Annotated in this window: 75 protein-coding genes (1 of these 75 running past the window's edge); 30 read left to right on the top strand and 45 right to left on the bottom strand. The window is 71.1% G+C overall.

Annotation, left to right across the window (positions count from 1 at the left end; all coding sequences use genetic code 11):
• A protein-coding gene (locus tag AB0D74_RS19390) for a helix-turn-helix domain-containing protein (RefSeq protein WP_362587863.1) crosses the window boundary here: on the bottom strand, positions 1–466 show its 5' portion. Its footprint begins 137 nt before the window's first position; the window shows 466 of its 603 coding nt (coding positions 1–466); it begins with the start codon at positions 464–466; its stop codon lies off the left edge, out of view.
• Positions 467–677: 211 nt separating this feature from the next.
• On the opposite strand from AB0D74_RS19390, the gene AB0D74_RS19385 reads away from it, so the two are divergent.
• Positions 678–2819, top strand: coding sequence for an ATP-binding SpoIIE family protein phosphatase (locus tag AB0D74_RS19385; protein ID WP_362587860.1), 2142 nt, complete (start codon positions 678–680; stop codon positions 2817–2819).
• A gap of 43 nt (positions 2820–2862) precedes the next feature.
• On the opposite strand, the gene AB0D74_RS19380 is transcribed toward AB0D74_RS19385, so the two are convergent.
• Positions 2863–4047 (bottom strand): type III polyketide synthase, encoded by a 1185-nt coding sequence (locus AB0D74_RS19380; protein WP_362587857.1) that lies wholly within the window; start codon positions 4045–4047, stop codon positions 2863–2865.
• Between the two features lie 672 nt (positions 4048–4719).
• Between AB0D74_RS19380 and AB0D74_RS19375 the strand changes: the two genes are divergently transcribed.
• Both AB0D74_RS19375 and AB0D74_RS19370 read left to right on the top strand, forming a co-directional pair.
• Positions 4720–5163, top strand: coding sequence for a DUF485 domain-containing protein (locus AB0D74_RS19375; protein WP_362587854.1), 444 nt, complete (start codon positions 4720–4722; stop codon positions 5161–5163).
• Positions 5160–6776, top strand: coding sequence for a cation acetate symporter (locus AB0D74_RS19370; protein ID WP_362587851.1), 1617 nt, complete (start codon positions 5160–5162; stop codon positions 6774–6776). The genes AB0D74_RS19375 and AB0D74_RS19370 overlap by 4 nt, the downstream gene beginning before the upstream one ends.
• 151 nt (positions 6777–6927) lie before the next feature.
• Here the strand turns inward: AB0D74_RS19370 and AB0D74_RS19365 are convergent, their stop codons facing one another.
• Positions 6928–7134: a hypothetical protein gene (locus AB0D74_RS19365; protein WP_362587848.1), complete on the bottom strand. Its 207-nt coding sequence runs from the start codon at positions 7132–7134 to the stop codon at positions 6928–6930.
• Positions 7135–7571: 437 nt separating this feature from the next.
• Between AB0D74_RS19365 and AB0D74_RS19360 the strand changes: the two genes are divergently transcribed.
• Positions 7572–9029: a catalase gene (locus AB0D74_RS19360; protein ID WP_362587845.1), complete on the top strand. Its 1458-nt coding sequence runs from the start codon at positions 7572–7574 to the stop codon at positions 9027–9029.
• A 211-nt stretch (positions 9030–9240) separates the two neighbouring features.
• Entirely contained in the window at positions 9241–10920 is a 1680-nt protein-coding gene (locus tag AB0D74_RS19355) for a serine/threonine-protein kinase (protein WP_362587842.1), read from the top strand.
• Positions 10921–10938: 18 nt separating this feature from the next.
• Here AB0D74_RS19355 and AB0D74_RS19350 read toward each other — a convergent pair whose 3' ends face one another.
• Positions 10939–11637 carry a hypothetical protein gene (locus tag AB0D74_RS19350; RefSeq protein WP_362587839.1) on the bottom strand — a complete coding sequence of 233 codons (699 nt, stop codon included), beginning with the start codon at positions 11635–11637 and terminating at the stop codon, positions 10939–10941.
• Between the two features lie 97 nt (positions 11638–11734).
• Here AB0D74_RS19350 and AB0D74_RS19345 point away from each other — a divergent pair, with 97 nt between their 5' ends.
• Positions 11735–12184, top strand: coding sequence for an Lrp/AsnC family transcriptional regulator (locus tag AB0D74_RS19345; protein ID WP_362587836.1), 450 nt, complete (start codon positions 11735–11737; stop codon positions 12182–12184).
• A gap of 244 nt (positions 12185–12428) precedes the next feature.
• Positions 12429–14261, top strand: coding sequence for an arabinofuranosidase catalytic domain-containing protein (locus AB0D74_RS19340; RefSeq protein WP_362587833.1), 1833 nt, complete (start codon positions 12429–12431; stop codon positions 14259–14261).
• Between the two features lie 17 nt (positions 14262–14278).
• Here AB0D74_RS19340 and AB0D74_RS19335 read toward each other — a convergent pair whose 3' ends face one another.
• Positions 14279–16324 (bottom strand): regulator, encoded by a 2046-nt coding sequence (locus AB0D74_RS19335; RefSeq protein WP_362587830.1) that lies wholly within the window; start codon positions 16322–16324, stop codon positions 14279–14281.
• 159 nt (positions 16325–16483) lie between these two features.
• Entirely contained in the window at positions 16484–17008 is a 525-nt protein-coding gene (locus AB0D74_RS19330) for a MarR family transcriptional regulator (RefSeq protein ID WP_362587827.1), read from the bottom strand.
• A gap of 39 nt (positions 17009–17047) precedes the next feature.
• Between AB0D74_RS19330 and AB0D74_RS19325 the strand changes: the two genes are divergently transcribed.
• The gene (locus tag AB0D74_RS19325; RefSeq protein WP_362587824.1) at positions 17048–17980 is read left to right on the top strand and encodes an EamA family transporter; all 933 of its coding nucleotides are present in this window, start codon (positions 17048–17050) and stop codon (positions 17978–17980) included.
• Here the strand turns inward: AB0D74_RS19325 and AB0D74_RS19320 are convergent.
• Positions 17951–18892: a L,D-transpeptidase gene (locus AB0D74_RS19320; protein ID WP_362588375.1), complete on the bottom strand. Its 942-nt coding sequence runs from the start codon at positions 18890–18892 to the stop codon at positions 17951–17953. The two genes, AB0D74_RS19325 and AB0D74_RS19320, sit on opposite strands and share 30 nt — an antisense overlap.
• Positions 18893–19444: 552 nt before the next feature.
• Here AB0D74_RS19320 and AB0D74_RS19315 point away from each other — a divergent pair.
• Positions 19445–20872 (top strand): alkaline phosphatase family protein, encoded by a 1428-nt coding sequence (locus AB0D74_RS19315; protein ID WP_362587821.1) that lies wholly within the window; start codon positions 19445–19447, stop codon positions 20870–20872.
• Positions 20873–20951: 79 nt separating this feature from the next.
• Here the strand turns inward: AB0D74_RS19315 and AB0D74_RS19310 are convergent, their stop codons facing one another.
• Both AB0D74_RS19310 and AB0D74_RS19305 read right to left on the bottom strand, forming a co-directional pair.
• On the bottom strand, positions 20952–22859 hold the full coding sequence (locus AB0D74_RS19310; RefSeq protein ID WP_362587818.1) for an FHA domain-containing protein: 1908 nt from the start codon (positions 22857–22859) through the stop codon (positions 20952–20954).
• A gap of 341 nt (positions 22860–23200) precedes the next feature.
• Positions 23201–24814, bottom strand: coding sequence for a metallophosphoesterase family protein (locus tag AB0D74_RS19305; RefSeq protein ID WP_362587815.1), 1614 nt, complete (start codon positions 24812–24814; stop codon positions 23201–23203).
• 254 nt (positions 24815–25068) lie between these two features.
• Between AB0D74_RS19305 and AB0D74_RS19300 the strand changes: the two genes are divergently transcribed.
• Complete coding sequence (locus AB0D74_RS19300; protein WP_362587812.1) at positions 25069–25965, top strand: RNA polymerase sigma-70 factor; 897 nt, start codon at positions 25069–25071, stop codon at positions 25963–25965.
• Between the two features lie 102 nt (positions 25966–26067).
• The gene (locus tag AB0D74_RS19295) at positions 26068–26814 is read left to right on the top strand and encodes an SDR family oxidoreductase (protein ID WP_362587809.1); all 747 of its coding nucleotides are present in this window, start codon (positions 26068–26070) and stop codon (positions 26812–26814) included.
• A gap of 69 nt (positions 26815–26883) precedes the next feature.
• Here AB0D74_RS19295 and AB0D74_RS19290 read toward each other — a convergent pair whose 3' ends face one another.
• The gene (locus tag AB0D74_RS19290; RefSeq protein ID WP_362587806.1) at positions 26884–27225 is read right to left on the bottom strand and encodes a hypothetical protein; all 342 of its coding nucleotides are present in this window, start codon (positions 27223–27225) and stop codon (positions 26884–26886) included.
• A gap of 521 nt (positions 27226–27746) precedes the next feature.
• Here AB0D74_RS19290 and AB0D74_RS19285 point away from each other — a divergent pair.
• Positions 27747–29261: an FAD-dependent monooxygenase gene (locus AB0D74_RS19285; protein ID WP_362587803.1), complete on the top strand. Its 1515-nt coding sequence runs from the start codon at positions 27747–27749 to the stop codon at positions 29259–29261.
• Between the two features lie 50 nt (positions 29262–29311).
• On the opposite strand, the gene AB0D74_RS19280 is transcribed toward AB0D74_RS19285, so the two are convergent.
• Entirely contained in the window at positions 29312–30481 is a 1170-nt protein-coding gene (locus tag AB0D74_RS19280; protein ID WP_362587800.1) for a serine hydrolase domain-containing protein, read from the bottom strand.
• Between the two features lie 379 nt (positions 30482–30860).
• Between AB0D74_RS19280 and AB0D74_RS19275 the strand changes: the two genes are divergently transcribed.
• Positions 30861–31505, top strand: coding sequence for an FMN-binding negative transcriptional regulator (locus tag AB0D74_RS19275; protein ID WP_362587797.1), 645 nt, complete (start codon positions 30861–30863; stop codon positions 31503–31505).
• Between the two features lie 123 nt (positions 31506–31628).
• Here AB0D74_RS19275 and AB0D74_RS19270 read toward each other — a convergent pair whose 3' ends face one another.
• Positions 31629–32195 carry an LmbU family transcriptional regulator gene (locus tag AB0D74_RS19270; RefSeq protein WP_362587794.1) on the bottom strand — a complete coding sequence of 189 codons (567 nt, stop codon included), beginning with the start codon at positions 32193–32195 and terminating at the stop codon, positions 31629–31631.
• An 813-nt stretch (positions 32196–33008) separates the two neighbouring features.
• Between AB0D74_RS19270 and AB0D74_RS19265 the strand changes: the two genes are divergently transcribed.
• Positions 33009–34130, top strand: a complete 1122-nt coding sequence (locus AB0D74_RS19265) for a transposase (RefSeq protein ID WP_362587791.1) — start codon at positions 33009–33011, stop codon at positions 34128–34130.
• 13 nt (positions 34131–34143) lie between these two features.
• On the opposite strand, the gene AB0D74_RS19260 is transcribed toward AB0D74_RS19265, so the two are convergent.
• From AB0D74_RS19260 to AB0D74_RS19190, 15 genes are all read right to left on the bottom strand, one after another.
• Positions 34144–34536: a hypothetical protein gene (locus tag AB0D74_RS19260; RefSeq protein WP_362587787.1), complete on the bottom strand. Its 393-nt coding sequence runs from the start codon at positions 34534–34536 to the stop codon at positions 34144–34146.
• Between the two features lie 171 nt (positions 34537–34707).
• Positions 34708–35982 carry a valine--pyruvate transaminase gene (locus tag AB0D74_RS19255; protein WP_362587784.1) on the bottom strand — a complete coding sequence of 425 codons (1275 nt, stop codon included), beginning with the start codon at positions 35980–35982 and terminating at the stop codon, positions 34708–34710.
• Between the two features lie 33 nt (positions 35983–36015).
• Positions 36016–38001: a radical SAM protein gene (locus AB0D74_RS19250; RefSeq protein ID WP_362587781.1), complete on the bottom strand. Its 1986-nt coding sequence runs from the start codon at positions 37999–38001 to the stop codon at positions 36016–36018.
• Between the two features lie 75 nt (positions 38002–38076).
• A complete protein-coding gene (locus tag AB0D74_RS19245) occupies positions 38077–38343 on the bottom strand; it encodes a phosphopantetheine-binding protein (protein ID WP_362587778.1) in 267 nt (88 codons plus the stop codon).
• A 160-nt stretch (positions 38344–38503) separates the two neighbouring features.
• The gene (locus tag AB0D74_RS19240) at positions 38504–40123 is read right to left on the bottom strand and encodes an AMP-binding protein (RefSeq protein WP_362587775.1); all 1620 of its coding nucleotides are present in this window, start codon (positions 40121–40123) and stop codon (positions 38504–38506) included.
• Positions 40124–40315: 192 nt separating this feature from the next.
• Complete coding sequence (locus tag AB0D74_RS19235) at positions 40316–41083, bottom strand: alpha/beta fold hydrolase (RefSeq protein ID WP_362587772.1); 768 nt, start codon at positions 41081–41083, stop codon at positions 40316–40318.
• A 26-nt stretch (positions 41084–41109) separates the two neighbouring features.
• Positions 41110–42405 carry a SidA/IucD/PvdA family monooxygenase gene (locus AB0D74_RS19230; protein ID WP_362587769.1) on the bottom strand — a complete coding sequence of 432 codons (1296 nt, stop codon included), beginning with the start codon at positions 42403–42405 and terminating at the stop codon, positions 41110–41112.
• 181 nt (positions 42406–42586) lie between these two features.
• Positions 42587–45832, bottom strand: a complete 3246-nt coding sequence (locus AB0D74_RS19225) for an AMP-binding protein (protein ID WP_362587766.1) — start codon at positions 45830–45832, stop codon at positions 42587–42589.
• Between the two features lie 180 nt (positions 45833–46012).
• On the bottom strand, positions 46013–49135 hold the full coding sequence (locus AB0D74_RS19220; protein WP_362587763.1) for a type I polyketide synthase: 3123 nt from the start codon (positions 49133–49135) through the stop codon (positions 46013–46015).
• A 1-nt stretch (position 49136) separates the two neighbouring features.
• A complete protein-coding gene (locus AB0D74_RS19215; protein WP_362587760.1) occupies positions 49137–55691 on the bottom strand; it encodes a type I polyketide synthase in 6555 nt (2184 codons plus the stop codon).
• A gap of 10 nt (positions 55692–55701) precedes the next feature.
• Entirely contained in the window at positions 55702–61341 is a 5640-nt protein-coding gene (locus AB0D74_RS19210) for a type I polyketide synthase (RefSeq protein ID WP_362587757.1), read from the bottom strand.
• Positions 61342–61382: 41 nt separating this feature from the next.
• Positions 61383–64454: a type I polyketide synthase gene (locus AB0D74_RS19205; RefSeq protein ID WP_362587754.1), complete on the bottom strand. Its 3072-nt coding sequence runs from the start codon at positions 64452–64454 to the stop codon at positions 61383–61385.
• A 52-nt stretch (positions 64455–64506) separates the two neighbouring features.
• Positions 64507–65244: a thioesterase domain-containing protein gene (locus tag AB0D74_RS19200; protein WP_362587751.1), complete on the bottom strand. Its 738-nt coding sequence runs from the start codon at positions 65242–65244 to the stop codon at positions 64507–64509.
• On the bottom strand, positions 65241–66491 hold the full coding sequence (locus AB0D74_RS19195; protein ID WP_362587748.1) for a cytochrome P450: 1251 nt from the start codon (positions 66489–66491) through the stop codon (positions 65241–65243). Before AB0D74_RS19195 ends, AB0D74_RS19200 begins: the two co-directional genes overlap by 4 nt.
• Positions 66488–66772: a phosphopantetheine-binding protein gene (locus AB0D74_RS19190; RefSeq protein ID WP_362587745.1), complete on the bottom strand. Its 285-nt coding sequence runs from the start codon at positions 66770–66772 to the stop codon at positions 66488–66490. Before AB0D74_RS19190 ends, AB0D74_RS19195 begins: the two co-directional genes overlap by 4 nt.
• 370 nt (positions 66773–67142) lie before the next feature.
• On the opposite strand from AB0D74_RS19190, the gene AB0D74_RS19185 reads away from it, so the two are divergent.
• The 6 genes from AB0D74_RS19185 to AB0D74_RS19160 all read left to right on the top strand — a co-directional run bounded on the left by AB0D74_RS19185 (position 67143) and on the right by AB0D74_RS19160 (position 72498).
• Positions 67143–68048, top strand: coding sequence for a putative nonproteinogenic amino acid hydroxylase (locus AB0D74_RS19185; RefSeq protein ID WP_362587742.1), 906 nt, complete (start codon positions 67143–67145; stop codon positions 68046–68048).
• A gap of 82 nt (positions 68049–68130) precedes the next feature.
• On the top strand, positions 68131–68868 hold the full coding sequence (locus AB0D74_RS19180) for a class I SAM-dependent methyltransferase (protein WP_362587739.1): 738 nt from the start codon (positions 68131–68133) through the stop codon (positions 68866–68868).
• A 292-nt stretch (positions 68869–69160) separates the two neighbouring features.
• The gene (locus AB0D74_RS19175) at positions 69161–69676 is read left to right on the top strand and encodes a hypothetical protein (protein WP_362587736.1); all 516 of its coding nucleotides are present in this window, start codon (positions 69161–69163) and stop codon (positions 69674–69676) included.
• A gap of 90 nt (positions 69677–69766) precedes the next feature.
• Positions 69767–70609, top strand: a complete 843-nt coding sequence (locus AB0D74_RS19170; protein WP_362587732.1) for a DUF4097 family beta strand repeat-containing protein — start codon at positions 69767–69769, stop codon at positions 70607–70609.
• 75 nt (positions 70610–70684) lie between these two features.
• Positions 70685–71686, top strand: a complete 1002-nt coding sequence (locus tag AB0D74_RS19165; protein ID WP_362587729.1) for an ATP-binding cassette domain-containing protein — start codon at positions 70685–70687, stop codon at positions 71684–71686.
• The gene (locus tag AB0D74_RS19160; protein ID WP_362587726.1) at positions 71683–72498 is read left to right on the top strand and encodes an ABC transporter permease; all 816 of its coding nucleotides are present in this window, start codon (positions 71683–71685) and stop codon (positions 72496–72498) included. The genes AB0D74_RS19165 and AB0D74_RS19160 overlap by 4 nt, the downstream gene beginning before the upstream one ends.
• 96 nt (positions 72499–72594) lie before the next feature.
• Here AB0D74_RS19160 and ddaH read toward each other — a convergent pair whose 3' ends face one another.
• Complete coding sequence (gene ddaH / locus AB0D74_RS19155) at positions 72595–73398, bottom strand: dimethylargininase (RefSeq protein WP_362587723.1); 804 nt, start codon at positions 73396–73398, stop codon at positions 72595–72597.
• Positions 73399–73998: 600 nt separating this feature from the next.
• Between ddaH and AB0D74_RS19150 the strand changes: the two genes are divergently transcribed.
• A complete protein-coding gene (locus AB0D74_RS19150; protein WP_362587720.1) occupies positions 73999–74925 on the top strand; it encodes a phytanoyl-CoA dioxygenase family protein in 927 nt (308 codons plus the stop codon).
• 91 nt (positions 74926–75016) lie between these two features.
• Here the strand turns inward: AB0D74_RS19150 and AB0D74_RS19145 are convergent, their stop codons facing one another.
• From AB0D74_RS19145 to AB0D74_RS19100, 10 genes are all read right to left on the bottom strand, one after another.
• Positions 75017–76249, bottom strand: a complete 1233-nt coding sequence (locus AB0D74_RS19145) for a cytochrome P450 (RefSeq protein WP_362587717.1) — start codon at positions 76247–76249, stop codon at positions 75017–75019.
• A 66-nt stretch (positions 76250–76315) separates the two neighbouring features.
• Positions 76316–77050, bottom strand: coding sequence for an alpha/beta fold hydrolase (locus AB0D74_RS19140; RefSeq protein WP_362587714.1), 735 nt, complete (start codon positions 77048–77050; stop codon positions 76316–76318).
• Positions 77051–77065: 15 nt separating this feature from the next.
• Positions 77066–82045, bottom strand: a complete 4980-nt coding sequence (locus AB0D74_RS19135) for an amino acid adenylation domain-containing protein (protein ID WP_362587711.1) — start codon at positions 82043–82045, stop codon at positions 77066–77068.
• A 5-nt stretch (positions 82046–82050) separates the two neighbouring features.
• The gene (locus tag AB0D74_RS19130) at positions 82051–89886 is read right to left on the bottom strand and encodes an amino acid adenylation domain-containing protein (RefSeq protein WP_362587708.1); all 7836 of its coding nucleotides are present in this window, start codon (positions 89884–89886) and stop codon (positions 82051–82053) included.
• Positions 89883–97664, bottom strand: coding sequence for an amino acid adenylation domain-containing protein (locus AB0D74_RS19125; protein WP_362587705.1), 7782 nt, complete (start codon positions 97662–97664; stop codon positions 89883–89885). Before AB0D74_RS19125 ends, AB0D74_RS19130 begins: the two co-directional genes overlap by 4 nt.
• Positions 97665–97706: 42 nt before the next feature.
• The gene (locus tag AB0D74_RS19120; RefSeq protein ID WP_362587702.1) at positions 97707–98894 is read right to left on the bottom strand and encodes an NAD(P)/FAD-dependent oxidoreductase; all 1188 of its coding nucleotides are present in this window, start codon (positions 98892–98894) and stop codon (positions 97707–97709) included.
• A gap of 9 nt (positions 98895–98903) precedes the next feature.
• On the bottom strand, positions 98904–99137 hold the full coding sequence (locus tag AB0D74_RS19115; RefSeq protein WP_362587699.1) for an acyl carrier protein: 234 nt from the start codon (positions 99135–99137) through the stop codon (positions 98904–98906).
• A gap of 34 nt (positions 99138–99171) precedes the next feature.
• On the bottom strand, positions 99172–100761 hold the full coding sequence (locus AB0D74_RS19110; protein WP_362587697.1) for an amino acid adenylation domain-containing protein: 1590 nt from the start codon (positions 100759–100761) through the stop codon (positions 99172–99174).
• Between the two features lie 82 nt (positions 100762–100843).
• On the bottom strand, positions 100844–101437 hold the full coding sequence (locus AB0D74_RS19105) for an LmbU family transcriptional regulator (RefSeq protein WP_362587694.1): 594 nt from the start codon (positions 101435–101437) through the stop codon (positions 100844–100846).
• 95 nt (positions 101438–101532) lie between these two features.
• On the bottom strand, positions 101533–101748 hold the full coding sequence (locus AB0D74_RS19100) for an MbtH family protein (protein WP_362587691.1): 216 nt from the start codon (positions 101746–101748) through the stop codon (positions 101533–101535).
• Between the two features lie 421 nt (positions 101749–102169).
• On the opposite strand from AB0D74_RS19100, the gene AB0D74_RS19095 reads away from it, so the two are divergent.
• The 7 genes from AB0D74_RS19095 to AB0D74_RS19065 all read left to right on the top strand — a co-directional run bounded on the left by AB0D74_RS19095 (position 102170) and on the right by AB0D74_RS19065 (position 107720).
• On the top strand, positions 102170–103084 hold the full coding sequence (locus AB0D74_RS19095) for a thiamine pyrophosphate-dependent enzyme (RefSeq protein WP_362587688.1): 915 nt from the start codon (positions 102170–102172) through the stop codon (positions 103082–103084).
• On the top strand, positions 103078–104061 hold the full coding sequence (locus AB0D74_RS19090; RefSeq protein ID WP_362587686.1) for a transketolase C-terminal domain-containing protein: 984 nt from the start codon (positions 103078–103080) through the stop codon (positions 104059–104061). The genes AB0D74_RS19095 and AB0D74_RS19090 overlap by 7 nt, the downstream gene beginning before the upstream one ends.
• Positions 104058–104363 (top strand): lipoyl domain-containing protein, encoded by a 306-nt coding sequence (locus AB0D74_RS19085; RefSeq protein ID WP_362587683.1) that lies wholly within the window; start codon positions 104058–104060, stop codon positions 104361–104363. The genes AB0D74_RS19090 and AB0D74_RS19085 overlap by 4 nt, the downstream gene beginning before the upstream one ends.
• The gene (locus tag AB0D74_RS19080; RefSeq protein ID WP_362587680.1) at positions 104360–104608 is read left to right on the top strand and encodes an acyl carrier protein; all 249 of its coding nucleotides are present in this window, start codon (positions 104360–104362) and stop codon (positions 104606–104608) included. Before AB0D74_RS19085 ends, AB0D74_RS19080 begins: the two co-directional genes overlap by 4 nt.
• Complete coding sequence (locus AB0D74_RS19075; protein WP_362587677.1) at positions 104605–105543, top strand: ketoacyl-ACP synthase III; 939 nt, start codon at positions 104605–104607, stop codon at positions 105541–105543. Before AB0D74_RS19080 ends, AB0D74_RS19075 begins: the two co-directional genes overlap by 4 nt.
• Before the next feature lie 111 nt (positions 105544–105654).
• Positions 105655–106752, top strand: a complete 1098-nt coding sequence (locus tag AB0D74_RS19070) for a zinc-binding alcohol dehydrogenase family protein (protein ID WP_362587674.1) — start codon at positions 105655–105657, stop codon at positions 106750–106752.
• 143 nt (positions 106753–106895) lie between these two features.
• Positions 106896–107720: a DUF1684 domain-containing protein gene (locus tag AB0D74_RS19065; RefSeq protein ID WP_362587671.1), complete on the top strand. Its 825-nt coding sequence runs from the start codon at positions 106896–106898 to the stop codon at positions 107718–107720.
• Positions 107721–107819: 99 nt separating this feature from the next.
• On the opposite strand, the gene AB0D74_RS19060 is transcribed toward AB0D74_RS19065, so the two are convergent.
• From AB0D74_RS19060 to AB0D74_RS19030, 7 genes are all read right to left on the bottom strand, one after another.
• A complete protein-coding gene (locus AB0D74_RS19060) occupies positions 107820–108518 on the bottom strand; it encodes a DinB family protein (protein WP_362587668.1) in 699 nt (232 codons plus the stop codon).
• A gap of 110 nt (positions 108519–108628) precedes the next feature.
• Entirely contained in the window at positions 108629–109741 is a 1113-nt protein-coding gene (gene paaE, locus AB0D74_RS19055; protein ID WP_362587665.1) for a 1,2-phenylacetyl-CoA epoxidase subunit PaaE, read from the bottom strand.
• The gene (gene paaD / locus AB0D74_RS19050) at positions 109741–110256 is read right to left on the bottom strand and encodes a 1,2-phenylacetyl-CoA epoxidase subunit PaaD (protein ID WP_362587662.1); all 516 of its coding nucleotides are present in this window, start codon (positions 110254–110256) and stop codon (positions 109741–109743) included. Before paaD ends, paaE begins: the two co-directional genes overlap by 1 nt.
• Entirely contained in the window at positions 110250–111080 is an 831-nt protein-coding gene (gene paaC / locus AB0D74_RS19045; protein WP_362587659.1) for a 1,2-phenylacetyl-CoA epoxidase subunit PaaC, read from the bottom strand. The genes paaD and paaC overlap by 7 nt, the downstream gene beginning before the upstream one ends.
• A 9-nt stretch (positions 111081–111089) precedes the next feature.
• Positions 111090–111380, bottom strand: a complete 291-nt coding sequence (paaB, locus tag AB0D74_RS19040) for a 1,2-phenylacetyl-CoA epoxidase subunit PaaB (RefSeq protein ID WP_362587656.1) — start codon at positions 111378–111380, stop codon at positions 111090–111092.
• Positions 111377–112348 (bottom strand): 1,2-phenylacetyl-CoA epoxidase subunit PaaA, encoded by a 972-nt coding sequence (paaA, locus tag AB0D74_RS19035; RefSeq protein WP_362587653.1) that lies wholly within the window; start codon positions 112346–112348, stop codon positions 111377–111379. The genes paaB and paaA overlap by 4 nt, the downstream gene beginning before the upstream one ends.
• A 215-nt stretch (positions 112349–112563) precedes the next feature.
• Complete coding sequence (locus AB0D74_RS19030) at positions 112564–113784, bottom strand: acetyl-CoA C-acyltransferase (protein ID WP_362587650.1); 1221 nt, start codon at positions 113782–113784, stop codon at positions 112564–112566.
• Between the two features lie 203 nt (positions 113785–113987).
• Here AB0D74_RS19030 and paaI point away from each other — a divergent pair, with 203 nt between their 5' ends.
• Entirely contained in the window at positions 113988–114419 is a 432-nt protein-coding gene (paaI, locus tag AB0D74_RS19025; protein ID WP_217555826.1) for a hydroxyphenylacetyl-CoA thioesterase PaaI, read from the top strand.
• Positions 114416–115343 (top strand): AMP-binding protein (locus AB0D74_RS19020; protein WP_362587646.1); only part of this gene is annotated, 928 nt, incomplete at its 3' end. The genes paaI and AB0D74_RS19020, both read left to right, overlap by 4 nt.

Genomic DNA, 115343 nt, shown 5'->3' with positions numbered 1-115343 from the left:
GGAGCAGCTCCCACACCTTCTCGTCGAGTTCCTTGAGCTCGGCGGCGGTGACGAAGATCGTGGCGTCCCCCAGCGGCGCCGCCTCCTGCCAGTCGGCGGGCTCGGTGTGCCGGTTCTCCAGCCAGCGGCTCGCCTCCGTGAAGTACCGCTCGACGACCGCGAGGCTGAGTGCGGTGGCGGCCTCCCGCACCTCGGGGTCCGCCGTGTAGCCGGGCCAGGAGGTGAACGACGCCGTCGCCCGCCAGGGTTTCTCCCGGCCCCGTCCGTCGCCGGTCTGCTCGGCGAGCCCGTACTTGGCCAGCATCCGCAGGTGGTACGAGCAGCCGGCCACCGACTCCCCCGTCAGCTCGGCCGCCCGGGTCGCGGTCATCGCGCCTTCCCTGCGCAGCAGCCCGATGAGCGTCAGGCGGAACGGATGGGCGTACGCGCGGAGCGCACGCGGGTCGGTGAGCTGTCTCCGGTCCATGATGTAAAGATATCTTTCTAAAGAAACCTTTACAAGCGCTCGGCCCTGGCGTTACTCGCAGTTCGTGTTGTTTTGATCACTTTTATCCCTTCGGTGAGCAGGGTATTTGTGTTACTCATGAGATGTGCGGGAGAGGGTTCTGCGGACCCGACCGCATGGACTCGGGAAGATCTGCCGGTACGCGCCGGAGTCAGCGAGCTGTGTGAGCTGCATGGACCCCACACCCTCCTCTGCTTCGCCGTTCGACACGGTCAGCGGCGCCCTGGGGGACTACATCCCGAAGGGCGGAGCGACGGTGGTGGGCAGGCAGCACTCCTCGGGGGCCGACGGCGAGGCCGAGGACGGGGAGCAGATCCTCGGGGTGGTCGGTCTCCGCCCGGATCTGCGGGTCAGCGGCTCCAATCTGGACGCCTCCCCGTTCGCGGGGGTGAGCGCCCCGCCGGGGAGCGCCTTCGCCGATCTGCTGCCGCCCGGGGACGTACCGACGGTCACGCAACGGCTGCGGCGGGTCCTGAAGACGCGGGAGGCGCATGTCGCCCGGGTCCAGCGGCTGCGGCGGGACGACGGGACGGAGCTGGTGGTCTCGATGAGCATCCTGCCGGCCGCGCCGCCGGAGGAGGGCCTGACGGTCTCGCTGATCGCCATGGCCAAGCGGCTGCACCTGTACGCCTCGGCCACCGCGATCGGCACGTCCCTGGACATCGGGGAGACCGCCCAGTCACTGGCCCAGTCCCTGCTGGCCTGGGGGGACGTGGCCGCCGTCAACCTCGACTACGCCGTATGGACCGGCGAGGCCGTCACCGAGCAGGCGCAGGACCGGATCCGGCTGCGGCGCGCGGCCCTGGTGCCGGACCGGGCCTGGCCGGAGGGGTATCTGACGCCCGGGGACAACCTCCCCCGTGAGGCGAGCCGCCTGCTGGCCGGCGCGGTCATGCGCGACGACGTTCCCCACGCGGTCGTCTTCCCCGACCGTGCGGCGATCGAACGGGCGCTGGACGATCCCCGTCTGGTGCGCGCCCTGGTGCCCGGCAACCGGCCGGTGAGCGTCGCCTGCATACCGCTGGTCGTGGAGGGACCGGAGGGCGCGCCAAGACCCATCGTGCTGGGCGTGACGGAGGTCTGGCGGCGCCCGGAGTGCCTCTTCGGCGACGCCGAACTGCTCGACCTCCAGGAACTCGTGGCCAAGACCGCCCGGCACGTGGACCTGGCCCGCCAGCACCAGCGTGAGCACGCCCAGGTCCTGGCGTTGCAGCGGCGGCTGCTGCCGCGGACCGGCAGCGACACCATCGAGGTCGCCAGTGTGTACGAGCCCACCACCCCGGACAGCGCGGGCGTCGGCGGTGACTGGGTGAACAGCTTTCCGCTGCCGGGGGACCGTACCGCGCTGGTGGTCGGTGACGTCGTCGGGCACGGCCTGGGGGCCGCGGCGGCCATGGGCCAGCTGAGCATGGAGGCGCGGGCCCTGCTGTCGGCGGGGCTGGGACCCGGGGAGGTGCTGGAGCGGCTGGACGAGACCGTCACCCTGCTGGACGACACGGACGCGGGCCTCGCCGCCGGGTACAGCGCGCTGGGCTCGACGTGCTGCATCGCGGTCTACGATCCGGTCGACCACCGGGTGCTGATCTCCAACGCCGGCCACCTGCCCCCGGTCCTGGTGCATCCCGACGGTTTCGCGGAGACGGTCGCGGCGCAGCCGCACCCGGCCCTCGGGGCGGAGTTCGTCGTACGGGAGCCGTTCGAGGTGCACGAGTTCGCCGCGCCGCCCGGTTCGCTCCTCGTCCTCTACACCGACGGCCTGGTGGAGGATCCGGCGGTCTCGATCGACGACGGCATCGGGCGGCTGACGGACGTGGTGCGCGACGTGCATCCCTGGGACGATCTGCAGCAGGCCGCGCGTCGCGTGGTCGCCCGGCTGGGTCCCCAGGAGCCGCTGCGCGACGACGTCACCCTGCTGCTGGCCCGGATGGCCGGGCGGCGCGGCCGGGACACCGCCACCTATCGGCTGCCCGCCCGTGACGACACCTCCGCCCGGGCCCGTGCCCTGGCCTCGCCCCTCCTGCGCCGTTGGCACATGGGCGCACAGGCCCGGGACAGCGCGCTGCTGGTGATCAGCGAACTGGTCACCAACGCCGTCCGGTTCGGCACCGGGCCGGTGACGGTGCGGCTGGTGCACGCCGGGAACCGGCTGACCTGCGAGGTCGGCGACACCGGCAACGGCCGGCCTCGGCTGCGCCGCGGTGACCCGCTCGACGACGGCGGGCGGGGCCTGCACGTCGTCCACAAGCTGACCACGCGCTGGGGGGTGCGGTGGACCGACACCGGCAAGGCCGTCTGGGCGGAACTGGAGGGATAGCGCCGGTGCCGCGCCGGAACCGGCACCGGCGGCCCGCAGCCGCCTACAGCCACTCCCCTTCGAGGGCCGTGGCCGTCAGTCCGGGCGCGGCGGCGTACAGCACCGTCCGGCTGCCGGACTTCTGTCCCGCGTCGTGCGCGCGGCGCAGGATGTCGAGTACGGCGGCACCGCCGCGGTTGCCGGTGGTGTAGCTGTCGCGGCTGTAGGCCAGCAGCCCCTCCGGCCACGTGTCGGGCATCGTCTGCTCCATGTACTCGAGGACCCGCGTGCCGCCGGGATGCGCGAGCAGCAGATCGGGATGCCAGGGCTCCCCGTCGTCCCGGTGCCGCGCGCCCAGCCACTGCCACATCGCGGCCACCGTCTCCTGTACGGCGCGCGGTCCCCGGCGGTCCATCACGAAGTGCGTGCCGTCCTCCCGGGTCTCCAGCCGGTGCAGGTCGGTGGTGCCGGGCAGGGTGTGGTGCCAGGCCGCGTCCAGGCGCAGCACCGACTCCGGCCGGGGGCGGCCGGTGACCGCCACGGCGACCGCGGTGTCCGCGAAGAGCAGCCGCACGATCAGTGACTCCAGCGTGTCGTCGGCAGGCTGGTAGGTGGTGCTCAGCGCCTCCGATATCACGACCAGCACCACCCGGTCGGGGTCCGCGGCGACGAGGTCGGCCGCCAGTGCCAGGGACCGGGTGCCGGCGATGCAGGCCCACTGGGTGGCCGGCAGCAGCAGGACGTCGTTGCGCAGCCCGAGTCGGTTGAGGAGGGAGAGGTCGAGACCCGGCAGGGCCGGGGTGGTGGAGTGACTGGTGATCAGGCAGTCGACGTCGGTGGTGTCGAGTCCGCCGGCCCGGAGGGCGTCACGCGCCGCGCGTTCCCCGTACGACTGCACGGCCGCCCAGGCCGGCGCGGTGCGCTCCTGGACGGTCTGCGGCGCGGGTATCGCCTCCAGCGCGGCGATCGCGCGGTTCACCTCCTGCTCGGTGAACCCCTGGTGGGCCAGTGCCGCACGGGCCGGGCCGGCGCCCGGAGTTCGCAGGCCCGTACCGCCGCCGGGCCCGGTGGCCGTCTCCAGCGGCAGCATCCAGCCGCGGGTGTCGATCCCCGTGCTCCCGGCGATGCCGTCGATCCGGGAGAGCCACGGCGCCTGCGGGTGCCGTCCCCGCACCTCGGCGAGGATCTCGCCGGTCTGCACGGCATGTTCGCCTTGTACGACGGCTGGAGGAGTCAGATAGGCGCCCATAGCACGCATCTTTCACAGAAAGCCGGTAAATGAGTTAAGTGTCCGAAATAGGCCCGATTGACCAGACCTGGGGTCAAGACACCGTCATTGCAATGTACTTCGCATTCGACAACCTCGGGGTTTCCCCATGTACCCGGAAAGCGACGACAGTTCCTTCCGGCACTTGCGTGACAGGAGTACACAACCACCCGGTATAGATCGTTGCTGCGCAAACTCCTTATGCCTCAGGGAAGTTGAGCGCCGTACGAATCGAGCGGCAGCCCGAGACCTACGCCACCCATGAGGTGCGTCACAGTCGCGCCGGGCGCGGGTGGGTCAACCGGCGGGCGGCCTGGGGCTCATGGGGTGTGCGACGGCGCACTTTTCGAACGAATCGCGCCACCCCGCGCTCCGCACATGCTTCATCACCTCCGCCGGAGATCCCGACGTCAGCCCCGCGCACCGCGGACCGCCCGCACCGAGTCCGGCCGCACCCCTGGCGGACAACGCCCACGTCGGAGACCATGGCGCCCTGCCCACCCGGCCGCTCCCCCAGGAGACGGCACCCCGGACGACCGGCGCATACGGCTTCCCCCGAGCTCCCGGCCGCACACCGTGCGACCGTTCGAACCGCTCTCCCCGCTCGCGACCCGTCACGGCCGGGTCCGCGGTCCCCATCGAGGAGTTGCCGAAATGTCCTACGATGCCCCTGATTTACCCTCGGACTGGTTTCCCGATCCGGCCCCGGACCGGATTCCCCACGAGCGTCCGGCCCCGACCTGGTCGACCGGCGAACAGCCGTACGACGCCTCTTCGGCGGGCCCTCGGTCCGGTGCCCACCGCACCCTGCGCCTGCTGCGGCGGGCACACCGCTGGCACCGGCGGGTGGCGACCGTCACCGCGCTCGGCTACTTCGCCGCCTTCCTGACGCTCACCGTCAAGGCACCGTCGCTGATGGCCCGCCCCGGCCCCGGCGGGCTGCCCACCGGACTGGTCCTCGCCCTCGTCCAGATCCCCGTGACCTGGCTGGCGGTCCTCCTGCACGAAGCCGCCGCGCACCGCTTCGTGGATCCCCTGGCGCGGCGCGCCCGCCGTCAGACGGGCGCGGCCGGCGCGGACCGGGAGCAGGCGCCGTGACCGGGTTGGGCGGCTCCGCCCAGTCCTGGTCCCTCGTCGCGTTCTGCTCGGTCGTCGCCCTCACCCTGCTGCTGTGCGTGCTCACCGGCCCGGAGGCGGACGACCTCGCGGAGTTCTACACCGGCTACCGGTCCCTGTCGCCGTTGCGCAACGGGCTGGCCATCGCCGGCGACTACATCTCCGCCGCCACCGTCCTCACCATCGGGGGGATCATCGCCCTGTGCGGCTACGACGGCATCGTCCTCGCCCTCAGTGCTCTGCTGTCCCTGCTGTTGCTGATGTTCCTGCTGGCCGAACCCCTCCACAACACCGGCCGCTACACCATGGGCGACGCGCTGGCCCGCCGCCACCCGGCCCGGTCGGTCCGCGTCACGGCCTGCCTGGTCACCCTCGCCGCACTCGTCCCGATGATGGTCGTCCAGCTCGCCGGTGTCGGTGAACTCCTGGCGTACGTCCTCGGGTTCTCCGACACGGGCATGCAGGACGGGTGCGTGGCAGGCGCCGGTGTCCTCATGATCAGTTATGCGGCGCTCGGCGGGATGCCCGGCACCGCGCTGGTCCAGATCTTCAAGACCGTGGCGCTGCTCGGCTCGGGGCTGGTGGTGAGCGTGCTGATCCTGCGTACGTTCGACTGGCAGCCCCAGGCGCTGTTCCATGCGGCGGCCGGGCGGAGCGGGGCCGGTGACGCCTATCTGACCTGGGGGCTGCAGTACTCCAGCAGCCCCCATCCGGCCCTGGACATGGCCAGTACCCAGTGCGCCATCGTGCTGGGCGGCGCCTGCCTGCCGCACGTCACCATGCGGATGTACACGGCGGGCACCCCGCGCCAGGTCCGCCGGGCGATGTCCTGGGCGGTCTCGTCGGTGACCCTCTTCATCCTCCTGCTCACGCTGATCTGCACCGGCGCGACCGCGCTGGTCGGTCACGACCGCATCGCCGCGGCCGACGCGCACGGCACGACCGCCTACCTGCTGGGCGCCCGTGCCGCGTTCGGAGCGGAGCTGTCCCGGCCGGAGAGTCTGCTCTTCGCCACCGTCACCACCGCCGTCTTCCTCACGCTGCTCGCCTCCGTCGCGAGCATGACGCTGGCCTGCGCCAACACCCTCGCCCACGACCTGACGGCGTCCCGCGCCACTCCCCCGGCACCGGCCCGGGAGCTCACCCTCGCCCGGTGCAGCGCCCTCGCCGTGGGCATCCCGACCATCCTGCTGGCCGTCCTCGCCCAGCACCGCAGCCTCCAGCCCCTGGCGACGGTCTCCTTCACCCTGGGCGCCTCCGCCATCGCCCCGGCGCTCATCTACACCCTCTTCTGGCGCCGCTTCACGCGCACGGCGCTGGTGGCCACCCTCGTGGTGGGCTCGCTGACGGTGCTCGCCCTGGCCCCCGGCACCACCCTGGTCTCCGGGACACCGCTGTCCGCCTTCCCCGACGCGGACTTCGCCTGGTTCCCCTACAACACGCCCGCGCTGGTCTCCGTGCCCGCGGGCTTCCTCGCCGGCTGGCTCACCACCGTCCTGGCCGGCAGGCGGTCCGCCGACCGCGAACGCAGCCGGTACGCGTCCCACGAGCGCCACCTGCTCACCGGTCCGCCGCCACGCCGCTCGCCCCGGTAGGGGCCGGAGGGCGGCGCACCGCGGGTGCGGCCGGGCGGGGTCGTCCCCCGACCCGGGCCGCGGGGCGGGAACCGGGTCGGGGCCGGGCGGATCTTTCGGCCTGTCCGACGGACGGACCTGTTCGGCGTACGAACCTGTTCGGTGGTCCGGTCTACTTGGCCGGGGCCCGGTCCTGGAGGCCGGTGGTCATGGACGTGGCGGCTGCGTTGAGCCCCGCGACCGCGGCCTTGGGCAGCGCCCCGGCGACCTTGGTGGCGAGGTCGCGGGAGGGGCCGGGGCCGGTTCCGTCCGCGTGGGCAGGGGCGGCGAGAGCCACGCCCGTCAGAGCGAGCGCGGCGGCAGTGATGATCCTCTTCATGCCCTGAGGAACGACCGTCCCCGGCCGGGGACACGACCGGCGGCGGCCGACCTCGGAAAACGCCGCCGGCCCCCGAGTGGCGGCTCCGGCCCGGTGGGACCACGCTGGATGCCGGAGAGCCGGGCCGGGCCCGCCGTCGGCACGCGGCTCGGGAACCGGGCACCGGGCCGCCGGACGTCCGGTGTTTGCCCCGCGCACACCGGGTCACCCGATCCGGCGGAGCCGCAGGGCCCCGGACAACACGAAGGACGCGAGAACGCGAGCACACCGGTACGGCGCCGTCCCGGGGCGTGCGGTCGCGTGCGCGCCGACCCCCATTGACTACACCGTGCCGACCCCCATTGACGACACCGTGAGGACTCCGTGAGGGCTCCGTCAGGACCCCGGGTCCCCGCGCGGACCGCCGCCCACTGCCCCGTGCTGAGAAAGGCAGAGTCATGACGCAGAAGCCACCCCTCACCACGACCGACTCCGGTGCCCCCGTCGAGAGCGACGAGCACTCGCTGACCGTGGGGCCCGGGGGGCCGATCCTGCTCCAGGACGCCTATCTGATCGAGCAGATGGCACAGTTCAACCGGGAGCGCATCCCCGAGCGCCAGCCGCACGCGAAAGGGAGCGGCGCGTTCGGCCGCTTCGAGGTGACCGAGGACGTCAGCGCCTACACCATGGCGGGGCTCTTCCAGCCCGGCGCCCGTACCGACCTGGTCATCCGCTTCTCGACGGTCGCCGGTGAGCGCGGCAGCCCCGACACCTGGCGCGACCCCCGCGGCTTCGCGGTGAAGTTCTACACCGGCCAGGGCAACTACGACATGGTCGGCAACAACACGCCGGTGTTCTTCGTGAAGGACCCGATGAAGTTCCAGCACTTCATCCGGTCCCAGAAGCGCCGTGCGGACAGCAACCTGCGCGACCACGACATGCAGTGGGACTTCTGGACGCTCTCCCCGGAGTCCGCGCACCAGGTGACCTGGCTGATGGGCGACCGGGGCATCCCCCGGACCTGGCGCCACATGAACGGCTACACCTCGCACACGTACATGTGGATCAACGCCAAGGGCGAGCGGTTCTGGGTGAAGTACCACTTCAAGACAGATCAGGGGATCGAGTTCTTCACCCAGCACGAGGCGGACCAGACGGCCGCCGTCGACACGGACTTCCACGTGCGCGACCTGTTCGAGCACATCCGTGACGGCCAGTACCCCAGCTGGACCCTGTACGTGCAGCTCATGCCGTACGCGGACGCCGCGGGGTACCGCTTCAACCCGTTCGACCTCACCAAGGTGTGGCCGCACGGCGACTACCCGCTCGTCCCGGTCGGGCGGATGACCCTGGACCGCAATCCGACCGACAACCACGCCGAGATCGAACAGGCGGCGTTCCAGCCGAACAACTTCGTGCCCGGGATCGGGCCGAGCCCGGACCGCATGCTGCTGGCCCGGCTGTTCTCCTACGCGGACGCCCACCGGCACCGGATCGGCGCCAACTACCAGCAGCTCCCGGTGAACGCCCCCGTCGTCGACGTCCGCACGTACTCCAAGGACGGGGCGATGGCGTACCGCAAGACGTCCGACCCGGTGTACGCCCCGAACTCCAAGGGCGGCCCCGCCGCCGACCCGGCCGCCTTCGGCCCGCCGCCGACCTGGGAGGCGGACGGCGAGCTCGTCCGTGCCGCGTACGTCTCCCACCCCGAGGACGACGACTGGGGGCAGCCCGGCACGCTGGTGCGGGAGGTGCTGGACGACGCCGCCCGCGACCGGCTGGTCGACAACGTCGTGGGGCACCTCCTCGACGGCGTCAGCGACCCGGTCCTCCAGCGGGCGTTCACGTACTGGACGAACATCGACGAGACGATCGGCAAGCGCATCGCCGACGGCGTACGCGAGAAGGGCGCCTAGCGGAACATCACGGCCACCCGACAGTGAAGGTGCCGTGCGGGCCCCCGGGCTCGCACGGCACCTTCACGAGCTCGGTGCCGTTCGTGGCACGCATCGCACCAACTGATATGAATACCTCACCGCAGGCCATGTCCACGCGGATGCCAAGGGGGGCTTCGCTCGCAGGTGGTGGGCCGCCCGGCCGCGCCGCGCTCACCGCCCGGAGACGTTCATGAGAAGTCTCGATCCCACGGATCCGCCCGCCGTCGGCGGCTACCCGCTGCTGGCGCGGCTCGGGGAGGGAGGGATGGGGCAGGTCTTCCTCTCCCGCACGTCCTCCGGCCGGCCGCTGGCGCTGAAGACCGTGCGGAGCGAACTCGCGCTGGATCCGGGGTTCGAGGAACGGTTCGCGCGTGAGATCGCCAGCAGCGACCAGGTCCGTTCGCCGTGGACGGTCGCGGTCGTCGACTACAGCGCGCCGGGGCAGCGACCGCAGTGGCTGGCCACGGAGTACGTCGCGGCGCCGGCCCTCGCCGACCGGGTGCACCGGCACGGTCCGCTGCCCGAGGCCGCGGTCCGTGCTCTCGGAGCGGAACTCGCCGAGGGGCTGCGGGCCGTGCACCGGACGGGGCTCGCGCACCGGGACGTGAAACCGTCCAACGTGCTGCTGGGCCGGCGCCATCCGCTGCTCATCGACTTCGGTATCGCCCGTGCCGCCGACGACACCCGGCACACCCGCACGGGCGGTGTCATCGGCTCTCCCGGCTACATGGCTCCCGAGCAGATCACGGGCGGCGCCGCGGCGGAACCCGGTGACGTGTTCTCGCTCGCGGCGGTCCTGGTGTATGCGGCCACCGGTGAAGGGCCCTTCCTGCGCCGCGGCGAGGAGCCCTCGGCGGCGCAGCTGCTCTACCGGATCGTGCACGAGGAACCCCGGCTCGACGGCGTACCGGAGTCCCTGCTGCCGGTGTTGACGGCGTGTCTGCACAAGGCGCCGCAATCCCGGCCCGGCGCGGTCGAGTTGCTGGAACGCCTCGGCCCCGGCTGCCCGGAGTGGGCCGCCGTCCTGCCGCCGGGTCTGGCCGAGGATCTCGCCGCGCGGGAGGCCGAACTGCGGGCCGTGCTGGAGGCGTCGAACGCCGTGCCGCCGCCGCGCACCGCGCCCGCGCCACCGGCCGCGCCCGCGCCACCGGCCGCGCCCTCGGCGCCGGTCACGCCCACGCCCTCGGTACCGGTCGCGCCCGCGCCCGCCGTGCCGGGGTTCGGTCCGCCGCCGGCGTACGGTCCTGCGGCCGGGACCGCCGCGGTTCCCGCGGCCACCGGGAACGGATCGGCCCGGACCCGGACCGCTCTCGTGGCCGTCGGGCTGCCCGTCCTGGCCGCGGCCGTCGCCGCCGCGGTCTGGTGGGGCGGAGCCGGCAACGGGGGCGGGGACGGTCAGCACACGGACGGCACGTCTCCGCCGGTGACCTCCTCCTCCGCCGCGTCCTCGTCCGGCCAGGCCGCGGCGAACGCGCTGCCCGCGGCCTGGGTGGGGACCTGGACGGGCACCGGCCCCGGCACCACCGCGGGCGACGGCGTGTTCACCGCCCGTACGACCAAGGTGTCCGTGACCCTCACCCTGCACGCCGCCGAGCGGGGCGAGCTCGTGGGCCGGCAGGTCAGCGAGGTGACCGAGGCGGGCAGCGGCGACGACATCGGCTGCACCGAGACCCTGCGGCTGCAGGAGACGCACCCGACGTCGATGGTGTTCCAGGCGGTCACCAGCACCCCCACGGATCCTTCGCTGGGTGTGGTGTGCAGACCCGGGAACCTCTACACCCTGTCGAAGCACGGGGCCGACACCCTGGCGCTCGGCGCCGAAGGCAGTCAGACGGGGGGCTCACCGACCCGCCTCCGGCGCGTCACCTGACCGGCCGCCACGGGGCGTTCACAGGGCGACGGAGAGCAGCAGCAGGAAGGCGAGGGTGCCGGGTACGACGGTCAGCGCGGCGCGCATCATCACGGCGACGGCCTGCGGACCGGTCGCGCGGTGGGTGGCCGGGGCCATCACGGCCAGCAGGACCGGGAACGCGGCAAGGACGCCCGCGGCGAAGGGGCCCAGGGCGCGGGCGGCGGTCATCGCCAGCGGGATCGTGACGGCCGACAGCGCCATCCGCGTCCCGACCTCCCGGCCGGGGCTCACCCTGCGGGTGACGGGGCGTCCGGCGGGCGGCAGGGGCGGCCAGGTCGCGAGCCCCGCGCAGGTCACGGCGAGGGCGCCGACGGCGGTCAGCCAGACGTTCGGGCACGTGGCCGCCGCCGCGGCGGCCACGGCGGTGGAGGTCAGGGCGACGGCGAGTGCGCGGGCCGGCCGCAGGGCGGGGGCGAGGCGTCCGTAGGCGAGACAGAAGCAGGCGACGGCGAGTTGGGCCGCGGCGAGGCCGCGCGCGGCCCGGGCGGCGGCGCCGCTCCCGGCGTCCAGCCACACGAGCATGGCGAACGGCACCGAGGTCATCGGCACGCCGAGCAGCAGCCCGCCCAGGCGTGGGCCGGAACGGCGTGCGACGGCGGAAACCAGCAGGACGAGGCAGGGGGCGAGGGCGGTCCGCAGCAGGATCTCCATGCCCTGGAGCCTGGCACCGATCACGCCGACTTTGGCTCGGACTTCTCGGCCCTCGGTGCCCTTGGTCTGTGGAAAGATCGGTGGCACCGACAACTTGCCGAGTTTTCCTGGGGGCGGGCTCGTGGACCGTATCGACCGGCAGATCCTGGCCATCCTGCTCACGGACGGCCGGGCGACCTATCAGGACCTGGGCCGCCGGGTGCGGCTGTCGGCCAACACGGTCGCCGATCGCGTGCGCCGGCTGCGGACGGACGGCATCGTCCGCGGCTACCGGGCCGAGGTGGACCTCGCGGCCCTGGGGCGCGGCATGGAACTGCTCAGTGACATCCGTCTGCGGGAGGGCGTGGACCGCACGGCCTTCGAGGCCCGGCTGAACGACGTCCCGCAGGTCGTGGCCGCGATGCGGCTGACCGGGGACTACGACTACCAGCTGCGGGTCGCCTGCGCGGACGCCCGCGAGTTCGAGACCGTCGTCGACCGTCTCAAGGCCGACCTCGGGGTACGGGAGGCGCGCAGCCGTCTGCTGCTGCACGAGGTCCCGCTCGGCCCGGACCGTCTCCTGAGCCCCTGACGGTGCACCGGCCCGGCCGAATCCCACACGCTCCGACACGTGTTCACTCTCCAGGCCTGGTCTGAACCAAAAAAGGCAACAAACATTGACGCGGTCGAACAGCGTGCGTAGGTTCCGGGCGAGCCGATCGAAGTGCTGTGCCGCCGCGCCCTCGGTGCGGCCCGCCCCCACCCCAGCTTCGAAGGGACGCGCCATGCGGGGTTCCCCGTCCGTCTGGAATGTCATGAACTCGCCAAGACATTGGATGCGAAGGTCGCCGCTGGTGGCCGTGCTGGCCTCCCTCGGACTCGCTCTCGGGCTGCTGCTCGGGTTCCCGGCGGCCTCGCAGGCGGCCGGCTCGTTGCCGTGCGACATCTACGCCGCGGCGGGTACCCCCTGCGTGGCCGCGCACAGCGTCACCCGCGCGCTGCTCTCCGCCTACGACGGCCCGCTCTACCAGGTGACCCGTGTCTCGGACGGGGCCACCGCCGACATCGGGCCGCTGACGCAGGGCGGGTACGCCGACGCGGCGGCCCAGGACGCCTTCTGCGCCACGGACGGCGGCTGCCGGGTCACGAAGATCTACGACCAGAGCGGCCGGCACAACGACCTCACGCCGGGGCCCGCCGGCACTTCCGGCATGGGGGCCGACCGGGGTGCCGACGCGTCCGAGATCGCCGTCACCGCGGGCGGGCACAAGGTGTACGGGCTGTGGATCTCGCCCGGCGTGGGCTACCGCTACACCGGCGTCGCCTCCGGTGTCGCCGTCGGCGGACAGCCCGAGGGCGCCTACATGGTGGCCAGCGGCACCCATGTCGGATCCGCCTGCTGCTTCGACTACGGCAACGCCGAGCGCACCCCCGCCGACACCGGCAACGGGCACATGGACGCCGTGTCCATCGCCACCACCTGCTATTTCGCGCCGTGCACCGGGAACGGCCCATGGGTGGAGGCCGACCTGGAGAACGGCATGTTCCAGGGCGACAACGGCTCCAACACCGCGAACCAGGGCAACGGTTCCGCCTTCGTCACCGCCGTCCTGAAGAACAACGGGCAGACCCGGTACGCGCTCAAGGGCGGTGACTCCCGGTCCGGCGCGCTGTCCACCTGGTGGGACGGGGCGCTCCCGACCCGGGGCGGCTATCAGCCCATGCAGCAGGAGGGCGGCATCATCCTCGGCATCGGCGGCGACAACAGCAACTGGAACCGCGGCACCTTCTTCGAGGGCGTCATGGTCGCCGGCTATCCCACCGACGCCGCCGAGAACGCCGTGCAGGCGAACATCGTCTCCGTCGGCTACAGCGGCGAGACGGACGTGCCGAACGGCCCGCAGGGAACGATCACGGGCCCGGGCGGCACGTGCGTGGACGTCGCGGCCGACGACACCGGCACCGACGGCGCCGCCGTACAGCTGTGGGACTGCCAGACGTACGCCGAGGACCAGCACTGGACGCACAACCCCGACGGCTCGCTGTCGACCCTCGGCCGCTGCCTCGACATCGAGGGCAACGGCACGGCGGCCGGGGCGAAGCTGGAGCTGTGGGACTGCAACGGGGTCGGCGGACAGAAATGGGTCCAACAATCCGACGGCTCCCTCCTCAACCCCCAGTCCGGACGCTGCCTCGACTCCCCCAGCGGCGCCACCGCCAACGGAACCCGCCTGCAGATCTGGGACTGCAACGGCTCCGGCGCACAGAAGTTCTCGGTGAACGGCGGCGGGCCGGTCAAGGGTCCGGGCGGCACGTGCGTGGACGTGGCCGCCGACGACACCGGCGGCGACGGCGCCGCCGTACAGCTGTGGAGCTGCCAGTCGTACGCGGTCGACCAGCACTGGTACCACGGTTCGGACAATTCCCTGTCCACGTTGGGGCGTTGCCTGGACATCGTGGGCAACGGCACGGCGGCCGGCACCAAGGTCGAGTTGTGGGACTGCAACGGGGTCGGCGGACAGAAATGGGTCCAACAATCCGACGGCTCCCTCCTCAACCCCCAGTCCGGACGCTGCCTCGACTCCCCCAGCGGCACCACCGCCAACGGAACCCGCCTGCAGATCTGGGACTGCAACGGCTCCGGCGCGCAGAAGTTCGCGCTGGGTTGAACGCCGGCGGCCCGGTGTCACTCCTCGGGCACCGGGCCGCCGGACGCTCCCCAGGTCACGAGTGAGCGTGCGTCGCTCAGGACCGCGCGGCGGAAGGTCCGGCCGTAGTGCTGCAGGCCCATGCGGCGTACGAGCCGGTCCTCGCACTCGCCGCGCAGCGCCGCCATCTCCGGTGTGCCGCGCTGCGGGTGTCCGACCGTCTCCCAGAAGCGCGCCGCCCCGCCGAAGGCGTACGCGGCGGCGGGCTCCTCCCCCGCATCGGCCAGGGCGATGGCGAGGAGGTCCATGACCATGGCGATCCCGAAGGCGTCGCCGATGTGCCGCTTGGCGTCGAGGGCGGCCCGCGCGTGGCGTACGGAGTCGTGCGGTTGCCCGCTGAGGTAGGCGATGAGGGCCAGCTGGTGCTCCGCGTAGGAACGGGTCCAGTGCTCGTCCAGCCCCGCGCAGAGGTCGCGGAGTTCGAGGGCCTCCTGCCGGGCCTGGTCCAGCCGGCCGGAGCCGGTGAGCCCGAAGACGTGCACCAGGCGGCACAGGACCGCCGGTGCGGTCAGCTGTCCCCGGCGGGTCGCGGTGGCGCCGGGCGTCGTCGTCTCGACGCCGTTCACCGCGGCGAGGGGGCGCCCTTCGAGCAGGTGCAGCAGGCCCTCCAGGTAGGCGGCCCGCCCCAGCCCCTCGGCGTCGAGGACCTCCGTGGCGGCGCGCCGGCAGGCGGCGGCCGTCTCGTGCGCCGCGGCCTGCTCACCCTGCAGGGTCAGGGTCAGCCCCAGGCTCCACAGTCCCTGCACCCACGTCTCGTCCCGGTCCCGGGCGGCCGGCACGGTCGCCGTCTCCAGATACCGGCGGGCCTCGTACAGGTAGCCGGAACAGACCCAGAAGAAAGTGACGTTGCCGATCATCTCCAGTGCCGCGGCCGGGTCGGTCGCCAGGAGGTGGTCGGCCGCCAGCCGGATGTCGTCGTGCAGGAACCCGATCCGCCGGTACCAGCCCCCCTGCGCCGGGCCGAACCACTCATGGTGGGCCCGCCGGGTCAGGGCCAGCAGATACCGGGCGTGCCGGTCGGCGAGTTCCCGCTCGCCGCCGAGCTCGGCCAGCCACATCCGGCCGTACTCGCGCACGGCGTCCAGCATCCGGTACGCCCCGTCCTTCCGGACGACGACGGACTTGTCGCAGAGCGAGACGAGCGTCCACCCGACGCTGCCCGGCGAGAACGGGGCGCCACCGGCCAGCTGTCCCGCGAGCTCGTCGTCGAAGTGGGCGGGCAGGTAGGAGAGCCGCGCCCACAGCAGCCGTTCCTGCGGGGTGCACAGCTCGTGGCTCCAGCCGATGGTGGTGCGCAGCGCCGCATGCCGGGGCGGCCACCTCCGTGTCGGCGCCCGGGGCAGGTCGACGGCCCGGTAGGGGCCCGCGCAGAGGTCGGGCAGCGACATGCTGCGTAACTGACCGGCCGCGAGCTCCAGCGCCAGCGGGAGCCGTTCCAGCTGTTCGCACAGGCTCACGGCCAGTTGCCGGTCGCTGTCGTCGACGAGCGGGCTGCCCGCCGCCGCGGCCCGGTCGGCGAACAGGGCGACCGCTTCCTCGACGGAGGCGAACGGCTCGATCTCGACCACCGCCTCGCCCCGCACCCGCACCGGCTCCCGGCTGGTGGCCAGGATGCGCAGGTTCGGGCAGGTCGTCAGGAGATCGCCGGCCAGGTCGCGGCACTCGGCCGGCAGATGCTCGCAGGAGTCGAGCACCAGGAGCATCCCGCGGTCGCCGATCCACGCGCAGACGGCGTCCGCCGGCAGCCGCGCGGTGTGGTCGGAGAGGCCCAGCGCGTCCGCGACGGTGGCCGCCAGCAGCTGTCCGTTGCGCAGCGGGGACAGGTCCGCCCAGGCGACCTCCGGGCTTCCCCCGCCCGCCGCCGCGGCCAGGGCCACGGCCCGCCGGGCGAGCCGGGTCTTGCCGACCCCGCCCGGGCCGCTGAGGGTGACCAGTCTGCTCCCGGCCATCACCGTGGCGATCCGGTCCAGTTCCGCCGCCCGGCCGACGAAGGAGGTTTCCGCGTCCCACATCATCCACACCATGCGCACATCCTCGTGGCGGCCCGGTGCGCGGTGAGCCGATCACGGCATTGCCGCGTCCCCCGCTCCCCCGGCCTCTACTCTGGAACGAGGCCTGCCGTGAGCGCGTGAGGATCACCCGCCCGGGTGAACCGCTGATCGTGTAGGCATACCGGGGGCCGGTCAGTCGCCGCCGGGCCGATGCGGATCCTCCAGTCGGGCGAGCCAGGTGGTGAGCAGCGCTTCGAGCGACTCGGCCTCGGCGGGGGTCAGCAGGTCCACCAGGCGGCGTTCGTTGCGCATGTGGTCGGTGAAGGCCCGGTCGACGAGTTCGCGTCCCGGGGTGGTGAGGGCGACGATGCGACCGCGCTGGTCATCGTCGGAGCGGCGGCGGGTGACGAGTCCGGCCCGTTCGAGGCGGTCGATCCGCTTCGTCATCGCGCCGGTGGTGACCATGGTGTGCGCGGCGAGCTCGCCCGGCGCCCGCTCGTAGGGCTCCCCGGCGCGGCGCAGGGCGCACAGGACGTCGAACTCCCCCTCGCCGAGGCCGTACCGGCCATAGACGAGGCAGAGCTCCTCGGTGAGCCGGCCGGCCAGGCGGTGCAGCCTGCCGATCACTCCCTGCGGGGCGATGTCGACGTCGGGCCGCTCGCGTCGCCAGTCGGCCTGGATGCGGGCCACGCGGTCGACGGGTTCACCGTGGTTCATGCTTCCACCATACCTTCCCGGGAAGCTATATTGGCTTCCATGGAAGCTAATTCGCGCTGGGTGGCGGTCACCGCGGTGGCGCCGGTGGCCTGGGGTGCCAACTACTACGTGACCCACGCGTTCCTGCCGGCCGACGGTCCGCTCTACGGGGCCGCCCTGCGGGCGCTGCCCGCGGGGCTCGTCCTGCTGGCCCTGCGCAGGCGACGGCCGCACGGCGCGTGGTGGTGGCGGTCCGCGGTACTGGGGCTGCTCAACATGAGCGTGTTCTTCGTCCTCGTCTACGCGGCCTCGCAGCTGCTTCCGACGAGCGTCGCCTCCACCGTCATGGCGGTCTCGCCCCTGACGATGATGCTCGTCGCCTGGCCCCTGGTGTCCGAGCGGCCCCGGCCCGCCCAACTCGCCTGCGCGGCGCTCGGACTCGGCGGGGTCTGCCTCATGCTGCTCACGGGGGTGCGGGGCGCGAGCGTCCCGGGCGTCCTGGCGTCGGCCGCCGCCATGCTGGTGTCGGCGTTCGGGCACGTCCTGACCAAACGGTGGAGCGCCGGTACCGACGTACTCGCCTCGACCGCCTGGCAGCTCACCGCCGGCGGCCTCTTCCTGCTCCCGGTCGCCGCCGTGGTCGAGGGTCCGCCACCGGCGCTCTCCGTACCGGCGCTCCTCGCGTTCGGCTACGTCTCCCTGGTCGCCACCGCGCTCGCCTTCGTCGCGTGGTTCACCGGGCTGCGGCACCTGTCCGCCGGAACGGTGGGGCTGATAGGGCTGCTCAACCCCGTCACGGGCGTCCTGCTCGGCACCGTGGTCGCCGGGGAGGTGCTGACCGGCCGGCAGATATGCGGACTCGTCCTGGTCCTGGCCGGAGTCGTCCTGGGCAGGACCGGGCGGAAGGGCCCGCCGCCTCTCCCCCAGGAGAGCCGGCCGTCCTTCCGCCGCGGGCGCCGCGGGTCAGAGCGCCGTGGACGTCTCCTCTCCTGACGCGCTGCCCGTGAGCCACTGGTCCCAGCCGAGGTTGAAGTCGGCGTAGCCGTTGTCGGCCGGGGCCTTGCCGCGGGGCGAGCCGGTGATGGTGACGGGGTCGCCCTGCTTGACCTGGCCGTAGAACCACTTCGCGTCCGACAGGGACAGGTGGACGCAGCCGTGCGAACCGCGGGCGCTGCCGCTGCCCGGGTTGGGGTCGCCGGTCGAGTAGTGCACGTAGGTGCCCGACTGGGTGAGGTGGACGTCCCAGGGCAGCGTCAGGTCGTAGAAGTTGGCGCTGCCCTTGTCACAGCTGATGCCGACGCTGCAGGAGGTCATGTGGACCTTCTCCTGCTTGTCGATGACGGCCATCGTGCCGTCCCATGTCGGGTACTGGGCGCTGCCCGCGTTGATCGACAGGGTGCGCACGGCCTGGCCGTTGCGGGTCACCTTCATGGTGTGGCCGGTCACCGAGACGTCCGCCCGTACGTCGTCGCCGATCGTGAAGGTGTGCGTGTAGCCGTGCACGCCGTAGCGTCCGTTGCCGTTGCTGACGCCCGTCATGTCGGCGTCGATCCGCACCTTCGTGCCGGAGGGCCAGTAGGTCTTCGGCCGCCAGTCGGCGCGCCGGTCGCCCATCCAGTGCCAGGCGCCGACCACCGGCTGCGAGGTGCTGACCTTCATGTGCTTCTCGACCGTGGCCTTCGCCTTCGCCGCCACCGGGTTCGTGAAGATCACCGAGATCGGCATGGCCACGCCGACCGTGGTGCCCGTCTGCGGGGTGATCGTGTCCAGCAGCATCGGCGGGCCCGCGGGCTTGGTGGGACTGGGCGAGGCGCTCGCGCTCGGCTTCCCGGACGCCTTCGCGTCGTCCCCGCTCGCCTTGTCGCTGCCGCCCCCGCCGCCGCAGGCGGTCACGCCCACCAGCATTGCGACCGTACCGACTGCGATGCCTATGCCGCCCTTGCGCCGTCCCACGCCCTGCCCCACTCACTCGTCTCGCTCCGCGGCCTCGACAGGCCCCACTGTCCGTGAGACTGCCGAAGCACGGGTTCCAGTTCCCCGGGGCACGTAAAGCATGGATCAAGAATCGGTGCGCGGCGGGCCGTGGGGCCGTCGGACGCCGGGCGCAGGGCAGGGCCGGCGGGGTGGATACGCGGCAGCGAACGAGGAGGGCTGAGTGCCCGTCACGGGGTCCGTCGTCACCGGCCGTGCCCGCAGCGCGATGCAGGCCCGCCCGGACGGGTGAGGTCCATGTAGTCGCCATCGTTCTGGAACGCTCGGCAACACCCGTGCGTCCGGACGGGGTTGGACGCAACGGCTCGGTAAATTCCTTCCGTGCGTTGGTCCGGAGTTCACCGGCCGCACCTGACGCACCGCACCGCCCGGGGCCCACAGTGAACGACGGCCCGACCTCGTGGCTGGGCCTGCCGTCACTCCCGCAAAGGCCTTCCTGCCGGAGGGCCCGCGAAAGGAGCAGCCATGGCTGAACTGACCCGTCGCAGACTCCTGGGCTCCGCCGCCGGCGCGCTCGGCGGCGCCGCGGCCCTCTCCCTCCTGCCGCCCAGCGTCCAGAAGGCCGTCGCCGCCGGAGCGCCGAGGAACGGCTCCCTGCACGACATCGAGCACGTCGTCATGCTGATGCAGGAGAACCGGTCCTTCGACCACTACTTCGGCACCCTCTCCGGCGTCCGCGGCTTCGCCGACCCGCACGCGCTGAAGCTGGACGACGGGCGGTCCGTCTTCTACCAGCCCGACGCCGTCAACCCGAAGGGCTACCTGCTGCCCTTCCACCTCGACACCCACAAGTCGAGCGCCCAGGCCATCCCCTCCACCAGCCACGCCTGGGCCGTGCAGCACCAGGCCTGGAACAACGGCAAGATGGACCAGTGGCTGCCCGCCCACCGCAAGGCCGACGGCGTCAACGGCCCGTACGTGATGGGCTACTACACCCGCAAGGACATCCCCTTCCAGTTCGCCCTCGCGGAGACGTTCACCATCTGCGACAACTACTTCTGCTCGGTGTTCGGCCCGACCTGGCCCAACCGGCTGATGTGGATGACCGGTTCGATCGACCCGGGCGGCACCCTGGGCGGCCCGGTGATCAGCAACGCGGCGCCCACGCCGTACCGCTGGACGACGTACGCCGAGCGTCTGCAGGCCGCCGGGATCTCCTGGAAGGTGTACCAGGAGGAGGACGACTACGGCACCAACATGCTGGAGCAGTTCGCGTCGTTCAAGAACGCGCAGCCCGGCTCCGACCTGTACGAGCGGGGGGTACGGCCGCAGGCGCACGGCACCTTCGAGGACGACGCCCGCAACGACCGGCTGCCGACCGTGTCGTGGATCTGCCCGACGAGCTACCAGTCGGAGCACCCGGACTACCTGCCGGCCGCGGGGGCCGACTACGTGGCGTCCAAGATCGAGGCCATCGCGTCGAACCCGAAGGTGTGGCGGAAGACCGCCTTCATCCTCAACTACGACGAGAACGACGGCCTGTTCGACCATGTGGCACCGCCGACCCCGCCGGCCGGCACGAAGGACGAGTTCGTCAAGGGCCTGCCCATCGGCGGTGGCTTCCGGGTCCCCGCGATCATCGTCTCCCCGTGGACCGTCGGCGGCTGGGTCGCCTCCGAGGCCTTCGACCACACCTCCGCCCTGCAGTTCCTGGAACGCTTCACCGGCGTCGCGGAACCCAACGTGACCGACTGGCGCCGGCGGACCTTCGGCGACCTCACCACCGCCTTCCGCTTCCGCGATGCCCGGCCACGCCCGCCGCGGCTCCCCCACGACACCGCCCAGCAGCTGGCGAAGGCGAAGGAGGAGGTCGCCACCCTCCCCAAGCCCACGCTCCCGCAGAACGACCAGACCTACCCCCGCCAGGAGAAGGGCCACCGCCCGCACACCTGACCCCCTGGGCAGAAGGACACGGCCGAAGCGGCCCCGCCCGCCGGAACGCGCGGTCCGGCGGGCGGGGTGGAGCGACGTACTAGGCCTGGGCGGCCGGTTCCAGTGCCTCCACGGCTGCCGCGGCAGCGGACGAGTCCTGGCCGTAGAAGATGTCGATGTCGACCTCTTCGCCGCCCATGGTCAGCGTGTCCCAGGCGCCGCTGAGGACGAGCATGCGCAAGGTGGCCGGCTGGAGGGTGCGCAGGCGTTCCAGGATCGCCTCGTCGTCCGGCATGCCCGACAGACGGGTGGCCAGGCGGTCGCGGATGGCCTGCATGCGCTCAAGGAGCGTCTTGGTGTCGGCCTCGCGGTCCGGGTCCTCGGGGATCCCGTCGATGCCGTGGCCGATGATGTCCTTGATCGCCCAGGTGACGCCCCGGTCGTCGGTGGTGACCATCGCCTTCCAGGCCCGGCTCTTGTGCCGGTACTGCAGCATCGACATCGCCGCCTCGTGGCGCAGGAAGTCCGCGTCCCGGAACGACCTGCCGTTCCACGCCCCGTTGAGGGAACGGGCCAGCGAGATGGCGGAGGCGAGGCCGCTGTTGAGGCCGCGGCCCGGCCAGAAGTGGATCGCGTTGGCGGCGTCGCCCAGCAGGAAGCCGTACGTGCCCGGCGAGGTGGTGGTGGGAGGCAGCAGCTCGGCGGAGAACCGGGGGCGTTGCACCATGTCCAGGCGGAAGCTGGTGACCGCCGACAGGTCGTCGGCCTCGACGCCGAACAGCAGCAGCCCCTCCTGCACCCGCCGCCACAGGGCCGAGCCCTTGACCAGGGCGGGCAGGAACAGCGTGCCGTGCGTCGAGCACTGGAAGTCGCCGTACTCGTCGCGGTCCATCAGGCACGGCCGGGAGGCGATGCACTCCTCGAAGACGCGCCGGACCGGGTCCAGGCCGATCACCTCGGCCGCCTCGGCGTCGGTCAGCCGCATGTTGAGGAAGCCCTCGCCGCGCAGCGAGTTGAGCAGGAAGCGGTTCTGGGCGACCGTCAGCAGGACCGCCATGGGGTCGGTCAGGCCGGACTTCACCCGCAGGCCGAGGACGACGTCCTGGAGGTGGCGGCCGTCGAGGGAGTAGATCGACTCGTCGGCCTTGCCGAACCGGGCGGCGAAGTGCTCCCGGGTGCGCGACCGGCCGCCGTCGCAGATCGCGAGCACGTGCTGGGAGGCGAGCGCCTCCTGCTGCTCCGCCGGGTCGAACCGGGCGGGTATGAGGCGTATCCGGTCCCGCTTCTCGTTGGCCAGCTCCAGCAGGCGGTCCTCGATGTAGGCGATGCGCATGTTGCGCGGGCTGTGGTCGCCCACCGAGTCGGGGCCGGAGGGCCACATCTCCGTGAAGTGGTCCGGGTCGAAGAGGCGGGCCTGTACCTCCTCGGGCCATGCGAGGTACTGGCGGCTCTGCACGGTCACCACCTGCTGGCGCCGTACGTTGCCCTCGTCCTGGCCCTTCCAGACCACGGTGCGGCCCTGCTTGCGCCACCTGTTGTCGTAGACGGTGATCTTCACCTGCGACCCGAGGAAGTGCTCCAGGAGCAGGGCGAGGGACAGTCCGACGGGGCCGCCGCCGGCGACGGTGACCTGGAGTACGGGGCCCTTCTCGCTCGCCTGCCCGGCGTGGGTGACGGACCGGGGCAGGGAGAGCGCCATCAGCGTCTCCATGGCGTCCGCCACTTCGAAGCGGAACTCCTGGTCGCCCAGGGTGATCTCGTCACCGGGCTGCAGCAGCCGGACCTCCACCTCCTCCCCGTTGACCAGCGTGCCGTTGCTGCTCTCCAGGTCGTGCAGGACGTAACCCTTGTCCTCGTCGAAGAGGATCTCCGCGTGGAAGCGGGAGACGCTGAGGCTGGAGATGACGACGGTGTTCTCCGAGTTGCGCCCAAAGGTGACGCGGGTGTCCAGGACCGGGATGCGCTCCCCCGCCAGCAGACCTTCGAGCCCGACCAGCACCGGTGCCACGGTACTTCCTTCCAGGAGTCATTGATCTCGACAGCACTGCGGCACCCCTGCCGAACCGTGAGATCGATCGGGTGTGACGGCGCCACGGCTCTGCCGGCGGCGTCCGGCTTTCCTCACCAAATCGCCCCCATCTGGGAGCTTATACTTGCGCAGCCAAGCGGTTCCAGTGGGCGCCACGCTGCGATCTCGCGCCGACGCAACGGGAGTTCACCGTTTTCGGCCAGTGCTCCGGATGGGCGTGCGCGGGGAGCCCGGCCCTGGGCCGGGCGGGTCGTCGTCGGCCGGAACGCGGCGCGGGCCGGGCGGTTGCCGCCCGGCCCGCGTTCCCTGCTGGTCGCCGGTCAGCCGGCGTGGCCGTCCGAGCGCTTGCGGTGCAGGCTGAAGGTCTCGAAGACCGACAGGTCGCCGTTCGGCTTGTTCACGTTGTAGTACGTGACGTGCATCCGGGTGGTGTCACCGGGGTGCCGGCCGGGGTCGACGGTGAACGCGGCGAAGCCGTAGGGGTGTTCGACGTCCCGGACGCCGACCCACACCGCCTTCTCCTGTACGTAGGTGGAGGTGCGCTTGCCGTTCGAGCCGGCGGTCGAGGAGACGGCGGTGATCACCTTGCCGGTGCCGTCGTTGAAGAACTTCTGGTTGGTGGTGCCCGAGACACCGCCGCCGCCGAGGATCATGTGCACGGTGCCCAGGTTGGCGTCGATGTCGTCGGTGGCCTGGGAGACCGGGTTGGGGGTCAGCGTCTCGCTGCCGTTGACCACACCGCGCACGGCCAGCGAACGCTCGTAGTTGTGCTCGTGCCCGCAGAGCACCAGGTCGACGCCGTACCGGTCGAAGAGCGGGCCGTACTTCTCGCGCAGGCCGAGGTCGGCGCCGTTGGCGTCCGAGGAGCTGACCATGACCTGGTGCATGGCCACGACCACCCAGTCGACGTCCTTCGAGGAGCGCGCCGCCTTCAGTTCCTTCTCCAGGAAGGCGAGCTGGCGACCGCCGGAGTAGCCGCTGATGTAGATGTCGCCGCCGTCCTGGAGGCAGTTGTCGTCGTTCTGCAGGACGATGACCCGCACCGAACCGGCCGTGAACGCGTACCACAGGCCCGCGAGTTCGGCGTCGGTCTCGGTGGAGGGCAGCGAGAAGTACGCCTGGTAGGCGCCGAGGCCCAGCGGGCCGTTGGCCTTCTCGATCTCGTGGTTGCCGGCCGCCGGCATCCAGGGGCGGAAGCGCGCCGAACGGGTGTTGTTGGTGAAGAAGTTGTTCCAGGTGCGCACCCGGTCGACGTCCAGGTTGGCGTAGCAGAGGTCGCCGTTGAGGAGGTGGAACAGCGGGGCGACCTGCTCGATGCCGGTGACGATGTCCTTCGTCGCGGGCGTGGAGTTGGCGTCCAGGCCGACGCTGCCGTCGGCCGCCCAGGTGACCTGGGGGGCGGACTGGTCGCCGAAGCTGGTGAAGGTGACCGGCCGGCGTCCCTGCGGAGCCGTGCGGAACGTGCCGCTGTCGGGGGTCGCCCCCTCGTGCGTGGCGAGGTAGAGGTAGTCCGTGTCCGGGGTGAGCCCCTTCAGGAGGGCGTGGTGGACGTAGACGGTGCGGTTCGAGGTGCCGTCGAGGTAGGTGACGGTCTGGGCCTTCTTGCTGGAGCCGAAGCCGTGCTCCAGGGTGCCGTAGCGCACGACGGGCTTGGTCACCGGACGGTCCGTGATCCACGACACCGTCATCTGGGTGCGCGGGTCGGCCCCGAAGGTCAGGTGCAGGCCCTGGACGGGGGACGCGCCGGAGGAGTCCGCGGTGAGGTGGAAGGCCGGCGCGGCGAGCGGGGCGGCCTGTGCCGTACCCGCCCCCAGCAGGCCGGTGGCGGCGGCGCCCGCCCCCGCGGTGCCCAGCAGGCCCAGCGCGTGCCGGCGGCTGAGTCCCTCCTGGTCCCCCTGCGATCTGTCCTCTGTCGACTCTGTGTGTGTGGTCATGACGCCCTCCCGACGAGCAGCTGTGCCGACGACGACCGCACCCTTGCCCAGCCCAACTGCTGCCGCATGAACACCACATGACCACCTGGCCATCACACGTCAGTCATCAGGGCGCCCAGACCGACACCTGCCCGTGCCTTTACCGGCCGCTGCCCCGCCCTTGACCTTCGGGGGCCGCCGGCGACCCGGCCGGGTGTGCGCAGGCCGGCGTCGGACGGGCTTGTAACATGCTGGTCCGACCCTGGAGGACATGGATGCGCGCCGGTGACCACGCCGACTCCCTCGACCGGGCGACGCAGGATTTCGTCGCGGCGCGCCCGCAGCTCTTCGGCATCGCCTACCGGGTGATCGGCAGCGCCGTGGAGGCCGAGGACGTCGTCCAGGAGGCGTGGGTGCGGTGGCAGAACACCGACCGGGCCGGCGTCCACGAGCCGACCGCCTTCCTGGCGACGGTGACCACCCGGCTGGCGATCAACTTCACGCAGTCGGCCCGGGTGCGCCGCGAGTCGTACGTCGGGCCCTGGCTGCCCGAGCCCGTGAACACTAGCGCGGATCCGCAGCTGGGCGCCGAGCGGGCGGCGGCGGTCGACCTGGCGGTGCTCTTCCTGCTGGAGAAGCTGAACCCGGTGGAGCGGGCCGCGTACGTGCTGCGGGAGGCGTTCGACTACACCTACCGGCGGATCGCGGACATCGTGGAGACCAGCGAGGCCAATGCCCGCCAGCTGGTGAGCCGGGCCCGCAAGCGGCTGGCGGCCGAGCACCGGGAGCCGGTCGGCTCCGCCGAGCACCGGCGCTTCCTCGAGGTGTTCCTCGCCGCCGCGCGGCACGGCGACCTGTCGGTGCTGGAGGAGGTCCTCACCGAGGACGTGGTCAGCTACACCGACGGGGGCGGCGTGCGCGGGGCGTCGAAGATCCCGGTGTCCGGGCTGCCGCACGTCTCCCGGTACCTCGTCGCCTTCGCCCCGCGGTTCTGGCCGCAGGCCCAGGTGCGCTGGGTCGAGGCCAACGGCAGGCCGGCCGTCCTTGTCTCCGCCTCGGGAACCGCGGTGGCCCTGCTGTCCGCCGACGTGTCGGCGCGCGGCATCGAACGTCTGCTGTGGGTGATGAACCCCGCCAAGCTGGCTCGCTACGTGGCGTCGCTGGACGGGTGACGCGCCCGTTCACCGGTTTTCCCGGACCGTGTGTCACAGACACGGAGGCTGCCCGGTCTCTTCTGATGGAAGCACCAGAGAGATCCCGAGAGGAATTCCGTCATGAAGATCGTAGTGATCGGTGGCACCGGGCTCATCGGCTCGAAGCTGGTCCGCAGGCTCGGTGAGCAGGGCCACGAGGCGGTCGCCGCCGCGCCCGGTACCGGCGTCGACACGCTGACCGGTGAGGGCCTGGCCGAGGCCCTGGAGGGCGCCACGGTCGTGGTCGACGTGTCCAACTCCCCCTCGTTCGAGGACCAGGCCGTCATGGACTTCTTCCGTGTCTCCACGGCCAACCTCCTCAAGGCGGAGGCCGAGGCCGGCGTGCGGCACCATGTGGCACTGTCGGTGGTGGGCACCGACCGGCTCCAGGGCAGCGGTTACTTCCGGGCCAAGCAGGCCCAGGAGGAGCTGATCGACGCGTCCGGCATCCCCTACTCCATCGTCCACGCGACCCAGTTCTTCGAGTTCGCGAAGGGGCTCGCCGACGGGGTCACCGTGGACGGCACCGTGCGGCTGCCCGCCGGGCGGATCCAGCCCATGGTCTCCGACGACGTGGCCGAGGCCGTGGCCCGCGCGACGGTCGGCGCCCCGGTGAACGGCGTGGTGGAGGCCGGCGGCCCGGAGAGCTTCGAGCTGGAGGAGTTCGTCCGGATGGGGCTCACCGCCCAGGACGACCCCCGCGAGATCGTCACGGACCCGCAGGCCACGTACTGGGGTGCCGAGCTCCAGGAGGACACGCTGCTGCCGGGCCCGGACGCGGAGCTCGGCGAGGTCAGGTTCGCCGACTGGCTCGCCGGGCAGGAGTAGCGCCCGCTCCGTGGACGGCGACCGTCGGAGTCCGTGACCGACGTGTCCGTGACCGACGTGTCCCTCGGTCTACGACGCGCCGACCAGCACCATGGTGACGCACAGGGCCATCGCCGCGGTGACCAGGAGCATCCCGGTCAGCGTGCCGCGCAGCCACCGGCCGAAGCGGGCGTGATGGCGTTGTTCGACCGCGCTGACGCTGGCGGCGATGTGCTCGGTCACCATGTGGGCGACGTAGGCCTGTTCCTGGAGATACCAGCGCTCGATGTCCGTCTTCTGTTCCTGGGTCAGCCCCGGTTCGCGGGCGACGAAGGCCGCGACGCGCCGGCGTGCCGCTCGCAGATGGGCCTGCTGGTACAGGAAGTCCTGGATGTCGGTCAGGCCGCGGGCGGCCTCCTCGCTCGTGTCCATGGTGTGCTCCACAGGTGAGGCGGCTGCTGTCCGGCCGGTCGCAGTGGTGCTCGGGCGCGGTGTACGCGCATCAACGCCGGGAGGGAGAGCAGCGCGCACGAACGTATCGAGCCGGGACTGGTCGGGGCCGGCGGTCTCGCGAACGCCGTGGTGAGAGCAGGAACAAGCGGTGCGGACGTCCAGCGTGGCAAGTTCCGCACGCGGTCGCAAGGGTGTCGGCACCGGTGCGATACGGCGTACCCCGCGGACTACGTCAGTTGACGGAATCGGCCGCGCCGAAAAGGGACCATGGGCACGGAATCCGACGCTGTCCCTGGAGGGGGCCGTCGCCGTGACGCGGAAGGCACTCGCCTTCAGTGTGCGCCGTGCCTTCGGCGGAGGTGTCCCGCCGGCGGTACAGGGCAAGTTCGACGGCCGCGCCGCTGCCCGGCCTCGGCACTGTCTTGACCCGCCGAATGGGGTCCGTGACCGTTGGGATGGTTTGGCGAGGTCAGCGGCACAGTCGACTGAGGGGCGGCGACGTGGGAGTCACGCAGCTGGACACGGAGGTAGTGATCGCAGGGGCCGGCCCGACGGGCTTGATGCTCGCCGGCGAACTGCGACTGGCGGGCGTCGACGTGGTGGTGGTCGAACAGCTCGCCGCACGGACGGGGGAGTCACGGGCCGGCGGAATGCACTCCCGTACATTGGAGGTACTGGACCAGCGTGGCATCCTGGACCGCTTCCTCGCCGTCGGACAACTGACGCCGGTGGGGCACTTCTCCGGCCTCTGGCTGGACTTCGACGGGATGGAGTCCAGGCGCCCGATGCCGCTGATGCTCCTGCAGGACGTCATCGAACGGCTGCTGGAGGAGTGGGGCGCCGAGCTCGGCTCCCGGGTGCGCTGGTCGTCCGCGGTGAGCGGGATCCGGCAGGACCAGGACGGCGTGACGGTCGAACTGCGTACGGCAGAAACGGATCCGGCAACGCTGCGGGCTCGATACCTGGTGGGCTGCGACGGCGGGCGCAGCACGGTCCGCAAGCTGTCGGACATCGGTTTCCCCGGCACGCCGGCGACCATGACCGCGCTGCTCGCCGATGTGGAACTTCCCGATCTCCCCGAGGACTTCATCTTCATGCGGCGCTGTGCGGGCGGTCACTTCTCGGCGCTCGCCCTGGAACCGGGCTGGCACCGGGTGATCACGTCCGAGTACGACCGCGTCGCGGACCGCGACGAGCCCGCGACGTTCGAGCAGGTACGGGAGTCGCTGATCAGGCTCGCGGGCACCGACTTCGGCATGCGCAGTCCCAGGTGGATATCCCGGTTCGGTGACGCCGCACGACAGGCGGACCGGTACCGCAAGGGCCGGGTGCTGCTCGCCGGCGACGCGGCCCACATCCACTACCCGGCCGGCGGGCAGGGTCTGAACCTCGGCGTACAGGACGCGGTGAACCTCGGCTGGAAGCTCGCCTCGGTCGTCCGCGGCCGGTCGCCGGAGAGCCTGCTGGACAGTTACCACACCGAACGCCACCCCGTGGCGGAGGGCGTTCTTCACAACACCCGGGCGCAGGCGGCCCTCGCCCGCCCCGGCGCCCAGACGGAGGCGCTGCGCGAGGTGTTCGGCTCGCTCATGGTGTTCGACGACGTGAACCGGTACCTGCGCAACGCGATCACCGCACTGGACATCCGGTACCCGATGGACGGCTTCCACCCGCTGGCGGGCCGCCGGGTTCCCGATGCCGATCTCAAGACGCCTGACGGCACCACCCGTGTGTACGAGTTGCTGCACTCCGCCCGGCCCGTACTTCTGGACCTGCGGGGCAGTGCCGAGTTGGCGACCGTGGCCAGGGGCTGGGCCGAGCGTGTCGATCTCGTCGAGGCACGCAGCGAGGACGACCACTGGGCCGTCCCGTCCGTCGGCGAGATTCCCGCTCCTGCCGCGCTCCTTGTCCGCCCCGACGGCCACGTGGCCTGGGCGGCCGACCCCGGCGCGCTCGACACCGTGGCCCTGCGAACCGCTCTCGCCACCTGGTGCGGCCCGGCCGAACAGCGGTGAAGCGGGCGACGGACACCCGCTTCCCAAGACGTGCCGAGGCTGCCCGGTGGCTACGGGGCGGGCTCGGTGCAGTACTCGGCGTTCACGAGCGGAAGCACGGTCTCCGCTCCCCAGTCGGCGTTGTAGTCGAACGCCAGCTGGTGGCGGCCGTCCTCCGTGGTGGCGGCCAGGGTCAGCCATCCCGGCACGGCTCCGTCGTGGTACCAGAGAACGGTGCCGCAACTCAACGCGAAGCGCTCGATGTCCAGCCCGTAGGACGCACCGGGGAAGTCGGGATTGGCGACGGTGGTCTTCATCGCCTTCAGCTGCCTCGGCGGCAACAGCTTCCCGCGCATCAGGGCACCGTAGAACCGGTTCAGATCGGCGGCGCTGGAGATGAGATCGCTGCTGCCCCAGCCCTGTGAACCGTTCACCTCGGTCACGTCGTCGACCCGGTCCGGCTGTGACGGGAAGAGCTTGGAGTATCCGCGGCTGCTCGGCCGCGGCAGTCGGACACTGTTCCCGGGGTAGGACGTCGCCTTGAGCCCCAGGGGTTCGATGATGCGGTCGCGTACCTCGTCCTCGTACGGCCGGCCGGCGATCTTCTCGACGATGAGCGCCGCCAGGACGTCGTTGGTGGTGGAGAACGAATGCCGTGCACCGGGCGCGAACAGCGGCTCGTGGGAGAGCGCAACCTTCAGGCGCTGCCCGGGTGTCAGCGTGTCGTACCGGTGCTCAAGGAAGCCGTCACCTTGCAGGTACGTCTCCCCGTACTCCTGGTCGGACAGGTAGTCGAAGAGACCGCTGGTGTGGTTCAGGAGCTGCCGCACGGTGATCCTGCGGCCGTCGTTGCCGTTACCGGTCACCAGGCCTGGCAGGTGGTGTGCCACGGTGTCGTCGAGGCTGAGCCTGTGCTCCGCCTCCATCTGCAGGAGGACGGTGGCGACGAAGGTGTCGGAGATGCTGCCGACCCGGAAGCGGTCGTTCTTCCCACGCGGCGCCCCCGTCTCCAGGTTTCCCACACCTGCCTCCGTTCGCCAGACCCCGTGGGTGTCGCGCGTCTGGACGGTGACGCCAGGGACGCCCGCCCGTACCGCGGCGTCGATCGCGCGCTGCGTCGCGCTGTGGTCGACCCGCGCGGGGGCGCCGTCCCGCGACACCGGGGCGGGACTCGTGAAGGCGGTGATCGCTGCCACGACGGCCCCCATGGCGACCACACCGGCTCTTGCTCTCGTCCTCATCGGCATTCCGCACTCCTGAAAGTTGCCCGATCGGTCCGGATCGCACTGGCAAACGGCGGATCTCGGGATTATGACGGGATATTAGGGGGACACCGCGCGTCACGGCCATTTCCGCCGGGCGATATCGACCTGAGGATCGTGCCCGACTCGATCCACGACAATAAAATCGACCCCTGATTCAGGCGCACACATTCAACGGCTGAATTAATTCTTCGTTTCATTGCACCTGAGGCAATATGGGGTCATGATGGCAACCCCGATTGTCCCGTCGACAGGACAGCACGTCGACCGCGCCGCTTATTCACCGCGCCCACGCAGTGACGCTCGCCCCCTGCCGCACATTCGCCGGCCTCGGCACACCACGAAAGGTGAGTGCTCTATGTTTGTCCCCAGTCAGTACCGGGAACCGGATGTTTCGTGGATGACCGATCTGATGCGCGAGAATCCGCTGGCTCTGCTGGCAAGCAATGGAGCTCCTGCCGACGGACCCTTCGCCACCCATCTGCCGGTCATCACCGACCCCGAATGGGCGGGGATTTCCGCCGCGGATCTGGCCGGTCTGCCCTTGCTGGGGCACATGAACCGAGCCAATCCGCACTGGGCCGCGTTGACCACCGGATCAACGGTCCTGCTGACTTTCACCGGCCCGCACGCCTATGTCTCCCCCACCGTCTACGGTATTACGCCGGCCGCCCCTACATGGAATTTCACCTCGGTGCACGTCCACGGCACCGTGGAGAAATTCGAGTCGGTGCAGGAGACTCTGGATGTCGTGCAGGCGACGGTGCGGGCGTTCGAGGATCAATTCGGCGACAGCTGGGACATGACCGAATCCCTGGAGTACTTCCGCAGGATAGTGCCCGGCGTGGGCGCTTTCCGGGTCCGGGTGACCGGGGCCGAGGGGATGTTCAAGCTCAGTCAGGAGCAGAGCACCCCGATCCGGGAGCAGGTGGCACGGTCGTTCGCGGGTCGCGCCTGCACCCGCCACATGCAGACGGCCCGTCTCATGAACCGCCTCACGTGACCCCCCGGCCCGTGCCGCGGGGTCCGCACCGCTTCGTCTGCGGACCCCGGCACCGTCTCCGCCTCGGCGCCGGCCGGCTACCTCCGCCTGTCTCCGGCGCGGCTCATCGCATGCGGGTGCCCCTCATTCGAGTGGCACGTGCAGGTCGACCTCTTTCAGCACCTGGCTGGCAGCGGCGTCGAGTGTGGACGTCACCCACTCCCCCAACTCCGTACCCGCATGTGCCGCGGCTCTATGCCACCACTGGAGCCGGTTGTCGGGCACGGCGAGCCGACGCGTCGCCGCCGCGCTCATCTGCTCCGAGCCGTTCTCCCGCTCGGCCCGGATGGCGTTGCGCAGTTGCTTGGTGTTCCACTTCATCCGCTCCGCACGATCGAGCCAGTCCTCCTGCTCCTCGACGGGCAGCGACGCCAGCTCGGCGTGGTGCTGGAAACTGAGTTCGGGCCGCCGCCTTTCCAGCTCGAACCGCCTGGAGACCCAGGCGTAGTTACGCAGCGTCTGGTACTGAAGGCCTGCCGCACGGATGCCGCGCTCATAGCGGTCGGCGTATTGGTCCTTACCGTAGACGAGCCAGTCTCCGAGCCACCAGGACGAGGAGTTGAGCAGTCCGGAGAGCTGACGGCCGGCGCGTTCCCACTCCTCGAAGGCGAGGCCCACGGGTATGTGCAGTCCGACCTTCGTGGTGAGCACCTGATCGCGCCGTGATTCCGTCCCGCCGGCCTTCCGGCTTCTCGACGCGGCATCCGCAGTCCTGCCGAATATCAGCACTTGGGAGTCTCTGTGGTCGCCTACCTGATTCGTCATCACGCCTCCGCGGCAACGCGCTTATAAACCGGGTGGGTTCGCGGTCGCTCCCGATCGAATACAGAAGCGTTCACCCCCTCCTTTGCACCTAAGTGCCCCGTGCGATGGCCACTGCCGTCAAGGAGTTACAGGCAACCTCAAAGAACCGTTGACCGCAAGGTTCCCAGTTGAGGTGGAGATGGCCGACCGCCGCGCTCCGAGTAGAACCCGACAACGTTTCCCGATTCAAGGATCTCGGCATCACCAAAGACTACTTTGCGGAGTTCAAAAGCTTAATGAAATCTTAGCGGCCCAGTTCGCCGAATGGCTTGATTTGAGGATGCACAGCAGGCCGGCACCGTCTAGAAGCGATCACTCCGACCGAGCCGGACCCGTCTTCGAGCCCGGCCTATCACCCTCCGAGCAGCACGACAGGCCGCGAGGGCAACCCTCCGGTCCCCAAGGCGCACTCCTCGTGCCCGAAAAGAACTGCTGAAATCCGGCCACCGCGCGCTACCGTCCCGCCAGGAGGCTGCGTACCATTCGAGGCGCTGAGGTGAATCAGCCGACCTCAGAGAGTGGCGCGATGTTGGAGGTGCGCCCTACACTCCCTCCAACGCTCAGTAACCCCGGGGGAGTTATTGCGGCATGGACACTGCCCAATCAGACACGTCGTCGACGTCTCAAGGCGCGGCCCACGCAAGCGGTTGTGAATTAACGTTGGACCATTACAGCCGAACGATCTTCAAGAGTCTGCGCCGAATCGACCAACGCAACTGGGCTTACGCGTATCTGAAAGGGCTTCTCGTCACCTCCGGCAAGAAGTCGGTCCGCCGGCTCGCCACCGCCGTCTCCCAGGACCCGTCCGCCGCGCAGTCGCTGCGGCAGTTCGTCAGTCTCAGCCCCTGGGACTCCGAAGACGTCATGGAGGAGCTCACCCGCTGGGTGGCGGGCCACCGGCCGGCTCCGGTGTGGTCCATCGGCCGGGCCGTTCTGCCCAAGCGCGGTGACCGTTCGGTGGGGGTCCACCGCTACTTCGACCCGTCCTCGCGCCGTACGCTCAACTGCCAGCTGGGGCTGGGCGCCTTTCTGTGTGTGGGCTCCGCGCAGATTCCCGTCGACTGGTTCCTGCACTTACCCGCCGTCTGGATGCACGACACCCAACGGCGCAGGGACGCCCGCATTCCCGACTCCGAGCGGTACCTGCCCCTTTGGGCGCACACCCTCCGGCTCGTCGACCGGCTGTCGGAGCGCACGGACGCCACCTCCGCCATCGTCCTCGTCGACCTCAGCGACGAACCCGATGTGGGACACCTGCTGCGCGAACTCGCCCACCGCCGCCGTGACTTCGTCATCGCGATACCGCCCCAGCTGACGGTACTGCAGGCCGGCGAGGGGGTCGCCGCGGGGCCCGTCAGCGCAAGAGCACTGGCCCTCAGGGGCAGCCAGGACATGGCCGTCGTGCCACTCGCGGACGGGCAGCAGCCCATGACCCAGCTCCAGAGCTCACTGGTCCGTCTGCCGACCGGCTCCCAAGGGCGCGCCGGCCCGCTCTACCGGCTCTTCACCGAGGTGGCCCGCGACCGTGCGCCGGGCACACTGTGGCTGACGAACCTCACCCACCACACCGTCGCGGAGGTCGGCGCGATCAGCGGTCTGCAGAAGGGGACCATGGACGTCGTCGCCTCCCTGGAGCAGGATTTCGGGCTGCAGGACTTCGAGGGACGTTCGTTCCTCGGCTGGTACCACCACATGGCGCTCGTCTCCGCCGCATACGCGTTCCAGCGGCTGCACGGGCGCGGCTCCGTGCCGTCCCACAGCACGGCACGGCAGGCACGCTGACGCCCTCGGGCCGTCAGCGCGCGCAGGCCCTGGCGATCCGCGCGGTCCCGTTCACGACCGGTGTGAGGTCCGGGGTCTTGTCACCGTCGTGCACGGACTTCTGCACATTGTCCAGGGCCTTCTCCATGTCGTCGACGCCGGCGACCACGTCCTTGTCATGATGCTTGGCCCGGAGGTCCTGGAGATTGCCCCTGACCCTGGCGATCGATTTGTCGGCGCTCTCCGGGTACAGGACCGAGTCCTTCAGCGCCTCCCCGAGAATGCCCACGCTCTCGGAGAGCGCGTCGGCCGCCCGGACGCAGTTCACCGCGTCATCCGATTCACATGCGGTAAGACCGATCATCGCGGGGACGACCATGAGAACGACGCCGAGGACGACGGAAGCGCGGTGGCGACGCACGACCATGAGAGGCTCCTCCCTGGTGCGGTGGTTGAACGCACGGACACGCCTGTGCACACGCATATGTGAGAACGCGGTCCGGTCCCGCGAGGTTGCCGTCTTTCGCGCCAACTCGACGTAATTAACGGGAACTTGACGGCAAGTCATCTGCGATGCGCGCTCGCCGGGCCCCAGGCGTCACCCCGTGGCACTCCCGGCCCGCATGTCGCGCAGCTCTGCGGCTATCACCTCGACGCCCCTGGCGATGGTGTGCTGGTCGGAGGTGATGCTGATCCGGAAGCACTGCCGGGGGTGCCGGTCCAGGGTCCGGCTGTGCTCGGCGTCGGTGAAGAAGTACCTGCCCGGTACGACGAAGACGCCCCTGCGCTTGAGCGACTCGTACAGACTCAGGTCGTCGAACCAGTCCTCGTCGATCCAGACCCAGCAGAACATGCCGCCGTCGGCAGCGTGCAGGTGCCAGGAGATGTCCGGCGGCAGCGTTGCCGCGAGCAGGGCCTCGACGTACTTCCGGCGCTCCGCGTAATAGGGGCCGATGACCGACGCGACCAGGGTGTCGAGCACATCCGACCGAAGCGCCTGGGCCAGCGCCGACTGGACCAGCTGGGGAGCGTGCAGCACCGAGTTGGACAGGAACGAGACGATCGGATCGATGTACTGCTCGGCGGCGACGGCAAAGCCCAGGCGCTCCCCGGGAAGTCCCGCCTTCGAGACGGAGAAGACGTTGATGACGCGTTCGTCCCACACCGGTTTCATCGACGGTCCGCCGATACCGGGGAACGGAGCACCGTAGGCGTTGTCGACCACGAGCGGTACGTCGCGAGCTTCGGCAGCCGAGACGAGCCGCCGGATCTCGTCCTGCGACGCGCAGCGGCCGGCCGGGTTGCTGGGGCTCGACAGCAGCAGGAGCCCGACGTCGTCCAAGCCGTCCAGGGCGCGGAAGTCGAAGAGGTAGCGGAACGACCGCTCGCCCTGGAGGCGCAGCAGAGGTTCCACTCCCTTGATTCCGCCCGTGGTCAGGGAGAGGCCCTGGTATCCGGTGTAGTCCGGGGTCAGCGGCAGGACCAGCCGGGTGTCACGGGTCGCACCGGCCCCGGTGAAGAGGGCCGCGGCGACGAAGCAGAGCATCTGGCTGCCGGGCCCCACGACGATGTTGCCCGGCCCGATGCCCCAGCCGTAGTGCCTGTTGAAGTAGTCGGCGATCGCCTCGACGAGTTCGGGCAGTCCACGGGACGGCCCGTACCTGCAGCTGACCTCCCCGAAGCCGGCGACCAGCGCCTCGGCCGTCAGCCGGTGCCAGGTGTCCATGACCTCGGGTATGGCCGCCGGATTTCCTATGCCGAGGTTGAGCCACTCCCTTCCGTCGGCGGAGCCGGTGGTGGTGGCGATGTCCTCCATGATGAGCCGTAGGCCGGACAGGCTGGCCATTTTGGTTCCGGATCGGGACAACTGCACGGAGTGGCGTCCTCTCCCAGGTCTGCGGGGCGGTCAGTCGGCGGCCGGAGTCTGCGCGACGTGGGGCGGGTGGACCTCGATGAAGGGCAGGATCTCGCGGAAGCGCAGCACGGTGCCGTGGCAGTAGTTCGCGTTGTGCTCCAGGCTCCGCTGCGGCATGTAGGGCATCTTCTGCCGGGCGTGGTGGTTGACGTGCAGTGTGACCCGGCCGGATCCGGCATCGGTGAGGGCGTCGGCGTCGAGCATCTCGCGCTCCGCCAGCAGCCCCGCCAGCTCCGGGGAGACGTCCACGACGAAGGTCTCGGCATCACCCAGCCCGTGCACGGTGACCTCGGCGAACTCGTACCTGGGCACGCTCACCGGTTCCCGGTAGATGTAGGGCCGTGCGATCAGGTCCATCTCGAACGCCTGCCGGGCCATCGGGTCGGACCACCACTCCCGGGAGGTGACGTAGTCGGCCAGCAGGGAGTCGAACTCCTCACGGTGGGTGCTGAGGATCATGTGTCCGATCTTGCCGCTGAGCAGCACGTCGTAATTGGTCAGATCGGCCAGTGATGTGCTGATCAGCCGGAGCACCTCGGACTCTGTCCGTTGTCGGAGGTAGTGCGCGATGTCGGCGAACAGGTCGCCGTACGAGATGACACCGGCCGCGTCGAGGTAGCCGGAGAGCAGGAAGAGACCGCGCATGTTGTAGGTGGTGTGCATCGCGTTGTACAGCCAGTACGCGTCGCGGCACTCCTCCTTGGTCACCCAGTTCGTGGCGACCACGACTTCCGCCTCGGAGACGTCGCTCGGCACCGGCTCCGTGGTCAGGCCGTACTCCTCCACCTGGTGGTACATGGGCGTGTTGTGCAGGAGCAGCTGCGGATAGACGATGACGGTGTCGGCGTAGGACCGGCACAGCTTCGTCAACCCGTTCTGGAACGACTCCGGGGTCTCGCCCGGGAGGGGCCAGATCAGTTCCACGTAGGAACTGATCTGCTTCTCCCTGAGCGTGCGCTGCAGTTCGACGAAGGTCTCTTCACGGATGTTGGACCGGTCGATGAGCTTGAGGGCCTCGGGATTCAGCGTCTGGAGCGAGATGGGCTGAGTCACCATCAGGTCGCCGCGCACGAATATCTCGGTGATCTGGGCCATGCGTTCCGGCCGGTTCTTGGTGGCGGCCATGTACACAACGAGCGGGTAGCCGAACTCCTTCTTGCGCTCGACGATGTGCTCGGTCATCGCCACGTCGCGGGGTGACTGCCCCCAGTTGGCGTCGGCGATGAAGAGCCCGGAGAGGCCGTTACGGGCGATCCAGTCCAGCTCGGCCCTGATCCGCTCCTCCTCGAACTTGATGACCTTCGAGTTGGTGGCCGCGCCCCAGTAACAGAACGTGCAACGGAAGGGGCACCCGCGGTTCGTCTCCAGGATCCCCATGCTGAACTCACGGCCGTCGAAGACGCCGGTGAGGAAGGGGGAGGGAATCTCCATGAGATTGCTGATCCGCGGCGCGGCTTCCGTGGTGACGAGCTCGCCGCCGGACCAGAAGCTGATTCCCGGGACCTTGTGCAGGTCGGGCGTCGCGCTGTTGAGCTGCCTGAACAGCTCCACCGACGTCCGCTCCCCCTCCCCGTTGCACACGTAGACGTTCGCCGGGGCGTCCGCCAGGTAGGTCGCGGCGTGATTCATCACCTGCGGGCCGCCCAGCAGGTAATGGGCGTCCGGCTGGCGCTCGCGCAGTTCCTTCAGCAGCCAGCTGACCAGCCTCATGTTCCAGATGTAGCAACTGAACGTGTAGACATCCGCGTATTTCCCGGCCAGTTCCTCCAGCAGCTTGTGCCGGTCGTCGGTCACCGGGTACGAGACGATTTCGAAGGCGTGGGAGGCCCCCACTTCGATGTCCTCCTGCGCGCACGCCTGGATGTAGCCGGACGCCAGCGGCAGGATGTTCTCGTAGGTGGGAATCTCGACAAGTACGACCTTTCTACGCTCCTGGTTGCCGTTCCCGGTCCGTATCGGGATGCTTTCGATGAGCATGGTGGACCTCCCGCCCCGAGTTCTGAGCCGCTGTGTCGTCGATCCGTGAGAGTGTGCGGGCCGGTCGCCGGCCTTTCAGGACGCGGACTGACCGGTGTCGTGACCCGCCCACATGTCGATGCGTGCCGCCAGTTCGGCGAGGACGGGTGTGTCGATGAGCACCCGCACCGTGAAGTCGATGTTCCAGACCCGGCGGGCTTCAAGCACTACCTTGGTGGCCAGCAGCGAGTCCCCGCCGAGGCCGAAGAAGTCCTGGTCGCGCCCGACCTTGTCCAGCTTGAGGACGTCGGCCCAGATCATCGCCAGCCGGCTTTCCGTCTGCGTCTCGAAGTCGCCTACCATGTCATACCCCTGTCTGCGGTGGCGTCCTGGCCACACTCGGCTCGCCTGCTCGGGCGAACACCGTCCTGCCGGGGCCGCCCATGCGTTCATGCGTCCGTCGGGCGGCGTGGTCGTGGCCGAGGACCGCGGGGGGTCGTACGGCCGGGGTCACTCCCCCGGGTCAGCGGCCCGGGTACTCCTGGCCGTGCAGGTACATGCCCGCGAGCGTCCGGGCGACGGCCTTGCGGTCGGCCTTGCCGCTCGGTGTCCGGGGCAGTTCCGGCAGAACCGTGACGGAGACGGGTACGGACGGGCCGGGCAACAGCTCCGTCAGGGCGGCCAGGGCGCGACCCGCGTCGAAGGCGGCCTCCTCCGCGTCGACGGTGACGGCGGCCCGCAGTTGACGGGACCCCTCGGTCACCTCGATCGGAACGCACACGGCTTCCGTGACGCCCGGCTGCTCCAGCAGGCAGGCGTCCACCTCCAGCGGATTCACCCGTACGCCGCGGATCTTCACTTCGTTGTCGGCACGTCCGACGTAGTGGATGACGTCGTCCTCGACACGCACCAGGTCTCCGGTGCGGAAGGCCCGGTCGTGGCCGTGAACCGTGCGGTCCAGAGGGATGTACCGTGCCGCGTTGAGGCGCGGCTGGTTGAGGTACCCGAGCGACAGGGGCCGGCCGGCCACCAGAAGCTCCCCCACGTCGGGCTCGCTCCGGTCGACCGGGTCGACGATCAGCTCGCAGCCCTGCAGCGGACGTCCGATCGGCGGCAGCGTCGGCCAGCTCTCCGGCCGGTCCGGCAGCGTGTAGGCGGTGACCATGGCGGACTCGCTCTGTCCGTAGTGGATGTTCAGCCGGCAGTCCGGCAGGCGGTCGAAGAAGTCCCGGACCGCCGGGGTGCAGACGAGCTGCTCGCCACCGAGGTTGACCTCCCGGAGCGCGAGACCGTCGAGTGAATCGGCGTCGGCAGCGGCGACGGTGAGCATGTTCAGCGCCACGTACGGCAGGAACAGGCGCTCGATCCGGTTGTCCGCCAGCCAGTCGAGCAACGCGATCGGGTCACGGCGCAGCGGCTCGGGCATGATCACCAGTGTTCCGCCGCCGCACAGTGTGCCGAGGACCTCCTGGAACCACACGTCGAAGTTGAGCGGGGTGAACTGGGCGGTGCGCAGGTCAGGCCGCACCGAGTGACTCCGCTGCCATGCCGCCATGTTGTCGATGGAACGGTGCGGCAGCGCGACCCCCTTGGGCAGGCCCGTGGATCCGGAGGTGTAGATGATGTAGACGGGGAGGTCGGGGCGGCACGCGTGCCAGGGCATGGCCCCGTCGCCGGGCGTGACCGCAGCCGGCCGGCCGGGAGCCGGTGGTATGCGCAGGGACGGCACGCCGGCTGCGAACCCGGGCTCGTGATCGGCGAACAGCAGCACCTTGGCCCCGCTGTCGCCCTTCATGTACTCCAGTCGCTTCACCGGGTACTCGGCATCCAGCGGCACGTACGTGGCGCCGATGTACACCGTGGCGAGCATCGCCGAGACGACCGCGGCACTGCGTACACCGGTGATCGCCACTCGGTCACCCGGGCGGACTCCCTGTTCCACCAGGACCGCGGCGATGTTCCTGATCCACAAGGTCAGATCGCCGTAGGTCAGTTCGCGGTCGTTGTCACGGACCGCGATGTCGTCCTGCCGGGTGGCAGCCGTCTTGGCCAGTGCCTCGAGCAGGCACGGCGGATCCGCCGGCCCGCCCCACAGCGAGGGGAGCAGGCCGGGCGCGGTCAGCGCTGTCGATTTACTTGCCATCTGCCATCCCTGGGCCGAGGTCGCTCATGAGACCGCCGATCTGCGGATTTCCGGGCACAGTTATTCCGTCGAATTTTTCTTGATTGCACCGCGAATCCATCGCGAATTCCATGACCGTGGAAATTAGCCTAGCACGAGCGTCCGGCGAGAATGACTCCCGTACGGGTCCCGCATGGTCGCGGAGGCCGAATATCAGGCGACTTCGGCGCGGAGCTTGATGTCGTCCAATACCGCACTCAAATCCGCCAGGAGTCCGGGCTCCTCGCCTCTGAGGTAGAAATGCCCTCCGGGCAGCACCATAAGCCGAAATGAATCGCGCGTCAGTTCCGCCCACCGGCGCATCTGTTCCGGTGTCACCTCGGAATCACTGTCACCGGTGTAACCGTAGACCGGGCAGTCGAGCAGCGGCCTGCGGCCACCGGCGTAGTCGTCCACCAGGTGGTAGTCCGCGCGGACCGCGGGCAGGACGATCTCCCGCAGGTCCGGGTCCGCGAAGACCGCGGCACGGCTCGCGTCGAAGCTCACGACATGCGCGATGATCTCCTCGTCCGTGCCCGAGATCATCTGACGGCCGGCCAGCGCGTGGGTGGGCCGCCTCCCTGACACGCACAGGGCGGCCGGCGGGCACCCCCGCTCCTGGAAGCGCAACGCGACCTCGTGCGCCAGTGAGGCACCCATGCTGTGCCCGAACAGCACCAGGCGGTGCCGGGTCAGCCCCTGGAGGGCGTCGGCGATGTCGTCCGCCAGTGCCTCCAGCCGGGGCGGGAACGGATCACCGAACCGGTCCTCCCGGCCCGGGTACCGGACGGCGAGTACACCGACGTCCGGCGACAGGCGCCCGGCCCAGGTGCGATACGCGCTCGCCCCGGCGCCGGCGGCGGGGAAGCAGACGAGCTTCGTCTCGCACCGGTCGTCGTCGCGGTAGCGGCGCAGCCACCGCTCTTCCACCGCACTGCTCATCGGAGGACTCCCTTTCTCTGGGCGTTTCACGCCGTGCGCCGGGCGGCGATGGAGTCGACGATCTCGCCGCTTCGGACAGCGATGTTCGACAGCAGCGAGGAGGTCAGGCCATGGGTGTGCTCGGTGCCGCCCTGGAGATAGATGCCGCACCGCGATTCGGGGGAGGTGACGATGCGGTAGTCGCGCTCCACCCGGTAACGGCCCGCCTCGTCACGCAGGCAGAGCCGGTCCAGGTCACCGAGCAGGCCCGTGGGTTCCATCGCGTCGTAGCCCGTCGCGCAGACGAGTACGTCGACGTTGAGCTCGCGTACCTCGGCGTCAGGTCCCGACTGCAGCGAGACTCGGGTCTCGGTGCCGACCCGTTTCACCCCGGTGACCATGGTCAGGTTGAGGAACTCCAGGCGGCTGACGCCCCGCACGTCGTCGTCGTACGACCTGCGGTACAGCTCCCTGATCACGTCGCCGTCGACGACCGAGTAGTTCGTGTTGCGGTGGTAGCGCCAGAACGCCCCCCGGGTCTGGTCGGTGCCGAAGTAGTAGTCGTCGACGGCTTCGGGGTCGAAGATCTGGTTGGCGAACGGGGTGTCGTCGGCGACGGAGTAGCCGTAGGACGGGACGGCCGCGAACACCTGGGCGTGCGGCAGCTCGTCGTACAGGAACCTGGTGATCTCGGCGGCGCTCTGGCCCGCTCCGGCCACCGCGACCCGGCGCAGTTCCCGCGGGTCGGTACGCCGGTACTTCTCCAGGAACTCGGAACTGTGCCAGACCCGCTCGTCGCGCTCGGTTCCCGCGGGCATGCTCGGTACCAGACCCGTCGAGATCACCACGTTCCGCGCCTCGATCACGCGGCCGGCCCGGCCGGTGGCATCCGCCACCTCCAGCAGCAGACGGTCCGCAGGGGTGGCGGTGCTCGACGGCTGCCGGACCGACGTCACTTCCGAGCCGTACACGACGCAGTCGGCGACCCGTGCCTGCGCCCATTCGAGGTACTGGTGGAACTCCTGGCGCGTGGGAAAGAAGTCCTGGTTGTTGACGAACCGCGGGAGCCGGCCCGAGGCGTGCAGGAAGGCGATGAAGCTGAAACTCGACGTCGGATTGCGGAAGGTGACCAGATCCTTGAGGAAGGATATCTGCATGGTCGCGGACGGCAGCAGCATGTTGCGGTGCCAGCCGAAAGAGCTCTGGCGCTCGAAGAAGACGGCGCTCATCTCGTTGCCCGGACCGCTCGCCGCATACTCCTCCAGGGCGATGGCGAGCGACAGGTTGGAGGGACCGAACCCGATGCCGACCACATCGTAGATCTCGTGCTCACGATTCCTCATACAGAATTCTCCCGCTGGCATGGCTGCACGGTGCGCGTTCCTGTCTCCGACCGGTAATCATCCGCTCCAAGAATGGCCCACGTCCGGGCGAGCTGGCATTTCCATCGGTCGTCCGGTCAACGTAGACCCGGCGCTGTGAACCATTCAAGTACGCCGCTTTCGGCCACCCTCAATTCCGTTCTCAGAGAAGTTCGCCGTCCTTCGTCCTCCGGCCGAGGGCCGGCCGGTCGGACCGCGCGAACCCCTGGTGGCGGTCCGAGAGACCGGCGATGGTGCGTGCCGCGAACAAGGTACGGATGGACACCTCCAGGTTCAGCTCCGCGCGGATGAGCCCGACCAGCCTGATCGCGCGCACCGAGTTGCCGCCCAGGTCGAAGAAGTCGTCGTCGATGCCCACCCGGTCCAGTTCGAGCGCGTCGGCGAACACGTCGGCCAGGACCTGCTCGGTCCGGTTGCGCGGTGCCCGGTACCGCCCGTCGTCGAACGCGGGATCCGGCAGTGCGGCCCGGTCCACCCTCCCGCCGGGGGTGACCGGCAGACGTTCCACCACGACGAACACCGACGGCACCATGAACTCCGGCAGCCGCTCCGCGACGAAGCGGCGCAGTCCGTCCGCGAGGCCGGCCTCGTGCCCGGCGCCTGCGGCCGGGACCGCGTACGCCACCAGCCGCTGCTGACCGAGGTCGTCCCTGCTGCCGACCACCACCGACTGTGCCAGTCCCGGGTACCCGGACAGCACCTCCTCGATCTCGGCCGGTTCGACCCGGACACCGCGTATCTCTGTCGGGGCGCCGGCTAGGCCCACGTACTCGACGAGGCCGTCGGCACCCCGTCGCACCCGGTCCCCGGTTCGGTACATCAGCCCCCCGGGCGGACCGAACGGACAGGCGACGAATCGCTCCGCGGTCGCTCCGGGCCGCCCGGGGCGGCCACGCGCCACACCTGGGCCGGCCACGTACAGCTCGCCGGTCACACCCACGGGGACCGGCGCCAGGCCCGGCCCCAGGACGTAGAGGGCGGTGTCGTCCATCGGGCGGCCCACCACGCCCGCGTGCGGCGCCGGTGTGCCCGGAGCCAGGCGGTGGGAGGCGGCGAACACGGTCGTCTCCGCGGGACCGTGAGCCTGCACGACCGTCAGTTCGGGACAGGCCTCGCGCACCCGCTGTACCCCGGTCGCGGAAACGTGGTCACCACCGGTCCACACCTCGCGCAACCCGGAGACGCCCGTGGGACGTTCCGCCGCGACGGCCGAGAACAGCGTCGCGGGCAGCCACGCCGTGGTGCACCCGTTCTCGGCCCGGAACCCGGTCAGCGCATCGACGTCCAGCTCACCCTCGGGTGCCAGCAGCACCCGGCCGCCGTTCAGCAGCGGCACCCACAGTTCGAGGGGGAGCGCATCGGAGGTGGGCGGCGAGTGCCACAGCACGGTGCCACGACCGCCCTCGCGCCACTGGCGATCCATGACGAAGCACTCCATGTTCCGGTGGGTGACGGCCACTCCGGTGACCGCACCGGTCGGGCCGCAGCCATACATCACGGCCAGCAGACCGTCCCCGCGCAAGGAGAGCCGCGTCTCCCCGGCTGCGTCGCCGTCACCGCCGGCGGTCCGCGACCGGAGATCGTCGAACAGAACCGTCGGCACGCCCAGATCAGCCGAGAGCCGTTCCGCGGTCGGCGCGTCCGTGAGCAGCATGCGGACTCCGGAGTCGCCGGCCACCGGCCGGATCCGGTCCGCGAGGGACGCGGGGTCGATCGGCAGGTAGGCCCCGCCGGCCTTCACCACCCCGAGCAGCGCGACGACGAGGTCGACCGACCGCGGCATCGCCACCGCCACGACTGTCTCGGTTCCGACGCCGTACTGCCGGCGCAGTGTCTCGGCCAGGTGACTCGACCGCGTGTCCAGCTCCCGGTAGGTGACGGCGGAATCCCCGGAGAACACCGCGACGGCCTCGGGATCCCGCTCCGCCTGGCGGGCGAACAGCTCGGGCACCGTCAGCCCCGGCACCTGTTCCCGCGTGTCGCCGGTCGCCGACGGCGCCTGGCCCCGCCCGGCGCCCGCCGGCACGTCGAGCGCGCCGACCGGCCGGGAAGGCGAAGCCGTCACGGCCCGGATGTACGCGATCAGGTCCTCGCCGACGACGCGCAGCTCCGCGCCGGAGTACAGGCCCGCGGGGGCATCGAGACGGATGAACAGGTCACTGTCGGCACTCCCGTCGGTGTAGACGCCGATCGACAGTTCGTCGAAGGCACCGATCGTCGCCCCGAGGTGACGTGCCGGACTGTCGGCGAAACGGAGCTGTTCCGCGAACTCGACGACGTTCAGGACGACGCCGAAACCGCTGCGACCGCTCAGGACGGTTCCGCTCGCGCGCTGGATGTCCGAGTAGTGGCAGGCGGTGTGGTCGAAGACCTCGTACGTCTCGTCGACGATCGCGTCGGCGATCTCGGTGAAGGCCGCGTCGAGCGGAACCTTCGCCCGCACAGGCACCACGTTCACCGCCAGACCGGGCGTCCTGCCCGCGGCCCCGGCCCGGTTGGCCACGGCCAGGGAGAGCAGGAACTCCGGGCGGTCGCAACGGTGCCGGAAGAACACCGCCGCCGCCGCTGCCAGCAGCGACGCCGTCCACACGCCCATGGACTTCGCGGTCTCCGTCCACGCGTCCGCCTCGGCACGCGGAACGCTCAGGGTCCGGCTCGTCATGCCGATGGAGTCGGCCAACCGCGACCAGCGGTCGGCGTTGCTCACCGGTTCGGAGAGCGTGGAGCGCATCGCGTCGGACAGGGCGACACCCGGGATCCGCGCGGGCACGGGCGCGTCGGCCAGGTAGGTGCGCCAGAACTCCAGGTCGTCGGCGAACGTCTGCGAGGCGTGGTACCCGGTCGCCTGGGCGGCGAACGACCCGGCATCCCATGGATGCGGCAGTTCCGGTATCTGCGAGCCCCGCGCCAGCGCCGTGTAGACCTCGGCGATGCGCCGCGACAGCAGGCCGCCCGCGCCGTATCCGTCCGAGACGAGGTGGTGGTAGCCGATCACCACGAGAGAGCGGTCTGCCGAGAGCCTGACCACGCCCAGTCTGAGCAGCAGATCGTTCTCCAGGTCGAACCGCTGCCCCACGAGGTCGGCCAGCGCGCCGCGGGCCGCCTCCTCCGGGTCGGCCGAGTCGCTGAGATCCATGAAGAACGGCCGCCAGCTGCCCAGTTCCCTGGGCACCTGCCGCAGTTCACCGTCCTCGTCGACGAAGTTGACGCGCAGTACCTCGGCCTCCGCCAGAACATGACGGAATGCGGAATCCATCACCGCGGCGTCCAGCTCTCCGTCCACATCCCACATGAACAGCGCGTGGTTCAGCGTGTCGGGGGACATTTTCTGCGCCAGCCACAGTCCTTTTTGCGCAGACGACGTACCGAGCGAACGCACACGGATCATCTCCTCAGCAGACTGGCGCGGTAACCATGGGAATTCATAGATCAATTCCACCCTCACGGGGCGTGGCACGCCCGGTCAAGACAACAGGGTGCGGGTGCCGGCCACGCCAATCAAGAACTCACGGTGTCCCGTCGACGGGACGGCCCTACGGGACGGAAAGAACGCCGGCATGCGACGGGATCATCGCGAATCGCCTTTGCCCATCGAGGACACGATGTACTCGGCGACCCTTCTCGGGGACGGATGCTGCAACACCAGATTCGCCCGCAGCCTGAGTCCGGTCGACGCGGCCAGGCGTTTGCTCAACTGGACCGACAGCAGCGAGTCGAATCCGAGGTCCTTGAACTCACGGTCGGGGTCCAGGGCTTGTGCGGAAGGGTGCCCGAGCACGACGGCGACCCTTTCGAGCACGTGGTCGAGCACCAGTGTGTCCCGCTCCCCGTCGGGAAGGGCGGCGATCCTGTCCCGCAGCGGAACGAGGGGATCGCCGTCCGGGGGCGGCTCCGCCGCGGGCGTCGCCAGGTCGACCGCGGTGCGCGCGGAGTTCAGCCAGTGGCGTCGCCGCTGGAACGCGTAGGTCGGCAGTTCCACCCTGCTGCGGGCGCCGAACACGGCGTGCCAGTCCACGGTCCCGCCCTGGGTGTGCAGTTGGGCCAGTGAGCCGACCACGGACTCGGCTTCCCCACGGTCCCGTCGTGACGAGGAGAGGACCACGGCGTCGTCCAATTCCTCGACCATTTCCTGCACCGGCACGGTCAGAACGGGATGCGGGCTCATCTCGATGAACACCCGGAAGCCGTCCTCGGTCAATCGTCGGACCGAGGACTCGAAGAGCACCTTTTCCCGCAGGTTGTTGTACCAGTATTCACCGGTCAGCTCCGCGGTGTCGGTTGTCGTACCGTACAGCGTCGAATAGAAGGGAAGTTCCGACGTCGTCGGACGCACCTCGGAGAGTACTCCGACGACCTGGTCGCGGACCCGGTCCACCTGGTGCGAATGCGAGGCGTAGTCAACCGATATCCTGCGTGCCTGCGTTCCCTCGGCTTTCATCTTCGCGACGAATTCGTCGAGTGCGTCCGTCTCCCCCGACACCACGACGGAGCGGGGTCCGTTGACGACGGCGACGCTCAGCCGGTCCTGCCACGGAGCGAGGTGTGCCGCCACCACGTCCGCCGACTCCGCGACCGATGCCATCCCACCGTGCCCGATCAAGGTCTCCAGAGCCTTGCTGCGGAGCGCCACGATCCGCGCCGCGTCCCGCAAGGACAGCGCACCGCACACGTGGGCGGCGGCTATCTCGCCCTGGCTGTGCCCCACCACCGCGGCCGGTTCCACACCCCACGAACGCCACAGGCGGGCCAGGGACACCATCACCGCGAACAGCGCCGGCTGCACCACGTCCACCCGCTCCAGGGGCGGCGCTCCCTCCGCACCGCGCACCACGTCGAGCAGCGACCAGTCGACCCACTCGGCCAGGGCATCCGCGCACGCGTCGAGGCTCCGGGCGAAGACGGGGAAGACCTCGTACAACTGCCGCCCCATACCCGCCCACTGCGACCCCTGCCCCGGGAACATGAAGACCGTGCCGCCCAGATCCCGGGCGACCCCTCGCACCACCCCGGCCGACTCCGCACCCGTGCCCAGCGCCACCAGACCGTCGAGCAACTCGTCGCGGCCCTCGCCCAGCACCACGGCGCGATGCTCGAACCCGGACCGTTCCGACGCCAACGACCACCCCACGTCCGCGACATCGGCCTCCCCACGGGCCACGTGATCCCGCAACCGCACCGCCTGTGCCCGCAGCGCTTCCTCCGACCGCCCGGACACCACCCACGGCACCACCCCACCCGGAACCCGCCCCGCGACCGCGGCGCCCGCCGGCTGTGCCGCGTCGTCCTCCGGCGCCTCCTCCAGAATCACGTGCGCGTTGGTACCGCTCACGCCGAACGACGACACTCCGGCCCGGCGCGGTCCGTCCTCTCGGTCCCACACGCGCCCCTCCGTCAACAACCGGAGCGCACCGGTGGACCAGTCCACATGGTGTGAGGGCACCTGCGCGTGCAGGGTCCGTGGCAGGAAGCCGTGCCGCATGGCCATCACCGTCTTGATGATCCCGCCGACCCCGGCCGCGGCCTGGGCGTGGCCGATGTTCGACTTCAGGGATCCCAGCCACAGGGGCCGGCCCTCGGCCCGGTCCTGTCCGTAGGCCGCGAGCAGGGCGCCCGCCTCGATCGGATCCCCCAGCACGGTTCCGGTGCCGTGGGCCTCGACCAGGTCCACCTCGGCGGCGGCCACTCCCGCGCTGGCCAGCGCCTTCCGGATCACCTTCTCCTGGGCGAGGCCGTTGGGTGCGGTCAGGCCGTTGCTGGCGCCGTCCTGGTTCACCGCGGAGCCGCGAACGACGGCCAGGACGGGGTGGCCGTTGCGGCGGGCGTCGGAGAGCCGCTCCAGCAGCAGCATGCCGACCCCCTCGGCCCACCCGGTACCGTCGGCACCGTCCGCGAAGGACTTGCACCTGCCGTCGGCCGAAAGGCCGCGCTGCCGGGAGAACTCCACGAAGATCGCGGGCGTCGACATCACCGACACACCGCCTGCCAGCGCGAGCGAGCACTCACCCGAGTGCAGCGACCGTATCGCCATGTGCAGGGCCACCAGCGACGACGAGCACGCCGTGTCCACCGACACCGCCGGTCCGGTGAGACCCAGTTCGTAGGCCACCCGCCCGGAGGCGACACTCGGTGCGCTGCCGTGCAGCAGGTAGCCCTCCAGTTCGTGCCGGCCCCCCTCCAGGAAGCGGGAGCCGTACTCGGAGGAGCTCACCCCGACAAAGACGCCGACGTCGGCACCGCGCACGGCGGCGGGCACGATGCCCGCCCGTTCGAGGGCCTCCCACGACGTCTCCAGCAACAGGCGCTGCTGCGGGTCCATGGCCAACGCCTCACGCGGACTGATGCCGAAGAAGTCGGCGTCGAAGCCGGCCACGTCGGTCAGGAAACCGCCGTGCCGCACATAGGAACCGCCGACGGTGTCGGGATCCGGGTCGTACAGGTCCGGCCAGCCGCGGTCCGCCGGGAACTCGTCCACGGCGTCCACCCCGCCGCGGACCAGCTCCCACAGGTCCTCGGGCGACGCCACCCCTGCCGGGTAGCGACACGCCATGCCCACCAGGGCGATCGGCTCACCACGGCCGGCCTTCAGCGCGTCGACCTCCTGCCGGAGGCGGTCCCGCTCCCGCAACACCGTGCGCAGCGCCCGTTCGACCCGGTCTCGGCCGTCCGCCGGATGATCCGCGGAGGTTTCCATGTCACTCGCCCCTTTCGTCCAGCGCCAGATCGACCAGTGCGTCCAGGTCCATCGCGGCCAGTTCGCCCCCCGCGGCCGGCGGAGCCGCCGGCTGTCCGTCGGGCTGCGCCCCGGCCGGGGCGGCGCACGCCAGGACCAGTTCCAGGACGCCCGCGCTCCGTAGCCGGTCGATCGAGACGTTCCGCAGCGCTGCCCGGATCTCCGTGTCGTCGTCGGGGGCCGTGGTCGGTGCCGGCCGCAGCCGGTGGCAGATGTGTGCGCCCAGCTCGCGTGGGGTGGGGTAGCTGAAGACGAGGGTGGACGGCAGCCGCAGCCCGGTCGAGTACGCCAGCCGGTTGCACAGTTCGACAGAGGTCAGCGAGTCGAATCCGAGGTGGGTGAAGGGCTGGTCGGCGTCGACGGCCGCGCTGGAGGAGTGCCCGAGCACGACGGCGGCCTGCTCCCGGACCCACTCCAGCACGGCCGCCTCCGCCTCGCCCCCGGACATGCCGGCCAGCCGGGCGGGCAGGCCGAGAGCGCCGCTGCCCCTGGCTGTGCCCGAACGGTCCGGGCGTCGGCGGCCACCTCCGGTGAGGCCGCTCAGGAGTCCCGGCAGGTCGCCGCCGGTCCTGCTCCGCAGCATGGCGATGTCCATCCGGGCGGGGATGAGCACGGGCTTGTCGAGCACGCACGCCGAGTCGAAGAGGCCCAGGGCCTCGGGCGTCGGCATCTCGACGACGCCCATCCGCCGCACCCGTGCGAGGTCGGCATGGTCCAGGTGCCCGGTCATGCCGCTGCGCTGTTCCCACCAGCCCCAGCAGAGCGACATGCCGACCAGTCCCGACGCCCTGCGTTGTGCCGCCAGGCCGTCCAGGAACCCGTTCGCGGCGGCGTAGTTCGCCTGCCCCCCGGTCCCGAGCGTGCCGGCCAGCGCGGAGAAGAGGACGAACGCCGAGAGGGGGCGGTCCCGGGTCAGCTCGTGCAGATGGGCCGCACCGCCGACCTTGGCGCGCAGCGCGCGGCCGAGGCTCTCGCCCGTCAGCGACTCGACCGTGCCGTCCGCCAGCGCGCCCGCCGCGTGCACGACCGCCGTCAGCGGGTACGCGGGGGGCATCGTCGCGAGCAGGTCCGCCACGGCGGCCCGGTCGGCGACGTCGCATGCCACGATCCTGACGACCGCTCCGGCCTCCTCCAGGTCCGCGGCCAGTTCGGGTGCACCGTCGGCGGACCTGCCCCGACGGCTCGCCAGCACCAGGCTCCGTACCCCGTGTTCGGCGACGAGATGGCGCGCCACGACCGAACCCAGTCCCCCGGTCCCGCCGGTGACCAGGACGGTGCCGCCGCCGAAGCCGCTGTCCAGGTCGAAAACGATCTTCCCGACATGGCGGCCCTGGCTCATCTCGCGGAACGTCCTGCGCGCGTCGCGGATGTTCCGGACGGTGATCGGGTTCAGCTGTACCCGTCCGTCGGCGAAGAGCTCCATGACGTCCCGGAACATCTGCCCGATCAGGTCCGGGCCCGCGTCGTAGAGGTCGAAGGCGCGGTAGTCGACGCCCGGGTGGTCGGCCGCGACCTGCCGGTGGTCCCTGATGTCTGTCTTGCCCATCTCGATGAAGCTTCCGCCCTCGGGCAGCAACCTCAGCGAGGCGTCGACGAACCTGTGGGCAAGGGAGTTCAGCACCACGTCCATGCCGTGGCCGCCGGAGGACTCCAGGAACCTCTGCTCGAAGTCGAGGCTCCGCGACGAGGCCAGGTGCCGGTCGTCCAGACCCAGCCGGCGCAGGGCGGGCCACTTGGCGGGGCTCGCCGTGCCGTACACCTCGGCACCGACGTGTCTCGCCAGTTGAACGGCGGCCGTCCCGACGCCGCCCGCCGCGGCGTGCACGAGAATCCGTTGCCCCTTTTCGAGTCGCTTCAGGTGGAAGAGCGCGTAGTAGGCGGTGAGATAGGCGCCCGGAACGGAGGCGGCCTCGGTGTAGCTCCATCCGTCGGGTACGGGCATGAGCAGACGCCGGTCGGCGACGGCCACACGGCCGAAGGCGCCCGGGAAGATGCCCATCACGCGGTCGCCCGGTGCCAGATCGGTGACGTCGTCCGCCACCTCCAGCACGCTTCCGGCGCCCTCGCTGCCGAGGCCGGCGTCGATACCCGTCCGCTCCACCAGTCCCAGGGCGATCGTGATGTCCCGGAAGTTGAGCCCCGCGGCGTGCACGGCGATGCGGACCTGCCCGCTCGACAGGGGCTCCGCCGCTTCGGGACAGGGCACCCATGTCAGGTTCTCCAGCGTTCCCCTGCGCAGGATGCCCAGCCGGTGGGCACCGGCCGCGGGTGGCTCGATCCGGTTGTCCACGGGTGCGGCCGGGGTCATGCGGGGGGCGAGGCACGTTCCGTGGCGCAGGGCCAGCTGGTCCTCGCCGAGCGTGAGCGCGCCCGGGAATGCCGACCACGACTCCGCGGTGTCGTCGATGTCCACCAGCCGGAACCTGCCGGGGTGTTCGGTCTGCGCGGACCGGGTCAGACCCCACACCGAGGCGCCGGCGAGGCTTTCGGTTCTCTCGCCGCCACCGGTGTCGAGCGCCAGCCGGGTCAGCACCACCAGGGTGGATCCCGCGAGCCGCTCCGCGCCGAGGAACCGCTGGATCCAGTCCAGTACCCGCGCGTCCGCACGCTCGACCGTGGCGAGCAGATCCGGGCCTGCGTCGACGAAGTCGTCCAGGCAGAGGACGACGTACGGGGGCACTTCGCCGGTGAGGACCTCGTCCAGGGACGTGTGGATCGGCACTTCCTCGCCCCCCGCGTCGGCACGTCGCGAGGCCAGGCCGTGCTCTGCGCCGAGCAGGGCCCACCGCCCGGCGCCGGACTCCGACCGGCTCTTGTCGACCGGCTGCCAACCCAGTTCGTACAACGGCTGCTCCTGTCCGCCGCGCAGCGCGCGCAGTTGTCCGGCGCTCACCGGCCGGAACGTCAGCGCTCCGACCTGGGCGACCGGCCGGCCGTGCTCGTCGGCGACCGCCACGGACACCGCGTCCTCACCGGCCGGGGAGATCCTGATCCGCACGGTGGCCCCGCACGGCCCGACCTGTTCCACCCCGGACCAGGAGAAGGGCAGCCGTCCCCGGCCGCCCGCCGTGTCGACGGCGCCGCCGGCCACCACCGCGTGCAGGACGGAGTCGAACAGCACCGGATGCAGGGCGAACCCGCCGTCGGCCGTGCCCTCGGCGGCCGGCGGCAGGGTGGCCGCCGCGAAGAGGTCGTCGCCGCGCCGCCACACCTCACGCAGCCCGCGGAAGGCCGGCCCGTAGTCGAAACCCGCCTCGGCGAAGGTGTCGTAGAGATCGTCGATACCGATCCGCTCCGCCGCGGCCGGTGGCCATACCGCGAGGGAGTGGGTGTCCCCGGTCCGCGCGGTGCCGGGGGCCAGATGCCCGCTCGCGTGCCGGGTCCAGCCGTCGACGGTTCGGCCGTCCTCACCCGGGTGCGAGTGGACGGCCAGGGCACGGCGTCCGGTCGCGTCCGGGACTCCGACGACGACCCGCACCCGTACCCCGCCCGTCGCGGGCAGGGTCAGTGGGGCTTCGAGGGTGAGTTCCTCGACGGCCTCGCACCCGACGAAGCCGCCCGCCCACAGCGCCAGGTCCAGGTAGGCCGTCGCGGGTACGACGGCCGCGCCGAACACCGCATGGTCGGCCAGCCACTCCTGGGTCCGCACCGACCACAGACCGGTGAACGCCACCTCGTCGGTGCCGGGGTGGTCCACGACGGCGCCGAGCAGCGGATGCCCGGGGGCCGTCAGCCCGGCCGCGGCCACGCCCGCCCGGTCCGTCCCGGCAAGGAGGTCCAGCCAGTACCGGTGCCGCTGGAACGCGTACGTCGGCAGGTCGACCCTTCGGCGGGCGCCGAACCAGGCGGCCCAGTCCACTGCGCCGCCCCGGACGTGGAACCGGGCCAGCGCGTCCGCCACCGTCCGCACGGCGTCACGGTCGCGGCGCGTCGCCGACAGGACCACGGCGTCGTCTGCTCCCAGCTGGGCGAACGTCTCCTTGGTGATGCTCGCGAGGGACGATCCCGGTCCCAGTTCGAGGAAGACGCCGGCGCCGGCCGCTCGGGCGTGCTCCACCGCGGCGGAGAAGAGGACGGGTTCACGGACATGGCGCACCCAGTGCGCCACGGAGGTGAGTTCGGCGGGCGTGGCCTCGCGGCCCAGCCTCGTCGAGACGACCGGGATCGTCGTACGGCCCAGGGGGAGGCTGCCGATCGCCGCGGAGAACTCGTCCAGGACCGGGTCCATGAGAGGGGAGTGGAACGCGTGGTCGACGTCGAGCGGTTTCGCCGGGACGCCTTCGGCGGCGAGCCGCTCCCGGAGGGCGGCGATCTCGTCGCGGCTGCCGGAGACCACAACGGACTCCGGGCCGTTCACGGCGGCGACCCCGATGCGGTCGTACGGGCCGAGCAGAGCGTCCACGTGTGCTTCGGTGGCACGCACCGACAGCATGGCGCCGGGTTCGGTGACCGTCTGCATGACCCGGCCGCGGGCGGCCACCAGCCTGGTCGCACTCTCCAGGTCGAGAGCGCCGGACACGTGGGCGGCGGCCATCTCGCCCACCGAGTGTCCGATCAGGCGATCCGGCCGGCCGCAATAGTGCTCCATGAGCCGGTAGAGGCCGACCTGAAGGGCGAACAGTGCGGGCTGCGCGATGTCGGTGCGCCGCGCCTCGGCCTGTGCGTGCTCGTCGGCGAGCAGGAGGGGTTTCAGGGCGAAGGGCAGGTGGGTGTCGAAATGCTCGCAGACGTCATCGACGCTGTGCGCGAAGACGGGGAAGGCGTCGTACAACCGCCGTCCCACGCCCGCCCACCGCGCCCCCTGCCCGGGGAACATGAAGACCGTGCCGCCCAGGTCTCGGGTGACACCGCGCACCACCCCGGGGGACTCCGCTCCCTCGCCCAGCGCGGCCAGGCCGCCCAGCAGTTCCTCCCGGTTCCGGCCCAGGACCACCGCGCGGTGCTCGAACCCCGCCCGGGCCGACACCAGCGACCACCCGACGTCCGCGAGGTCGGCATCCGTATCGACCGCGAACTCGCCCAGCTTGGCGGCCTGCGCCCGCAGGGCCGCCTCCGACCGGGCCGACACCACCCAGGGCACCAGCCCGCCCGGCACCGGCCCGCCGACGTCGGCCGCCGGCTCCTCCCCCGGCGCCTCCTCCAGGATCACGTGGGCGTTGGTGCCGCTGGCCCCGAAGGCGGACACGCCCGCGCGCCGGGGCCGTCCCGGGGCGCTCGGCCACCTCATCGCCCCGGTCAGCAGTTCGACCGCCCCGGCAGACCAGTCCACACGGGTCGTCGGGCGGTCCACGTGCAGCGTCCTGGGCATCGTCCGGTGCCGCATCGCCATGATCATCTTGATCAGCCCGCCGACACCCGCCGCCGCCTGTGCGTGGCCGATGTTGGACTTCAGGGATCCGAGCCACAGTGGCCGGTCGGGATCCCGGTCCTGGCCGTAGGTCGCCAGCAGCGCCTGCGCCTCGATGGGATCGCCGAGGGTGGTGCCGGTCCCGTGTGCCTCCACCACGTCGACGTCGCTCGCCCGCACCCGGGCGTTCTCCAACGCCGCCTGGATCACGCGCTGTTGCGCCGGTCCGCTGGGTGCGGTAAGGCCGTTGGACGCCCCGTCCTGGTTGACCGCCGAGCCCCGGATCACCGCCCAGATCCGCCGCCCGTTGCGCCGCGCGTCCGACAGCCGCTCCAGCACCAGGACTCCGGCCCCCTCGGAGAACCCGGTGCCGTCGGCCGCGTCGGCGAACGCCTTGCACCTGCCGTCCGCCGCCAGGCCCCGCTGCCGGGACATCTCCCGGAAGACCTGTGTCGTCGCCATGACGGTGACGCCTCCGGCCAAGGCCAGCGTGCACTCGCGCTGCCGCAGGGACTGCACCGCCTGGTGCACCGCCACCAGGGACGACGAGCATGCCGTGTCCAGCGAGACCGCGGGGCCCTCCAGGCCCAGCGCGTACGCCACGCGCCCGGACGCCACGCTCAGCAGGGAACCCGTCTGCCCGTAGCCCGCGATCGTCTCGGGGGTGACGTGGTGGTTCCCGTATCCGAAGTACGCCAGACCGGCGAAGACTCCGGTGGCGGTGGCGCGCAGGCTGTGCGGGTCGATGCCGGCCCGTTCGAGCGACTCCCACGAGGTCTCCAGCAGCAACCGGTGCTGGGGGTCGGCCGCCAGTGCCTCCCGTGGGTGGATCCCGAAGAACTCGGCGTCGAAGTCGCCGGCGTCGTGCACGAAGCCGCCTGAACGCGTGTAACAGGTCCCCGGCCGGTCCGGATCCGGGTCGTACAGCGCCCGCAGGTCCCAGTTCCGGTCCTCCGGGAAGCCGGACACCGCGTCCCTGCCCGCCCGCACCAGCTCCCACAGCGCCTCGGGGGACGTCACCCCGCCCGGAAAGCGGCAGGCGGCCCCCACCACCGCGACGGGCTCGGCGGTCGCCGCCGTCAGCTCTTCAAGTCGCCGACGGGTATCGAACAGTTCGATCGAGGTCCGCTTGAGATAGTCGAGCAGACCGGCGTCGTCGTCGTTCGTCATCGCTTCTCCCCTAGCCGAGTTCTTCGTCCAGCAGCGAGAGGAGCTCGCCGGCCGACGCCACACTGATCCGGTCGCGCAGGCCGGCCGGTGGTCCGGCGTCGGCGGGCGGACGGACACGGCCCGGCAGCTCGCCGAGCAGTGTGGTGAGGACGGCCCTGTCCTCGTCCGCGAGTTCGGTGAGCGCCTTCTCCAGTCGGGCGCCCAGTCCTTCGATCTCCTCGGCCAGGCGGCCGACCGCCGACTCCGCGTCACCACCGGGGTCGGGGTTGACCCGCGTGTTCAGGAAACGGGCCAGCGCGGTCGGGTTCGGATGGTCGAACGCCAGGGTGGCGGGCAGTTGCAGTCCGGTCAGGTCCGCCAGCTTGTTGCGCAGTTCCAGAGCCATGAGCGAATCGACTCCCAGATCCCTGAATGCCGTGCCGGGCCCGACGCGTCCGGCCGCCGTCTGGCCGAGGACGATCGCGGTCTGCTCCCGGACGGCGGTCAGCAGCAGAGCCTCGGCGTCGGCCGGAGAAAGGGATCTGGCCTGCTGGGCGAGCCCGGCACGGATGGTCTCGCGGCCTCCCGGACCGCCGGAGCCGCCAGGAGGGGCTCCGTCCGGACCGGACGGGAGCGGTGAACCCGGCCGGCCGGCCCATGGCGCGCCCAGCGCCGCCGTGTTCAGACGTGCCGGTACCAGCACGGGCTCGGGGCGGGTGAGTGCCGTGTCGAAGAGCGCGAGTCCCTCCTCCGAGGTCATCGGGTGGACGCCCTGTCGTCGCAGGCGGTCGATGTCCGCGTCGCCGAGGCCTGCGCCGAGCTCGCCGCGTTCCGCCCAGAAGCCCCAGCACAGCGAGCGGGCGGGCAGCCCGGCGGCCCGGCGGTTCTCCGCCAGTGCGTCGAGGAACGCGTTGGCCGCCGCGTAGTTGGCCTGTCCCGCTGTACCGAGCACGCCCGCGACCGAGGAGAACAGCACGAACTCGGACAGGTCCAGATGCGCGGTCAGCTCGTGCAGGTGCCAGGCACCGCGCGCCTTCGGCGCCAGTACGGCGTCGACGCTCGCCTCGGTGAGCGACTCGACCACCCCGTCGTCCAGCGCGGCGGCGCAGTGGATCACCGTGGTGAGCGGGTACTCGTCCGGCACCGCGGCGATCAGCTCGGCGACCGACTGCCGGTCGGTGACGTCGCACGCCACGATCTCGACCCGGGCACCCGCCGCGGTCAGTTCCTCCCTCAGCCCGGCAGCCGCCGGAGCCGCCGGCCCGCGTCGACCGGCCAGGAGCAGTCGGCGCACGCCGTGCCGCTCGACGAGATGCCGGGCCAGCAGCGTCCCCAGTCCGCCGGTACCGCCGGTGATGAGCACCGTCCCGGACTCCGGTGCCGCGACGCGCTCCGCCGCCCGGTCCCGGGGCATGGGCGCAGCGGTCAGCCGGGGGGTGGCCGGCGCACCGGCCCGGATCCTGATCTGGGGTGCACCGGTTGCGGCCGCCGCGGGAACGCGTGCCCATGAGGCGGGCCGGCCGTCGGTGTCGACGAGGGTGAAGCGGCCCGGGTTCTCGGTCTGCGCGGTCCGCACGAATCCCCAGACCGCGGCTCCCGCCGGATCCGTGCGGGCGGTCCCGTCGTCGTGGACGGCGTGGCGGGTCACGACGACCAGCCGTGACCCGGCGAACCGGTCGTCGGCAAGCCACTCCTGCGTCCGGCGCAGCACGTGGTGGAGACTCCGCTCGACGGCGGCGGGTGTGTCGTCTCGGTCGTCGGCATCCGGGGGGCCGGCGCGCAGGACGACGAGCGCGGGTATCGGCGCATCGGACGAGGCGAGTGCGGCGAGGTCGGCGAAGACCGCCGGGTCCCCCGGTGAGCCGCCGGTGGCCGTGCCGGGTGGTGCGATCACCGCGTACGGGGGCACGGTCCGCCCGGCGGCGGTCGTGAGGGGCGTCCACTCCACGTGGAAGAGCGAGTCCCGGCGGTCCAGGCCCAGTTCGGTGAGCCCGTCCACGTCCACGGGGGCCAGGCTCAGCGACTCGATGCCGCCGACGGGTTCTCCGTTCTGGTCGGCGAGGGCGACGGACAGCGTGTTCTCGCCCGCGGGCGCGAGCCGGACGCGCAGCACAGTCGGCTGGGCGGGGTGCAGGCGGATGCCGGTCCAGCGGTACGGCAGCAGCCCGTCGGGCTCGGAGCCGTCGGCAGCGCGCTCCAGGGCGGCCGGGAGCAACGCGGTGTGGAGCAGCGCCGGGTGGCACCCGAACCGGCCCGGATCCGCGTCGCGGTGCTCGGGAAGCGCCGCCTCCGCGTACAGGACGTCCCCGCGGCGCCACAGGTGCCGCAGGCCGCGGAACAGGGGGCCGTGGTCGAATCCGAGGGCGGTCAGCCCCGCGTAGGCGTCCTCGCAGGACACCGTGGCCGCCCCTGCCGGTGGCCACGCGGCCTGATCCCGGTCCGGGCCGCCGGTCCCCGCGCGGTCCGAACCGGCGGCCCCGACGGCGTTCCGCGTCCACTCGGGCTCGCCCTCGGCCCGTGAGTGCACGCTGATCGCCCGACTGCCGTCGATCACGACGCGGATCTCGCACTCTGCCGTCCGGGACAGCACCAGCGGCGTCTCCAGCGTGAGTTCCTCGACGACGTCGCAGCCCGCCTTCCGGGCCGCCCACACCGCGAGCTCCACCAGCACGGTTCCCGGCACCAGGAGGGCTCCGTGGACCACGTGGTCCGCCAGCCACGGATGGCGCCGCAGCGACAGACGTCCGCTGCCCACCACAGCGCCCTGTTCACCGTCATCGGGAAGGTCGATCACGGCGTCGAGGAGCGGATGCCCCGAGGTGCTCCCGGCGGTCGTCTCGTGCGGGGTGTCCAGCCAGTAGCGCTGCCGCTGGAACGGGTATGTGGGCAACTCGGCCCAGCGGCCCTGCCAGCCGGGGAAGGCCGCCTCCCAGGACACCGGCACGCCCGCCACGAAGGCCTCGGCCGCCGAACGGTACAGCCGCGCCGGTCCGCCGTCGCCGCGGCGCAGCGACCCCACCACCACCCCGGCGGCACCGGGAGCGGCATCGAGCATCTCCTGGATGTTGATCGTGAGCAGCGGGTGCGGGCTGACCTCGATGAACGCGCAGCGCTCCGGTTCGAGGAGGTGCCGCACGGCGGCCTCGAACTGCACCGGTTCCCGCATGTTGCGAAACCAGTAGGCCGCGTCCAGCTCGGCGGTGTCGATCGGTCCGCCGGTCACCGTCGAGTGGAACGTCACCGCCGTGGGCACGGGCGTGATGCGGCCCAGCTCGTCCCGGAGCCGGTCCTTGAACCGGTCCATCAGCGGCGAGTGTCCGGGAACGCTCGCCGGGATCCACCGCGCGCGGATGCCCTGGGACTCGCAGGCCGCGACCAGTTCCCTGACCGCCGGGGTCTCGCCCGAGACCGTCGTCGAGTAGGGGCCGTTGACCGCGGCGACCGCGACCCGTCGTTCCCAGGGCCGCAGCAGCTCCCGGACCCGGTCCTCGGGCGCCACGATCCCGGCCATGCCGCCGTCCTGGACGACCTCTGCGAGCATCCGCGACCGAAGGGCCACGATTCTGGCCGCGTCCTGCAGAGTCAGGGCACCGGCGGCACAGGCCGCGGCGATCTCCCCCTGGGAATGGCCGATCACCGCGTCCGGTGTCACGCCGAACGAACCCCACACCCGTGCCAGCGACACCATCACCGCGAAGAGCAGTGGCTGGACGACGTCGATCCGGTCCAGGTCGGCCGCCTGCGGTCCCCCGGACACGGTGTCGACGACCGACCAGTCCACCCACGGCGCGAGCGCTTCCGCACATGCGCGCATCTGGTCGGCGAACACCGGGGACGAGTGCCACAGTTCCCGCCCCATCCCCGCCCACTGCGACCCCTGGCCCGGGAACACGAACACCGTCCGGTCCACTGGTCTGGCGAGTCCGGAGACCACGCCGAGGCGGTGCCCGCCGTCGTGCGCCGCCGCGGCCAGGCCGGCGAGCAGCTCGTCGCGGTCCGCGCCGATCACCACCTGGCGGTGGTCGAACAGCGCGCGCGTCGCCGCCAGCGAATAGCCCACCTGGGCGACGGGCAGGTCCGGGGCCGCCGCCACGTGGTCCCGCAGCCGCAGTGCCTGTGCGCGCAGCGCCTGCGGCGACCGGGCCGACAGGACCCAGGGCACCGGGCCGGTCGCGGTGTCCGTGGGGGGCGGAACGGTGTCCGGCGCATCCGCCGCAGCCTCCCCCGCGTCCCCCTCCTCGGGTGGCCGGGCGGGGATGCCGGGTGCGTGGTCCTCGGGCCCGGGTGCCTGCTCCAGGATGACGTGCGCGTTCGTGCCGCTGACCCCGAAGGACGAGACTCCCGCGCGCCGCGGCCGTTCCGGCGTGCCCGGCCAGTCGCGGGGTTCGGTCAGCAGCGCCACGGTCCCGGCCGACCAGTCCACGTGCGGAGTCGGACGGTCCACGTGAAGTGTCCGGGGCAGCACCCCGTGACGCAGGGCCATGATCATCTTGATGACGCCGCCCACGCCCGCGGCGGCCTGGGTGTGACCGATGTTCGACTTCAGCGAGCCCAGCCACAGCGGGCTGCCGGGGTCCCGGTGCTGACCGTAGGTGGCCAGCAGCGCCTGTGCCTCGATGGGATCGCCCAGTTTCGTGCCGGTGCCGTGTGCCTCCACCGCGTCCACCTCGGCGGGTGACAGTCCGGCATCGGCCAGGGCTGCCCGGACCACCCGCTGCTGCGCCGGCTCGCTGGGTGCGGTCAGGCCGTTGGACGCCCCGTCCTGGTTGACCGCCGAGCCCCGGATCACCGCCCAGATCCGCCGCCTGTTGCGCCGCGCGTCCGACAGCCGCTCCAGCACCAACACGCCGGCGCCCTCGCCCCAGCCGGTTCCGTCGGCCGCCGCCGCGAACGACTTGCACCGTCCGTCCGCGGACAGGCCCCGCTGCCGGGCGGCTTCCACGAACAGCCCCGGAGTCGGCAGCGCGGAAACCCCGCCGGCCAGGGCCAGCGAGCACTCCCCGGACCGCAGGGACCGTACCGCCTGGTGGACGGCGACCAGCGACGAGGAGCACGCCGTGTCCACCGACAGCGCCGGGCCCTGCAGCCCGAGCACGTACGCCACGCGACCGGAGGCCACGCTGGTGTACGTGCCCGCGAGGGAGAAGCCCTCCGTCTGCCCGGCCGCGCCGCCGCCCATTCTCGGGCCGTAGTCGACGCCGTAGATCCCGGTGAACACCCCGGTAGCCGAACCCCGCAGGACGGCCGGGTCGATGCCCGCCCGTTCCAGCGCTTCCCACGACGTCTCCAGCATCAGCCGCTGCTGGGGGTCCATGGCGAGCGCCTCGCGCGGGCTGATGCCGAAGAACGACGCGTCGAAGTCGGCGAGGCCGGGCAGGAATCCGCCCGATCGCGTGTAGGTCTTCCCGCGCGCCCCGGGGTCCGGGTCGTACAGCGCCGCCGCGTCCCACCCGCGGTCGAGCGGGAACCCGCCTGTCGCGTCCACTCCGTCGGACACCACGTCCCACAGTCCTTCGGGGGACGTCACCCCACCGGGGAAACGGCAGCCCGCACCGACGATCGCGACGGGTTCGCGCGCGCCCTCTTCGAGTTCACGAACCCGCTCACGCAGGGCCCGGGCGTCGCCGACAGCGCGTCGTAGGTAGGACCGGAGCTTGTCGACGTCCTCCACCAGGGCCTCCCGGAACGGTTACTTGGACGGTGCGGGTGGTGCTACACGTAGCCACGATCGATCAATTCGTATAATTCTTCGTCACTGCGACTTTCCGCACCGGCCGGGTCCGGCACGTCGGCCGTCTCCGGCTCCAGGAGCGAGAAGAGGTGGCGGGCGAGGCTCTGCGGAGTCGGGTAGGAGAACGCGACGGTGGCCGGGAGGCGTACTCCCGCCGCCGTGGTGAGCCGGTTGCGGAGCCGGACGGCCATCGCCGAGTCGAAGCCGAGATCCCTGAAGGTCTCGGCGGACCTGGCCACGAGATCGGCACCGGCCGGATCCGCGCCCTTCTCCCCGAGCACGGCCGCCGTTTCGGCGCAGACGAGACGGAGAGCGGACCGTTGCGAATCCAGTCCCGCCGGTCCGGAGCCACCGGGGACCGCGTCGCCGGGGCTGGCGTCGGCGGGTGCCGTCAGCCAGTACCGGCGGCGCTGGAACGGGTAGGTCGGCAGGCCGATCCGGCGCGGCCGATCCGGCGCGGACAGCGCCGCCCAGTCCACCGGGACGCCCCGCACATGCAGTTCGGCCAGCGACGCCAGGATCGCGCCCGGGCTCCCGTCGTCCTTGTGCAGGGTGCCCACCACCGGCGGCGCGGCGCCCAGGACGTCGGCCGTCTCCGCCATCGCGACCGTGAGCACCGGGTGCGGGCCGACTTCCACGAACGCGCCGCCCCGCTCACGCATCAGCTGCTCGACGACCTCGCCGAAACGCACCATCGAGCGGAGGTTGTCGTACCAGTAACCGCCGGTGAGTGCTTGCGGGTCGAGCGGTCCACCCGTGACGGTGGAGTGGAACCGCACCGCCGTGGTTCTGGGCGAGACTCCCGCGAGGTCCGTGAGCAGGCGTTCGCGGATGCGCTCCACGTGGTGCGAGTGCGAGGCGTAGTCCACCTTGACACGCCGGACCCGGACTCCGTCGGTGGCCGCCTGCTGGGCGAAGCCGTCGAGCGCCTCGCCGTCGCCGGACACCACCACGGACGCCGGGCCGTTGACCGCAGCCATGGACAGCCGCCCGGACCACGGACCCAACCGGTCCCGCACCCATCCGGGAGAGGCGGGCACCGCGCTCATCCCACCGCCCAGAGCGGCCAGTTCGGTCAGGGCGCGGCTGCGCAGGGCGACGATCCGGGCCGCGTCGGCCAGGGTGAGCGCACCCGACACGCACGCCGCGGCGATCTCGCCCTGCGAGTGCCCGATCACGATCTCGGGGACCACGCCCAGCGACCGCCAGACCTGCGCCAGTGACACCATCACGGCGAACAGGACCGGCTGTACGACGTCCACCCGGTCCGGCGGGACGGCCGGGTCCGCACCGGTCAGCACATCCGGCAGCCACCAGTCCAGCCAGGGCGCCAAGGACTTCGCGCACTCGTCGATCGCGCGCGCGAAGACCGGTGACTCGGCGTACAACCGGCTGCCCATGCCGGTCCACTGCGAGCCCTGGCCGGGAAAGACGAAGACCACCGGACCCACCGGTCCCCCGGCCACTCCGCGGATCACGCGCGCCGAACTCGCGCCCGTCGCGAGCGCGTCCAGTCCGGCCGGCGCTCCGTCGCCGCCGTCCAGCAGGACCGCCCGATGCTCGAACGACGACCTCGTCGATGCCAGGGCGTGCCCGACGGCGGTCGCCGAGGGCGCGTCTTCCGCCGTCACGAACGCGCGCAGCCGCACCGCCTGTTGCCGCAGCGCGGACTCCGAACGCGCCGACAGCAGCCATGGCAGCGGCCCGGGTAGGCCGACCGGGGCCGGGACCGCGTCCCGGTCCCGTGACGATGCGGGCGGCTGGTCCCGGGGGGCCTCTTCGAGGATCACGTGCGCGTTGGTGCCGCCCATCCCGAAGGCCGAGACACCTGCCCGTCGCGGACGGCCCCACCTGCCGGTCCAGGACCGCGCGGTGCGAACGACCTCGAAGTCCTTCCGGAAGTCCGGGACGGCAGGGTTGGGCGACCGGTAGTTCAGGCTCGGTACCAGATGGGCGCGGTCCAGGCAGAGTGCCGCCTTCACGAAGCCGACGATTCCCGCGGCCGGCTCCAGGTGCCCGACGTTCGTCTTGACCGAGCCGATCGGCAGCGGTCTGCTGCGGCCGGTTTCGCGGAACACCTCGCGCAGGCCGGCGATCTCCGCCGGGTCGCCGAGCCGCGTGCCGGTGCCATGGGCTTCGACGTAGTCGACACTCTCGAACGGAACAGCCGCGCGAGCGAGAGCGGACAGCACCGTCGCCGCTTGCGCACCGGGGCTGGGATCCGGCATCCGGGAGGTCGCACCGCTGTTGCCCACGCCCCAGCCGCGGACCACCGCGTAGATGTGATCGCCGTCCGCGACGGCGAGGTCGAGTCGTTTCAGGAGGGCGAACGCCCCGCCCTCACCGCGGACGAAACCACTCGCCCGGTCGTCGAAGGCGAAACAGCGGCCGTCGGGCGAGAGGGCGCCGAGGTTCGCCAGACCGGCTCCCGCCTCCGGATCGGCGATCAGGTGCACGCCGCCCACGATCGCCATGACGGCGCCGCCGCCGCGTATCCGTTCGCAGGCCAGCGCCAAGGACACCAGGGACGAGGACTGACCGGAGTCCGCGCAGAGACTCATGCCGCGGACGTCGAACAGAGCGGAGATCCGGTTGGCGATCAGTGTGCCGCTGGAGCCGAGCGCGGCGTAGTGGTCGTCCCGGTCGCTGCCGGAGAGCCTGCGCAGCAGGTCGTAACCGGAAGGCGCTGCACCGACCACGACATCGATCTCCCGGCCCGCGAGTGCACTCGCCGGAATGCGCGCGTCCTCGACGGCCTCCCAGGCGAGTTCGAGGCCCAGTCGCTGCACGGGGTCCATCGCGGTCGCCTCGACCGGATCCGTTCCGAAGAACTGCGCGTCGAACCCGTCGATGCGGTCGAAGAACGAACCTGCTGTCAGGGTCGCGGCGTCCGGGTGGGAGGCGAGGGTCGAGGAGACCGCCCGGTGCCCAGGAAACCTTCCGACGGTCGACCTCCCCTCCCGGAGCAGGCCCCAGAACTCGGTCAGGTCGGACACGCCCGGAAAACGGCAAGACATGCCCACGACGGCGATGTCCATGGCTGCGCCACTCATGCGACCCCCCTTCGGTCTCCTCGGCACATGGCTGCTGCGGGCCGCGCCGCGATCAGCGCCAACGGGTCAGTGACCGCAGCAACGCCTCGGGCGCCCCCGCGAAGTCGTGGTGTCCGCCGTCCACGGCCTGGAAGTCGACGGCGTGCGAGTACCGACGCCATCCCTGCAGGAGGTCGAGGCTCACGTCCGGGTCGTCCCGCCAGTGCAGCACGGTGATGGAGCAGCGCACGGCGACCGGTTCCGCCCGCCGGTAGGCACGTGCCGCGGCGTGATCGCGGAGCAGCACGGACAGCCCCATGTCGATCATGTCCGGCCGGGGGTCGATCCCCCGGCCCCGGACGAACGCCTCCACCTCGGCGCGCAGTTCGGACTCCGTCATGGTGAGCATCCGGTCGTGGGAGGCGTCGTGCGGGGCCGGTTGTCCCGACACGAAGAGGTGCCGCGGCCCGGGCAGCCCGAGTTCGTCGAGGCGCACGACGGTCTCGAACGCGGGCAGCGCGCCCGCGCAGTGCCCGAAGAACGCGAACGGCCGGTCGAGGAACGGCTTCAGGGTGTCGGCCAGCTCCGCGGCGAGGTTCTCGTAGGTGCCGTAGTGGGGATGGCCCAGCCGGTTCTCGCGACCGGGGAACTGCACCGGACAGACCTCGGTGTCGTCGATCGCGGCGGGCCATGCGCTGAAGGCCGAGGCCCCGGCCCCGGAGAAGGGGAAGCAGAAGATCCGGGCGGCGTGCTCCGTGGACGGCTGCCGGACGAACCACGGCGACACGGCGGCGACGGGGCCGGTTGTCATGACGTCCTTCGTTTCTGGGCGACGACGGGGAGGTGGGTCATACCGGCGATGAAGTACGACCGCAGGTGCTGCGGTGCCCCGGCGAGGTCGATCGGTCCGAACCGCCCGAGCAGTTCCTCGAAGAAGACGCACAGGGTGAGCCTGGCCAGCGGCGCCCCGATGCAGAAATGCGGCCCGAACCCGAACGCGACCTGGCGTTTCGCGCTGCCGCGCGCGATATCGAACTCGTGCGGATCGGGGAACTGGGACTCGTCCCGGTTGGCCGACCCGATCCACGCGACGACCGCCCCGCCGGCCGGGACCGTGCCCCCGGCGACGGCGGTGTCGTGCACCGCGTACCGCATGAAGTTGCAGGCGGCCGACGTCCAGCGCAGCCCTTCCTCGACCAGGTTGGGGACCAGTGACGGATCGGACCGTGCCTTGTCGAACTGCTCGGGCCGCTCGACCAGGGCGTGCACCGTGCCGGAGACGGTGTGCGGCGTCGTGACGTTGGCGCCCAGGAGGATGCTGTACCCGTCGAGGGCGATCTCCTCGTCGGTCAGCGGCGCGTCTCCCGCGCGTACGCTCATGAGGTGGTCGAGCAGGCTCCCGTCCTCTTCCCCGCTCGCCCGCCGCCTCCTGACCCACTCGGTGACGTAGGTGACGAGCTCGTGGTGGGAGATGGCCAGTGTCGCGGCCTCGCTGCCGTGCTGGAAGTTCGGGTCGGACGGGGCGGTCACCATCGCGGTCAGCTGCACGAGTTCGTCCCAGTCCCGTTCCGGGATCCCCAGCAGCGGGCCGGTGACGAGCGCGGGCAGCCGCAGCGCCTGCTCGGCCAGGTCCCAGACTCCGCCGTCCAGGGCGGGTTCGAGGAAGCGGACGATCGTCTGCCGGATCCGGTCCTCCCAGGGGGCGACCGCCCGGGCGGTGAGCCTGGTACCGATCGCCCGGCGGACCTGGGTGTGCCGCGGCGGGTCGGTGGACGTCATCAGTCTGCCGGCGGCGACGTCGTCGGTCCCGAGGTGGGTGACCACCGTGCCGCGCTCGGAGGTGAACTCCCGGTGGTCCCCGAGCACGCGACACACGTCGGCGTAGCGCGTCACCGACCAGAACTCCCTGCCGTCCGGCAGGACCTGGTGGTGCAGGGGTGCCTTCGCCCGCATCACGGTCCAGATCGCGTGCGGGTCGCCGAAGGTGTAGAGGTCCAGGTCGAACAGGTCGACGCGCCCGAGGTCGACGTCGGTCCCCGGGTCCGGGGTCAACCTCACGGCTGCTCCCTTCCCTGAGCGATCAGCTCGGCGACCCGGGCGGGGGTCTGCGCGAGGTAGAAGGCGCGCACGGACAGTGCGACGCCGTAGTCCTGGAGCACCCGGTCGATGATCCGGATCCCGATCAGTGAATTTCCGCCGAGCGCGAAGAAGTCGTCGTCCGCCCCGACCTCGCAACCGCCGAGGAACTCCCCCCACAGCTCGGAGACCTCCTGCACGAGCGGGATCTGCGGCCCCAATTCCATTGCCTGCCTTTCGTTCTCCAGCGAACGGGTACGCACGCCGAAGCCTTTGTACGGCGGTGTCATGGTTGATGAACCGGAAAGCGTCCGCGCGATCGGGAACAAGTGGAATCCGGAGCTCGACCGGGAATTCCGCGCAGTTCCGCTCGGAGTGCTCCACGGGGTCGGACCCTACCCCACGGATCCGGAGCCCGAAACCCGGTGCAAGGCGGGCAAGTGAGGGCGTCCCACAGCAGCGGATGTCCCGCCGACAGGACAACAATGCGCTCTTCCGACGCTGCCGAAACCCGATCGCCGGCACCGTCCTGAACCCGTCTCCGCGGCCCGTTCGGGCGTGCGCGTCAGTCGGCATCGCATTCTCAGGACAAGACCCGCATTGCCGTTGCCAGCACACCACCGAAGAATTACGGTGACGATCCGGACGAACGCTCAGCAGGTTCCGGGCGTGTCAAACAACCACGCATTGAAGGGGATCTCGTTGCTCAAGTCGCAACGGCTCGCCGTGCTGCCCATCGACTCCTACGACCTGGCCTCCGAGTTGTCCATCGTCGACCGCCACGAATACGGCGGCGAATACGACGCGCTCACCTTCGGGTCATGGAAGTGCCATGTGCTGGCCAATGGCAGCGGCGCCGCATCGGACATAGCCTTCCGCCCCCATGACGCCCGTCTGACCCCGACCGAACTGGGCAGACAACTGCCGAACATCATGTCCCTGGTGACGGAGCACTTTTCCCTTGACCGGTTGCAATGGGTGCGCATCTTCAGCCTCCGTGACGGGCTCATGGCTCCGCACGTGGACTTCCTCGAATGGGCGAAGGCAGGCACCCGGCTGCAGATTCCGCTGCGCACCAGCGAGGAATCGCTGCACTCCGAGGACGACATCGTCTACCACCTCCGTCGCGGCGAGGTGTGGAAGATACACACGACGGCCCCGCATTCCGCGTCCAGTTCCTCCCGGACCGCCAGGCTCTCCCTCTGCCTCGACTTCTCGGACTCCGAGGAACCCGTCGCCGTCCGCGGCGACATTCCGGCGGCCGAGCCGATCCGCGTCATCGAACGGCCCGAAGCGACGCAGGCGGAGCTCGAAGAACTCATCGCCTCCGGCCAGGAGATGACCCCGGCCACCATGCGCTCGGGATTTCGCCGATTCGCCGCGCTGCACTTCGAGCGGCGCGCGCATGCCGTCGAGACGTTCGACTGGTACGAGGAGGCCGCACGGCGTACCGGAGACGCCGGCGTGGTGGCGAAGGCCGAGGCGTTCCGCAGGTACTGCGTCGAGAAGCGGGCCGACGGAGAGGCTTTCGACTGGTGAGCGGCACGGGCCGGCCTGGGTACTGCGGTCCGCGGGCCGGCCGTGGAGACGCCCTGTTCGGGACATCGAGTCGAGGAGGAACATGGACGACAGGATCGTCGAAGGACTACAGCCGGTACTGCCGGAGCTCAGCGGTCTGCTGCCGAACCTGAGCGGCATGGACATCACGAGCCTGCTGACCGACTACGCACGCATGGCGAAATTCGTGTCGGTCGTCGACGCCGCCCGCTTCATGGAGGAGCACTTCGCGTCGGCGCAGAACCTCGGCGACCGCGAGAGCCTTCTGCGGCATGCATGCTTCTCGCTCATGCTGGACGGCGACGTGCTCGAGTTCGGCGTCATGGGCGGGCAGACCCTGGCCATCCTCTGCGACGAGTTCAGCGATCGGACGGTGCACGGGTTCGACTCGTTCAGGGGGCTCCCCGAGGACTGGACCCACGACAGTCCGAGCGGCACCTACAGCACGGCGGGGAAGGTGCCGGCCCGTCTTCCGTCCAACGCGAAGCTGCACGTCGGCCTCTTCGAGGACACGCTGCCGACCTACCTGGCCGGCACCGACGAGCCGGTCGCGCTCGTGCACATCGACTCGGACCTGTACTCCAGCGCGCGCACGGTGCTGTTCGGGCTCGCCCCACGGCTGCGGCCGGGGTCGGTGATCGTCTTCGACGAGTTCCTCGGCTACCCCGGCTGGCGCCGGCACGAGTACCGGGCCTTCACCGAGTTCGTCAACGCGTTCGGAGTCGAGTTCCGCTACTTCTCCTTCGCATCGAGCTATCTGTCCGTCGCCGTGCAACTGGACTCCGCGCCCAAGGTCGGATAGCGGGCCGTCACGAGAAGGTGCCCCTGCCGCGCAGGGGCACCTTCTCGTGCTGTGTCCACGAGGGCGGGCACACCCGGCGCCAGGCGGCCCCACCGACGGCACCACCTGGCGCCACTTGGCACCACAAGGTGCCATGTCGCACCCGACCAGGCGACACGGTGCGTCCGACGCCTCCTACAATCGGGTTCCTGTCTCCACGTTTACGCAGTTCAGAGGGGCTCCAAGGCCACCGACTCCACGCCGGCACCATTCGGTCTTGCCTGTGGCGCCACAATGGTGCCATCATGGCGTCATGGACCTCACTCCGTATGTCGACACACTGCGGCGCGAACTCGCGGTGGCCGCCGATGCCGGCGGGGAAGAAGCCCGCGAGCTGGCCGAGCGCCTCACCGCTCCGTTGGAGTCGGCGACCCGCCTGACCCTCCTCAACGTGCTCTCCGCGGCGATGGACGAGATCACCCGTGAACTCGCCCCCGGCTCGGTCGACGTACGGCTGCGCGGCCTGGACCCCGATTTCGTGGTGACCCCGCCCCCCGTCGACACCCCCCCAGAACCCGCCTCGCCCGCCGAGCCACCGGCACCCGCACCGGCTCCCGCGGACGGTGACGAGGGTGGCACCGCCCGCGTCAACCTGCGACTGCCGGCCTCCCTCAAGACGCGCGCCGAGGAGGCCGCGAGCCGCGAGGGGTTGTCCGTCAACGCATGGCTCGTGCGAGCCGTGTCAGCCGCGGTCGACGGTGGAACCCAGCCGCCCGTCGCACAGCGCACCCGCACCGTCGGCCAGAGCTTCACGGGCTGGGTGCGCTAGACGCAACCGGCCCACCCGTACCGCACAGCACTTCGCCCACCGCGTCCCGCCCGCGGAGACGCCCCACGGACCCATGAGGACGGTACAGCCATGCCTTCTTTCGACACTTCGGAACCGATTTCGGTCACCGCCTACGTGTACGCCGGCTCCATCCAGTTCACCACGGGCGACCGCACCGACACCGCGATCGAGGTCCGGCCCCGCGACCAGAAGCGGGACCTCGACACACGAGCGGCCGACCAGACCGAGGTGGCCTTCGCGAGCGGCGTCCTGACCGTCACCACGCCCAAGGCCAACGTGCTCGGGCGCGGCGGCAGCGTCGACATCACGGTGGAACTGCCCACAGGCTCCAACATCGACGTCACCGGCGCCGGCACCACCGTGATCGGCGAGGGCCGGCTCGGTGAGGTCGTGGTCAAGACCGAGGCAGGCGACGTCCGCCTCGACACCACCGGCCCGCTGCAGCTGAAGGCACAGCACGGCTCGACCACCGTGGACCGGGTCGACGGCCCGGCCGAGATCACCAGCAGCACCGGCAACGTGCGCGTCAGCCTCGTCGACGGCCCCGCCGTCCTGAAGAACTCGCACGGGACCACGACGGTCGGCACCGTGACCGGCGAACTGCGCGTCAACAGCGCCAACGGCAGCGTCGACATCGGACGCGCGGAGGCGTCGATCACCGGCACCACCACCAACGGAGTCGTCCGCATCGCCGAAGTCGCGCGCGGGAGCGTCCAGTTGGACACCTCCAACGGCAATGTCGAGATCGGCATCCGCAAGGGCACCGCCGCCTGGCTCGACGTCAGGACCACCAAGGGGCAGGTACGCAACACGCTCGACGCATCCGAGACTCCCGAGGAGAGCGAGGAGACCGTCTCGGTGCGGGTACGGACCACCTGGGGCAACATCGACATCCGCCGCGCCAAGTCCTGATCTTCCTCGTCAGCACCACCGGCTTCACCGCTTCAGACTCCCCCATCCGCCTCCAGCCTTCGCACAGGAGGATCCATGTCTACTTCTGCCGTGCCCGTTCCCAGGCAGGGTGAAGATCCACTCCAGCCTGCCGCCATCTCGGCCGTCGGCCTGCGCAAGTCGTTCGGCGACAAGACCGTCCTCGACGGCATCGACCTGCGCGTCCCGGCCGGGAGCGTGTTCGCACTGCTCGGACCCAACGGCTCCGGCAAGACCACCACCGTCAACATCCTCTCCACCCTCATCTCCGCCGACGGGGGGCAGGCCCAGGTCGGGGGCCACGACATCGCGGCCGACGCCCATGCCGTGCGCGGGGCGATCGGGGTCACCGGCCAGTTCTCCGCCGTGGACGGGCTGATCACCGGCGAGGAGAACATGCTCCTCATGGCCGACCTGCACCATTTCTCCAAGAGCGAGGGACGGCAGGTCAGTGCCGAATTACTGGAACGGTTCGACCTCACCGAGGCCGCGAAGAAGCCCGCCTCCACCTACTCCGGCGGCATGAAGCGCCGCCTCGACATCGCCATGACCCTGGTCGGCCGCCCGCGGATCATCTTCCTCGACGAGCCGACCACCGGACTCGACCCGCGCTCCCGCCACACCATGTGGCAGATCATCCGCGAGCTGGTCTCCGGCGGCACCACCGTCTTCCTCACCACCCAGTACCTGGAGGAGGCCGACCAGCTCGCCGACCGCATCGCGGTGCTCCACGACGGCAAGATCGCCGCCGAGGGTACCGCCGGCGAGCTCAAGCGCCTCGTCCCCGGCGGTCACGTACGGCTCCGCTTCAACGACCCGGTCGCGTACCGCAACGCGGTCTCCGCGCTGAAGGAGGCCTCCCCCGACGACGAGTCGCTGACCCTGCAGATCCCGAGCGGAGGCAGCCAGCGCGAGCTGCGCGCCATCCTCGACTGGCTGGACGCCTCGGCCGTCGTGGCGGACGAGCTGACCGTGCACACCCCCGACCTCGACGACGTCTTCTTCGCCCTCACCGGCGGCATCAGCATGCTCGGCCAGTCCAAGGAGAACACCCGATGAGCGCCCCGGCCACCGCCCGCCCGTCCCAGCTCTCCCTCGCCGTGCGCGACTCCTCCACCATGCTGCGGCGCAACCTCCTGCACGCCCGCCGCTACCCCTCCCTCACCCTGAACCTCCTGCTCACCCCGATCATGCTGTTGCTGCTCTTCGTGTACATCTTCGGCGACACCATGAGCGCGGGCATCAGCGGCGGCGGTCCGGACCGTTCCGTGTACATCGCGTACATCGTTCCGGGGCTCCTGCTGATGACCATCGGCTCCACCACCATCGGCACCGCCGTCTCCGTGGCCACCGACATGACCGAGGGCATCATCGCCCGCTTCCGCACCATGGCGATCCACCGCGGCTCCATCCTCATCGGGCACGTGATCGGCAGCGTGCTGCAGTCGATCCTGAGCGTGGTCCTCGTGGGCGCCGTGGGCGTGGCCATCGGATTCCGCTCCACCGACGCCACCGTCCTCGAGTGGCTGGCGGCGTTCGGCCTGCTCGCCCTGGTCGCGCTCGCGTTCACCTGGATCGCGGTCGGTATGGGCCTGAGCAGTCCCAACGCCGAGGCCGCCAGCAACAGCGCGATGCCGCTGATCGTGCTGCCTCTCATCTCCAGCGCGTTCGTCCCCCTCGATGCCATGCCTGGCTGGTTCCGGCCGATCGCCGAGTACCAGCCGTTCACGCCGGCCATCGAGACCCTGCGCGGCCTGCTCCTGGGCACGGCCATCGGACACAACTGGTGGATCGCCATCGCCTGGTGCCTTGCGCTCACCGTCCTCGGCTACTACTGGTCCAAGTCACTGTTCAACCGCGACCCGAAGTAGGCGGCGAGCGGGCCTCCTCCCGCAGCTCGGCCCTTCCCTCCCGGGGGCGGCGTACACCGGCATCACGGTGTACGCCGCCCCCGGGCGCATGCGTGATCACACGTCTCGGTCCCGGAGTTCGAGGGTGCAGCACTTGACGCTGCCGCCGGCCTTGAGCAGCTCGGTCAGGTCGGCGCCGATGGGGTGGTAGCCCCGTTCGCGCAGCCGCGCGGCCAGGCGGCCGGCCGCGCGGGGAAGAACGACGTTACGGCCGTCGGACAGCGCGTTGAGCCCGAACACGGCGGCATCGGCCTCCTCGGCGAGGATCGCGTCCGGGAACCGGTCGGCGAGCGCCGTCCGGCTCTGCGCGGAGAACGCACCGGGGTAATACATGATGTCGCCGTTCCCCAGCACCGCCAGTGCGGTGTCGAGGTGGTAGAACCGGGGATCGACGAGGGTCAGACCGAGCACGGGGCACCCGAAGAACTCCCGCACCTCGTCGTGGGCCCGCGACTCCGAACGGAAGCCGGTGCCGGCCAGAATCTCCCCGCCGGTGAAGAGGAAGTCGCCCTCGCCCTCGTTGACGTACTCCGCCTGTCGGACCGAGGACCAGCCGGCGAGGCGGAACCACTCCAGATAGGCGGCGGACTCGTGCCTGCGCTGGGGGTGCCGGAACCTGGCGACGAGCGCCTTGCCGCCCACGGTGATCGCGCCGTTCGCGGCGAAGACCATGTCGGGCAGGGCCGGTACGGGCTCGATCAGGCGGACGTCGTGGCCCAGCCCCACGATGGTGTCGAACAGCCCCTTCCACTGGGCCAGTCCGGCCTGCATGGATGTCGGGCGGTCCGGGTCCATCCACGGATTGATCGAGTAGGTGACGTCGAAGTACAGCGGGCGGCACATGAGATATCGCCGGAGCACGGCTTGCTCCCCTCACCGGGTCGGATGTCCATAATTTGAGAACCGATTTCGGAGTGGCACCGCCGGACGTCGCACAACCGGGACTGTCCCGTCAGCGGGACAGGGCGGAATGATCGCCAAGAAGCCGCCCTGGTGTCGGCGGAAATCGACGGGCGCATAGAGTCGGCAGCAACGGTGTCACGTCACGTATGCTCATCTCTGTCTTCCACCGGACCACCGCGCCGTAAACAGGGCCGAATCAAGGCGGCACTTCTCCGATGGACCCGGATATGCCGACGGCAGGCCCACGATTGACACTCCCCTGCGCGCCGGGCAGAGTATTGAACTGCCGAGAAAACGCGGAAATAGCCCAGGGCTTGACGTCGTGGGCGGTCGGCGGCCGGCTCCTCCGAATCGCGGTTCGGCGTGAGCGTCGCTTCCGGAGACAGACGAGCCACTGGAATCGTGTCCATCGTCAGACCTGCCGCGTCGACACCCGGGTTCGGCCATCTCCCCACATGTGAAGCCGAATTCCAGGGGCCGGCAGACGATTAGCCGTGGCGGCTCCACCAACTCGTTCCGCACGGCAAGCACCTGGCAGACCTGAGAAGGAGCCGACGCATGAACACACTTGGCGATGGCGTTCTGGAGAGGGCCGCGGCTGAATACGCCGAACAGGGTTTCTCCATCATCCGCAACGTCGTGCCACCGGATCTCCTGGACGAGGCGCGCGCCCACGTCGACTGGCTCACCCGTAAGTACCCGGAGCTGCGGCCCGAACACTTCCATCATCCCCTGATCCGCAACGACGCCTTCTGGGCACGTCTGGTGTCGGAACCCCGGCTGGTGGACATCGCGGAGTTCTTCCTCGGTCCCGACGTGGCGTGCTTCACCGCCCACTACATCTGCAAGCCCCCGTACGACGGACAGCCCGTACTGTGGCACCAGGACGGCGCTTACTGGACGCTGAGCCCGATGGAAGCGCTCACCGTGTGGCTCGCCGTCGACGAGAGCACCGCGGCGAACGGCTGCCTGCGCATGATCCCGGGAAGTCACGAACTGCCCCTGCACAAACCGTCGGTGCGCACCGACGAACCCAACATGCTGTTCTCCTCCTCCGACGAGACCCTGGCGCGGGAGTGGGCGGAGAAGCGCGGTGTCGTGGACATCGAACTACAGCCGGGCGACGTCTCGATCCACCATCCGCAGCTGCTGCACTGCTCGGAGGCGAACACCTCCGCCAAGCGACGCTGTGGTCTCGACATCGGCTACATCGCGACGACGACGCGGATCCACAGTGAGGGCATCTACCTCGACCCGCTGCTCGTGCGCGGCTCGGACGCCGACGGCCGCAACAGCTACCGTCCGTTCCCCGCCTGGCAGGAGGGCGAGACGGTTCCCTTCGCCGGGCAGGAGGCGTGGAGCGACAAGGTGGCCGTGCTCAACGCGGCGCTGCCGCCGCGTTCCCGTGAGCTTCCCGAGGAGAGCCCGATCGACTCGACCCGGCACATGATCGACCGGCTGCGTGACGGCACCGTGAAACGCTGATCGCGACCCCAGCCGTCGGAACCACACACATGCGGGCGCCCCCGAACACGTCGTGTTCGGGGGCGCCCGCATGTACTCGCAGGGCCGGCCCTCACAGGCGCACGGGGAACGCGGAGAACAGCCGAGCCCCGCCGGGAATGATCTCGCGGTACCGCAACTCGCTTCTCTTGACGGCGAGTTCGAGAGTCTCCCGCTGGAGGAACAGGTGGTCGAGAGCCACCTCGCCCTCCAGCTCGGCGAGCGCTGCGCCGATACAGCGGTGCGGTCCCGAGCCGAAGGCGAGGTGCCCCTCACCGCGCTTCAGCACCCGCTCGACCTGGCACCGGCCGGGCTCGGCGAAGACCCGGGGATCGTAGTTGACCGACTGGAGCGAGCCCGTCACGGCATCGCCCTTGCAGATCGGGACGCCGGCCAGCTCCATGTCCTCGGACGCATACCGCGGTCCGGCGCTCGGGATCGGGTTCGCGATCCGCATCAGCTCGTCGATGGCGTGCGGCAGGGCCTCCGGCCTGGCACGCAGCAGAGCCAGCTGGTCCGGGTTCTCCAGGAGCGTGAGCACCGCGTTCGGAATGAAGTGGGCCGTCGAGTGGTATCCGCCGTTCACCAGCACGCCCACCATCGAGATGATCTCGTCCTCGTTGAGACGACCGCCGTCCACGTCCGTCGTCTGCACCAGGGTGGAGATCATGTCGTCCGCGGGCTCGGCCCGACGGCGCGCGATGAGTTTCCGGGTGTATTCGAAGAGGCCCTTGGCGCTGGTGGTGAAGTCCGCGTCGATGTTGGCGTATTCGTCCATCCACTGCCGTATCTGCGGCTGGTCGTCCCTGTCGATGCCGACGAGCTCGCAGATGACAGCACCGGTCAAGGGGGTGGCGTACTCCTTGAGAAGGTCACCGGATCCCCGCTCGGCGAACGCCTCGACGAGTTGGGTGGAGATCTCCTCGATGCGGGGCCGCAGCGCCTTGATACGCCGGACGCTGAACGCGGGGGCCACGAGCCGGCGCAGCCGGGCGTGCTCCTTCCCGTCCTGGAGCATCAGGTTGGACGTGAAATAGCGCAGCAGCTCCGCCGGGACGTCGAGGGACGTGAGCGCCTGGTCCGCGATGCTGGGACCCTGGTGACCCGGCACATTGCTGATATTGGTGACGAGCCGCGGGTCACTCCAGGCGGCCTTGAACTCCTCGCTGCGCGTGATCAGCCAGACGGGCGGCCCGCCGGGAAATCCGACGGGGACGAGTGGAGCCATCTCGCGCAGCCGCGCGAAGGCGCCGATGGGATCGTCCTCGAATTCAGGATCCAGCAGGCTCACAACCGGATCAGCCATAATCGTCGTCTCCTTGACGTCTGTGACGAACACAGTCTTCTCTTCGGCCGGTGTCCTCTCGGCGCACTATCGATCGCGGGAGGATTCCACCGCTATCAGGTCCAGCACCTCCCGGGCGTGATCGACCAGATACATGTGATCGCCCGGGATCTCCGCACCGGTGAATTCGCCCGTGGTCGCCTTACGCCACTCCTGCGCCTGGTCCGCGCTGACCAGGCCGTCGAAAGTTCCCCGAATGGAGCAGATCGGCACCGACACCGGTTCATCGGTGCTCGGAACGTAGTTCTCGTGCATTTCGCAGTCGGCTTGCAGCACCGGCAGAATCAGTTCACGCATCTCCGGGTGGTCGAGGGCCTCGTGTCGGAACCCCGCGAACTCCTCGACCCGGGCGAGGAACTCGTCGTCCGGAAGTCCCGTCGCCCTGCGCTCCCGCTGTGTCCACGGTCCCGGCGAACCGCTGACCACCAGCCGTTCGACGGGAACACCGCGGTTGCCGAGCAGATGGACCAGTTCGTAGGCGAGCACGGCGCCCAGGCTGTGCCCGAACAGCACGGCCCGCGTCCCCTCGCCGAGCTCCGCCATGAGGTCGTCGACCGACTTCTCGGCCGCCTCGACGACGTTCCGGTACGGCGTCTGCAGAATCAGCCGTTCCCTGCCGGGCAGTTCGACCGGGACCACGCGCCACCGTCCGGCGGACAGCGCCCGCCAGGGGTGGAAGAACGAGGGTCCCGCTCCCGCGAACGGCACGCACACCAGCGCGGTCCGGTCCCGGTCGTCCCCGGCGGTGCCGGTTTCAGTCACCTCGGCCAACCCCGCTCACCCCTGCGCCAGTCTGCGCGCGATGACCTTCATGATCTGGCCGGCGGGCTTGGGCATGTGCAGGTCGTGGTGGGTGGCGTCCACGTCGTGCTCCTCGATGGAGCCGAGGACGTGGGGCCGCCAGTCTGGGGCCCAGGAGCCCTCGTCATCCTTGTCCAGCTTGGCGTTGAAGTACAGCATGTCGCCGCGGTAGACCGGCGAGCTGAACTCCTCCATCTTGGCGAGGTTGTTGGCCCCCACCTTCGACATGGTCTCCAGGAAGAGGTCCATGTTGGCGGTGTTCATGAACTGGCCGAAGACGTCCTCGACCTCCTTGCGGTAAACCGCCGGCACCGTGCCCGAGAGGTTGCGGAACCCGCCCGCCGACTTCGAGTCGAGGATCGCCAGCAGGCCGACCTCGTGGCCCTGCCGGTCCAGGGCCTCCGCCACCGCGTGGGCGAGCGGGCCGCCGTAGGACCAGCCGACCAGGTTGTAGGGGCCTTCGGGCTGGGTCTGCAGGATCTGGGTGAGGTAGTCGTCGATCATCTCCGGTACCGATCCCGCCAGTTCGTCCACCCCGCCGGAGCCGCGGGACTGCAGTGCGTAGGCCGGCCGGTCCGGCACGTACGGCGCGAAGGTGAAGAAGGCCCAGCCGAGACCGCCGCCGCCGTGGAAGAACCACACGGGTGCCTTCCCGGTGCCGGGGTCCCGGTGCAGTGGCAGCACCACGGCGAACGAGTCGAGGTGGTCGTCGGGGATGCCGCCCATGAGCACCAGCGAGCCCAGCTCGGCCACCGTCGGGTAGCGGACGATCGTCCGGACGGGCATGTCGACACCGAACTGCTTGCGGATGCGGGCGCTGAGCCGGGTGGCCAGCAGTGAGTGCCCGCCGAGCAGGAAGAAGTCGTCGTCGATACCGACGTTCTCCACTCCCAGCAGCTCGCCGAAGAGGGCAGAGAGCTTCTCCTCGTGCGCGTTGCGCGGCGCTCCGCTGCTCGCGGTGGTCGTGGACTCTGCCGGCAGTGCTCGCCGGTCGAGTTTTCCGGCCGGGGTCAACGGCAGTTCGGGAAGGGGCACCACCGCGGCCGGGACCATGTAGTCCGGGAGTCGCTCGCGGAGGTACTGGGGCAGTTCGACCGTGAGCGGGCCGATCGACTTGGCGAGGGCGGGGGCGTTGGCCCGCATGCGGCCGGCCACGCCGCTGGGCACGAACCCTCCCGTCACCGCCGTCCGGTCGGCCGGGAGGGCGGGCAGCAGCACCGCGTCGAAGCCCTGGACGCTCTCGCCCGACCATGTGAGGACCGCGTCCAGGCCACGCTGGCGCGCCCACGCGGCCAGGTCCTCCGGATCAAGAGGGCGGCCTGCCGGGGCCGCCCCGCTCAGCACACCCGCGGACGTTGCGGCGGCGGCCTCCTCCGCCAGCCGCGCGTTCGGTATCCCGGTCACCCGCAGCGGTCCGGAGGCCCGCTCCGCGCGCTCGGCCACTGCGGCGAGGTCGGACACCTCCCGGCCCCACTGCACGGCCGGCACGTCCGCCAGGTCGACGAGGCCGGCGCGGTCCTTGTGGAGGACGACCTCGTAGCGGTGCCGCGTCAGTTCGTTGTGCGCACGGCCCGTCTTCAGCCGGATGTCACTCCCGGCGCCGTGCTCCGCCGCCCACTCGCCGAACCACTCGGGAGCGACCACCAGCTCCCGTTCGGCGAGGACCGCCTGGTCCACCATCGCCCGCAGCTCCTCCTGCGAGGCGTGCGGCCGTGCCGCACGCTGCACCCCTGTCAGCAGCAGCCGCAGAGTGGTCGCGTTGCGGACGTCGCCGATGACGACACGGCCGCCCGGCGCGAGGAGACCCATGACCTTGCGCAGCACCTCGTCCAGGTACTCGACGCTCGGGAAGTAGTGCACCACGGAGTTGAGCACCACGGTGTCGAAGCCGCCCTCGGGCAGCCCCGAGATGTCGTCGGCCGCCTGGACAGCGAGCCGGACCCGGTCACCGTACCCGGCCCGGTCGACCTGGGCCCGGACGCGGTCCACCACGGTCGCCGAGATGTCGGTGCCCCAGTACTCGTCGACCTCACCCGCGATCTCCGACAGCAACAGGCCGGCGCCCGCGCCGATCTCCAGCACCCGGCTCGGCGCGAACCCCAGGATCCGGGCGACGGCCGCGTCCCGCCACTCCAGCATCTGCTCACGGGGAATCGGCTCGCCGTCGTACGCCGACTTCCACAGTTCGAAGTCCTCGCCCAGCGCCTCGTCGGCGGACTTGGTGTAGGTGTCGTCGTGCACCTGCCGCCACTCGTCCACCTGTACGTCGGCGTCGGCCACGGCGGTCTCGGGATCGGGCACCACGTAGGCGACGAGCCGCTGGTCGCCGTTCTGGTTCTCGCGCACGAGGACCGCGGCCTGGGCCACCGCCGGATGCCCGGTCAGCACCTGCTCGATCTCGCCCAGTTCGATGCGCAGTCCGCGGATCTTCACCTGGAAGTCGGTGCGGCCGAGGTACTCGACCTGGCCGTCCTTGCTCCAGCGCACCAGGTCCCCGGTGCGGTACATCCGGGAGCCCGACTCGCCGAACGGGCACGCCACGAACCGCTCCGAGGTGAGCCCGGTCTGCCCGAGGTAGCCCCGGGCCAGGCAGGCACCGGCCAGGTAGAGCTCGCCGGTGACTCCGGGCGCGACTGGGCGCAGTGCCGCGTCCAGCACGTACACCTGGGTGTTCCAGATCGGCCTGCCGATCGGCACCCGGTCCGCACCGGGCACGTGCTGCCAGCCCGTGACCTCGACGGCCGCCTCGGTCGGACCGTAGAGGTTGTTGGCGGAGCAGCCGGGCAGCAGGTCGACGAAGCGGTTGGCCAGCGAGGCGGGGAAAGGTTCGGCCGCGACTTCGATCCAGCGCAGGGTGGTGCACCGGGCGGCGGCGGGCTCCGCGACGAAGGCTTCCAGCAGCGAGGGCACGAAGTCCGCACCGGTCACCCCCTCCCGCCGGATCAACTCGGCCAGATACGCCGGGTCCTTGCGCCCGTCCGCACGCGCCACCACCACAGCCGCCCCCACTTGAAGGGGGGCGAACAGCTCCGGCACCGATGCGTCGAAGCTCGCCGAGGTACTCAGCAGGATCCGGTCCTCGCCGGTGACCTCGAAGTGGGCCAGGCCCCACTTAATCCGGTTCATGATCGACCGGTGCGACACCTGCACACCCTTCGGACCGCCCGTCGAACCCGAGGTGTACATCTCGTAGGCGGCGTTGTCCGGCGACAGCACACGCACCGGGTTCGCATCCGGGCACGCCGACACGTCGGGAAGCGTCTCGTCCAGCACCAACAGGGGCCTGGCCCGGTCCAGGACCTGCCGCACCCGCTCCTCCGGCAGGTCGGTGTCCACCGGCAGATACGACGCCCCCGCCTTCACCACCGCGTAGATCGCCACCATCAGGTCCACCGACCGCGGGATCTTCACCGCGACGACCGACTCCGGACCGGCACCCCGCTCCACCAGCCAGTGCGCCAGCCGATTCACCCGCCCGTTGAACTCCCCGTACGACAGCACCTCGTGCTCACCGACCACCGCGACCCGGTCCGGATCCCGCGCCACCTGCGCCTCGAACGCCTCCGGCAACGTCTCCGCCACCACCGCACACGCCGTGTCGTTCAGTCCCCGTACCACCCAGTCCCGTTCCGCCGCGGAGAGCGCCTCGATCCTGCTGACCGGTGACAGCGGGTCGGCGGCCAGCTGCTCCAGCACCCGCGCGAACCGGGCGGCGACGGCCTCGACCGTGTCCCGGTCGAACAGCTGGGTCGCGTACATGACGTCACCGTGCAGCGCGCCCGTTTCGTCCATGGCCATGCTGAAGAACAGGTCGAACATCGCGGCCGACACCAGGTGCTGCTCGAACTCCACCTTGAGGCCCGGGAGTTCGAAGTCCTGTTTGGCGAAGTTCTGCCAGGCGAAGGTCACCTGGAACAGCGGCTGGTACGCGGCGGACCGCTCGGGGTTGAGCTCCTCGACCAGCATCTCGAACGGCACGTCCTGGTGCTCGTAGGCCGCCAGCGCCTTGTCCCGCACCTGGGCGAGCAGATCGGTGAACGTCGGATCGCCCGAGAGGTCGACCCGCAGCACCTGGGTGTTGACGAAGACACCGACCAGGTCGGCCAGTGCTTCGTCGGTCCGGCCGGCGATCGGGTTGCCGATCGTCACGTCGTCCTCGGCGCCGAGCTTGCGCAGCAGTACCGCAAGCGCGGCCTGCAGGACCATCGACATGGTCATTCCGCGCTCGTCGGCCAGCCGTTGCAGTCCGGCCGCCACCTCGGGTTCCACCACGAGGCCGACCGTGTCGCCGTCCAGGCTCCGCTCCGGGGGCCGGGGGCGGTCCAAGGGCAGGGTGAGCGGCTGCGGTACGCCCTCCAGCTCCGCGCGCCAGTACGCGGTCTGGACGCCGGCCAGGCTGCTGGGGTCCGCCGGGTCGCCGAGCAGCTCGCGCTGCCACAGCGCGTAGTCCTTGTACTGGACGGAGAGCGGTTCCCAGTCCGGCGCCCGGCCGTCCAGGCGCGCGGTGTACGCGGCGCTCAGGTCCCGTGCCAGCACGCCGCCCGAGACACCGTCCGAGGCGATGTGGTGGATGAGCAGGACCAGCAGGTGCTCCTGAGGGGCACAGCGGAACAGGGTGGCCCGCAACGGGATCTCGTTCGCCAGGTCGAAGTGGTGGGCGATGACCTCGTCGACCGCGCCGGAGAGGTCCTCGGGCGCCACGTCGACGACAGGCACCCGTACCGCCGCCTCCGCCGTGGGCAGGATCCGCTGGTGGGGCTCGTCGTCCTCGTTCGTCACGTACACGGTGCGCAGAATCTCGTGCCGGTCGACCACGTCGCGGATCGCCGCCACGAGGGCCGGCTGGTCCAGTGGCCCCGTCAGACGGAACGTCGGGGAGATGTTGTAGGTCTCCGCGCCGCCCTCCAGTTGGTACGTAACCCACATGCGGCGTTGTGCGTACGACAGCGGAATCACTGGGTTCACTCCTCTACGAGCATCTTGCGCAGACCGGGACGAAGCGGAACAGCCGATTCCTCCGACCACGCGGCGAGCGCGGCCACTGTCGGCAGGTCGAAGATCTTGCGGATGGGGATCTCGATGCCCAGCTCGGCGCGGGCACGGGTGATCAGCCGGGTGGCGAGCAGGGAGTGCCCGCCGAGGGCGAAGAAGCCGTCGTCGACGCCGACCCGTTCGACGCCGAGCACCTCGGCGAAGAGTCCGGCCAGGGCTTCCTCGCGGGGTGTGGCGGGGGCGCGGAAGTCGGTGGCGGGGGTGAGGCCGGGGGTGGGCAGGGCCTTGTGGTCGAGCTTGCCGTTGGGCGACAGCGGCAGCCGGTCGAGCGGCACGTAGGCGGCGGGGATCATGTAGTCGGGCAGCCGCTCCGCCAGGTGGGTGCGCAGGTCGGCGGGGTCCGGGACGGTCTGCTCGGCGGCCGGGACGAGATAGGCGGCCAGATAGCGGGTGGTGCCCGACTGCCGGGTGACGACGGCCGCCTGGGCCACCCGCGGATGAGCCGTGAGGGCGGCTTCGACCTCGCCGGGTTCGACGCGGTAGCCCCGGATCTTGACCTGGGTGTCGATACGGCCCAGGTGGTACAGGTCGCCGTCGGGAGCGAGGCTGACGAGGTCGCCGGTGCGGTACATGCGGGAGCCGGGTGGCCCGTAGGGGTCGGGGACGAAGCGGTCCGCGGTCATGTCGGGGCGGCCCTGGTAGCCGCGCCCGGCACCGGCCAGGTAGAGCTCGCCCGGCGTGCCCGGAGGCGACAGCGTCAGACCCGGTCCGAGGACGTAGGCACGCACTCCGGGGAAGGGGCGGCCGATGGGTACGCCGTCGGGGTAGGACCGGTCGGGGCGCAGGAGGTGGGCGGTGGCGTAGAAGGTCTCGCTGGGGCCGTAGCTGTTGATGACGCGGGCCTGTGGCCAGAGCGTCCGCACGCGGTCCGCGAGGGCCGGGGTCAGTACCTCCCCGGAGATGTTCAGTGCGGTGGGCGTGATGCGGTCGCCGAGCTGGTCGACGAGTTCGGCGAACGCCGACGGCACCGAGCAGACGACGTCGATGTCCCAGGTGTCCCGTTCGGCCAGTTCCAGCACGTCGGGCACGATCTCGGCGCTGCCGCCCGTGGTGAGGGCGGAGAACAGTTCGAAGGTGGCGACGTCGAAGCCGAACGAGGCGGCGAGCAGCACGCGCCGGCCGGACTCCATGTCGGCGTGCGCGACGAGCGCGTCCACGGCGGTGACGACGGTGGCGTGGCTGACGCTCACGCCCTTGGGCACGCCCGTGGAGCCGGAGGTGTACACGACGTACGCCAGGTTCTCGGGGCGGACGCCCGGTCGTGCCGCCGCTCCCGTGGCGCCGTGGGCGGTGGGCGTCGGGGCCCGGAAGGCGGCATCGTCGAGCACGAGCACCGGGATGTCCGTGGCGGGGACGAGAGCGCGGGTGTCCGTGTCGGTCAGGACCAGGTGGGGCCGGGCGCCGGGGAGGATATGCGGGAGGCGGGTGGCGGCGAAGGCGGGGTCGACGGGCAGGTAGGCACCGCCCGCCTTGAGTATGCCCAGCAGGGCCGCGACCGCGGTCGCGGTGCGCGGCAGGACGGTGCTCACCACGGCCTCAGGACCCACCCCGTGCCCGGCCAGCACGGCCGCGAACCGCTCCGCCCGGGCGTCCAGTTCGGCGTACGTGAGCGACTCGTCCGAGCCGACCACGGCGAGCGCGTCCGGGGTCCTGGCGCTCTGTGCCGCGACCCGGGCGGTGATCGTGGCCTCCGGCGCCGGGGCGTCGAACCGGCCCAGCAGCAGGTCGCGTTCCGCCGGGTCCAGGACGTCGAGCTGTGCGACCCTCAGCTCCGGGTCCGCGGCCAGCTGCCGCAGGACACGGACGAGACGGGCCGCGTACAGCTCCACCGTGGCGCGGTCGAAGACTTCCGGGGTGTACTGGAGGACGAGTTCGAGGTGCGGGTCCACCGCCGCCGCCAGACACAGCGGGTAGTGGTTGCCCGCGGAGGGGCGGAAGCCGGTGAAGGTGATCCCGTCGGCGGCGGCACTGGCCGCGCTGAGGCCCTCCCGGTCGATGGGGTACGACTCGAAGACGACCAGCGTGTCGAAGAGGGACTGCAGACCGACGGACTTCTGGATCTCGGCGAGTCCGTGGTGGTAGTGCTCCGCGAGGGCGGCCTGCCGGCTCTGCAGCCGGGTGAGGACCTCGGCGACGGTGTCCCCCGGCGTGTACGAGACCCGTACGGGGACGGTGTTGATGAACATCCCGACCATCGACTCGACGTCCGGCACCGCGGGCGGGCGCCCGGAGACCGTGGCGCCGAACACCACGTCCTGCCGACCGGTCAGCCGGCCGAGCAGCAGCGCCCAGGCGCCCTGGACCAGGCTGTTGACGGTGACGCCCAGCTCGGTGGCGCGGCGGCGCAGTGCCCTGGCGTCGTCGGCGGGGAGCGTGATGTCGACCTGGGCACGGCCTTCGGCCTCGGTGCCCGCGGCGCCGGGAGCGAGCAGGGTCGGCTCCTCGATCCCGTCGAGTTCGGCCGCCCACACCCGTGCGGACGCCTCGTGGTCCTGGCAGGCGAGCCAGGAGAGGAAGTCGTCGTGGTCGCGGGTGGCGGGGAGGCCGGCCGGGTCACCCCCGGAGGCGTAGAGCAGCAGCAGGTCCCGCATCAGCACGGGGGTGGACCAGCCGTCGAACAGGGTGTGGTGCGCGGTCAGTACGAGTTCGGGGCGGTCGGGTTCGACGACGACGAGCGAGAGCCTGATGAGCGGTGGGGTACCCGCGTCGAAGTGGGCGGCCCGGTCCCGCGCCAGGAACCGCTCGAAGGCCTCGGTCCGCCCGGGCTCGGCGGCGGAGGTCAGGTCCAGGTGGTGCCAGGGCAGGGTCACCCGCTCCGGCACGACCTGCACCACCTCGCCGTCCGCCCGGTCGACGAACGCCGCGCGGAGGCAGGCGTACCGGTCCAGGAGCGCCTGCCCGGCCCTGCGCATCCGCTCCGGGTCGACCGCACGGGACAGCTGGAAGACCAGCTGCACGTGGTAGGGGTCGTACGCCGATTCGCCGGCCAGCATCGTGTGGAAGTGGATCCCGGACTGCGCCGGTGTCGCCGGCCACACCTTGGCCAGTCTGCCGAAGCGCTCCTCCCAGCCGTCGATCTCCTCCTGCCGTACGTCGACCAAGGGGGCGTCGCTCGGGGTCAGTCCGCCGGCGTCGGCCGTCGCGGCGTGCCGGGCGAGGGCGGTCAGCGCCTCGACCCACAGGTCGGCGAGCTCGCCGACCTCGGCGCGGGAGAGCACGCCGGTGGGGAAGCCGAAGTAGGCGGTCAGCCGCTCTCCGCCGTCGGGGGCCGCGGTGGCCACCGCGTTGATCTCCAGCGCGGACAGCACGGGCATGTCGGCGTCGGGGACGGCGGTCAGGTCCCGGTGGTCGGTGTCCGGGGACCAGCCCAGCCCGCGCAGTCCGTCCGGGAGGTCGGCGCCGGAGGCGCGGCCCAGATAGTTGAACCCGATCTGCGGTTCGCGCGCCGCGGCCAGTACCGGCGCGGTCCGGGCGTTGAGGTGGCGGAGCAGTCCGTGGCCCAGGCCGTTGTCCGGTACCGCCCGCAGTTGCTCCTTGACCGCCTTGACCGCCCGGCCCGCGGCCGGTCCGCCGGCGAACGCCTCCGCCACGTCGATCCCGGCCACGTCCAGGCGCACCGGGAACGTGGCGGTGAACCATCCGACCGCACCGGACAGGTCCGCGCCCGGAACCACGTGCTCCTGGCGGCCGTGACCCTCCAGCCGGACCAGCGCCGCGGACCCGGTCACCCCCCGCATCCGGCGCCAGCGGGCCAGTGCCAGGGCGAGGCCGGCCAGCAGTCCGTCGTCGGCGCCGCCGCGGAACACCGCGGGCACCGTGTTCAGCAGCCCCTCGGTGACCTCCGGTGGCACCTCGACCCGTACGGTGTCCACGGTGGCCGCCACATCGCGGGCCCGGTCCAGTTCCCGTGCGCCCAGGACGGGTTCGGCTCCGGCCAGGATCTCCTGCCAGACCGGCAGCTCGGCCTCCCGCTCCGGGCTGACGGCGTCGTCGGCCAGGGCGTGCGCCCAGCGCCGCAGCGAGGTTCCCGCCGCGGCCGGTTCCGGGGGCAAGCCCGCACGGACCCGCTGCCAGGCTGCGGCCAGGTCCGGCACGAGGATCCGCCAGGAGACCCCGTCGACCACCAGATGATGCAGCACGATCAACAGCCGCCCGGCGTCCGCGCCCGGCCCCGGGTCCGGGTCCGGGGTGAACCACACGAACTGCGCCATCACGCCCGCGTCCGGATCCAGCCGACCGGCTGCCGCGTCCAGTTCCGCCGTCACGTCCGCTGCGCCGTGCCCGACCTCCCGCACCAGCGCACCGGCGTCCACGCTGCCCACCGGCCCCATCAACAGGCCGGGGCCGGTCCGGTCCAGCCGGGCGCGCAGCACGTCGTGCCGGTCCAGGACCGCCTGGAGCGTGGCGACCAGTCCGGCACGGTCGATGTCCGTCGGCAGCGTCAGCATCGCGGACATGCAGAACCGGCCGATGCCACCGCCGAGGGCCAGCACATGCGCCGCCGCGGGCGGCAGCGGCGCCCGGCCGACGCCGCCTCCGGGCAGCTCGGGCAGCGTCACCCGTTCGGACTCGGCCCGTCCCTCGACCAGTTCCGCGAGCCGGGCGACCGTGCGGTGTTCGAAGATCTCCCGGGTGCTGACCACGACTTCGCGTGCCTTGGCCCGCGCCACCACCTGGATGGAGCGGATGCTGTCCCCGCCGCTCGCGAAGAAGTCGTCGTCGACCCCGATCCGTCGGCCGTCCAGGACATCGGCGTACACCTCGGCAAGGACCCGTTCCGCGGTGCTGCGCGGGGCACGGTAGGCGGTACCGGCGAACTCCGGCTCCGGCAGGGCCGCCCGGTCCAGTTTTCCGGTCGTGGTGCGGGGCAGCCGGTCCAGCACCACGAGCAGGGCGGGCACCATGTAGTCCGGCATCCGCTCGGCCACGAACCGCCGCAGTTCCACCACCGGCACACTGCCCTGCCGGTCGCTGCCGCCGTCGGTGTCTCCGCCTGTGCTGCCGCCTGTGGCGCCGTCCGCCGGCGTCACGTAGCCGACGAGTCGTGTACTGCCGGTGTGGTCCCGCCGGGCCGTGACCACGGCCTGGCCGACCGCCGGATGCCGGGCGAGGGCGATCTCGATCTCGGTGGGCTCGACGCGGATCCCGTTCACCTTGACCTGGGTGTCGGCCCGCCCCTCGTACTTCAGCTGACCGTTCTCGTCCCATCTCGCCAGGTCCCCGGTGCGGTACATGCGGGCGCCGGCGGGCCCGAAGGGGCAGGCGACGAACCGTTCCGCGGTCGCCCCGCCGCCGCGGTGGTAGCCGCGGGCGAGATGACCGGCCACGTACAGTTCGCCGACCACGCCCGGTGGCACCGGGGTCAGCTCCGGTCCCAGTACGTAGGTGCGCATGTTGGCGAGCGGTCTGCCGATCGGTGTCACGCCGGTCGCGGCGGACTGCTGCGGGACCGGGAAGCTGGAGACGTAGAAGCTCTCGGTCTGCCCGTACGCGTGCACGACACGGACGTCCGGGAACGCCTGGTGCACCTGGTGCACCACGTCGGCCGTGAGCGGATCGCCACCGAGGATCGCGGTGCGCAGGTCGAGGGCGAGGGCGCCCGGCTCCTTGGCGAGGATCGGCGCGATCAGTGCGGTGAAGACCGCCGGGACCGCGCAGACAGTGGTTCCCGACCAGCTGTCCCGTTCGGCGAGTTCGAGTACGTCGCGGACGATCTCGACACTGGCTCCGGCGGTGAGCGCAGTGAAGATCTCGAACACCGAGACGTCGAAGTTCACCGAGGTCGCGGCGAGCATCCGCGCCCCCGGCTCCAGTTGCGCCATGCTCCGCGAGTACCACACGCCGTTGACGACCGTGGCGTGGGTCATCGCCACGCCCTTGGGTCTGCCCGTGGAGCCGGAGGTGTACATCACGTAGGCCAGGTTGTCCGGCCTGACCGGGGTGTCCGCGGCCTCGGCCAAGGGGCCCGCGCCTGCGTCGAGGGCGTCGAGGTGCAGGTTGTCCAGGTGGAGTACCGGCTGCCGGCACTCCGGGAGGGCCGCCGCCGTGGCAGGATCGGTCAGCACCAGGACCGGTTCGGCCGTGGTGAGCAGGAGGTCGACGCGGGCGGCCGGATGGTCCGGGTCGATGGGCAGGTAGGCGCCGCCCGCCTTGAGCACCCCGAGCTGCGCGACCACCAGGTCCGCCGAGCGCGGCAACGCCACGGCAACCACCGTGTCCGGTCTCACGCCACGCTCGCGCAGCACGGCGGCCAGCCGGCTGGCGCGGGCGTTCAACTGCCCGTAGGACAGCTCGGTCCGCCCGGCGACCACGGCCGTCGCGTCCGGTGTGCGCAGGGCCTGAGCGGTGACCAGCCCCGGCAGCGTGGCGTCCTGCGCCGGGGCGGCGGTCTCGTTCAGCTGTGCCAGCCAGTCCCGCTCGGCACCGGCGAGCACGTCCACCGCGCCGAGCCGCATCCCGGGATCGGCGACCACCTGCCGCAGCACACGGACGAAGCGGTCGGCGAAGCCCACGGCGGTGGCGTGGTCGAACAGTTCCGTCGCGTATTCGAGCCGGCCGTACGCCCGCCCCGACGCCGCGTCCGGAATGATGTTGAAGAACAGGTCGAACTTCGCCGTGTCGGTGCCCGTCCCCACGGGGGTGACCCGCAGCCCCGGGATGTCGATCCCGGTCCAGGCGAACTGCCAGGCCAGCATCACCTGGAACAGCGGTGAGTACGAGGTGGAGCGCTCCGGGTTGAGCAGCCCCACCAGACGCTCGAACGGCATGTCCTGGTTGTCGTAGGCCGCCAGGGCCTTCCCCCGCACCTGGTCCAGCAGGTCGCCGAAGGACGGGTTCCGCGACAGGTCGACGCGCAGCACCCAGGTGTTGGCGAAGAACCCGATCAGATCGTCGAGTTGCTCGTCGGCGCGGCCCTCGATGGGGCTGCCTATCGTCAGGTCGTCGCCGGCGCCCAGGTGGTGCATCAGCACGGCGAGCGCGGCCTGGGCCACCATCGGCGCCGTGGCACCCCGGTCGACGGCCAGCTTCTGGAGTCCTAGGAGCAGTTCGGGTTCCAGCTCGAACGACACGTCGCCGCCGCGGTGGTCGACCGCCGTCGGCCGCGGTCGGTCCAGCGGCAGCTGCACCGGCTGCGGCACGTCCGCCAGTTCCCGTCGCCAGTGGTCGAGTTGCTCGGCGGCGACGCTCTCCGGGTCCTCCTCGTCCCCGAGCAGCTGCCGCTGCCACAACGTGTAGTCCTTGTACTGCACCGGCAGCGGCTCCCACAGCGGAGCGTCCCCCTGCCGGCGAGCCGCGTACGCCGACACCAGGTCCCGCAGGAACGGCGCCATCGACGCACCGTCCGCGGCGATGTGATGGAACACGAACACGAGCACGTGCTCCTGGGGTGACACCCGGAACACGACGGTCCGCAGCGGGAGTTCCCGGTCCAGGGCGAAGCCCTCGCACACGGCGTCGTGCAGTGCGGCGTCCACCGCGTCCGCGGCCACGTCGGTCACCCGGAACCGGATCGCCGCCTCCTCGGGCGGCAGGACCCGCTGCTCCGGTGTGCCGTCCGGGTTCTCCACGATCAGGGTGCGCAGACTCTCGTGGCGCGTCGCGACATCGCTTACCGCCGAGGCCAGCGCGGCCGTGTCGAGCTCGCCCTCCAGACGGAGCACGAACGGGATGTTGTAGGTGGGGGTCGGTCCCTCCAGGCGGTAGAGGAACCACAGCCGGGTCTGGGCGAAGGACAACGGGATCATCGACGCGACTCCTCGACGGTCATCTGGCGCAGCTGGGGACGTTTCGACGCGGCCGGTTCCCCGAGCCGGGCCGCCAACTGGGCGACGGTCGGATGGGCGAACACCGTCGTGACCTTCACGTCGACGCCGAGCTCGTTGCGTATACGGCCGATCAGCCGGGTGGCCAGCAGCGAGTGCCCGCCGTGGCTGAAGAAGTCGACGTCGATGCCGATCTCGTCCACGTCGAGCAGGTCGGCGAACAGCCGGCAGAGGACTTCCTCCCTGTGGTCGCGCGGGCCGCGCCCGAGGGCGGCCTCGGCACGGCCGGGGTCGGGGAGCGCGGAGCGGTCGAGTTTCCCGCTCGGTGTCCTCGGGAGTGCGGCGATCGGCATGATCACGGCGGGGACCATGTACTCCGGCAGGTGCGTGCGGACCAGGTCCGTCAGGGCCCCGGAGTCGGGTCCGGTCCGGTCCGGCCCGCCGGCGGGCACCACGTAGGCCACGAGCCGCTGGTCGCCGTTCTGGTCCTCGCGCACGAGGACGGCCGCCTGGGCCACCGCCGGATGCCCGGTCAGCACCTGCTCGATCTCGCCCAGTTCGATGCGGAACCCTCGGACCTTGACCTGGAAGTCGGTGCGGCCGAGGTACTCGACCTGGCCGTCCTTGCTCCAGCGCACCAGGTCCCCGGTGCGGTACATCCGGGAGCCAGGCGCACCGTAGGGGCCGGCCACGAAGCGGTTCGCGGTGAGCCCGCTCTGTCCGAGGTAGCCCCTCGCCAGCCCGCTGCCGGCGAGGTACAGCTCGCCAGCGACGCCCGGCGCGACCGAGCGCAGCGCCGCGTCCAGCACGTACACCTGGGTGTTCCAGATCGGCCTGCCGATCGGCACCCGGTCCGCACCGGGCACGTGCTGCCAGCCCGTGACCTCGACGGCCGCCTCGGTCGGACCGTACAGGTTGTGGACCTCGCAGTCCGGAAGCAGCCCGACGACCTTGTTGGCCAGGGCGGCCGGGAACGCCTCGCCCGCGACTTCGATCCAGCGCAGGGTGGTGCACCGGGCGGCGGCGGGCTCCGCGACGAAGGCTTCCAGCAGCGAGGGCACGAAGTCCGCACCGGTCACCCCCTCCCGCCGGATCAACTCGGCCAGATACGCCGGGTCCTTGCGCCCGTCCGCACGCGCCACCACCACAGCCGCCCCCACCTGCAAGGGAGCAAACAGCTCCGGCACCGACACGTCGAAGCTCGCCGAGGTGCTCAGCAGGATCCGGTCCTCGCCGGTGACCTCGAAGTGGGCCAGGCCCCACTTGATCCGGTTCATGATCGACCGGTGCGACACCTGCACACCCTTCGGACCACCGGTCGAACCCGACGTGTAGATGACGTAGGCGGCGTTGTCCGGCGACAGCACACGCACCGGGTTCGCATCCGGGCACGCCGACACGTCGGGAAGCGTCTCGTCCAGCACCAACAGGGGCCTGGCCCGGTCCAGGACCTGCCGCACCCGCTCCTCCGGCAGGTCGGTGTCCACCGGCAGATACGACGCCCCCGCCTTGACCACCGCGTAGATCGCCACCATCAGGTCCACCGACCGCGGGATCTTCACCGCGACGACCGACTCCGGACCGGCACCCCGCTCCACCAGCCAGTGCGCCAGCCGATTCACCCGCCCGTTGAACTCCCCGTACGACAGCACCTCGTGCTCACCGACCACCGCGACCCGGTCCGGATCCCGCGCCACCTGCGCCTCGAACGCCTCCGGCAACGTCTCCTCCACCACCGCACACGCCGTGTCGTTCAGTCCCCGCAGGAGCCGGTCCCGCTCCTCGGCCGCCAGGACGTCGACGGCGCCGACCGGTAGCGCCGGGTCGGCGATCAGCTGCTCCAGCACCCGGACCAGTCGGGCGGCGATCGTCTCCGCCGAGGCCCGGTCGTAGAGGTTGTTCTGGTAGTCGAGGGAGAGCCGCAGGTAGGGGTCGGAGGAGTTGAGGGTGAGCGGGTAGTGGGAGCCCGCGAACGGCCGGATGCCGTCGATCGTGAGTCCCGCCGAGGTGTTCGCGTCGGTGATGCCCTCGCGGTCGATCGGATAGGACTGGAACACGACGATCGTGTCGAACAGGGCGGGCAGTCCGACGCCGCGCTGGATGTCGGCCAGCCCGTAGTAGTTGTGGTCGAGCAGCGCGGTCTGCCGCTGCTGCAACGCGGTGACCAGGTCCGCCACCCGGAGGTCCGGTGCGCAGACCACCCTGATCGGCAGGGTGTTGATGAACAGGCCGACCATTTCGTCCGAGCCGGGCAGCTCCGCCGGGCGGCCGTTGACGGCGGCTCCGAACACCACGTCCTGCTGTCCGGTCAGCTTCGAGAGCAGGATCGCCCACGCGCCCTGCAACAGGGTGTTGAGCGTGACCCCGAGTTCGGCGGCGCGCCGGGCGAGGGCGCGTCCCCGGTCGATCGACAGCGGTACCTCGACCCGGCCGATCGCGGACGCCGTCCCCTGGAGCGACGCGTGCGGGGCCACCAGGGTCGGCTGGTCGAATCCGGCGAGCTCGGCGGCCCACCGGCCGGCCGAGGCCGCCCGGTCCTGCACGGAGAGCCAGGCCAGGTAGTCGCCGTAGTTCCGGACCGGAGGGAGCTCGCGTGTCCCGGAGTACAGCCGGACGAGGTCCGTGATCACCGACGGCGACGACCAGCCGTCGAACAGGGCGTGATGCGCCGTGATGACGAGTCTCGCCCGCCGCGGCCCCGAGGTGAGCAGCGCCAGCCGCATCAGCGGCGGGCGGGCGGGGTCGAGTTGGTCGGTCCGGTCCGCGGCGAGGTAGTCGTCGAGTGCGGCGTCCTGTTCGGCTTCGCTCAGCCCCGTCAGGTCCACGTGGCGCCAGGGCATCGTGACGCGTTCCGCGACGACCTGCACCGGGTCGCCGTCGGCTCCGGTGAGGAACGCCGAGCGGAGATTGGGGTACCGGTCGAGCAGGGCCTGCCCGGCCGCCTGCATGCGCGCCGGGTCCACGTGCCCGGACAGGTGCAGCACGAACTGCATGTGGTAGACGTCGAAGGAGCCCTCGGCGAGCGCGGCCTCGAAGAGGATCCCGGACTGTCCCGGGGCCTGCGGCCAGATCTCGGCGAGCCGGCCGTAGCGCCGCTCCCAGCTCTCGATCTCGTCCTGCCGCACCCGGACCAGCGGGGCGTCGGAGGGCGTCAGGCCGCCGGTCTCCGGCCGCGCGGCGTACGCGGCCATGCCGCGCAGCACCTCGGCCCACAGCGCGGCCAGTTCGGAGGCCTGCTCGCGGGAGAGCACGCCGGTGGGGAACATGAAGGCCGCCTGCAACCGGGTGCCTTCGGCGGTCTCCGTGGCGACCGCGCTGACTTCCAAGGCGGACAGGGCGGACTGGTCCGGGTCGGGCGCGGGGGCGAGTTCGGCGGACCAGGACGCCGGTCCCCAGCCGTCCGCGCGCAGGTGCTCGGGCACGTCGGCGCCGGAGATCCGGCCGAGGTAGTTGAAGCCGATCTGCGGCGCCGGACACTCGGCGAGCCGCGGGGCGGTGTCCGGGTTGAGGTACCGCAGCAGTCCGAATCCCAGGCCCTTGTCCGGGACGCCGCGCAGTTGTTCCTTGACGAGCTTGACGGCCCCTCCGGTCGCGGAGCCGCCCGCCAGCACCTCGTCGAGGTCGACCCCGCGCACGTCGATCCGGACCGGGTGCATGCTGGTGAACCACCCGACGGTGCGGGAGAGGTCGGCACCGGGGACGACGGCCTCCTCACGGCCGTGTCCCTCCAGCCGGACCAGGGTGGAGCCGTCCACGCCCCGCCACCTGTTCACCGCCAGGGCCAGCGCGGCGAGCAGAACGTCGGTGCCGGTGCCCTTGAAGGCGGCGGGGAGGCGGGTCAGCACCGCCTCGGTGACCTCGGCGGGGAGCTCCAGCCGCACGGTGTCGACGGTGGACCACACGTCCGTGCGGGGGTCGAACGGCCTTGAGCCCAGCGGGAGGTTCGGGGCGTCGAGCATGTCCTGCCAGAACACGAGTTCCGCCGCGCGCCGCTCGGAGAGCGCCTCCTTCTCCAGCTCCGCCATCCAGCGGCGGGCCGATGTGCGGACCGCGGGCAGCTCGGGGGTACGGCCGGACCGTACCTGCTGCCATGCCTCGGCGAGGTCCGCCATCAGGATGCGCCAGGAGACACCGTCCACCACCAGGTGGTGCAGTACCAGGAGCAGCCGGCCGGCACCCGACCGCGCGGCGAACCACACGGCGTCCGCCATGGTCCCCGCTTCCGGGGCGAGTCGCCCGACCGCCTCGTCCAGCCGTGTCTTCGCCGCCCGCAGCAGGGACGGGTCGTCCCATGCACCGTCGCAGTCGACGCGGTGGATCAGGTCCCTCGCCCGTACGGTGCCCCGTGCACGCACGACGAGGGTGGGGTCGTCGCCGCCCACCAGCCGGGCACGCAGCAGGTCGTGACGGTCGATCAGGGCGTCCAGGGTCGCGGCCAGTGCGCTCTCGTCGACGCCGGCCGGCAGGTCCAGCGTCATCGCCATGGCGAACCGGGCGGTCCCCCGGCCGTGCTCGAACACCTGTCGCGCCACGGGCGGCAACGGCATCGGGCCGATGCCACCGTCCTCGTCCTCCGCAAGTGCGGGTGCCCGGTCCCGGTGGGCGGCGGCCGTCTCGGCCAGCCGGGCCGCCGTACGGCATTCGAAGATTTCCCGCGTGGTGAGTTCCAGTCCCCTGCCCCGGGCCCGCGCCACCACCTGGATGGACCGCAGGCTGTCCCCGCCCAGCGCGAAGAAGTCGTCGTCGACGCCGACCCGTTCCACGCCGAGCACGTCCGCGTACGCGGCGGTGACGACCTCCTCGGCCGCCGTGCGCGGCGCCCGGTAGGTCTCGCCCGTGAACTCCGGTTCCGGCAGTGCCGAGCGGTCCAGCTTGCCCGTCGGGCCGAGCGGCATCCGGCCGAGGACCACGAAGGCCGACGGCACCATGTAGTCGGGCAGCCGGTCGGCGACGTACCTGCGCAGTTCGGCGGCCGATGCACCGGACTGCACGTCCACGTCGCCGATCCCGCCGGCGCCGTCGTCGCCGACGGCGCCCGCGCCGGTGTGCACCACGTAGGCGACGAGCCGCCGCCCTCCCGTGGGTGCCTCCCGGCTGAGCACCACGGCCTCGCTGATGCCGGGGTGCCGGGTGATCACCGCTTCGACCTCGGCGGTCTCGATGCGGAAGCCGCGCACCTTCACCTGGCCGTCGCTCCTGCCGAGGCACTCCAGCCGGCCACGCGCGTTCCAGCGCGCCAGGTCGCCCGTACGGTACATCCGCTCGCCCGCGGGTCCGTAGGGGTTCGCCACGTAGCGCTCGGCCGTCAGGTCCGGGCGGTCGTGGTAGCCGCGGCCGAGGCAGGCGCCGACCACGTACAGCTCACCGATCACGCCCTGCGGCACCGGGGCGAGCCCCGGCCCCAGCACGTAGGCCCGCATGTTGCCCAGCGGGGTGCCGATGGGGGCGACGTCCTGGTCGGTCCACTCCTCGGACGCCGCGAGGGAGAACGTGGTGGCGTAGAAGCTCTCGCTCTGCCCGTAGGCGTTCACTGTCCGCGCGCCGGGAAGTGCCGCACGCACCTGGTGTACGAGGCGGGCGGGGAGCACGTCGCCGGCGAACACGACCGTGTCCACGGCAGGCGCCTTCTCCAGGTGGCCGACCAGTTCCGCGAGCACCGAGGGAACGGCGCTGATGACATGGCCGTCCCAGCCCTCCCGTTCGCCGAGCGCCAGCATGCTCTCGACCACCTCGGCCGTGCCGCCGGTGGACAAGGTGGTCAGCAGTTCGAAGACGGAGACGTCGAAGTTGACCGAGGTGCCTGCCAGCAGCCGCCGGCCGGGCCGGGCGTCGATGACCTTTGCCAGCTCCCGTACTCCGTTGACGACGTTGCGGTGGGTGATCGCCGCGCCCTTCGGCTTGCCCGTGGAGCCGGACGTGTACATCACGTAGGCCAGGTTGTCCGGGCCCAACGGCGAGATCCGGCCGGCGTCGTCCGGCGCCCCGGCCGGCGTGTCCCAGTCCGCGCGCCGGTCGAGATCGACCGTGGAGATGCCGTTCGCCGGCATGTTCTGCCAGGTCGCGGTGGAGGTGACCGCGAAGCGCGGGCGGGCCTCGGACAGCACGCTCCCGGCCCGGCCGCCGAGGTACTGCGGGTCCATCGGCAGGTATCCGGCCCCGGACTTGAGGATCCCGAGCAGCCCGGCCACCAGGTCCGCCGTGCGGGGCAGTGCCAGTACCACGAGGTCCTCGGGTCCGGCGCCACGCCGGACCAGTTCCCACGCGACGGCGTTCGCCCGGTCGTCGAGTTCCCGGTAGGTGAGCGTCAGGTCCCCGCAGACGACCGCGGGGGCGTCCGGGGTCCTGGCCGCCTGGCTCTCGAACAGCTTCGGGATCGTCGGCGGGGACACGTCGGTGGCGTTCTCGTCGGGGCGGGCGAGCAGCCGGTCCCGCTCCGCCGCGTCCAGCACGTCGACGGCGCCGATCCGGCGCCCCGGGTCGGCCACCAGCCGGCCGAGGACCCGCACGAACCGGTCCGCGAGCGTCTCGGCCGTGGCTCTGTCGAACAGGTCGGTGGCGTACTCCAGGTGCCCCGCGGCCCCGCCCGACCCGTTCGGGACCATGTTGAAGAACAGGTCGAACTTCGCGGTGCCGGTGGCGACCGCCTCCGCCTCGACGTCCAGGCCGGGGAGTTCGAGGTTCCCCAGGGGTTCCTGCCAGGCGAGCATCACCTGGAAGAAGGGGTGGTACGCGGTGGACCGGTCCGGGTTGAGGAGCTCCACCAGCCGCTCGAACGGCATGTCCTGGTTGTCGTAGGCGGCGAGAGCCCGGTCCCGTACCCGCCGCAGCAGTTGGCCGAAGGTCGGGTTCCCCGAGAGGTCGACGCGCAGCACCCACGTGTTGGCGAAGAACCCGACGAGGTCACGCAGGCTCTCGTCGGTGCGCCCCACGATCGGCGCGCCGAGCGGGATGTCGTCGCCGCAGCCGAGGTGGTGCAGAACCACCGACAGCGCCGCGTGCATGATCATCGACACGGTGGTGTCCTGCTCGGTGGCCAGCTTCTCCACGGCTCCCAGCAGGTCCGGCTCGATCGACAGCGCGACCTGGTCGCCGCGGTGGCTCATGGCTCTCGGGCGCGGGCGGTCCGTCGGCAGGTTCAGCGGCTGTGCCAGGCCGGCCAGGGTCTCGCGCCAGTAGGCCAGTTGACCCGCCGCGAGGCTTCCCGGCTCGGACTCGTCGCCGAGGACGTCGCGCTGCCACAGGGTGTAGTCCGCGTACTGCACCGGGAGCGGCTGCCATGCCGGGGCGCCGCCCTGCCTGCGGGCCGAGTACGCCGTGGCGAGGTCCCGCAGGAGCAGGCCGAGGGACTCGCCGTCCATGGCTATGTGGTGCACCACCAGCGCCAGGGTGTGGGCGCGCGGTCCGCGGCGCAGCAGCCGGGCGCGGACCGGGACGTCGGCCGCCAGGTCGAAGGGTTCGGTGGCGGCCTCGTCGATCGCCGCAGCCCGTTCGTCCTCGCCGATGTCGACGACCGTCAGGCCGATCGGCGTCAGGCCGGAGGGCAGCACCTGCTGGTGCGGGACGCCGTCGGTGTCCTCGACGATCACCGTGCGGAGGATCTCGTGCCGGTCGACGACGTCGCGCAGCGCCGACTCCAGCGCGGCCACGTCCGGCTCACCGGTGAGGTGCAGGGCGAAGGCGGCGTTGTAGGTCGGTGAGGGGCCTTCGAACCGGTCCACGAACCAGAGCCGGCGTTGCGCGAACGACAACGGGATCATCATCTGTCTCCAAATCGGCGGAACCACCAGGGAGCGATCCGCCACTCAGCTCTGATCGAGTACCGCCAGGAGCTCGTCGTTGTAGAAGTCGTCGAAGGTGCACGCGCCCGACAGGGTCGAGAAGTACCGGTCGATCAGGTGCTGGTGACCGACCAGGCTCCGCAGCATTTCCGTCTGGCCCTCCGGCCTGAGTTCCGCCACGTTGAGCGCGCCCTGGTAGAAGGTGAGGAAGGTGTCGACCAGGTCGGTCTCGTACCGCTTCAGCGCCGCGTTGAGCGCGGCGTCGTCGTGCAGTCCGTCGCCGATGTGCCGGGTGAGCGACTGGGCCTGGATGAAGGCGTCCGTGATCCCACGGGCGGTGATGGAGTCCTTGTGGTGGGCCGCGTCGCCGAGCAGCACCCAGCCCGGCCCGTGGGCCTTGCGGAAGTAGTTCTCCTGGTGCCCGGTGCCGTAGAACTGCTCCACTCGCCGGCCCGCGGACAGCCGCTCGTACAACTCGGGAGTCGTCGTGCGGACGGCTTCGAGGAAGGCGTCCGCCACCCCGGTGCGGACTCTGGCGAACTCCTCCTGAGGGAAGTACGCCATGATCAGTTTGAGGTCGTCATTGGTGGGGATGACGCCGATCCAGCGCCCCGGTCGTTCGTACAGCTCGAAGTGCGCGGGGACGCCGGACCAGTAGGTGTAGTAGGTGCAGGTCATCCGAGGGTGCTGGATGATGTTGGGCGCGCCGGTCTTGCGGGCCACCAGGGATCGCATGCCGTCCGCGCCGACGACCAGCCGCGCGCGTTCCGTCGCCTCGGCGCCGCCGGGTGTCGTGTACCGCACCCCGACGACCCGGTCGTCCTCGAAGAGCAGGTCGTTGACCGTGCAGCCCTCCCGGAACTCGGCGCCGGATGCCACGGCACCGCGCGCGAGGATCGGGTCGAGCACGAACCGCCGGGGCGCGTACGTGGTCCGGTGGCCGTCCACCGGCAGGGAGAAGCCGTCCAGCCGGACTCCGGGGGCCTCGAAGCTCTGGTGGTCGATCGGGGTGCAGCCCGCGGTGCGCAGTTCGTCGAGCAGCCCCCAGTGGTCGAGCAGCGCCACGCCGGGCTGGTGGATGTAGTGCGAGGAAAGGGTGTCCTGCGGGAACCGCGCCTTCTCCAGGAGCAGGACCCGGTATCCCTGTCGCGCGAACAGCATGGCCGCCGGCGAACCCGCGCAACGCGCGCCTGTCACAACTACGTCGTACATGGCCCCCTCTTACTGCTGGGTTATCGCACCCGTGGATTCGATGTACGCGGAGATCGACGCCACCGTGGGATTGAGGAACATCTGGTCCATAGGGACTTCGACACCCAGTTCCTCGATGAGATGCCGCTGAATGGTGGCCATGATCACGGACTGGCCGCCCAGGGCGAAGAAATTGTCGTCGAGCGATATGTCGTCGCGCTGGAGTTCCCGGCACCAGATGGCGCGCACGCTTTCGGCAATCATCACAGCCCCTTCGTTCGTAATCAAGGTCCGTCGGCTATGACGTCCGCCCACTGCCGGCGTACTGCATTCTGAATTCCTCGGCCAGTGCCGCGCGGTCCGCTTTTCCATGCGGACTCAGGGGAATCCGCGCGATGTTGAGGCACCTGGCCGGAACCATGTTCCGCGGCAGACTCTCCAGGAGGCGGGCGCGTAGGTCGTGCTCCGCGAGTTCGTGCCCCGCAGGGACGACGAACGCGATCAGTTCGGCCTCGCCGGAGTCGGTGCGGGCGACGATGACGGCGGCCTGCCGGACCCCGGGCAGTCTGCCGAGCGCACGCTCGACGTCGGCGGGGTCGATGCGCATGCCCCGCACCTTCACCTGCGCGTCCATCCGGCCGGCGACGACGAGGTCACCAGCCTCGTTCACGTGGCCGCGGTCGCCCGTACGGTACAGCCTGCGCGGCGTGCCGTCGTCGGCCAGGACGGTCGTGAACCGCTCGGACTCGGGACCCGTGCCGTTGAGGTAGCCGGCGCCGACGCCGGTCCCGGAGATGCAGATCTCGCCGTACTCCCCCGCCCCGACACTTCGCATCCGCTCGTCGAGGATGTGGATGTCGGTGTTGAAGAGCGGCCTGCCGACGGGTGCGATGTCGTGTCCGGCGGACCAGTGGCCGGCCAGGTCGTACGACGTCGCGACGTCCGTGCACTCGGCGACGCCGTACTGGTGCAGGAGCGTGCAGGTGTTCCCCTCGCGTCGCGCCCAGTCCGCGATCCGCTCGGCGTGCAGCGGCTCGCCGCCGAACAGGACGTGGTCGAGCCGGGCGAGCGCATCACCGCCGCGCGCGGTCTCCCAGTCCACCAGCAGGTACAGCGTGCTGGAAGCGCAGTGCACGATACGTATCCCGTGCTCGGTCAGCATGCGGTAGGCCATCGCGGCGTCGAAGTTTCGACTCGCCATCAGGTACTGGGTGGCGCCGCAGAACAGGGGCGTCATCAGGCTGCGCTGGGAGAGGTCGAACCCGAACGCGCTGACGACCAGGTTGTGCGAACCGGAGTGCAGCCCGCACTCGGTCGTCAGCCAGTTCAACAGGTTGTACCAGCCCTCGTGGCGTACGGCGGTCACCTTCGGCATACCGGTCGATCCCGAGGTGAAGACCGCGTAGCACACGTCGTCGCCGGTGACCGGCACGTCGGGAGCGGCCGTGGAGAGCCCCGCGAGGCGACCGGACAGCTCCTCGAACCCGACGACCTCGGCACTCGCCGAGCCGACGAGGCCGGCCGTCGCCGGCGAGGCCACGATCAGGCCGAGCCCGGGGACCTGCCCCAGCAGCACCCGGAGCCTTCCCGCGGGGTAGGACGGGTCGAACGGCACATACGCCGCGCCCGCCTTCAGTGTGCCGAGGACGGCGACGACCATGTCGATCGAGTAGTCGAGGCAGACGCCGACCTTCGCGCCCCGGCCGTACCCGCGCCCGATGAGGAAGCGCGCGAACCGGTTGGCCTGCGCGTCCAGTTCTCCGTAGGTCACCCGCCGTCCGGCACAGACCGCGGCGACGGCGTCGGGGGCCGCCCTGGCATGCGCCTCGAACCGGTTGTGGACGACGGGCGTCGAGGGCAGGGCCACCCGCTTTCCCGCAAGGATCATCAGCTGACTCCGATGTGACGGGTGTCCGGTCGGGCGCGTCACCTGGCCGCCGCCCGGCACAGGCACCACTCGGCGAGGTGCTCTAGGCGGGATGCCGGTCGGCGGCGGCGAGCACCTGGCTCACCCATGTGGCGACAGGAAGGCCGTGTGCGGCGGCCACTCTCGAATAGTGGTCCAGTTGGCCTACGGACAGTTCGATCGTGAGCGTGGCGACCCCGCGGAGCTCCGCGGCGCCTCTCGGTTCGTCCGGCGCGTCCCGCTCGTCAAGCCGGCAGGCTTGGTGCCCGTCGTCGCCGACGGGGGAACGCTGCTCGGCCAGGCCGGCCCGGACCGCTCTGCGGAGTTCGTTGCGCGACCACTTCTGCTGTTCGGCCCGGCGCAGCCAGTAGTCCTGCTCGGGCGGCGACAGCCGGGTCACCTCGGCGTGGTGGGCGAAGCTGAGACCGTCCCGCCTGCGCCGGTGCTCGAAGCGCCGGGCCACCCAGGCGTAGTTGCGCAGTGTCTGGTGGTCGAGCCCCGTCCTGTCGATCGCCTCGCGGTAGCGCCGCACGCCGTAGGCGGTCTCCCCGAAGATCAACCAGTCGGCGAGCCACCACACCGAGGAGTCCGCCAGCTCGCGCAGGCCCTCTCCGATGCGCTCCCACGACCGCTGCGAAAGGTCCTGCGGGAACGTCATCCCCGACTTCCGCACCTGCGCCCGGTACCCCGCGAAGGGCAGCACCGCATCGCGCTGTACGTCGCCTGCATCACCGTGCCGGTCCACCGCGGTGCTCAGTCCGCCGCCATGGCCTCCCGCAGGCTCCTGGGGCGCAGGTCGGTCCAGTTCCGTTCGACGTACTCCAGGCACTCGGCTCTGGCCGCCTCGCCGAAAACCACTCGCCAGCCCGCGGGCACATCGGCGAACACCGGCCACAGGGAATGCTGCTCCTCGTCGTTGACCACGACGAAGAAACGGCCGTTCTCGTCGTCGAAGGGGTTCGTGCTCACTGGCACCGTCCTTTACCGTCTCGGGCTGATGCGGGAGGGGGAAACAGGGCCACACGGAATGAGAAATCACCGGGACCGGGCAGGTTCGCCGATCGGCGCTGTCCTGTCGACGGGACACCCGGCATCCGCAGGCCCTCTGGAACGCCGATCCCACGGTAGGGGACCGCAGGACCGGGCCGTCAATGCCGCAACGGCGAATGAATCACGGAACTCGGGCCTTCCATCGGGACCTGTATCCGTCTGAAGTTCTGTGCCACCATGGCCGATCAGCGGCCCGCGAATGCATCGGCGCTAATTCGGGTCCGGTCGGACTTCTTCCGCCGAGGCGTCCGAGCACGCACGGCCGATATACACGTCGGCATACACGTTGGCACATACACGTTGGCAGAAATCCCATCGACGGACCTGCGACTGGTGATCAATGGATTTTGAGTCGGAATCCGAGTACGAGTCGGGGCCGGACGACGACACCCGGCGGCTGCTGTTGCGGCACATGCTGGTGTCGAGAGGCATCGACGAGGAAGCCCACCAGCTCCAGAAGCAGGGCGCACTCGACCTCTGGCCGTCCTGCCAAGGGCAGGAGGCGGCGCAGGTCGGCTCCGCCCTCGCCGTGGGACCCGAGCCGACCGTGTTCCCCAGTTACCGTGAGCACGCGGTCGCGCTCCTGCGGGGTGTCACGGCGGTCGAGTTGTTCGCGCAGTGGGCGGGCCGGACGTACTGCGGGTGGGACCCGCACCGCATGCGGTTCTTCCCCTACACCCTCGTCCTCGCCGCACAGACGCTGCACGCCGTCGGCTACTCGGTCGGACAACGGCTGCAGGGCCGCGAGGACCTGGTCGTCGTGTACGTGGGCGACGGCGCCACCAGCGAGGGCGACATGTCGGAGGCGATGAATCTCGCCGCCGTCGAGTCCGCATCCGTGCTGTTCGTCTGTCAGAACAACGGCTGGGCCATCTCGAAGCCGGCCGCGGAACAGATGCGCACCTCGGTGGCCGAGCGGGCCAGGGGGTTCGGCATCGAGTCCGCGTGGGTGCGGGGCCGGGATCCGGAATCGGTCTTCTCCGCCTGCTCCCGGGCCGTCGCCCGGGTCCGCGCGGAGCGGGCGCCCTTCCTCGTCGAGATCCAGGTGGGGCGTATCAACGGTCACTCGACCTCCGACGCCCAGGAGGTGTACCGCAGCCGCGACGACATCAGGCGGACCAGGGCCGCGGACCCGGTGGCGGCCTATGCCGCCCGGCTGAGCGACCTGGGCGTCGTGGACACCGCGTGGCTCGATGCCGTGGACAGGGAACTGCGTGAGCTGCGCGAGCAGTTGATCAAGGAGTACGCGTGCTGAGTGGGGTACCGTGCGCCGGCCTGGCGGAGTCGATCAACGCGACCCTCGCCGACCTGCTCGACAAGGATCCGAGACTGTTGCTGCTCGGTGAGGACATCGGACGCCTGGGCGGGGTGTTCCGGGTGACCCGGGGCCTGCGCGAACGCTTCGGCGAGGACAGGGTGCGCGACTCGCTGCTGGCCGAGTCCACCATCGTCGGCCAGGCCGTCGGCATGGCGCTTAGCGGGCTGGTGCCGGTCTGCGAGATCCAGTTCGACGGGTTCACCTATCCCGCGGTGAACCAACTGGTGACCCAGGCGGCGCGCGTCGGTGGCCGGTGGAACGGGCAGGTCAGCCCCAGCCTGGTGGTCCGCATACCGACCGGCGGCGGGTTCCGGGGCGTCGAGCACCACAGCGAGTCGAACGAGGCGCTCTTCGCCCGCTTCCCCGGGATCTCGGTGGCCTGTCCGTCCACCGGCGAGGACGCCGACCAGATCCTGAGGCACGCGGTGACCCTCGGCTCGCCCGTGGTCGTGTACGAACCGATCCGCTTGTATTTCCGGCGGAGTTCACCCGTCCGGGACCCCGAGCCGCCGAGGTCGCCGACGGCGGCCCGGATCGTACGGCGCGGCAGGGACCTGACGATCGCCACGTTCGGCGCCATCGCCCACGAGGTGCTGGAAGCGGCCCACGCGCTCGCCCCCGATGTCGACGTCGAGGTGGTGGACCTGCGCTGGGTGGCTCCGCTCGACATGGAGACCGTGCTGGGCTCCGTCGCCCGCACCGGCCGGCTGCTGGTCGTGCACGAGGGGGTCAAGGACGTCGGCATCGGTGCGGAGATCGCCGCCTCGGTCGCCGAGTACGGCTTCGACACGCTGCGCGGCCCGGTGCGCCGGCTGGCGCCCGGCCGCCGCGCGTACCCCCCGGCGAATCTCGAGAAGGACTACCTGATCGATGTACAGGAGATCAAGGACGAGGTGCTGGTGATGACGAAGTGAGCGACTCCGCCGTGGACATGTGCGTTCCCGGCTTCGGGCACGGTCTCGGCGAGGCCCTGCTCATCGAGTGGGTCGCCGGTGTCGGCGACCACGTCGAGCGGGGGGATGTCGTCGCGGTCGTCGAGACCGACAAAGCGAGCACGGAGATCGTGGCGGAGCGCGGCGGCCGGGTCACGGCCCTCGCCGCGCAGGCCGGCGCGATCCTGCGGTCCGGTGAGGTGCTGTACCGGCTGGCCGCCGACCAGCCGCCGCGCACCCCCGGCATCCAGGGATCCAGTCATGGGGACGGGGAACGAACATGAGCGATGTCGAAAGCCGTATCGCGGACGTCATGCTGGCCAAACTGCGCGAGCGCGAGCCCTCCCTGGGCCCCGCCGACCTCGCCCGCCCGGTCGCCGACTTCGACCTCGACTCCCTCGACCTCGTCGAGCTGCACCAGCAGCTGGAACGTGAACTGCAGGTCAAAGGGGACCTGAGGGAGACGGCGGGCTTCGCGTTCCTCAGCGATTTCAGCGCCTATTTCGTGAAGTTGGCGAGCCAGGGATGAGCGCGGGCATCGTCGACATCGCCGCCGCGAAACCAGGCCCGAGGATCGGCAACGACCATTTCGCGTCGATCGGTCTCACGGACGAGTGGATCCGGCGCCGCAGCGGTATCTCCGCTCGTTCCTGGCTGCCGGAGGAGACCCCGCTGGCGGAGGTGGCGGCGGAGGCCTGCGCGCCGATCGTGACCAGGATGGACGACCCTTCGTCGGTCGACGCCCTGATCGTCGTCAGCACCTCGTCGCGGCAGCGCATCCCGGGGATCGCACCGAAGGTGGCGCAACTCGCCGGTCTCGGGCCCGCGTTGCTCGCCCTCGACATGAACGCGGCCTGCTGCGGCTTCGTGTACGGCCTGGTCACCGGGGTCTCGCTCTGCGAGGCCGGCCAGGCGCGGTCGGTCCTGGTGTGCTCGGTGGAGGCCATGTCCCGGATGGTGGACCGCACGGACCGGCAGACGGCGTGCCTCTTCGGCGACGGGTCGGCGGCCGTGCTGGTGCAGGACCGTGCCGATTTCGCGGGCTTCCGCCAGACCTCCGGATGCGACGGCGCCCAAGAGGCGCTCATGCGGGAGACCGACGCGGGCGGCATCCGTCTGGACGGGATGCAGGTGTACGACCGCGCCGTGCGCCGGATGTCGGAGTCGGCGCAGTACCTGTTCGACCACGGTCCGGCGCCGACCGTCCTGGTCGGCCACCAGGCCAACGGACGCATCCTGGAACAGGTCCGCGGTTTCGCCTCCCCTCTCGGCGTGCCCTTCGTCAACCGGATCGAGAACTCCGGGAACACGTCGTCCGCCTCCATACCGCTGGCGTTCGCCGAGGAGTTGCACGCCGGCTCGCTGCCTCGCTCGGGACGGCTCGGAGCCGTGGCATACGGAGCGGGCGAAGCCTGGGGCGCCGTCTCGCTCGACTACCGGGTGCCGTCCGCCGCGGCCTCCTGACCGCGTCCGACGCCCGCTCGAACACAGGAGGTTGTCATCTACTCGACGGAGGCCTGGGTTCTGCGGTCCGGTGCCACGACCGGACCGCACGCGGGCGGACCCGGCGGCGCGTTGCGCCGTGACCGGTTCGTCTTCGGCCCGCTGGAGAAGGGCGAGGCGCTGGTGGAGCCGATCCTAGGCTCCTGGGAGGCCAACATGGACCATGCGCTGGCCCGTTCACCGATCGACGTGTGCAGCAGTCGAGGCGAGGACGCGGTGGTCCTCGGCAACCTCGGCGTGGTGCGCGTGCTCAAGGTCCACCCGGAGAGCGGGCGCGCCCAGGTCGGGGAAGGGGATCTGTGCCTGCTCCTGCCGTTCGGCAAGCTGGACCGCTTCGACTACGCCGAACTGGCCTACGCGTACGACTGCCCCCGCACCATCGGCCTGCTGGCCAGACGCTCGAAGATGGACGCACGGCTGCTCCTGCCGATCCCCGAGGCGACGGCGTACTCACTGCCGCAGTGGGCCGCGTACGGGCGGTACTTCACTGCCTGGGACAACTGGAGCAAGGCGTACGGGTGCTGGCGCACTCAGGTCGCCGACGACGATCCCGCCAACCACCTGGTGTTCGGGTGGGGCGGCGGCGTGGCCTTCGCCGAGCTGATGCTGGCCAAGCGGGCCGGATTCCGCGTGGCGATGGCAGCGGGATCGGACGAGCGTGTGGCCTTCCTCCGCGGCCACGGCATCACCCCGGTGGACCGCCGCCGGTTTCCCGACCTCTCGCTGCCCACCCGGCAGGAACGGACCGACCGGGACCGCCACCGGCGGCGCCGTGCATCCGTCGGGGCCTTTCTCGACACGGTCAAAGACCTGAGCGACGGCCACGGCGTCGCGATCTTCGTGGACAACATCGGGGAGCCCCTGTACGACGTCACCCTCAACGCCCTGGCCCGGGAGGGGGTCGTCGCCACGTGCGGCTGGAAGGCGGGCATGCGCCTGTCGCATCTGCGGGGAGCCGAGTCCATCGCCCGGCACATCCACGTGAACACACACGTGTGGCGGCTGCCCGACTCCCCGCGTATCCGGGACTTCATGGAGACCGACGGCTGGATGACACCCGAGGGGTCGACCGTCGTCTACGACTTCGACCGGGTACCCGACCTGGCCGACGACTACGCGAACGGAAAGATCGGATCGTACTTCCCGATGTACCGCGTCAACCCGCTCTGACCGAAGAGCAGGACGACACCGTCCGCCTCCCCGTGACACACGACTGACAAGAAGCTGTCACACACGGTCCGGAATGCGGGTTCGTCCGCCCCCGTTCTGACTGGCATGGCTGTTGCAGAGCCTCGCCCGACGAAAGAGGACGCATGACGACTGAGGCCACCACGACGGATCTCCAGGTCTTCACCGAGAGCTGGCAGGACTGGCAGCGGACGCAGGAGGCCCGGATCTCCGCTCCGCACGGGTTCCTGGCCGTCACCGGTCTGCACTGGCTCGACCACCGGCCGCAGCGCTTCCCCGACGCCCCGGGGGCCTGGCGCACCGGCCCGGACGGGGTCGCCGTCGTCCTGGACGACGGCGAGGAGCTGGTCGTCGACGGGACGCCGGTGCGGGGTGAGCTCCGCTTCGGTGTGCTTGCCGAACGCAGCGGTGTCGAAGCGGTCTGGGGCGACGCGGTCATCGAGGTCGCCAAGCGCGGCGGGAACGACATCGTGCGCCCCCGGCACCCGGACGCTCCGCTGCGCACCGCCTTCACCGGAACCCCCGCCTACGCCCCCGACCCGCGCTGGGTCGTGGCAGGCCGGTACGTCCCCTTCGACGAGCCGCGGCCGACCACGGTGGGCGCCGCGGTGGAGGGCCTTGAGCACGTCTACGACGCCCCGGGCCGGATCGAGTTCGAGCTGGCGGGGCGGCACCTGTCCCTGACCGCGTTCCCCGGACACGGTCCGGGCGCGCTGATGGTGCTGTTCACGGACGCGACCTCCGGGGTCACCACCTACGCCGCCAACCGGTCCCTGTCCGTCGGACCGCCCGCCGCCGACGGCACGGTGGTCCTGGACTTCAACCGCGCGGCGAACCTGCCGTGCGCCTACACGGACCTGGCCACCTGCCCGCTGCCACCGGCCGAGAACCGGCTGCCGGTGGCGGTCGAGGCCGGGCAGAGGATCCCGCGCGAGCGCGGCGGTTCCTGACCCCGACGGCAGGGCCGTGCAGGCAGGTGGCGGGTCCGGTGCGGCCGACATCGGCGGAGGACTGAGCGCTCCGCGGAAGCGCGCCCCCTGCGGGGCGCCTCAGGACGGGCGGCCGGCCTGCCACAGGTCGCGGAGCAGGGCGATCTCGGCCATGTGGTGGATGACTTCGAGGTTGGTGTCCTGCAGCACGTCGACGAAGAGGTCGTCGGGATCGGAGCCGTACGGGTACCGGGAGAAGCCGACGGTGTCGAGCTGCTCGTCGGTGACCTCGGCGACGCTGTCGCGCCACCGGTCCGCGTCCGCCCAGAACCGGTCGAGGGCCACGGCCGCGACGGGCGTGAAGTCGACCAGTTGCGCGGGGTCCCGCCGCCGGTCGCCGAAGGTCCACTCCCAGCGGCCGACGAGGCCCGAGTGCAGGTGCCCGAGCCGCCAGGCGATGGTGGTGACCGCGCTCCGGTCGGGCTCCGGCGGGCCGGTGCGGGCGAGGATCTCCTCGACCCGCTCGACGCCGACGCTCCAGTCGTCGGCGATCTTGGCGACGCTCATGCCGGCGGCGGCCTGCCGGGCCACCTCGGCGTACTCGCTCGCGGGGATGTCGGGCGCGCCTTTGTCGAGCACCCAGTCACCAGGACCGTACGCCCTGGGTGTCGTCGCCTCACCGCGCCGCCGGATCGACCAGGAGCCGGGCACCGGCTCCCACAGGTACTCCTCGTCGCCGAGGTCCGTCAGACGTACCTGTGCCCGCTCCCTCGCGGTGTCGAACTGGTCGAGCAGCAAGCCCAGTCGACCGGTCCCCATGCCTGGTCCCCCTCGCGGTAGTCCGTCCCGTCACGCGTCGGGCGGAGCGTAGTCACTCCCCCGCGGGACGCGCGACGCAATTCCGGAGCTCGGGAGGAGACCGCGAGCCGTCAGCTGTCGTAGTCGACCGTCAGCGACTCGGAGACCGGGTAGGACTGGCAGGTGAGGACGTACCCGGCGGCGACCTCGGCGGGCTCAAGGGCGTAGTTCCGGCGCATGTCCGCCTCGCCGTCCGTGATGCGCGCGCGGCAGGTCCCGCAGACGCCTCCCTTGCAGGCGAAGGGGAGGTCGGGGCGGATGCGGGCGGCGGAGTCGAGGATGCTGCGCTCACGCGGGAGGCGGGCGGTCGTGGAGCGGCCGTCCAGGGTGACGGTGACCTCGCTGGCCGGGCCGGTCGCCGCCGCCTCCTCGTGGCGGACGGGCTCGATCGGCTCGTCGGCGAAGAACAGCTCCTGGTGGATCCGGCCGGCCGGAACGCCCAGTCCGGCGAGCACCTTCTGCGCGTCGAGGACCATGCCGTGCGGGCCGCACAGCCACCAGTGGTCGGCGCCCCCGACGTCGACCAGGCCGTCGACGAGCGCGCCGAGGCGGTCGCCGTCGAGGCGGCCGGAGAGGAGTTCGGCCTCCCGGGGCTCGCGGGAGAGGACGTGGGCGAGATGGAAGCGGGTGCGGTACTCGTCCTTCAGGTCGGCGAGTTCGTCGGCGAACATCACGGTGTCGGTGCGGCGGTTGCCGTAGAACAGCGTCACCGTCGAGCGGTCGTCGGCGGCGAGGACCGACTCGGCGATGGACATCATCGGGGTGATGCCCGAGCCAGCGGCGATGAGCACGTGGTGGCCGGGGACCGTGAGGTCGGGGGTGAAGGCTCCGGTGGGGGCCATCACCTCGACGGTGTCGCCCGGGCGCACCTCGTGGACCAGCCAGGACGAGAAGAGTCCGCCGGGCACCTCGCGGACGCCGATGCGCGGCGCGGTGCCGGCCGGCGAGCAGATCGAGTAGGAGCGCCGCTCGTCGCGCCCGTCGACCTCGCGGCGGAGGGTGAGCGACTGGCCGGGGCCGAACGCGAACTCCTCCGCCAGGGCCGGGGGGATGTCGAAGGTGACCGCGACGGCGTCCTCGCACAGGGGCTGGACGGCGGCGACGCGCAGGGGGTGGAAGGCAGGGCGGCGCCGGCGTGCTGTCGTCGCGGGGGCACCGGCGGTCGGTGCCGTCAGCTCTGCCATCAGATCTCCTTGACGTACTCGAACGGCTCCCGGCAGCTGAGGCAGCGCCACAGCGCCTTGCAGGAGGTGGCCGCGAACCGGGAGGTCTCCTCGGTGGCGGCCGATCCGCAGCGGGGACACGGAACCGTGCGCCGGGTCGGCGACAGGTCCAGCGGGACGGGACCCGCGGGGCGCCGGGGCGCGGTGTGGGGCGGTGCGATGCCGTGGTCGGCGAGTTTGCGGCGGCCTTCGGGGGTGATCCAGTCGCTGGTCCAGGGCGGGTCGAGGACCGTGCGGATCTCCACGCGGCGGAAGCCGGCGGACCGCAGCCGGGCGGCGACCCCGGCGCGCATCTCGGCCATGGCGGGGCACCCGGAGTAGGTCGGGGTGAGGTCGGCGACCACCGTGCCGTCGGGCTCGACGGTGACGTCCCGCAGTACGCCGAGGTCGGCGAGGGTGAGCATGGGGAGTTCCGGGTCGGGCACCTGTTCGGCGATGTGCCGGGCCCGCCGGGCGTCGGCCAGGACGGTCACCATGTCGCCTCCGGGTGGGCGCGGGCCACGCTCTGCAACTCGGCGAGGAGCGGGGCCAGATGGCCGGTGTGCTCGCCTTCGCGCCCCTGGCCGGGCAGCGGCGGGGCGCTCGGCATGGGGAGTCCGGCGGCGTCGAGGACCTGGTGGAGGTCGGCCAGCACCGCGTCGCGCACGTCGTGGGCGGCGAACAGCTCCTCCCAGTAGGGCGCCTGCGCCTCCAGGGCGGTCAGCATCCGGGCACGGGACTCCTCCGTGCCGTCGCCGAGGCGTACGACCCACTCGGCGGCGTACTGCCGGTGGTAGGTGAGCTCCTTGACGCCCTTGGCCGCGATCGCCGCGAGCACCGGGTCGGGTGCGGAGGCCAGTCCGGTGAAGTGGGCGAGCCGCCAGCTCGCGAACACCAGGAGCCGCAGGACGGAGAACGCGAAGTCGCCGTTGGGGAGTTCGGCGAGGCGTACGTTGCGGAAGTCGGCGGCGTCCCGGAAGTAGGCGTAGGCGTCCTCCGTGCGGCCGGTGCCGTCGGTCTGGCCGGCGCGGGAGTAGAGCAGGCGGGTCTGGCCCAGCAGGTCGAGGCCGATGTTGGCCAGGGCCACCTCCTCCTCCAGCTCGGGGGCGCGGGTGACCCATTCGGCGAGCCGCTGGGCGAGCACCAGGGCGTCGTCGCCGAGCGCCAGGCAGCGGGCGGCCAGTGCGGCGGCGTCGACGCCCTCGGGCACGGAGGTGTCGACGCCGTACAGCGGGTCCTCGAAGCCGGTGCCGAAGGCCCAGCGGGCGTCGCTGTCGTCGTGGCCCTCGGCCAGGCTCAGGTAGACGTGGTCGTCGCTCATCACCGGCTCCTAGATGTGCGGGACATCGTCGGGGATGTCGTAGAAGGTCGGGTGGCGGTAGACCTTGTCGGCGCTGGGGTCGAAGAAGGGGTCCTTCTCGTCCCGGCTGGAGGCGGCGATGTGCTCGGAGCGCACGGCCCAGATGCTGACGCCCTCGTTGCGCCGGGTGTACAGGTCGCGGGCGTGGGTGAGGGCCATCTGGTCGTCGGCCGCGTGCAGCGAGCCGACGTGGACGTGGTTGAGGCCGCGCTTGCCGCGGATGAAGATCTCGTACAGGGGCCAGTTCCCGGTGTCGCTCATGCCACTGCCTCCTCGCGGGCTCGGGCGGCCTGCTTGGCGGCGTGGGCGCCGGCGGCGGCACGCACCCAGGCGCCTTCCTCGTGGGCGGCCCGCCGGCGCTCGACGCGCTCCGCGTTGCACGGGCCGTTGCCGCTGATGACTTCCTTCAGCTCGGAGAAGTCGGGGGTGCCGAAGTCGTGGTGGCCGCGCTCCTCGTTCCAGCGCAGCTCGGGGTCGGGCAGGGTGACGCCGAGCCGGGCCGCCTGCGGCACGGTCATGTCGACGAAGCGCCGGCGCAGTTCGTCGTTGCTGTGCCGCTTGATCTTCCAGGCCATCGACCGGGCGGAGTTGGGCGAGTCGTCGTCGGGCGGGCCGAACATCATCAGGGAGGGCCACCACCAGCGGTCCACGGCGTCCTGGACCATCTCCCGCTGGGCGTCGGTGCCGCGCATCATGGTCATCAGCAGTTCGTAGCCCTGGCGCTGGTGGAAGGACTCCTCCTTGCAGATCCGCACCATCGCGCGCGCGTAGGGGCCGTACGAGCTGCGGCACAGCGGCACCTGGTTGCAGATGGCCGCGCCGTCCACGAACCAGCCGATGACGCCGACGTCCGCGTAGCTGAGCGTCGGGTAGTTGAAGATGGACGAGTACTTCTGGCGGCCTTCGATCAGGCGCTCGGTGAGGTCCGCGCGGTCGGCGCCCAGGGTCTCGGCGGCCGAGTACAGGTACAGGCCGTGGCCGGCCTCGTCCTGGACCTTGGCGAACAGGATCGCCTTGCGGCGCAGCGAGGGCGCCCTGGTGATCCACTCGCCTTCCGGCTGCATGCCGATGATCTCCGAGTGCGCGTGCTGGGCGATCTGCCGGATCAGCGTCCTGCGATAGCCCTCCGGCATCCAGTCGCGCGGCTCGATCCGCTGGTCACGCGAGATCGTCGCCTCGAAGTGGGACTCCAGATCGGGCCCGGCGTCCGTTCCGGCCGCTTCAGTCATCTCCACCAACTCCCAACCGACCATTCGTTCGGTTCATCATAAGGGCCGCCCTCCCCCGTCTGGCAAGGGCCTACGCCGATCAGTACCCGCAGCGGCCCGGACGGATCCCGCCGGGGCCGGTCAGGAGCAGCGGCCCGGGGCCCCGCTCCGGCCGCTCGCAGACCCGGGGGAGCTCTCCTGGACCGGCAGGATGCTGCCGTACGACAGCGAGGTGGTCACACCCGCTCCACGAGGAGTGCGACGCCCTGGCCCACGCCGACGCAGAGTGTGGCCAGGCCGTGGCGGCCGTTCTCGCGTTCGAGGCGGCCGAGCAGGGTGAGCAGGATGCGGGCGCCGGAGCAGCCGAGCGGATGGCCGAGGGCGATGGCGCCGCCGTCGGCGTTGACCTTGTCCTCGTCGAGCCCGAGGCGGCGGATCACCGCCAGGGCCTGGGCGGCGAACGCCTCGTTGAGCTCCACGGCGTCCAGGTCGGCGGCCTGCCGGCCGGCGCGGGCCAGGACCTTCTCGGTGGCGGGGACCGGACCCAGGCCCATGAGGTCGGGCCGGACACCCGCCGAGGCCGAGGCGACGATCCGGGCGCGCGGGGTGAGGCCGTACCGCCGCACCGCCTGGGCGCTCGCGACCACGAGGGCGGCGGCGCCGTCGGACAGGGGCGAGGAGGAGCCCGCCGTGACGATGCCGTCCGCGCGGAAGACGGTGCGCAGGGAGCCCAGCTTCTCCAGGGTGGTGGAGGGGCGGGGGCCCTCGTCCCGGGTGACCTCGCCGTCGCGCACCGGTACGGGGACGATCTCGCGGTCGAAGCGGCCCGCCTCCTGGGCGGCCACCGCCCGCCGGTGGCTGCGCAGGGCGAAGGCGTCGGAGTCGGCACGGGTGATGCCGTCCAGGGCGGCGACCTCTTCCGCGGTCTCGCCCATGGACAGCGTGACCCTGACCGCCTCGGGTCCGGCGTCCGCGGGCACCTCGCGGTCGGCGGCGGTGAAGCGCGGGTTGGTGAACCGCCAGCCCAGGGCGGTGTCGTACACCTGTCCCGGCTTGGCCCACGGGGTGCCGGGCTTCTCCATGACCCAGGGCGCCCGGGTCATGGACTCCACTCCCCCGGCGACCACGAGGTCCGCCTCGCCGGCGCGGATCGCCTGGGCGGCCGAGGCGACGGCCGTGAGGCCGGAGGCGCACAGGCGGTTGACGGTGTAGCCGGGCACGGTGTGCGGCAGCCCGGCGAGCAGCACCGCCATCCGGGCCACGTCCCGGTTGTCCTCGCCCGCCTGGTTGGCGGCTCCCAGGACGACCTCGTCCACGGCTTCGCCGGGGACGCCGGAGCGCCGGACGGCCTCGCCTACGACGAGGGCGGCGAGGTCGTCGGGGCGGACGGCGGCCAGGGCACCGCCGTAGCGGCCCTGCGGGGTGCGGGCCCCGTCGATCAGGTAGACGTCGGGCATCGGGCGGTCTCCTCGGCTTCGGGGTGCACGCTCCGCCGTGGCCGCGGGACGGCGCGACGGCCGGTGGCGTAGGGGTGTCGGACAGGGCCGCGCGGGCGCTTCCGCGGCCTGCGCACCACCCCTTGACATGCAGGTGTGTTGCTGGATTACTTGACCACGCCGCACGCTAACCGAATGTTCGGTCGGTTCACAAGGTGGTGGAAATGACGACCCAGGTACCCGGGACGACGCCTGGCCCCGTCGAGACGATGTTCGCCGCGGACGAGGCGTCCCGGCGGCTCGGGATCGAGTTGCTGGAGCACGGCGAGGGGACGGCCGTGCTGCGGATGACCGTGACCGCCTCGCAGGTCAACGGGCACCGCATCGCCCACGGCGGGCATGTCTTCCTGCTCGCCGACACGGCCTTCGCCTGCGCCTGCAACAGCCACGGGCCGGTCACCGTCGCCGCCGGGGCCGACATCGACTTCGTCGCGCCCGCCTACGAGGGCGACGTGCTGGTCGCCACCGCGCGGGAGCGCGTCCGGTTCGGCCGCAGCGGTGTCTACGACGTGAGTGTCGTGCGCGGCGACGAGGTGATCGCGGAGTTCCGCGGCCGTAGTCGCACCCTCCGCACGCAGAACGAGGAGCCGCAATGAGCAGCGAAGTGATCGCGCCCGAGCCGAGGGGCACCCGCAGGGGGGAGCCGCTCCCCGAGGCCCTGCTCGACGAGGCCGAGCGGATGTCCCGCGAGGAGGTCCGGGCGCTCCAGCTCACCAGGCTGCGCACGACGCTGCGGCACGCGTACGACGACGTGGAGCTGTACCGGAAGAAGTTCGACGCGGCCGGCGTGGGTCCGGACGACTGCCGCACCCTCGCGGACCTCGCCCGCTTCCCCTTCACGACCAAGGTGGACCTGCGCGACACCTACCCCTTCGGCATGTTCGCGGTGCCGATGTCCGAGGTGCGGCGCGTGCACGCGTCCAGCGGTACCACCGGCCGGCCCACCGTGGTCGGCTACACCGACAACGACCTGTCCATGTGGGCGGACGTCGTGGCCCGTTCCATCCGGGCCGCCGGTGGCCGCCCGGGGCACAAGGTCCATGTCTCCTACGGCTACGGCCTGTTCACCGGCGGCCTGGGCGCCCACTACGGCGCCGAACGCGCCGGCTGCACGGTGATTCCCGCCTCCGGCGGCATGACCGCGCGCCAGGTGCAGATCATCCAGGACTTCCGGCCCGAGATCATCATGGTCACGCCGTCCTACATGCTGACCCTGCTGGACGAGTTCGAGCGCCAGGGCGTCGACCCCCGCTCCACCTCCCTGGAGGTCGGCATCTTCGGCGCGGAGCCGTGGACGGAGGAGATGCGCCGCGAGATCGAGGAGCGCCTGGACATCCACGCGGTCGACATCTACGGGCTGTCCGAGGTCATCGGCCCGGGGGTCGCGCAGGAGTGCGTGGAGACCAAGGACGGGCTGCACGTCTGGGAGGACCACTTCTACCCGGAGGTCGTGGATCCGCTGACCGACGAGGCGCTGGCGGAGGGCGAGAGCGGCGAACTGGTCTTCACCTCGCTGACCA

Origin of the sequence: Streptomyces sp. NPDC048278, from assembly GCF_040652195.1 — a bacterium.
In the GTDB taxonomy this organism is placed as follows: Bacteria; Actinomycetota; Actinomycetes; order Streptomycetales; family Streptomycetaceae; genus Streptomyces.
The sequence above is the reverse complement of the archived record's forward strand: the minus strand, read 5'-3'. Positions and strand labels throughout refer to the sequence as shown.

What these genes read in the sequence shown, in the direction of transcription:
- AB0D74_RS19030 (WP_362587650.1), bottom strand. Translation starts at nt 113,784, where the DNA reads ATGCCCGACGTCTACCTGATCGACGGGGCCCGCACCCCGCAGGGCCGC.
- AB0D74_RS19160 (WP_362587726.1), top strand. Translation starts at nt 71,683, where the DNA reads ATGAGCGCCCCGGCCACCGCCCGCCCGTCCCAGCTCTCCCTCGCCGTG.
- AB0D74_RS19300 (WP_362587812.1), top strand. Translation starts at nt 25,069, where the DNA reads ATGCGCGCCGGTGACCACGCCGACTCCCTCGACCGGGCGACGCAGGAT.
- AB0D74_RS19145 (WP_362587717.1), bottom strand. Translation starts at nt 76,249, where the DNA reads ATGGCTGATCCGGTTGTGAGCCTGCTGGATCCTGAATTCGAGGACGAT.
- AB0D74_RS19380 (WP_362587857.1), bottom strand. Translation starts at nt 4,047, where the DNA reads ATGGGCGCCTATCTGACTCCTCCAGCCGTCGTACAAGGCGAACATGCC.
- AB0D74_RS19295 (WP_362587809.1), top strand. Translation starts at nt 26,068, where the DNA reads ATGAAGATCGTAGTGATCGGTGGCACCGGGCTCATCGGCTCGAAGCTG.
- paaB (WP_362587656.1), bottom strand. Translation starts at nt 111,380, where the DNA reads ATGAGCGACACCGGGAACTGGCCCCTGTACGAGATCTTCATCCGCGGC.
- AB0D74_RS19165 (WP_362587729.1), top strand. Translation starts at nt 70,685, where the DNA reads ATGTCTACTTCTGCCGTGCCCGTTCCCAGGCAGGGTGAAGATCCACTC.
- AB0D74_RS19225 (WP_362587766.1), bottom strand. Translation starts at nt 45,832, where the DNA reads ATGATCCGTGTGCGTTCGCTCGGTACGTCGTCTGCGCAAAAAGGACTG.
- AB0D74_RS19065 (WP_362587671.1), top strand. Translation starts at nt 106,896, where the DNA reads ATGACGACTGAGGCCACCACGACGGATCTCCAGGTCTTCACCGAGAGC.
- paaC (WP_362587659.1), bottom strand. Translation starts at nt 111,080, where the DNA reads ATGAGCGACGACCACGTCTACCTGAGCCTGGCCGAGGGCCACGACGAC.
- AB0D74_RS19220 (WP_362587763.1), bottom strand. Translation starts at nt 49,135, where the DNA reads ATGGAAACCTCCGCGGATCATCCGGCGGACGGCCGAGACCGGGTCGAA.
- AB0D74_RS19200 (WP_362587751.1), bottom strand. Translation starts at nt 65,244, where the DNA reads ATGACAACCGGCCCCGTCGCCGCCGTGTCGCCGTGGTTCGTCCGGCAG.
- AB0D74_RS19130 (WP_362587708.1), bottom strand. Translation starts at nt 89,886, where the DNA reads ATGATCCCGTTGTCCTTCGCCCAGACCCGGCTGTGGTTCCTCTACCGC.
- AB0D74_RS19170 (WP_362587732.1), top strand. Translation starts at nt 69,767, where the DNA reads ATGCCTTCTTTCGACACTTCGGAACCGATTTCGGTCACCGCCTACGTG.
- AB0D74_RS19120 (WP_362587702.1), bottom strand. Translation starts at nt 98,894, where the DNA reads ATGTACGACGTAGTTGTGACAGGCGCGCGTTGCGCGGGTTCGCCGGCG.
- AB0D74_RS19245 (WP_362587778.1), bottom strand. Translation starts at nt 38,343, where the DNA reads ATGGTAGGCGACTTCGAGACGCAGACGGAAAGCCGGCTGGCGATGATC.
- AB0D74_RS19330 (WP_362587827.1), bottom strand. Translation starts at nt 17,008, where the DNA reads ATGAACCACGGTGAACCCGTCGACCGCGTGGCCCGCATCCAGGCCGAC.
- AB0D74_RS19080 (WP_362587680.1), top strand. Translation starts at nt 104,360, where the DNA reads ATGAGCGATGTCGAAAGCCGTATCGCGGACGTCATGCTGGCCAAACTG.
- AB0D74_RS19095 (WP_362587688.1), top strand. Translation starts at nt 102,170, where the DNA reads ATGGATTTTGAGTCGGAATCCGAGTACGAGTCGGGGCCGGACGACGAC.
- AB0D74_RS19060 (WP_362587668.1), bottom strand. Translation starts at nt 108,518, where the DNA reads ATGGGGACCGGTCGACTGGGCTTGCTGCTCGACCAGTTCGACACCGCG.
- AB0D74_RS19125 (WP_362587705.1), bottom strand. Translation starts at nt 97,664, where the DNA reads ATGATGATCCCGTTGTCGTTCGCGCAACGCCGGCTCTGGTTCGTGGAC.
- AB0D74_RS19175 (WP_362587736.1), top strand. Translation starts at nt 69,161, where the DNA reads ATGGACCTCACTCCGTATGTCGACACACTGCGGCGCGAACTCGCGGTG.
- AB0D74_RS19105 (WP_362587694.1), bottom strand. Translation starts at nt 101,437, where the DNA reads ATGACGTTCCCGCAGGACCTTTCGCAGCGGTCGTGGGAGCGCATCGGA.
- AB0D74_RS19320 (WP_362588375.1), bottom strand. Translation starts at nt 18,892, where the DNA reads ATGCTGGTGGGCGTGACCGCCTGCGGCGGCGGGGGCGGCAGCGACAAG.
- AB0D74_RS19275 (WP_362587797.1), top strand. Translation starts at nt 30,861, where the DNA reads ATGTTTGTCCCCAGTCAGTACCGGGAACCGGATGTTTCGTGGATGACC.
- AB0D74_RS19290 (WP_362587806.1), bottom strand. Translation starts at nt 27,225, where the DNA reads ATGGACACGAGCGAGGAGGCCGCCCGCGGCCTGACCGACATCCAGGAC.
- AB0D74_RS19355 (WP_362587842.1), top strand. Translation starts at nt 9,241, where the DNA reads ATGAGAAGTCTCGATCCCACGGATCCGCCCGCCGTCGGCGGCTACCCG.
- AB0D74_RS19180 (WP_362587739.1), top strand. Translation starts at nt 68,131, where the DNA reads ATGGACGACAGGATCGTCGAAGGACTACAGCCGGTACTGCCGGAGCTC.
- AB0D74_RS19360 (WP_362587845.1), top strand. Translation starts at nt 7,572, where the DNA reads ATGACGCAGAAGCCACCCCTCACCACGACCGACTCCGGTGCCCCCGTC.
- paaD (WP_362587662.1), bottom strand. Translation starts at nt 110,256, where the DNA reads ATGGTGACCGTCCTGGCCGACGCCCGGCGGGCCCGGCACATCGCCGAA.
- AB0D74_RS19215 (WP_362587760.1), bottom strand. Translation starts at nt 55,691, where the DNA reads ATGACGAACGACGACGACGCCGGTCTGCTCGACTATCTCAAGCGGACC.
- AB0D74_RS19235 (WP_362587772.1), bottom strand. Translation starts at nt 41,083, where the DNA reads ATGAGCAGTGCGGTGGAAGAGCGGTGGCTGCGCCGCTACCGCGACGAC.
- AB0D74_RS19250 (WP_362587781.1), bottom strand. Translation starts at nt 38,001, where the DNA reads ATGCTCATCGAAAGCATCCCGATACGGACCGGGAACGGCAACCAGGAG.
- AB0D74_RS19150 (WP_362587720.1), top strand. Translation starts at nt 73,999, where the DNA reads ATGAACACACTTGGCGATGGCGTTCTGGAGAGGGCCGCGGCTGAATAC.
- AB0D74_RS19375 (WP_362587854.1), top strand. Translation starts at nt 4,720, where the DNA reads ATGTCCTACGATGCCCCTGATTTACCCTCGGACTGGTTTCCCGATCCG.
- AB0D74_RS19205 (WP_362587754.1), bottom strand. Translation starts at nt 64,454, where the DNA reads ATGAGTGGCGCAGCCATGGACATCGCCGTCGTGGGCATGTCTTGCCGT.
- AB0D74_RS19240 (WP_362587775.1), bottom strand. Translation starts at nt 40,123, where the DNA reads ATGGCAAGTAAATCGACAGCGCTGACCGCGCCCGGCCTGCTCCCCTCG.
- AB0D74_RS19385 (WP_362587860.1), top strand. Translation starts at nt 678, where the DNA reads ATGGACCCCACACCCTCCTCTGCTTCGCCGTTCGACACGGTCAGCGGC.
- paaE (WP_362587665.1), bottom strand. Translation starts at nt 109,741, where the DNA reads ATGGCAGAGCTGACGGCACCGACCGCCGGTGCCCCCGCGACGACAGCA.
- AB0D74_RS19315 (WP_362587821.1), top strand. Translation starts at nt 19,445, where the DNA reads ATGGCTGAACTGACCCGTCGCAGACTCCTGGGCTCCGCCGCCGGCGCG.
- AB0D74_RS19230 (WP_362587769.1), bottom strand. Translation starts at nt 42,405, where the DNA reads ATGAGGAATCGTGAGCACGAGATCTACGATGTGGTCGGCATCGGGTTC.
- AB0D74_RS19325 (WP_362587824.1), top strand. Translation starts at nt 17,048, where the DNA reads ATGGAAGCTAATTCGCGCTGGGTGGCGGTCACCGCGGTGGCGCCGGTG.
- AB0D74_RS19075 (WP_362587677.1), top strand. Translation starts at nt 104,605, where the DNA reads ATGAGCGCGGGCATCGTCGACATCGCCGCCGCGAAACCAGGCCCGAGG.
- AB0D74_RS19305 (WP_362587815.1), bottom strand. Translation starts at nt 24,814, where the DNA reads ATGACCACACACACAGAGTCGACAGAGGACAGATCGCAGGGGGACCAG.
- AB0D74_RS19340 (WP_362587833.1), top strand. Translation starts at nt 12,429, where the DNA reads ATGCGAAGGTCGCCGCTGGTGGCCGTGCTGGCCTCCCTCGGACTCGCT.
- AB0D74_RS19365 (WP_362587848.1), bottom strand. Translation starts at nt 7,134, where the DNA reads ATGAAGAGGATCATCACTGCCGCCGCGCTCGCTCTGACGGGCGTGGCT.
- AB0D74_RS19335 (WP_362587830.1), bottom strand. Translation starts at nt 16,324, where the DNA reads ATGGTGTGGATGATGTGGGACGCGGAAACCTCCTTCGTCGGCCGGGCG.
- AB0D74_RS19115 (WP_362587699.1), bottom strand. Translation starts at nt 99,137, where the DNA reads ATGATTGCCGAAAGCGTGCGCGCCATCTGGTGCCGGGAACTCCAGCGC.
- AB0D74_RS19280 (WP_362587800.1), bottom strand. Translation starts at nt 30,481, where the DNA reads ATGAGGACGAGAGCAAGAGCCGGTGTGGTCGCCATGGGGGCCGTCGTG.
- paaA (WP_362587653.1), bottom strand. Translation starts at nt 112,348, where the DNA reads ATGACTGAAGCGGCCGGAACGGACGCCGGGCCCGATCTGGAGTCCCAC.
- paaI (WP_217555826.1), top strand. Translation starts at nt 113,988, where the DNA reads ATGACGACCCAGGTACCCGGGACGACGCCTGGCCCCGTCGAGACGATG.
- AB0D74_RS19260 (WP_362587787.1), bottom strand. Translation starts at nt 34,536, where the DNA reads ATGGTCGTGCGTCGCCACCGCGCTTCCGTCGTCCTCGGCGTCGTTCTC.
- AB0D74_RS19110 (WP_362587697.1), bottom strand. Translation starts at nt 100,761, where the DNA reads ATGATCCTTGCGGGAAAGCGGGTGGCCCTGCCCTCGACGCCCGTCGTC.